This window comes from Paenibacillus sp. FSL H7-0940 (assembly GCF_037979415.1).
GTDB lineage: Bacteria > Bacillota > Bacilli > Paenibacillales > Paenibacillaceae > Paenibacillus > Paenibacillus amylolyticus.
Genome location: NZ_CP150280.1, coordinates 749,730 through 865,072, shown reverse-complemented (window position 1 = coordinate 865,072; position 115,343 = coordinate 749,730). Strand labels below are relative to the sequence as shown.

General features: G+C 46.1%; 105 protein-coding genes, 2 tRNA genes, 1 other RNA gene and 1 other annotated feature (1 of these 109 only partly in view). Of the genes, 11 read left to right on the top strand and 97 right to left on the bottom strand.

Annotated elements, in window-relative coordinates:
- A protein-coding gene (locus tag MHB71_RS03650) for a hypothetical protein (RefSeq protein WP_340028857.1) crosses the window boundary here: on the bottom strand, positions 1-37 show its 5' end (the start). 413 nt of this gene lie to the left of the window's left edge; only the first 37 of its 450 coding nucleotides appear in the window; the start codon lies at positions 35-37; its stop codon lies off the left edge, out of view.
- A gap of 207 nt (positions 38-244) precedes the next feature.
- Here MHB71_RS03650 and MHB71_RS03645 point away from each other — a divergent pair, with 207 nt between their 5' ends.
- Positions 245-469, top strand: a complete 225-nt coding sequence (locus MHB71_RS03645; protein ID WP_017687353.1) for a hypothetical protein — start codon at positions 245-247, stop codon at positions 467-469.
- A 194-nt stretch (positions 470-663) separates the two neighbouring features.
- Here the strand turns inward: MHB71_RS03645 and MHB71_RS03640 are convergent, their stop codons facing one another.
- Both MHB71_RS03640 and MHB71_RS03635 read right to left on the bottom strand, forming a co-directional pair.
- The gene (locus tag MHB71_RS03640; protein WP_253501889.1) at positions 664-1,146 is read right to left on the bottom strand and encodes a NucA/NucB deoxyribonuclease domain-containing protein; all 483 of its coding nucleotides are present in this window, start codon (positions 1,144-1,146) and stop codon (positions 664-666) included.
- Between the two features lie 110 nt (positions 1,147-1,256).
- Positions 1,257-2,405 (bottom strand): ATP-binding protein, encoded by a 1,149-nt coding sequence (locus tag MHB71_RS03635; protein WP_340028856.1) that lies wholly within the window; start codon positions 2,403-2,405, stop codon positions 1,257-1,259.
- 307 nt (positions 2,406-2,712) lie between these two features.
- Between MHB71_RS03635 and MHB71_RS03630 the strand changes: the two genes are divergently transcribed.
- Entirely contained in the window at positions 2,713-2,907 is a 195-nt protein-coding gene (locus MHB71_RS03630; protein ID WP_036614780.1) for a DUF6199 family natural product biosynthesis protein, read from the top strand.
- 140 nt (positions 2,908-3,047) lie between these two features.
- On the top strand, positions 3,048-4,271 hold the full coding sequence (locus tag MHB71_RS03625; RefSeq protein ID WP_340028855.1) for an MFS transporter: 1,224 nt from the start codon (positions 3,048-3,050) through the stop codon (positions 4,269-4,271).
- Between the two features lie 41 nt (positions 4,272-4,312).
- On the opposite strand, the gene MHB71_RS03620 is transcribed toward MHB71_RS03625, so the two are convergent.
- The 22 genes from MHB71_RS03620 to pyrR form a co-directional block, all read right to left on the bottom strand.
- Complete coding sequence (locus MHB71_RS03620; RefSeq protein WP_017687348.1) at positions 4,313-4,642, bottom strand: DUF1904 family protein; 330 nt, start codon at positions 4,640-4,642, stop codon at positions 4,313-4,315.
- Between the two features lie 160 nt (positions 4,643-4,802).
- Positions 4,803-4,916 carry a YjcZ family sporulation protein gene (locus MHB71_RS03615; RefSeq protein ID WP_082219140.1) on the bottom strand — a complete coding sequence of 38 codons (114 nt, stop codon included), beginning with the start codon at positions 4,914-4,916 and terminating at the stop codon, positions 4,803-4,805.
- Positions 4,917-5,032: 116 nt separating this feature from the next.
- The gene (locus tag MHB71_RS03610) at positions 5,033-5,707 is read right to left on the bottom strand and encodes a hypothetical protein (RefSeq protein ID WP_340028854.1); all 675 of its coding nucleotides are present in this window, start codon (positions 5,705-5,707) and stop codon (positions 5,033-5,035) included.
- Between the two features lie 176 nt (positions 5,708-5,883).
- Positions 5,884-6,054: a hypothetical protein gene (locus tag MHB71_RS03605; RefSeq protein WP_340028853.1), complete on the bottom strand. Its 171-nt coding sequence runs from the start codon at positions 6,052-6,054 to the stop codon at positions 5,884-5,886.
- Between the two features lie 41 nt (positions 6,055-6,095).
- A complete protein-coding gene (locus MHB71_RS03600; RefSeq protein ID WP_340028852.1) occupies positions 6,096-6,911 on the bottom strand; it encodes an alpha/beta hydrolase in 816 nt (271 codons plus the stop codon).
- A 183-nt stretch (positions 6,912-7,094) separates the two neighbouring features.
- Positions 7,095-8,645 carry a tetratricopeptide repeat protein gene (locus tag MHB71_RS03595; RefSeq protein ID WP_340028851.1) on the bottom strand — a complete coding sequence of 517 codons (1,551 nt, stop codon included), beginning with the start codon at positions 8,643-8,645 and terminating at the stop codon, positions 7,095-7,097.
- A 236-nt stretch (positions 8,646-8,881) separates the two neighbouring features.
- Positions 8,882-9,304, bottom strand: coding sequence for a hypothetical protein (locus MHB71_RS03590; protein ID WP_074095832.1), 423 nt, complete (start codon positions 9,302-9,304; stop codon positions 8,882-8,884).
- A gap of 188 nt (positions 9,305-9,492) precedes the next feature.
- A tRNA-Ile gene (locus MHB71_RS03585) sits at positions 9,493-9,566 on the bottom strand.
- A 56-nt stretch (positions 9,567-9,622) separates the two neighbouring features.
- Positions 9,623-9,696: transfer RNA gene (locus MHB71_RS03580), tRNA-Met, on the bottom strand.
- Positions 9,697-9,767: 71 nt separating this feature from the next.
- A complete protein-coding gene (locus MHB71_RS03575) occupies positions 9,768-9,959 on the bottom strand; it encodes a hypothetical protein (RefSeq protein WP_047843730.1) in 192 nt (63 codons plus the stop codon).
- A gap of 106 nt (positions 9,960-10,065) precedes the next feature.
- A complete protein-coding gene (locus tag MHB71_RS03570) occupies positions 10,066-11,517 on the bottom strand; it encodes an extracellular solute-binding protein (RefSeq protein WP_340028850.1) in 1,452 nt (483 codons plus the stop codon).
- 20 nt (positions 11,518-11,537) lie between these two features.
- Positions 11,538-12,401, bottom strand: coding sequence for an ABC transporter ATP-binding protein (locus MHB71_RS03565; RefSeq protein WP_145323112.1), 864 nt, complete (start codon positions 12,399-12,401; stop codon positions 11,538-11,540).
- A gap of 2 nt (positions 12,402-12,403) precedes the next feature.
- A complete protein-coding gene (locus MHB71_RS03560) occupies positions 12,404-15,322 on the bottom strand; it encodes an FtsX-like permease family protein (protein ID WP_076318875.1) in 2,919 nt (972 codons plus the stop codon).
- Positions 15,322-16,431, bottom strand: a complete 1,110-nt coding sequence (locus MHB71_RS03555) for an efflux RND transporter periplasmic adaptor subunit (RefSeq protein WP_047843733.1) — start codon at positions 16,429-16,431, stop codon at positions 15,322-15,324. The genes MHB71_RS03560 and MHB71_RS03555 overlap by 1 nt, the downstream gene beginning before the upstream one ends.
- Positions 16,394-17,341: an ABC transporter ATP-binding protein gene (locus MHB71_RS03550; protein ID WP_076250788.1), complete on the bottom strand. Its 948-nt coding sequence runs from the start codon at positions 17,339-17,341 to the stop codon at positions 16,394-16,396. The genes MHB71_RS03555 and MHB71_RS03550 overlap by 38 nt, the downstream gene beginning before the upstream one ends.
- A 272-nt stretch (positions 17,342-17,613) precedes the next feature.
- Positions 17,614-18,255 carry an orotate phosphoribosyltransferase gene (gene pyrE, locus MHB71_RS03545; RefSeq protein WP_036674850.1) on the bottom strand — a complete coding sequence of 214 codons (642 nt, stop codon included), beginning with the start codon at positions 18,253-18,255 and terminating at the stop codon, positions 17,614-17,616.
- Positions 18,252-18,992, bottom strand: coding sequence for an orotidine-5'-phosphate decarboxylase (pyrF, locus tag MHB71_RS03540; RefSeq protein ID WP_036614806.1), 741 nt, complete (start codon positions 18,990-18,992; stop codon positions 18,252-18,254). The genes pyrE and pyrF overlap by 4 nt, the downstream gene beginning before the upstream one ends.
- A 102-nt stretch (positions 18,993-19,094) precedes the next feature.
- Positions 19,095-22,313 carry a carbamoyl-phosphate synthase large subunit gene (carB, locus tag MHB71_RS03535; RefSeq protein WP_047843734.1) on the bottom strand — a complete coding sequence of 1,073 codons (3,219 nt, stop codon included), beginning with the start codon at positions 22,311-22,313 and terminating at the stop codon, positions 19,095-19,097.
- Between the two features lies 1 nt (position 22,314).
- On the bottom strand, positions 22,315-23,457 hold the full coding sequence (gene carA / locus MHB71_RS03530; protein WP_047843735.1) for a glutamine-hydrolyzing carbamoyl-phosphate synthase small subunit: 1,143 nt from the start codon (positions 23,455-23,457) through the stop codon (positions 22,315-22,317).
- A 445-nt stretch (positions 23,458-23,902) separates the two neighbouring features.
- Positions 23,903-25,207, bottom strand: a complete 1,305-nt coding sequence (locus MHB71_RS03525) for a dihydroorotase (RefSeq protein ID WP_076250783.1) — start codon at positions 25,205-25,207, stop codon at positions 23,903-23,905.
- A 126-nt stretch (positions 25,208-25,333) separates the two neighbouring features.
- Positions 25,334-26,248: an aspartate carbamoyltransferase catalytic subunit gene (locus MHB71_RS03520; protein WP_279303086.1), complete on the bottom strand. Its 915-nt coding sequence runs from the start codon at positions 26,246-26,248 to the stop codon at positions 25,334-25,336.
- Positions 26,245-26,808 carry a bifunctional pyr operon transcriptional regulator/uracil phosphoribosyltransferase PyrR gene (gene pyrR, locus MHB71_RS03515; RefSeq protein WP_017687330.1) on the bottom strand — a complete coding sequence of 188 codons (564 nt, stop codon included), beginning with the start codon at positions 26,806-26,808 and terminating at the stop codon, positions 26,245-26,247. The genes MHB71_RS03520 and pyrR overlap by 4 nt, the downstream gene beginning before the upstream one ends.
- Before the next feature lie 710 nt (positions 26,809-27,518).
- Between pyrR and MHB71_RS03510 the strand changes: the two genes are divergently transcribed.
- Entirely contained in the window at positions 27,519-30,194 is a 2,676-nt protein-coding gene (locus MHB71_RS03510) for a YhgE/Pip domain-containing protein (RefSeq protein ID WP_340028849.1), read from the top strand.
- 97 nt (positions 30,195-30,291) lie between these two features.
- On the opposite strand, the gene MHB71_RS03505 is transcribed toward MHB71_RS03510, so the two are convergent.
- From MHB71_RS03505 to lspA, 8 genes are all read right to left on the bottom strand, one after another.
- Complete coding sequence (locus MHB71_RS03505; protein WP_340028848.1) at positions 30,292-31,596, bottom strand: DUF6080 domain-containing protein; 1,305 nt, start codon at positions 31,594-31,596, stop codon at positions 30,292-30,294.
- Positions 31,597-31,627: 31 nt separating this feature from the next.
- Positions 31,628-31,948: an EamA family transporter gene (locus MHB71_RS03500; protein ID WP_235431595.1), complete on the bottom strand. Its 321-nt coding sequence runs from the start codon at positions 31,946-31,948 to the stop codon at positions 31,628-31,630.
- Positions 31,935-32,264, bottom strand: coding sequence for an EamA family transporter (locus tag MHB71_RS03495; protein ID WP_036614823.1), 330 nt, complete (start codon positions 32,262-32,264; stop codon positions 31,935-31,937). The genes MHB71_RS03500 and MHB71_RS03495 overlap by 14 nt, the downstream gene beginning before the upstream one ends.
- Positions 32,252-32,884 carry an HAD-IB family hydrolase gene (locus MHB71_RS03490; RefSeq protein ID WP_340028847.1) on the bottom strand — a complete coding sequence of 211 codons (633 nt, stop codon included), beginning with the start codon at positions 32,882-32,884 and terminating at the stop codon, positions 32,252-32,254. The genes MHB71_RS03495 and MHB71_RS03490 overlap by 13 nt, the downstream gene beginning before the upstream one ends.
- 18 nt (positions 32,885-32,902) lie before the next feature.
- Positions 32,903-33,793 (bottom strand): decaprenyl-phosphate phosphoribosyltransferase, encoded by an 891-nt coding sequence (locus MHB71_RS03485; RefSeq protein WP_253509231.1) that lies wholly within the window; start codon positions 33,791-33,793, stop codon positions 32,903-32,905.
- Between the two features lie 203 nt (positions 33,794-33,996).
- On the bottom strand, positions 33,997-35,250 hold the full coding sequence (locus MHB71_RS03480; RefSeq protein ID WP_340028846.1) for an LL-diaminopimelate aminotransferase: 1,254 nt from the start codon (positions 35,248-35,250) through the stop codon (positions 33,997-33,999).
- A 110-nt stretch (positions 35,251-35,360) separates the two neighbouring features.
- Positions 35,361-36,332 (bottom strand): RluA family pseudouridine synthase, encoded by a 972-nt coding sequence (locus tag MHB71_RS03475; protein ID WP_100527068.1) that lies wholly within the window; start codon positions 36,330-36,332, stop codon positions 35,361-35,363.
- On the bottom strand, positions 36,316-36,810 hold the full coding sequence (lspA, locus tag MHB71_RS03470) for a signal peptidase II (RefSeq protein WP_017687321.1): 495 nt from the start codon (positions 36,808-36,810) through the stop codon (positions 36,316-36,318). The genes MHB71_RS03475 and lspA overlap by 17 nt, the downstream gene beginning before the upstream one ends.
- A 221-nt stretch (positions 36,811-37,031) precedes the next feature.
- Between lspA and MHB71_RS03465 the strand changes: the two genes are divergently transcribed.
- A complete protein-coding gene (locus MHB71_RS03465) occupies positions 37,032-37,769 on the top strand; it encodes a TraR/DksA C4-type zinc finger protein (RefSeq protein ID WP_340028845.1) in 738 nt (245 codons plus the stop codon).
- A 41-nt stretch (positions 37,770-37,810) separates the two neighbouring features.
- Here MHB71_RS03465 and MHB71_RS03460 read toward each other — a convergent pair whose 3' ends face one another.
- The 37 genes from MHB71_RS03460 to MHB71_RS03280 form a co-directional block, all read right to left on the bottom strand.
- Positions 37,811-38,170, bottom strand: a complete 360-nt coding sequence (locus tag MHB71_RS03460) for a DUF5665 domain-containing protein (RefSeq protein WP_017687319.1) — start codon at positions 38,168-38,170, stop codon at positions 37,811-37,813.
- 165 nt (positions 38,171-38,335) lie between these two features.
- Positions 38,336-41,434: an isoleucine--tRNA ligase gene (gene ileS, locus MHB71_RS03455; protein ID WP_340028844.1), complete on the bottom strand. Its 3,099-nt coding sequence runs from the start codon at positions 41,432-41,434 to the stop codon at positions 38,336-38,338.
- A 338-nt stretch (positions 41,435-41,772) separates the two neighbouring features.
- Positions 41,773-42,065 (bottom strand) — a binding site (T-box leader).
- Between the two features lie 57 nt (positions 42,066-42,122).
- Positions 42,123-42,632, bottom strand: a complete 510-nt coding sequence (locus MHB71_RS03450; protein WP_017687316.1) for a DivIVA domain-containing protein — start codon at positions 42,630-42,632, stop codon at positions 42,123-42,125.
- Between the two features lie 240 nt (positions 42,633-42,872).
- A complete protein-coding gene (locus MHB71_RS03445) occupies positions 42,873-43,655 on the bottom strand; it encodes a YlmH/Sll1252 family protein (RefSeq protein WP_036614847.1) in 783 nt (260 codons plus the stop codon).
- A gap of 238 nt (positions 43,656-43,893) precedes the next feature.
- Entirely contained in the window at positions 43,894-44,163 is a 270-nt protein-coding gene (locus MHB71_RS03440; RefSeq protein WP_036674839.1) for a YggT family protein, read from the bottom strand.
- Between the two features lie 7 nt (positions 44,164-44,170).
- Positions 44,171-44,638 (bottom strand): cell division protein SepF, encoded by a 468-nt coding sequence (locus MHB71_RS03435; RefSeq protein ID WP_036614853.1) that lies wholly within the window; start codon positions 44,636-44,638, stop codon positions 44,171-44,173.
- A complete protein-coding gene (locus MHB71_RS03430) occupies positions 44,629-45,330 on the bottom strand; it encodes a YggS family pyridoxal phosphate-dependent enzyme (protein WP_340028843.1) in 702 nt (233 codons plus the stop codon). The genes MHB71_RS03435 and MHB71_RS03430 overlap by 10 nt, the downstream gene beginning before the upstream one ends.
- Positions 45,331-45,336: 6 nt before the next feature.
- Positions 45,337-46,236 carry a peptidoglycan editing factor PgeF gene (gene pgeF / locus MHB71_RS03425; protein WP_340028842.1) on the bottom strand — a complete coding sequence of 300 codons (900 nt, stop codon included), beginning with the start codon at positions 46,234-46,236 and terminating at the stop codon, positions 45,337-45,339.
- Between the two features lie 51 nt (positions 46,237-46,287).
- The gene (locus MHB71_RS03420) at positions 46,288-46,680 is read right to left on the bottom strand and encodes a YlmC/YmxH family sporulation protein (protein ID WP_017687310.1); all 393 of its coding nucleotides are present in this window, start codon (positions 46,678-46,680) and stop codon (positions 46,288-46,290) included.
- A 174-nt stretch (positions 46,681-46,854) separates the two neighbouring features.
- On the bottom strand, positions 46,855-47,637 hold the full coding sequence (sigG, locus tag MHB71_RS03415; RefSeq protein WP_017687309.1) for an RNA polymerase sporulation sigma factor SigG: 783 nt from the start codon (positions 47,635-47,637) through the stop codon (positions 46,855-46,857).
- 111 nt (positions 47,638-47,748) lie between these two features.
- Complete coding sequence (gene sigE / locus MHB71_RS03410) at positions 47,749-48,471, bottom strand: RNA polymerase sporulation sigma factor SigE (protein ID WP_017687308.1); 723 nt, start codon at positions 48,469-48,471, stop codon at positions 47,749-47,751.
- Positions 48,472-48,482: 11 nt separating this feature from the next.
- On the bottom strand, positions 48,483-49,463 hold the full coding sequence (gene spoIIGA / locus MHB71_RS03405; protein WP_076328086.1) for a sigma-E processing peptidase SpoIIGA: 981 nt from the start codon (positions 49,461-49,463) through the stop codon (positions 48,483-48,485).
- Between the two features lie 261 nt (positions 49,464-49,724).
- Positions 49,725-50,840: a cell division protein FtsZ gene (gene ftsZ / locus MHB71_RS03400; protein WP_017687306.1), complete on the bottom strand. Its 1,116-nt coding sequence runs from the start codon at positions 50,838-50,840 to the stop codon at positions 49,725-49,727.
- A 150-nt stretch (positions 50,841-50,990) separates the two neighbouring features.
- Entirely contained in the window at positions 50,991-52,274 is a 1,284-nt protein-coding gene (gene ftsA / locus MHB71_RS03395) for a cell division protein FtsA (RefSeq protein ID WP_036614863.1), read from the bottom strand.
- A 293-nt stretch (positions 52,275-52,567) separates the two neighbouring features.
- Positions 52,568-53,335, bottom strand: coding sequence for an FtsQ-type POTRA domain-containing protein (locus tag MHB71_RS03390; RefSeq protein WP_340028841.1), 768 nt, complete (start codon positions 53,333-53,335; stop codon positions 52,568-52,570).
- Between the two features lie 58 nt (positions 53,336-53,393).
- Positions 53,394-54,677 (bottom strand): UDP-N-acetylglucosamine 1-carboxyvinyltransferase, encoded by a 1,284-nt coding sequence (gene murA, locus MHB71_RS03385; RefSeq protein ID WP_100527062.1) that lies wholly within the window; start codon positions 54,675-54,677, stop codon positions 53,394-53,396.
- Between the two features lie 17 nt (positions 54,678-54,694).
- Complete coding sequence (murB, locus tag MHB71_RS03380; protein ID WP_340028840.1) at positions 54,695-55,600, bottom strand: UDP-N-acetylmuramate dehydrogenase; 906 nt, start codon at positions 55,598-55,600, stop codon at positions 54,695-54,697.
- Between the two features lie 149 nt (positions 55,601-55,749).
- A complete protein-coding gene (gene murG, locus MHB71_RS03375) occupies positions 55,750-56,859 on the bottom strand; it encodes an undecaprenyldiphospho-muramoylpentapeptide beta-N-acetylglucosaminyltransferase (RefSeq protein WP_340028839.1) in 1,110 nt (369 codons plus the stop codon).
- A gap of 7 nt (positions 56,860-56,866) precedes the next feature.
- Positions 56,867-57,964, bottom strand: a complete 1,098-nt coding sequence (spoVE, locus tag MHB71_RS03370; RefSeq protein WP_100527061.1) for a stage V sporulation protein E — start codon at positions 57,962-57,964, stop codon at positions 56,867-56,869.
- A gap of 48 nt (positions 57,965-58,012) precedes the next feature.
- Complete coding sequence (gene murD, locus MHB71_RS03365) at positions 58,013-59,434, bottom strand: UDP-N-acetylmuramoyl-L-alanine--D-glutamate ligase (protein WP_076250750.1); 1,422 nt, start codon at positions 59,432-59,434, stop codon at positions 58,013-58,015.
- A 3-nt stretch (positions 59,435-59,437) separates the two neighbouring features.
- Positions 59,438-60,406, bottom strand: coding sequence for a phospho-N-acetylmuramoyl-pentapeptide-transferase (mraY, locus tag MHB71_RS03360; RefSeq protein WP_047843751.1), 969 nt, complete (start codon positions 60,404-60,406; stop codon positions 59,438-59,440).
- 12 nt (positions 60,407-60,418) lie between these two features.
- Positions 60,419-61,831 (bottom strand): UDP-N-acetylmuramoyl-tripeptide--D-alanyl-D-alanine ligase, encoded by a 1,413-nt coding sequence (gene murF / locus MHB71_RS03355; RefSeq protein WP_340030124.1) that lies wholly within the window; start codon positions 61,829-61,831, stop codon positions 60,419-60,421.
- Positions 61,831-63,318, bottom strand: a complete 1,488-nt coding sequence (locus MHB71_RS03350; protein WP_340028838.1) for a UDP-N-acetylmuramoyl-L-alanyl-D-glutamate--2,6-diaminopimelate ligase — start codon at positions 63,316-63,318, stop codon at positions 61,831-61,833. Before MHB71_RS03350 ends, murF begins: the two co-directional genes overlap by 1 nt.
- A 140-nt stretch (positions 63,319-63,458) precedes the next feature.
- Positions 63,459-65,411 carry a stage V sporulation protein D gene (locus tag MHB71_RS03345; protein ID WP_036614879.1) on the bottom strand — a complete coding sequence of 651 codons (1,953 nt, stop codon included), beginning with the start codon at positions 65,409-65,411 and terminating at the stop codon, positions 63,459-63,461.
- A gap of 94 nt (positions 65,412-65,505) precedes the next feature.
- On the bottom strand, positions 65,506-67,839 hold the full coding sequence (locus MHB71_RS03340) for a penicillin-binding transpeptidase domain-containing protein (protein ID WP_340028837.1): 2,334 nt from the start codon (positions 67,837-67,839) through the stop codon (positions 65,506-65,508).
- A gap of 12 nt (positions 67,840-67,851) precedes the next feature.
- On the bottom strand, positions 67,852-68,280 hold the full coding sequence (locus tag MHB71_RS03335) for a hypothetical protein (RefSeq protein WP_036674831.1): 429 nt from the start codon (positions 68,278-68,280) through the stop codon (positions 67,852-67,854).
- A 27-nt stretch (positions 68,281-68,307) separates the two neighbouring features.
- Positions 68,308-69,258, bottom strand: coding sequence for a 16S rRNA (cytosine(1402)-N(4))-methyltransferase RsmH (gene rsmH / locus MHB71_RS03330; protein ID WP_036674830.1), 951 nt, complete (start codon positions 69,256-69,258; stop codon positions 68,308-68,310).
- 18 nt (positions 69,259-69,276) lie between these two features.
- On the bottom strand, positions 69,277-69,714 hold the full coding sequence (gene mraZ, locus MHB71_RS03325) for a division/cell wall cluster transcriptional repressor MraZ (RefSeq protein ID WP_017687291.1): 438 nt from the start codon (positions 69,712-69,714) through the stop codon (positions 69,277-69,279).
- A gap of 273 nt (positions 69,715-69,987) precedes the next feature.
- Positions 69,988-71,253, bottom strand: a complete 1,266-nt coding sequence (locus tag MHB71_RS03320; protein ID WP_036674829.1) for an adenosylhomocysteinase — start codon at positions 71,251-71,253, stop codon at positions 69,988-69,990.
- Positions 71,254-71,297: 44 nt separating this feature from the next.
- Positions 71,298-72,929, bottom strand: coding sequence for a bacillithiol biosynthesis cysteine-adding enzyme BshC (bshC, locus tag MHB71_RS03315; protein WP_340028836.1), 1,632 nt, complete (start codon positions 72,927-72,929; stop codon positions 71,298-71,300).
- 157 nt (positions 72,930-73,086) lie between these two features.
- A complete protein-coding gene (locus MHB71_RS03310) occupies positions 73,087-74,856 on the bottom strand; it encodes an ABC transporter ATP-binding protein (RefSeq protein ID WP_036614890.1) in 1,770 nt (589 codons plus the stop codon).
- Between the two features lie 17 nt (positions 74,857-74,873).
- Complete coding sequence (locus MHB71_RS03305) at positions 74,874-75,800, bottom strand: ABC transporter permease (RefSeq protein ID WP_017687287.1); 927 nt, start codon at positions 75,798-75,800, stop codon at positions 74,874-74,876.
- A 2-nt stretch (positions 75,801-75,802) separates the two neighbouring features.
- Positions 75,803-76,735 carry an ABC transporter permease gene (locus MHB71_RS03300; protein WP_036614893.1) on the bottom strand — a complete coding sequence of 311 codons (933 nt, stop codon included), beginning with the start codon at positions 76,733-76,735 and terminating at the stop codon, positions 75,803-75,805.
- Between the two features lie 189 nt (positions 76,736-76,924).
- Positions 76,925-78,622, bottom strand: a complete 1,698-nt coding sequence (locus MHB71_RS03295; protein ID WP_076328093.1) for a peptide ABC transporter substrate-binding protein — start codon at positions 78,620-78,622, stop codon at positions 76,925-76,927.
- A 153-nt stretch (positions 78,623-78,775) separates the two neighbouring features.
- Positions 78,776-79,150, bottom strand: a complete 375-nt coding sequence (locus MHB71_RS03290; protein ID WP_036674826.1) for a DUF3397 domain-containing protein — start codon at positions 79,148-79,150, stop codon at positions 78,776-78,778.
- Positions 79,150-80,109 carry a 2-dehydropantoate 2-reductase gene (locus tag MHB71_RS03285; protein ID WP_340028835.1) on the bottom strand — a complete coding sequence of 320 codons (960 nt, stop codon included), beginning with the start codon at positions 80,107-80,109 and terminating at the stop codon, positions 79,150-79,152. The genes MHB71_RS03290 and MHB71_RS03285 overlap by 1 nt, the downstream gene beginning before the upstream one ends.
- A gap of 150 nt (positions 80,110-80,259) precedes the next feature.
- A complete protein-coding gene (locus tag MHB71_RS03280; RefSeq protein WP_036674824.1) occupies positions 80,260-80,910 on the bottom strand; it encodes an RsfA family transcriptional regulator in 651 nt (216 codons plus the stop codon).
- A gap of 314 nt (positions 80,911-81,224) precedes the next feature.
- Between MHB71_RS03280 and MHB71_RS03275 the strand changes: the two genes are divergently transcribed.
- Positions 81,225-81,461 (top strand): DUF2626 domain-containing protein, encoded by a 237-nt coding sequence (locus MHB71_RS03275; protein WP_017687281.1) that lies wholly within the window; start codon positions 81,225-81,227, stop codon positions 81,459-81,461.
- Positions 81,462-81,645: 184 nt separating this feature from the next.
- Positions 81,646-82,725 (top strand): hypothetical protein, encoded by a 1,080-nt coding sequence (locus tag MHB71_RS03270; RefSeq protein WP_340017964.1) that lies wholly within the window; start codon positions 81,646-81,648, stop codon positions 82,723-82,725.
- A 98-nt stretch (positions 82,726-82,823) separates the two neighbouring features.
- On the opposite strand, the gene MHB71_RS03265 is transcribed toward MHB71_RS03270, so the two are convergent.
- Together MHB71_RS03265 and MHB71_RS03260 are read right to left on the bottom strand one after the other, a co-directional pair.
- Positions 82,824-84,095 carry an extracellular solute-binding protein gene (locus tag MHB71_RS03265; protein ID WP_340028834.1) on the bottom strand — a complete coding sequence of 424 codons (1,272 nt, stop codon included), beginning with the start codon at positions 84,093-84,095 and terminating at the stop codon, positions 82,824-82,826.
- Between the two features lie 221 nt (positions 84,096-84,316).
- Positions 84,317-85,651: a PhoH family protein gene (locus MHB71_RS03260; protein WP_024628438.1), complete on the bottom strand. Its 1,335-nt coding sequence runs from the start codon at positions 85,649-85,651 to the stop codon at positions 84,317-84,319.
- A gap of 152 nt (positions 85,652-85,803) precedes the next feature.
- Here MHB71_RS03260 and MHB71_RS03255 point away from each other — a divergent pair, with 152 nt between their 5' ends.
- Positions 85,804-86,499, top strand: a complete 696-nt coding sequence (locus MHB71_RS03255; RefSeq protein ID WP_076318867.1) for a YhcN/YlaJ family sporulation lipoprotein — start codon at positions 85,804-85,806, stop codon at positions 86,497-86,499.
- Positions 86,500-86,506: 7 nt separating this feature from the next.
- Here MHB71_RS03255 and MHB71_RS03250 read toward each other — a convergent pair whose 3' ends face one another.
- From MHB71_RS03250 to MHB71_RS03225, 6 genes are all read right to left on the bottom strand, one after another.
- Positions 86,507-86,959 carry a pyridoxamine 5'-phosphate oxidase family protein gene (locus MHB71_RS03250; RefSeq protein WP_340028833.1) on the bottom strand — a complete coding sequence of 151 codons (453 nt, stop codon included), beginning with the start codon at positions 86,957-86,959 and terminating at the stop codon, positions 86,507-86,509.
- Positions 86,960-87,057: 98 nt separating this feature from the next.
- Positions 87,058-88,119, bottom strand: coding sequence for an LCP family protein (locus MHB71_RS03245; protein WP_340028832.1), 1,062 nt, complete (start codon positions 88,117-88,119; stop codon positions 87,058-87,060).
- A 90-nt stretch (positions 88,120-88,209) separates the two neighbouring features.
- Positions 88,210-88,506: a YlaH-like family protein gene (locus MHB71_RS03240; RefSeq protein WP_036614990.1), complete on the bottom strand. Its 297-nt coding sequence runs from the start codon at positions 88,504-88,506 to the stop codon at positions 88,210-88,212.
- Between the two features lie 303 nt (positions 88,507-88,809).
- Positions 88,810-90,654 (bottom strand): translational GTPase TypA, encoded by a 1,845-nt coding sequence (gene typA / locus MHB71_RS03235; RefSeq protein WP_036674819.1) that lies wholly within the window; start codon positions 90,652-90,654, stop codon positions 88,810-88,812.
- A gap of 177 nt (positions 90,655-90,831) precedes the next feature.
- On the bottom strand, positions 90,832-91,326 hold the full coding sequence (locus MHB71_RS03230; protein ID WP_143781059.1) for a hypothetical protein: 495 nt from the start codon (positions 91,324-91,326) through the stop codon (positions 90,832-90,834).
- 297 nt (positions 91,327-91,623) lie between these two features.
- Complete coding sequence (locus MHB71_RS03225) at positions 91,624-92,283, bottom strand: TerC family protein (protein WP_047843767.1); 660 nt, start codon at positions 92,281-92,283, stop codon at positions 91,624-91,626.
- Between the two features lie 87 nt (positions 92,284-92,370).
- Here MHB71_RS03225 and MHB71_RS03220 point away from each other — a divergent pair, with 87 nt between their 5' ends.
- A complete protein-coding gene (locus tag MHB71_RS03220; RefSeq protein WP_036674816.1) occupies positions 92,371-93,081 on the top strand; it encodes a TerC family protein in 711 nt (236 codons plus the stop codon).
- A 122-nt stretch (positions 93,082-93,203) separates the two neighbouring features.
- On the opposite strand, the gene thiI is transcribed toward MHB71_RS03220, so the two are convergent.
- From thiI to MHB71_RS03190, 6 genes are all read right to left on the bottom strand, one after another.
- Positions 93,204-94,445, bottom strand: a complete 1,242-nt coding sequence (thiI, locus tag MHB71_RS03215; protein WP_340030122.1) for a tRNA uracil 4-sulfurtransferase ThiI — start codon at positions 94,443-94,445, stop codon at positions 93,204-93,206.
- A 5-nt stretch (positions 94,446-94,450) separates the two neighbouring features.
- On the bottom strand, positions 94,451-95,599 hold the full coding sequence (locus MHB71_RS03210; protein ID WP_340028831.1) for a cysteine desulfurase family protein: 1,149 nt from the start codon (positions 95,597-95,599) through the stop codon (positions 94,451-94,453).
- Between the two features lie 172 nt (positions 95,600-95,771).
- The gene (locus MHB71_RS03205) at positions 95,772-96,524 is read right to left on the bottom strand and encodes a lytic transglycosylase domain-containing protein (RefSeq protein WP_036674814.1); all 753 of its coding nucleotides are present in this window, start codon (positions 96,522-96,524) and stop codon (positions 95,772-95,774) included.
- Between the two features lie 190 nt (positions 96,525-96,714).
- Positions 96,715-97,056 carry a hypothetical protein gene (locus tag MHB71_RS03200; RefSeq protein WP_235193989.1) on the bottom strand — a complete coding sequence of 114 codons (342 nt, stop codon included), beginning with the start codon at positions 97,054-97,056 and terminating at the stop codon, positions 96,715-96,717.
- Positions 97,057-97,163: 107 nt separating this feature from the next.
- Positions 97,164-97,382, bottom strand: coding sequence for a DUF1540 domain-containing protein (locus tag MHB71_RS03195; protein WP_074095869.1), 219 nt, complete (start codon positions 97,380-97,382; stop codon positions 97,164-97,166).
- 166 nt (positions 97,383-97,548) lie between these two features.
- Positions 97,549-98,055, bottom strand: a complete 507-nt coding sequence (locus tag MHB71_RS03190; RefSeq protein ID WP_017687263.1) for a YpuI family protein — start codon at positions 98,053-98,055, stop codon at positions 97,549-97,551.
- 283 nt (positions 98,056-98,338) lie between these two features.
- Between MHB71_RS03190 and MHB71_RS03185 the strand changes: the two genes are divergently transcribed.
- Complete coding sequence (locus tag MHB71_RS03185) at positions 98,339-100,213, top strand: S8 family peptidase (RefSeq protein ID WP_340028830.1); 1,875 nt, start codon at positions 98,339-98,341, stop codon at positions 100,211-100,213.
- A 101-nt stretch (positions 100,214-100,314) separates the two neighbouring features.
- On the opposite strand, the gene MHB71_RS03180 is transcribed toward MHB71_RS03185, so the two are convergent.
- Complete coding sequence (locus MHB71_RS03180) at positions 100,315-100,572, bottom strand: hypothetical protein (RefSeq protein ID WP_036615016.1); 258 nt, start codon at positions 100,570-100,572, stop codon at positions 100,315-100,317.
- An 86-nt stretch (positions 100,573-100,658) separates the two neighbouring features.
- Complete coding sequence (locus MHB71_RS03175) at positions 100,659-102,179, bottom strand: PLP-dependent aminotransferase family protein (RefSeq protein ID WP_340028829.1); 1,521 nt, start codon at positions 102,177-102,179, stop codon at positions 100,659-100,661.
- 107 nt (positions 102,180-102,286) lie between these two features.
- Here MHB71_RS03175 and MHB71_RS03170 point away from each other — a divergent pair, with 107 nt between their 5' ends.
- Positions 102,287-103,516, top strand: a complete 1,230-nt coding sequence (locus tag MHB71_RS03170; protein ID WP_036615022.1) for a PLP-dependent aminotransferase family protein — start codon at positions 102,287-102,289, stop codon at positions 103,514-103,516.
- 246 nt (positions 103,517-103,762) lie between these two features.
- Here MHB71_RS03170 and rnpB read toward each other — a convergent pair.
- From rnpB to era, 11 genes are all read right to left on the bottom strand, one after another.
- An RNA gene (gene rnpB, locus MHB71_RS03165) (RNase P RNA component class A) lies at positions 103,763-104,172 on the bottom strand.
- A gap of 82 nt (positions 104,173-104,254) precedes the next feature.
- Entirely contained in the window at positions 104,255-105,370 is a 1,116-nt protein-coding gene (locus tag MHB71_RS03160) for a Nif3-like dinuclear metal center hexameric protein (protein ID WP_047843775.1), read from the bottom strand.
- Positions 105,346-106,104: a class I SAM-dependent methyltransferase gene (locus MHB71_RS03155; protein WP_036615026.1), complete on the bottom strand. Its 759-nt coding sequence runs from the start codon at positions 106,102-106,104 to the stop codon at positions 105,346-105,348. The genes MHB71_RS03160 and MHB71_RS03155 overlap by 25 nt, the downstream gene beginning before the upstream one ends.
- Positions 106,105-106,288: 184 nt before the next feature.
- Positions 106,289-107,428 carry an RNA polymerase sigma factor RpoD gene (gene rpoD / locus MHB71_RS03150; RefSeq protein ID WP_017687256.1) on the bottom strand — a complete coding sequence of 380 codons (1,140 nt, stop codon included), beginning with the start codon at positions 107,426-107,428 and terminating at the stop codon, positions 106,289-106,291.
- A 43-nt stretch (positions 107,429-107,471) separates the two neighbouring features.
- On the bottom strand, positions 107,472-109,292 hold the full coding sequence (gene dnaG / locus MHB71_RS03145; protein WP_091014001.1) for a DNA primase: 1,821 nt from the start codon (positions 109,290-109,292) through the stop codon (positions 107,472-107,474).
- A gap of 47 nt (positions 109,293-109,339) precedes the next feature.
- Positions 109,340-109,828 (bottom strand): YaiI/YqxD family protein, encoded by a 489-nt coding sequence (locus MHB71_RS03140; protein ID WP_047843776.1) that lies wholly within the window; start codon positions 109,826-109,828, stop codon positions 109,340-109,342.
- A gap of 208 nt (positions 109,829-110,036) precedes the next feature.
- Complete coding sequence (glyS, locus tag MHB71_RS03135) at positions 110,037-112,112, bottom strand: glycine--tRNA ligase subunit beta (RefSeq protein WP_091013999.1); 2,076 nt, start codon at positions 112,110-112,112, stop codon at positions 110,037-110,039.
- Positions 112,105-112,992: a glycine--tRNA ligase subunit alpha gene (glyQ, locus tag MHB71_RS03130; RefSeq protein WP_017687252.1), complete on the bottom strand. Its 888-nt coding sequence runs from the start codon at positions 112,990-112,992 to the stop codon at positions 112,105-112,107. Before glyQ ends, glyS begins: the two co-directional genes overlap by 8 nt.
- Positions 112,993-113,402: 410 nt before the next feature.
- Positions 113,403-114,155 carry a DNA repair protein RecO gene (gene recO / locus MHB71_RS03125; RefSeq protein ID WP_091013996.1) on the bottom strand — a complete coding sequence of 251 codons (753 nt, stop codon included), beginning with the start codon at positions 114,153-114,155 and terminating at the stop codon, positions 113,403-113,405.
- A 33-nt stretch (positions 114,156-114,188) separates the two neighbouring features.
- Positions 114,189-114,329 (bottom strand): YqzL family protein, encoded by a 141-nt coding sequence (locus MHB71_RS03120; protein ID WP_091013993.1) that lies wholly within the window; start codon positions 114,327-114,329, stop codon positions 114,189-114,191.
- A gap of 104 nt (positions 114,330-114,433) precedes the next feature.
- Positions 114,434-115,333 carry a GTPase Era gene (gene era / locus MHB71_RS03115; RefSeq protein ID WP_047843779.1) on the bottom strand — a complete coding sequence of 300 codons (900 nt, stop codon included), beginning with the start codon at positions 115,331-115,333 and terminating at the stop codon, positions 114,434-114,436.
- Positions 115,334-115,343 lie beyond the last annotated feature (10 nt).

Here is a 115,343-nt window from a genome sequence, read left to right as displayed (position 1 = left end):
TTTCGGTACGGGCCAGCCCAATAATCAATTGTGTCATTCCGTTCCCCTCCTTTTACCCTAATATAACCCCGTAATCCCCATTCAAAAACGGATCGTCCACAGCTAAGACAAATCACCTAGAAGAATGTTGATTTCTCTTCTGGAAATCTACACCTAGTTCTGATAGACTAGATAAAGAAGACAAATTAACCATTGAAAACATTGACATATGGATTTAACATCTCATAATCAGGAGCAATGACTTATGAAAAAAGAGGTAGAAATTGCCATCCGGCGCAAACAACAGATCATGGTTCGTAATACAAGCGGTCAGACGGTAACCGGTTTTCCCGAGCGTACCGCTGATACATCCATTCTCTCCTTACGTACGGTTCACGGAAGTCTGTGGATACCGTTTGATGAGGTTGAACATGTTACACGTCTGTTAAGCATCCGGTCCCATCATTTAAGCGGAATGCAACTCGTTTAGTCGGCTCTGTAATCCTAGAAACTCCAGTTCCCGTATAGATGCGTTAACTAGATCTATTTATGCCAGCACTTTATACCAAAAAACCAGACGCATGCACGTCTGGTTTTTCTCTTCTACTTTTCCTGCACCACGCTGCCACTGACCTCACAACAAAGGCCTTAAAATCCTTGTTTCTGCCCAACCATATCCTGTTGTTACTTCACTACAAACTTCACTCGTGTTCCATCCGGATATGTACTTAACTGATTCCCTACCCATGAACCTGCACCACGATTATCCTTAGGGGTAATGTACTGGATATCTGCACCTGTTCCTCCCTCAGCACACATCGCCATGGGCCACTCGTCACGATCCTTACCTTTTTTGACCGGAACACCCTTAAGTGATAAATCCCGATTGCCTTCGGCTCCATTACGATCAATGGTGCATACATCCGAATGCCCTGCCTTGATAGCAGCTTTAATATGTTTGGCTGTTTCGGGATAACGCTCTGAAGGGAACGTGATGGTATGGTCTACACTCTTATTAGTCCCACCGAATGGATTAGGTATCTCCTCAGGCCATTCTCCCCCAGCCCAGGCGTAGAGGGCTACCAGCAGCATCGCTACCAGCGTCAGAACCTGCTTTTTAAAGCCTTGCTTGCCTTTGCGTTTTCTTCTTGTGCGTCTCTTACTCATGCTGTGTCTCCCCCATTCAACACTTGCATTATAACAGAACGCCCGTTCGTAAAACAATCCAATAAAATAAAAAAAACAGCCGAGACCGCCCGGCTGTCCTGCTTGATTGATTATCCTACATTGGGAATGGCCTCGTGGCGCAGCAAGGGCAGTGTCACCTCAAACTGTGTACCTTTCCCCTCTGTACTTTCCACCGAAATCTGACCATTCATCAGTTCCAGCAGTTCTTTGCAGATGGTCAGACCAAGACCGCTTCCGCCAAATCGGCGCGCATGGGAGATGTCGGTCTGGGTAAATGCATCAAACAATTGTTCGATCTGATGCTGAGGAATGCCAATTCCCGTATCACGCACAGAGAATACCAATACAACGGTATCCATCAGTTGTTGACTAACATCCACCTGTAACTGCACTTCACCTTGTTCCGTGAACTTAATTGCATTACTCAGCAAATTATCCAGTACCTGCCGAAGTCTTAGCGGATCACCGATAAGCACATCAGGAACATTCAGATCAGCATGACAGAGCAAACGAATTTGTTTATTCCGTGCCGCAGGTTCATGTGTCTTCACAATCTGTTGGATCAGCTTCAACGGCTGAAATTCAATGTTTTCAACATCCATTTTGCCTCTGCCCAGTTTCGCCATATCCAGGCTGTTGTTAATGATGTTCAGCAGCGCCTCACCTGATTGACGTGCTAGCTCCAGATATTCTTTCTGCTCATCCGTAGTTTCACCCATACTGGCAAGTTCGATCATGCCCATAATGCCGTTAAGCGGGGTACGAAGCTCGTGATTCAGCTTGCCGATGAATTCCAATTGCCCTCTGCTGTTCATCTCAGCCATGGAAGTTGCAAACTTCAACTGCTGTTCAGCATACTTCCGTTCTGAAATATCGTATTGAATGCCTACAAAATATAAACACTCTCCGGATTCATTAAAGATCGGATCGATATTCAGTTCGTTCCAGAACTTCTGACCACTTTTTGTATAATTTAAAATATCAATCTTAATGGATTGTTGTTTCTTTATTGCATCACGAATCTGCATTACCGTTTCGGGGTCTGTATCCTGCCCTTGCAAAAATCGGCAATTGTGTCCGACAGACTCTTCATACGTGTATCCTGTCAGTTGGGTAAAGTGTTCGTTTACATACATGAGCGGAAGCTCAGGCAAAGTAGCATCGACCACTGTCACGGAGGATTTCACTTTCGAGATGATAAATTCCCATTGTAATGAGAGTTGATTATGTTGGCTCATGCCTTCCTCCTTCATCTCACACACATTAATGTTTATATATTCTGCAATCGTACATTATAAGGAGAGAAAACTAACCAGTCGGAATGTGTTGATATTAAATCAATATATTTTAATTGTAACACAGTTATTCAAGTCATGTGGTTCTTGGGTAATAGTTGATAACTAACATTACACAATAACCTAACTACTCATCAGGAGGAACATACATGAAATTTCTGTTAATTATCATCATTATCATTTTGATTGTAGTCTTTTTTACCAGACGCAAACGTTAAAATAAGATCCGTTATGTAAGTGAGAAAGGAAGATGGGTATGAGAACCCTCTTTTTTATATTCATGGTACTCTGTATCATCAATCTCTGTTTCCCAAAATTCGGCTGGTATCTGCGCTATGGCTGGATTTCCCGGGGCGAAGCCGAACCCAGCAGGCCTTATATGACTATGGTCAGAACAACCAGCCTGCTGATGTTGCTTATCGCCTTCACACTTGCTATGGCATGAACTATAGGCATTAGAAGATGACTGCCCTGTTGGGCAGTTTTTTTGTGATGAAATGACGGGAAAATGATAACTTTGTTTGTGGTGCAATGATGACAATGCCCGTAATATAGATATATCGTTTCGGAAAGGACATCATTGGCATGAACATCGCATTTTATCCGTACTGGGCCGCCAAAACGCTGCTCTCGCTTATTAATGTCATATATATCATGGTCATTACTACATTTATATACGGTCTCACTGGATCGGTACTCTCTGCTGCAATGTTTCCACTTATTCAGATCATTGCACGCATAATAGCCAGTCTCACTTTGCCATTACTTGTGAACCGTTTCCCATTCTCCAGACTATTGATCAGCATTTCCATAGCCAAAACATTAATCATGACCTGTATAGCCATTTCGTTGAATCACTTGATTTCACAACTGCCGCTTCTATTGCTCGGAGTGATTGTACTATCCTTCTTGGACGGATGGGAAACTCCGTTACTGAAGACTTTAACGCCACGATTGGTTCAAGGCGAAGACCTTATAAAAGCAAATAGCCTACTATCTTTCTCCAATCAGACTGTAACCATTGTCGGTTACGCCATGACGGGATTCGCCGTGATGAACTGGGGGGCGTCACAGACCTTCTGGGCAGCTACAAGCCTGTCCTGGGCCGTTCTGATCTTCATGATTGCCATGGGCTCGCTCACACGGAATGTAGAACAACCTCAGAAATCTGCTGTATCGCGGAATGTATTGAGGGAAGGTTGGAGTATACTTTGGAAGAATCCATCCTTACGGCTGATTACGCTTATGGACATTGCTCAGGCACTTGCGGGTTCCATCTGGATCGGAGCTGTTACGCTGGCCTTTGCAAAAGATGCTCTGGGACGAGGAGAAGGTTGGTGGGGACTCATGAACTCGAGTTACGCTGTTGGAACCATGCTTGGAGGTATTCTGGCTCTTGCACTAGCCAAACGTATTCAGAAGCATCTAATCGCTAGTATGACCATGGGTTCTCTTCTCTTCAGCCTTCTGACCGTCGTTTATGGTCTAAACAACCTGCCATGGCTCGCTCTGGTGTTATGCATACTCATGGGTCCAGTTAATCAGATTCGTGATGTGGCTCAGCAGACAGCGCTTCAGAACAGTGTACCTGTCGAATCCCTAACCAAGGTATACGCCACCCATGGCGTCCTGATATCCACGGTTATGAGTGTATCCATAGTTATCTTTGGTCTAGTCGCCGATCAACTGGGCGTTCGGTGGGTATACCTTATCGGTGGAGCCTTGTTTATTGTATCTGCGATATGCTCATTATCGTTGAGCAGAGTTCACAGAAACCATCCCATTGCTAAACATACGAAAAATATGTAAATCAAAAGAGACGAGCAACATTCTGCTCGTCTCTCACAATCTCAATCCAATCGATAATCTGTAAGCGGCCTGCCTTTTTTATAATACAAAGTAGGTGACAATATATTGAAGAAAATGTGCACATCCGGCATATATGCTTCTTCCAAAATAGCTTGCACCGACGATGCAATCCGATTATGAATCTCCTGGTCACGTTGAAACATCAGAATCTCTATAGAAGCCGGAGAAGGTGTTAGCGCTTGTACATCATGACGCTCTGCCTTCATTCTCTCCCTTGGAATATGAGTAATTAGGGCCATCTGCTCTGTAATTTGGGGTACAACTTCCTCTAGCTGAGGACCTGTGAATCCTTTAAAGCGAATAAACGGCATTGCTATCCCTTCAATCTCTGTTAATAGTCTCTTATGTGATTTTAAGCACATTGTTTTCAGTTGTCAAATGTCATGGATGGCATATGTTGCTTCTTATAAACAGGAAAAGCCCCGCTGAAGTCTCAGCGGAGCCCACTGTTTGCACGTTTCTATACGTGACTTACAGCCAGAAAGATTTTGTGATGATCACGAGCAGGATAAAAAGCACAAGAATTGCACTTGTAGAAGTCCATCCGCCACCAGCATTACAACAACCGTATCCAACTTGACTCATTTGATTGGCCTCCTTTGAATTTCAAGGTATGCCATAACATATGCGTATTCCGTGCAAGTGACCGGGCGAATCGGCAAGTTCAACAGCCCATTCATCCGGGATTCATACCCGTTGATTTAACCGGATGGGGCTATGGAAATTTTCAGTTGTTTTTCTTGTGACTCCTGAGGTAAAGGGTCTGTATTTCCTCTGTCCAGAAGGATTGTACGAGTACGTGTATCACTTCGGGATGCCAGAACAACCTCTCCATCAGGTGTTATGCAATACGCGATTGGAATGGATATCTCGCTATCACGGTACGAACCATCCGCATGGCTTGTCCCCATGACAATACATTGATGCTTCAAGGCGACCTGCCGAACCTCTTCGACCCACTCACTGTACTGCTCTTCACTGAACATGCCCACACCAATGGAATGCATCAAAATGTCCACATTTCCTATATTCTCGTTGCAAAATCCTTGCAGGACCAGCTCATCACACAACAATGTGCTTATTAACCAACCCTGTTCCTCAACCGTCTCAGCAGGTGTATATTTAGCTTTTTCCAATACAATCTCTCCAGCCTTACTGATGATAATCGATCGGTCCTTTGGACGTTCGTCCAACCTGCGATGACCTGATACAATCATGGTTCCATATTCAGCCGCCAGGCGGCAAGCGTCTTCGACATTCTGGTTCAGATAACCTTCAGGAAAGAGCAATATATCTGCATCCAAGTGTTGCTTGAGTTCGGCTTCAAGCTGCAGCAGGTGCTGTTCCAACCTCGGTTGTCCAATGATAATCTTCATCTGGTATCCCCCATTCATAAATAAAAGCCGGTTCATACCTGAATAAGGTACGAAACCGGCTTAAAGGTTGTACGGACAGAACAGAACTCCTGCTCACCGTACTTCGCTTCAAGAGTAATTGATTCTCATGTTATTGCTCGGTGAAACAATTACCTTTACAGTTGAATGATATGTAGTTAGGCATTTCTACGTTCAATACTATCATAGATGGCCTGCCCATCATAGCTTCGATCTGTAGCGATATCCTTAGCCAATAGTATCGAATCAGCAGTCGCTGCTGGATTCGCACCCAACGCTCCCAGCACCGCCACAAATGGATAAAACATTATGGTCAGAATCTTCTCCATAACATCAGCTCCTTTTTCGTTTAACATAATTTAATGTACCTTCAATCCTTAAGCAACGAAATAATCTCATCTACAACAAGTGCAGGATTTTCTAAATGTACGTAATGGCCAGAACCTTCGACGGTAATATGATTAGTTTTATCGGATAGAGTAGCCAGGTCTTCTTGCAATTCTGCCCACTTCACTTCCATCTCAGGACCCATTCCGTGTTCCGTCGCTGAAATCACCGTTAATGGAGTATGGCGCAATGCATCATTTTTACGTATTTTACCAACAAATGAAAAGCTTTTTGTCACTTCCGTATAGTCGCCCTCTGCTGAAAACTGCGACTTGTATAAATCTATAATCTCTGGTGGTAATGTTGCCAAAATTGCCTCTTCCTGATTTTCATGAGAAGAATCTATCAGAACTGCGCCAGCCACTTCAGAAGTATAGCGATCAGCAAATGCTCTGACATTCAAACCTCCAATACTATGTCCAACCAGTAAATATGGACCAGGTATATTAGCTTTTCTTAGCAATTTATGCAATTCTTTCACTTGTTGTTTCGTCGTTTTATCTTTATTTGTATCTCCGCTAAGCCCAAGTCCAGCACGATCATAAGATACTGTCAAAGTATGCTTGGCTATCTCAGATTGAACTTCCGACCAGATCGTTGAACTATCTCCATATCCACTAATAAAAACTACCGTGGGAAAAGAATGTTTTATTCCTTGTATTTCAGCATATAACGATACACCGTTACTAACTTCATACAAACCACTCGAACCGACTTGGCTTGGTTTTCCTTCTACTAATTCTGAAGGAATCAGAAACACGAGACAAAACGCCAAAATTAAAACTAATTTACTCTTCATTAAATATCCTCCTTAAAATATTGAAGTAGATTATATGAAAAGTATATCTATAATGGGTCATTATGTAAATTGAAGAATTATATTCTTTAATTTGTATCTGGGCTCATTTCAGTCCAATACGAAAAAACAGCACACCCCCGTTTTCATACGGAGCCGTACTGTTTGTTTTTTCCTATAAAAATATCACTCGAAACTCCTCAGTAAATCTTCTGCTTCTTCATGATCAGGTTCCAGAGCCAATACTTTATGCGTATATGACAGGGTTTCTTCTTCCAGTTCAAGTTCGTAACAGCACACAGCCAAATCGTATAAGACGGCTGGATTATGGTTACTCGGATCTGCAACCAATGATATCTCCAGAAACCGTTTTGCATCCTCATACATATACATCTCATATAACAGCTGCCCTGCCAGAAATGCGAGACCTCCTTGCTGCTCCATCACGTAGTAGGACGACCACATCGTATGAATACCAGACTGAATATCAAGCATTTCCTCATCACTTGCATCAGGAAGAAGACTAGAAATGTGAGTAGCACTGTGAATCAAGAACTCCGCATCATATCCACCCAGACGCCAAAACGGCAAAATATGCTTTAACTCCATACTCTCTATTCGAGAGTCTACCCATTGTTTCATGCTGAAAAAGTCATCCGGTCCAAAACGTTCAACAAATCGATGGTAAGCCAGACGTGTGTTCACATAACTAATGGGTTCTTCAACCATCAACATGCACCCAACATTCAGATCTTTATAATGATGTGTTGTGAATCGAGTATGAGCGCCCTGTTGTTCAAGAACATATTGAATCGCATGGTAGTTAGCCGTTAGGGAAAAACTCCCGTGCAGAACAAATTCAGGTGGCTCTGCGAACTTCCAGTTATCCAGGCGATGATCCCCTTTATCAGCGGTAATCAACACATAACCTGACTGTGACAGCTTGTTCAACCGTTCAAGACAGGACAACCCGATTGCAGGGAACAGAATGTGCGAATCCTCCAGTTCCTCTTTGTACAATGTGATAAGCTCCTGATACGGATAGTTATCCGCACTGTATTCCGGCGCTCGGCGATACTCATAACTCAGTGTCATGTTCTTCAGCATCTCTGCGGGCTCAAGATCAAGACGACGATCCGGAGACTGAACCAGCAGATCACACTCATAGATCTCGCCATCCCCAATGTAGATTAATTCCTGTGGAATACTGTCAAAAAAGTAATTAGCAATCAACAACAACGGTTGTTCCAGATCACCGGGCCGAATAACCGTGCATGAGACGACCAGATTCAATTCCGTATCCGCTACAGCGTCAAAACGTGCAAAATCCACTATACCTTGTTGAATAAAGGATTGCATGGATGGATGCTCCTGCCAACCCAGCACATTCTCCGCTACGAGATCCGTCATCACATATCTGAAAGGCGGTAACTGTATTCCAGCAAATTCTTTTAACTCAAGCAGTTTCAGGAGAATTTGGTGTGCCAAACGCCCTACACCCGCTCCAAGTTCAAGAATGGTTACGGTCTCGCTGATCTTTCCTTTGTTCGAAAGGTCCTGAAGAAAGCCAAAGATCATCTCTGCATACGCCGTGGCAATCATCGGATTACTGGTAATATATTGAGGGACTTGGTTCTCTGTCCAAGCTTGTAGTCCCTTCTGTTCATAATAAGCTCTCTGCCAATCCCATACCGGAGCTTCACTGTAACGAAAACGTTGACTTTCATTTGACGTCATTAAACGGAAACCTGCTTTCTATCACTAATTTCATACGTTTCTCAGATGTTCACGTATTATTTGATGTCCAATACCATTCAATCTCTGTAATGCATTATATCATAGAACCCTACCTACTCGATGAAGTTCAGTTTTCCCCTTCAACAGGAAAAAAACCTGCTTTTTAGGGCAGGTCCTTGAGGCCTTTCAATTAAGAAGACTATTGATCTAGTTTACTTAGGCAAGGACGCTCAACATTAGTCGGAATATACAGCTCCATCAAAGTTCTCAGGGCCTACACGGATCGTACCGAGCAAGTTGGAACTGATAAATGCAGTGTACGTCAATTGAGGTGTGATAGGCGGATTGAAATCATCCGCAGAGAACGTAATAATCTGAGGTGCAAGGACACTCAAGCTGAACGTAGACGTTGCGGAATAGATCACAGGGTCCGTAGACAAAGTCCCCCTAACAATTGTGATGGTTACACCAACGAGTGCCAAAGGAAGTTGCACAGACACCGTTCCTTTGAATTGTACCCGTGGGTTTGCCCCTGCTCCTGCTGTTTGCAGACCAATCTGGCCGAATAATTGTGGTGTATTAATAACCAGAATTGGTATTGCAATAGAGTTAGCCAAACTCGCATTCTGAGATGTTCTTGCATCAAGAAATTGACTCATGAAATCTACCTCCTATGGGTTGGGATAAGGTAGTATATGCGAGATTTGAGATATGGCATGGACATACATCGTGATTCGAAAAAAAGGGCATACTAGAAAGACACTATTAACAAGATACCTTTTCCTTTTACTCCAGAGCTTACATGCAGACAGAAAAAAACCCTTGCTAGGCAAGGGTTTTAAGAGTATGGGCCCTACAGGACTCGAACCTGTGACCAATCGGTTATGAGCCGACCGCTCTAACCAACTGAGCTAAGGGCCCTAGACATAATGTATAACGTGCAGATGATGGCTGTGAATCATCCAAGTGAAACTAAATTGCGGGGGCAGGATTTGAACCTGCGGCCTTCGGGTTATGAGCCCGACGAGCTACCGGGCTGCTCCACCCCGCGTCAGTAAGAAATATTAAAACAGCGACTTAATTAATATACACCATTCTATCCCAACAAGTCAAGGGGTAATGTCAGGGAATAAAACGTACACCATAACGTCCTTTACGTGATCGATAAACTTCCACTTCTGCTGGTTCATTATGACCGTAAATCCATCCATCCTGCTCCATACGTTTGGCCAGACATCCTGCCTGAAATTTGGTTGCATACAACTTGCTGAAATATACCCAGTGCATACCGCTCGTCCTTTCCGGAGTCGTCATTTATTCCTGCTTTTTGTAGAATACCCCATTTTCATAAAAATAGCCGCCAAAGATTAAAATCTTCAGCGGCTATCCTTAACTTATGATGTGACTACTTCATCAAATCTCATTGAAACGTAGCTTTAGGATCCTTTTTCAATTTCTCCAGCATCTCGTTTCCTTTAGCTGCCCACTCACCAAGTGCTTCTTTTGGTGTCTTTTTGTTCTCTAGTACTTGGTTGAAATATTCCATACCTTTTTCATTGACTTGCCATAAGCCTGGGGATTTTTGATACATTTTATCCAGATTGGTATTGGTTGGCGGAATCGGCTTCAGCGAATAGAATGCTTGAATGTTGTAATCCAGGCCATCTTTTGGCTTGATGAAGCTCTTCCGTGATACCATCTCATAGCTGCTACGTGCTTTGATCTTAGCCCAGTCCTCACTGTTCATGTACTTGATCAGTTCCCACGCATCATCCGGGTTCTGAGCCGCACTATTAATCGCCATGAGGTTGCTCAAGTAGATGCTGCCTCCAATTTCAGGAGCTTCCGGGTGAACTGGAGGTGTTACCACATCCCAATCCACTTTCGTAAAGTCTTTCATTTTATCCGCATTTTTATTGGCATCAATTAATTGATTAATATAGCTGTAATCACCAATAGCCATGGCTGCCTTGCCGCTCAGGAACAGGTCACCCTGTACTGGATCATAACGTCCACTCGGATTCTGATCCTGCGGTTCGTCGCCTTTAGGGATAACTTTGTCAATGGCAAGTTTGCTGATGGTGCTCCACACTTTCTCCCATTGAGGAGAATCTACTGTCATCTTCTCTGCTTTGTCATCAAACGTCTTCAGTTGCAACGAGCTGTAGTACTGCTGCATGGAGTAGTAAGGCGAACCACCCTGATATGTCGTGAAGGTGAAACCAAATACGTGATCTTTACCTTCACCTTTTGTAAGTCGGGTACCCAAATTGAAGATATCGTCCCAAGTCATATTGTCCGTTGGTGGTTCCACGCCTGCTTTTTCAAACATACCCTTGTTATAGAACAAAGCGGAGGAGGAAAACGTTGGTGTCAATGCATAGATGCTCTGGTCCCCAAGGTCCTTAATTCCCTCCAGCACACTAGGCACAATATCACTGGTATCAAACTTGTCTTCCTGCATCAATGGGTCCAGCTGTTTGACCAGATTCTCCTGAATTAATGATTTGACTGTAGAGGTATCCGCCACGATGACGTCAACCGGATTATCCCCAGTCATAATCTTCTTCAGACTTTCCATCGTATCCGGAGCTTCCTGCTGTTCTTCTGTGTTACCGTACCCATACATGCTGCTCTGATCAACGGCAGCCACAATCTCGATCGTTACATTGGGATGTGTCAGTTCAAAAGCATCGGTAAATTGCTGACGGAAGTAACTGTCATCCTGTCCGCCCCACATCGTAGCCACACGCAATACGCGCTGCTCCGTATCCTTGGCCTCACTTGCCGTACAACCAGCAATCAGCGGCATTGCCAGCGTTGCTGTAGCCATGACGGCTAAAACACGTTTTCCCCACATACTGTTCTTCATATCCCAGTTCCCCCTCTTAATTATCTTGGCGGTGTAATAACAATGCGTTCACCGTCAAATTCCAATGTAGCCCGGTTATCAATGGATAAGGCCTCCAGATACTCTTTAGGCACCTGAAGTCGCCCTGCACGGTCAATAATGACAAATGCTTCGTGAATGTCCGGCATACCCGCCTCGGACAAGCTGTGTTCATCATCCAGATTCGGGTTGCGCTTCACAAACTCGGTACTGGTCAAGCCGTCCCGGATCGCTACGATCCGGTCTACCTTGCCAGCAAGCGTCAAGTCATGGGTAACGATGACAATCGTAACGCCGAGTTCCTTGTTCATTCTTCGGAAAATGCCCATGATTGTATCACATGTCTCGGAATCGACCGAACCGGTAGGTTCATCTGCAAGCAGAATTTTGGGACGATTGGATAATGAGATCGCAATCGCTACCCGTTGCTGCTCTCCTCCTGACAATTGATGCAATTTGTTATGCATCCGATCCTTGAGACCAACCCATTCGAGCAACTGTTTCGCGTAAGCACGATCACGCTTGCCTCCCAGAATCATGGGAGTCTCCACATTTTCCAGTGCAGTGAGATAAGGCAGCAAGTTACGACCGTTATTTTGCCAGATAAAACCTACCGTATGACGTTTGTATTCGACCAATTGGGCATCTGTCATCTTCAGCAGATCCCAGTCTCCCACAACAGCCGTACCAGCCGTAGGACGATCAAGCCCGCCCAGAATATTCAGCAGTGTGGATTTACCGCTACCGCTGTTACCGATGATCGCCATCATTTCACCTTGATTGACAGTCAGGTTGAGGCCCTGAAGGGCAACGACTTCCACATCGCTGGATTTAAAAATTTTGACAAGTCCTTCGCATTGGATCACGTTTACCTCTCCTCTCCCATTTTGACTGCCTGGTGAACCCGCAATCTGCGAATCTGCCAGAGCAACATCGTTGCACCAATGACTAGCATCACCACGGTGACCCCATACAGTTGCAACATATCCTGCTGTTCAAACACAATCCGGAACGGAGGTACCTGAGCAGATACATTATCCGTCGTTTGCAGAAATGGCAGGAATAAACGACTGGATACCTGACCAATCCCAATACCTAGCAGGATCGATAGCCCCGCTGTGAACACCTGTTCCAGCAGCAGCATGCCGCTCAGTTGTGCCCGGGATAAGCCCATGGCCCGCAATACACCAAACTGCACAACACGTCCGGACAGGTTGAAGAACCAGTACAGCACGTATCCGATCAACGAGATAATAACCGATACCAGGAACCCCAGGCTTAGAATCCCGAATACGCCACCTCGTGACGGATGTTTAGCCTGAGATACCAATTCGGTGCGTACGTCACGCACAGAAGATAACTCAATGCCTTCTGCTGCGAGTTTCTCCATTAGTGGAGCCACTTTGGCATCCGGTTCCATTTTCAGCCACACCTCATAAGGAATCAAAGGTACCTGATCATAGATATAATCCAGATTCGCCACGAAAAATGGCATCTGATCCGGATACTGGGCTGGCCAGTAAGGTATGATCCCAAACACGACGAATTCAATCGCCTGTCCCTGTACACCCATGGAGACGAGATCTCCAGTTTTGAGTTTGAACTTGTCAGCAAATTTGGAAGAGATCAATACAGCCCCTTCATATTTACCAAGCAAGTCAAGGTACTTGTAGGGATGTGCCGGGAACAGATCATTGCGGAACCATGCCACTTGAGCAAAGTCTACATTATCAATTCCAACCAGCATCCCCTGTCCGCCCGATTTACCAGAGACGATAATATTACCTTTAGTCTGCAGTACTCTTGCTGCATGTTCAACCCCGTCTAATCTGCGGAACACTTCGAATGGAGGTTCGGAGTAGATGACTTTGGATGGCTGCGAAGAACCACCACCACCTGGAGCACCTCCACCGCCATTGCCTCCGCCGGAACCACCACCAGCAGAACCTCCTCCTCCATTGCCACCACCTTGTTGACCTCCACCAGTACCGCCATTCTGTCCGGAACCACCGGGTTTAACCTCAGGTGTTCCTTCCCACACAGTCTGCATAATCACATCAGAACCATAACGGTACAAGGTACGCTCAGTGGAATTCAGATCAATCGTCCGAGCCGCAGCCGAGTTGTACACCCCAAGTCCCAGTGTCAGTACAAGGAGGATCATCAGCGGATAATAGGAAGAAGATGATCGCGATAGCTGCGTTAATGTCAGATACAACGGGACCGGGAGAAACTTGCGACCGATCAGCTGAATGAGCTTTAAAATCCACGGGAACAAGCGCAGGAAGAAAAGTCCAAGCGCAAAGATCGCGAGTGCGGGTACAAAGAACAGAAACGGCTGTACCTGCAACTGATCGGTTGTCATTCCGGTCTGGAAGGTCAACATCTGACGTTCATAGAACAGGTAGTATCCATATCCAGCCAGACCCAGCAACACAACGTCCAGGAACCAGCGCTGCCATACTGGAGCACGGTCTGTTCGTGCTTGCCGCCGTTTGGCAGATACAATGGTTGCCCGTGCATAAGTTATCGCAGGGATAAGTGATGCGATGATCGCTACAAGGACCGCTGCTACTCCCAGGAGAATAGCTTCTTTTGATACACCGATCGGAATAGACTTCCGATCTACGAACGAGAGAAAGCCACTTGCTGAACCAATACTCTTGGCCATAAACCAACCAAGCAACGGCCCAATAACCAGCGCAATAGCGCCCAGGAATATACCTTCAAGCAAGTAGAGAGAGAAGATCTGCCGAGCTGAAGCTCCACGACTGCGCAATACCGCAATATCACTCTCTTGCTTCTGTAATGACTGTCTGGCGTTCATCGCAATAAAATAAAAGACCATCGCAATCATCGGTGCTGCTAAGGTAAACAACATCGTCTGCAGTTGCAGACTCTGACTGCGGAACTGCTTGAGCAGATCACCAAAGGTGATGTCCACTTTTGTATCTTTCAGCCGCTGGTACAGATCGATATCCAGCCTTTCCAGCATGGAAGTCAGACCTGATAACTGGCTGGTTTGAATTTCTTTCAGATCAAAGGCATAATACCAACGTGAATTTTGAAGTGGAATCCCTTTTTCCTTCAGTAAAACATCATTAAAAACCGATTCATCCACATATAGTCCATTCATCATGCCGTCAAATCCTTGTACCCAGTAAGGGCTGTTTGGATCATCTGCCTTGAAGGACCCCGTAATCTTTACACGTAACGTGATATCAAGACCGCTATACACCGGATATTCCAGAATATCGCCGATATGCAGGTCGTTACGGTACATACCCTCTTCCAACATGACTGCCTCGATCGTGTCATCTTTGACCTGGTTTCCAGGTTTCACCCCGGCAGAGTAATTCACCTGTGCATCCAGCCCACTCATCGTACCCAGACTCATACTGCGCGCCCTGCTGGCATCCACTTTGGTTGGATCTTCCGGGCTCACCTCTGTGCTGCGAATGGATCTGGAATTCACATACGTATGAAAAGGAAACCCAATATCGCGAGGGACATCCTCACGAATATAACGATCTACTTCGTCCAGACCCCGAGTGTCTGTCTTCACGCCACCAGGTGCCTGATAACTCATAAGCAACGAACCGGCTGGCAACCCTTCACTGTTATCCTGCAGCGTTTGCGCGACGACCCGTTTCAACGCACCATCGGCATACATTGGAATACTGACGGTGAACGCTACCGCCACAATCAATCCGATCAGTGTGCTGAAGGTCATCCAGCGCGTGTTCCACATTTTGCGGAACAGCAGCCGAAGCAATGGCAGCCCCATTAGCGTCCCACTACTTTCTGACCTACGGTCAGACCTTTCAGAATCTCGACATCTGTCGATGTCTGCTGTCCAACTTCAACGTCCACTTCACGCTTGCTGCCATCGCTCTCCACCACTTGTACATACGTTCTTGAACCGATGGATCGTAAAGCGGATACAGGAATCACAATCGCGTTCTCGGTACGCTGCGTTACAATCGAGACCGATAGTGGTGTGCCACGTTCCACGCCTTTTGGCATTTTCGCAAGTGTAACGATAACATACTTATCCAGCGTTTCCTTGGTTGGAGGCGTACCGCCTTCACCCGTCCCTTCGCCACTGCCGCTTCCCGATGCTTCCGCGATAGGCATAACTTTAATTTTGCCAGCGACTTTACCAGCTCCATTAATATCTACTTCCGCCTTCATACCAGCGGAGAACTTCTCCAGATCTTCCTTGGCAAAGGTAGCTGCTACAACCAGATTGGATGTATCCGCAATCGTAGCAATCGGATCATACGCTTTCACGGCTGCACCCTTCTCTACCTGCACAGCAATAACGGTACCGCCAAACGGAGCTGTCAACGTGGCTTTGCCCAGTTGTTCCTCCAGATCAGCGAGTTCCTGGCGTAGTTCTTCAAACGCAATCGTTGATTCTTCGAACTCTACCGGGTCCATCTCATCCTTCTTGCGGAGTGTTTCCTTCATTTGAACTTCTGATTTGCGAATAGCCAGTTTCTTGCCACGGATCTCCTTCTCTACACTCTCCACATCAAGGACAGCAAGAAGTTGACCCTTTTTCACTTTATCCCCTGGTTTAACATTTAACTCTTTGATATGCATGCCATCAAGCGTGAAGTACACTTTCTCTTCCCGCTGACTCATCATCTTGCCACTACCACTTACTTTTTTCTCCAACGTTTCCGTCCGGACTTCATATTCCGGTTTCTTGGAGATCGTTGGTGGTGTGATAGGCGGAAGCACTTCTTCCTCTGTTTCTGACGGCAGCAATGAGCAGCCGGACATCGTTGCAACCATTATCGCACCGAGTACAATAATCGCTGCGCGTTTCCCCCTCTTCGGAGCGGCCCCTTTACTTGATAAATCTGCCGTCCGCCATTTCATAAACATGGTCCGCAACCTCCAAAATTGTAGGATCGTGTGTAGTCATACATATTGTTACTTGTTCTACTTCAATAATATTGCGGAATACGGCCATGACCTGAGCGCCCATCTTGGAATCCAGTTCCGCTGTAGGCTCATCCGCAAGCAACAATCTGGGTCTATGGGCAATCGCCTTGGCTATAGCCACCCGCTGTTGCTCTCCCCCAGACATCTCGAAAGGTCGATGCTTCACCCGTTTGGATAATCCAACCAGATCCAGACAGTGACCAACCCTGTCCTTCCACTCCGCTCGCGGAACGTCCGCCATGCGCAGCGACAGTTCTACATTTTCCCAAGCAGATAATAAGGGCATAAGGGCATACGCCTGGAAAATAAAACCGATCTCTTTGCGCCGCAAAGCGGTCCGCCGCCGGTCTCCCCAATCCTGAAGAGGCTGACCAGAGAACAGAATGTCTCCACTTGAAGGCTGATCCAGTCCACCGAGCATATTCAGTAGTGTTGTTTTGCCTGAGCCCGATCGCCCCTTCAGCATGACCAGTTGTTGCGGATTCACTTCCATATCAATGCCTTTGAGCACATGGATAATGCGACTGCCTGTCTGGAAACTGCGATGCACGTTACGCACCTCCAGTACAGGTCCATCATATGGAGGCAGCATATCCTTCTTTGGTTTGATCTTCTTCTGGGGTTCATCAACGGTAGTGACAGCAGCTGCAGCCACTTCATCTGAAGCGATTTCACTTTCAGGTAACGGAGGTTTACTCGTCGGGTAATCGTGTTCGTTGTTGTATGTATTTTCCCCCGACTCCGTCGATGCCTCCAATGGTGTTTCCCCCTGTTGATGTTCATCGCCTGACTGGCTCTTGGCAGGTCTTTTTCTGAGAAATAAATTCTTCATGCCAGCAATCACGCTCATCCTTTCTTGAAATCCCGTTCATTTCTTCAAAAAACCTAAAATTAGAAATCTGTTCCATCCTACACTGAATTATAAACGACCGATCACAACTAAAAGTTACAAGCTTTTTACAACGGTAGAGAGAAAAAGTTAATATTTTGATGAACAAACAAAAAAAGCACCCCAAAGTGCGGGATGCCTCTTGCATATTCGATGGTTTTGCCGCTATGACGGCAATCATTACAATTTTGATACCGTTCATTCCTGAACATTTTTTCGAGGTATCAATGATATTATTTACCAAATGAAGAAGGATCTTCACGCCAGGATTTAAGCAACTCAAAGTCACTCTCCTGAATCGTTCCCTGAGCCAAAGCCACATCCATCAGCGCCGTGTAATTGGACAACGTCTGAAGTGGAATTCCAGCATCTTCAAATGCTTTAACACCTTTATCCAGCTGGTAGCTGAAAATGGCAAGCACGGCGAGAGGTGTTGCACCTGCAACGCGTACAGCTTCTGCTGCTTTGATCGAACTTCCACCTGTAGAGATCAGATCTTCGATGACAACCACTTTCTGTCCTTCGGTAATCAGACCTTCGATCAGGTTCTCCTTGCCGTGTCCTTTCGCTTTATCGCGAATGTAAGCCATCGGCAGATTCAGCTTCTGAGCCACCCAGGCAGCATGCGGAATACCTGCGGTTGCTGTACCTGCGATGACTTCTGCATCCGGATACTGGTTCCGAATGATTGTTGCAAATGCTTCAGCGATATCGTTGCGAATCTCCGGATAGGACATCGTTAAGCGGTTATCACAGTATATTGGTGATTTGATGCCGGATGTCCATGTAAATGGCTGCTGCGGACGTAACGCCACGGCTTTAATTTTCAAAAGTTGGGAAGCAATATGATTCGGAATCTCATTCAGTTCGATCATGCGTTCAACATCTCCTTCAAAATGGTTTCTACCGCTTCTCGCGGATTGGGAGCGCCTGTAATGGGTCTGCCTACAACAATGTAATGACTGCCTCTGGCGATGGCTTCACCTGGGGTCAAGACGCGTGTCTGATCTCCCAGACCACTACCCGCTGGACGAATTCCTGGAGTAACGGTGTGAAAAGCACTGCCACACGCTGCCCGAATTGCGGGCACTTCCAGTGGAGAAGCAACAACCCCATCCAGTCCGGCCTCTTGGGCTAGTCCTGCATAACGGACCACCGCAGCTTCCACACTTCCCGGGATGCCAATCTCGTTATTCATCGTTTCCAGACTTGTACTGGTGAGTTGGGTGACTGCAATGATCTCGGGCTTGCTAAGGGAAGGATCGGCAGCGATTGCTGCCTCAGCACCTTCACGTGCAGCACGCATCATAAGGGCTCCACCCGCTGCATGTACATTGAACATGTCTACGCCAAGACGTGTGATACTCTCAGCTCCGCCACGAACGGTGTTGGGAATGTCATGCATTTTCACATCCAGAAAAACGGAGTAACCTTTGGATTTCAGCTCCCGAATAAAGTCAGGTCCCGCTGCGTAGAACAGCTGCATACCCACCTTGAGATAACAGGGAATGCCCTCAAGAGCTTGTACCAATTCTTGAGCTTCTTCCGCTCCAGGATAATCCAGTGCCACCATCAGACGGCCAGCCATTTCATTGAAACTCGCTTGATTCATCACCAGCGCTCCCTCCACTTGCTCATTTTTTCCGTTTTTACCCGATATAAAGGACATCCCGCCAGCCCGCAGGCTGACTGATGTCCTTCATCAGAGAGTTATTTATTTTACAAAGACAGGCATTGCTTCCGAAGAGAAGTTGATCGTTTGCAGCATGATCAACAGCGCACGAATCGTATCCAGTGAAGTCATACATACAATGCCGTTTTCTACCGCTTCACGACGGATACGGAATCCATCACGCTGCGGTGTTTTGCCTTTGGTGAGTGTGTTGAAGACAAAGTTTGCTTCGCCGCTACGGATCATATCCAGAATGTTCGGCGAACCTTCACTTAATTTGTTCACAGTCGTTACCGGAATGTTCGCTGCTTCAAGCGCAGCTGCTGTTCCGCCGGTAGCCATGATCTTGTAACCCAGTCTGTAGAAACCTTCGAGCAAAGGAACCGCTTCGTCTTTGTCTTTGTCTGCTACAGTTACTACGATCGCTCCGGTTGCCGGAATTTTCATTCCTGCGCCAATGAGACCTTTGAACAACGCTTTAGCGTAATTCGGGTCACGACCCATAACCTCACCTGTAGACTTCATCTCAGGTCCGAGGGTTGGCTCTACACGACGCAGCTTCGCGAAGGAGAAGACCGGAACTTTAACAGATACATGATCCGATTCAGGCCACAGCCCGTCAACATAACCAAGATCTTTTAGTTTCACACCCAGAATGGCTTGTGTTGCCAAGTTCGCCATCGGAATGTTGGTTACTTTACTCAGGAATGGTACGGTACGGGATGAACGTGGGTTCACCTCGATAATGTACACTTGGCCATCATGGATAACAAACTGGATGTTGACCAAACCTACCGTTTTCAGTTCTTTCGCAATTTTGATTGTAATCTCTACAATTTTCTCTTTCAAATCCTGGGACAGATGTTGAGGAGGATATACCGCGATGGAGTCACCAGAGTGAACCCCTGCACGCTCGATATGTTCCATGATTCCCGGAATCAATACCGTTTCACCATCACAGATGGCGTCAACCTCAACTTCTTTACCCATCATGTAACGGTCAATCAGGACCGGATGCTCCGGATTGATTTTAACCGCCTGTTCCATGTATGTCAGCAATTCAGCATCGGAGTATACAATCTCCATCGCACGACCGCCGAGTACATAGGAAGGACGAACCAGTACCGGGTAGCCCAGACTTTGAGCTGTTTCTACCGCATCATCAACGGAAATGACTGTTTTACCTTTTGGCTGTGCAATCTCCAGACGGGAGAGCAGACGTTCGAACTTCTTACGGTCCTCCGCCTCATCGATGCTTTCCAGATCGGTTCCGAGAATCGTTACACCTGCATTACGCAATGGTGCTGCCAGGTTGATGGCTGTTTGACCACCAAACTGTACGATAACTCCTACTGGCTTCTCCTGTTCGATCACGTTCATGACATCTTCGAAGAAGAGCGGTTCAAAGTACAGGCGATCCGATGTATTAAAGTCCGTAGACACCGTCTCCGGGTTATTGTTGATAATGACTGCTTCATAGCCTGCTTTTTGCAATGCCCATACTGCGTGTACAGTTGAGTAGTCGAACTCGATCCCTTGACCGATCCGGATTGGTCCTGAACCCAGCACCACAACTTTTTTCTTGTCTGAAGGGATAACTTCATTTTCTGTCTCGTAAGTTGAGTAGTAATATGGCGTTGTGGCTTCGAACTCAGCTGCACATGTATCTACCATTTTGTACACTGGGCGCAGGTTCTCTGCTTCCCGACGAGTTCTAACTTCCGCTTCAGTTGTTAATGTGCCTCCTGGTTGACCTTGCGCACGCAGTTCAGCAATGGCACGGTCTGTAAATCCAAGGCGTTTCGCTTGATACAGAATGTCGGAAGACAATTCGGATTCTTCACGAATGCGATCTTCGAATGCGATCAGACCTTCGATTTTGTCCAGGAACCACCAGTCAATCTTGGTCAGATCCTGTAGCTGTTGCAACGTATAACCTCTGCGGAATGCTTCGGCAATCAGGAAGATACGCTCATCATCTGCTTTGATCAGACGCTCGTTCAGGGTAGCTTCGTCCAGCGTTTCAGCATCCTTCAGGTAGAGGCGATGTACGCCAATTTCCAGGGAACGAACTGCTTTGTGAATCGACTCTTCGAATGTCCGGCCAATAGCCATTACTTCGCCTGTTGCTTTCATCTGAGTTCCCAGTTTACGGTTCGCCGAGATGAACTTGTCGAACGGCCAGCGTGGGATTTTGCTCACGATGTAATCCAGTGTAGGCTCAAAGCAAGCATACGTTTGGCCTGTTACCGGGTTCACGATTTCATCCAACGTGTAACCCATCGCAATTTTGGCAGCCATTTTTGCAATCGGATAACCCGTTGCTTTGGAAGCCAGAGCTGATGAACGGCTTACCCGTGGATTTACTTCGATAACATAGTATTGGAAGCTGTGTGGGTCCAGTGCAAACTGTACGTTACATCCACCCTCGATGTTCAGGGCACGGATGATTTTCAGGGAAGCTGAACGCAGCATTTGATATTCACGGTCCGACAGAGTTTGGCTTGGTGCTACAACGATACTGTCGCCTGTGTGAACACCTACCGGGTCAAAGTTTTCCATGTTGCAGACAACGATACAGTTATCGTTTTTGTCCCGCATCACTTCATACTCGACTTCTTTCATACCTGCAATGCTCTTCTCGACCAGACATTGCCCAATCGGGCTGTAACGAATTCCCGCTGCCACCGTCTCGCGCAGCTCTTCTTCGTTCGCACAGATTCCGCCGCCTGTTCCGCCCAGTGTATAGGCTGGACGCACGATGATTGGATAACCAATCTCATTCGCAAATTCAAGTGACTCTTCAAGTGTCGTTACGATGACACTCTCTGGTACAGGTTGTTCCAATTCACGCATCAGGTCACGGAACAGATCACGATCTTCCGCTTTCTCGATGGATGTCAGCTGTGTTCCGAGCAATTTCACATTTTCACGTTCCAGCACGCCAGCACGAGCCAGCTCTACAGCCATGTTCAGACCTGTTTGACCACCCAGTGTTGGCAACAATCCATCTGGACGCTCTTGACGAATGATTTGGGTCACAAAATCCAGTGTGATAGGCTCGATGTATACTTTGTCAGCCATGTTTGTATCCGTCATAATGGTCGCCGGATTGCTGTTGATAAGTACAACTTCCACGCCTTCTTCTTTCAGAGCCTGGCAAGCTTGTGTACCGGCATAGTCGAACTCGGCCGCTTGACCGATGACGATTGGACCGGAACCAATCACCAGGATTTTTTTGAGATCTTTGTTAATCGGCATGTTATTGTGCTCCTTTCACTGCGGCTGCCAATACGGCTTGACGCGGCTTTTGCGGGTTAGTGATCTTGTGCTCGCGAATCATCTCGATGAAGCGGTCGAACAGATAGCTGTTGTCGTAAGGACCCGGGGCTGCTTCAGGGTGATATTGAACCGAGAATGCCGGGAATGATTTATGTTTCAGACCTTCAATGGTCTTATCGTTATTGTTGATATGTGTAACTTCCAGATCTGTACTCTTCACAGACTCTTCGTTTACGGTAAATCCATGGTTCTGGGATGTGATGAAACAACGTCCGCTCTCCAGTTCTTTCACCGGGTGGTTTCCTCCGCGATGTCCAAACTTAAGTTTTTCGGTGTCTGCTCCTGCCGCAAGTGCGAACAACTGGTGACCCAGGCAGATGCCGAAGATCGGGTATTCGCCAAGCAGTTCACTGATCATGTTAACTGCGTGAGGTACGTCTTTCGGGTCCCCAGGGCCGTTGGACAGTTGAATTCCGTCCGGGTTCAGGCGACGAATCTCGTCTGCTGTTACATCGTGTGGAACAACAACAACGTCACAGTTACGTTTGCTGAGTTCGCGCAAGATTCCTGTTTTAGCACCATAATCCACGAGCACAATACGCTCAGCCGTTCCCGGGCTGTTGTAGACATGCTCTGTAGAAGTCATTGGCACTTGGTTACGCAGCTCGGCAATGGTAGTATCTCCCATCATCTCCAGCAGTTCTTCCACAGGCTTCGATCCTGTTGTGAGAATTCCCTTCATTGTGCCGTGGTGACGAATCCGGCGAGTCAACATGCGTGTATCAATTTCGCTGATTCCTACGATGCCGTATTCTTTGAGCAGATTGTCTACGCTGTATTCCGCACGCCAGTTACTCGGCGTTGGCTCATGACGACGCACAACAAAACCGTGTACGTATGGACGAATCGACTCAAAGTCATCACGCGTAATGCCGTAGTTTCCGATCAGCGGATACGTCATGGTCACGATTTGACCGCAATAGGAAGGATCCGAAAGCACCTCTTGATAGCCTGTAATTCCCGTATTAAAAACGACCTCACCTGTAGTTTCACCTTCAGCACCAAATGCTTTCCCGGTGAACAGCGTGCCGTCTTCCAACAATAATCTTGCCTGTGCCTGCATCCCATTTCACTCCTCTGTGTTTATCAACGTTGAATGCATTGGGGTTGAACATTCTGGAAACTTCGTGCGGCTCCGCTGACAGAAAACCCTTTGATCGCTGTTATCCCCGGATTACTTTTTATCATTTTTCAAATGATGTAATCCGGTGATAAAGGCGAACGCTTTGCTTCTTCGGGTCTTTTCTGTCCGCTCCGCAGTTACGTTGGTGTCCAAGTTCAAAATCATGACATTCAACTTTGCTTTGTTTCGTATGTTAGACTCTCGGCATGATTTGCCTCGAGTTAGTTGAAAAGATGTTACTTTTGTACAAATTGTAGATTAAGTTTTAGAGTTAGAGCTAGATTTAAAAAGATTTGTTGTTTTAAAAAAGTTAAGAGTTACTGTTGCGGATTTAAAGAGTTAAAGATATAGCGTTACTAATTTATCAATTTACTAAATTACCGTTTTACTGTTGTACCGTGTTATTCCACACGCTTTTGCCATCCACCCATGTTTGTGTGGCCCAGCCTTTCAGCTTCCAGCCTGTGAATGGTGTGTTTCTTCCTTTGGTTGCAAACGTTGCAGGATCAACTGCTTTTTCCTCGTTCAGGTCAATCATCGTGATATCGGCTGGTGCTCCCTCTTCCAGTTTGCCTGTATCCAGTCGGAATACACGTGCCGGATCAGCTGTCATGCGTTTCACCAGGAATTCCAAGCTCCACAGTCCTGTTTCCACAAACTTGGTGTACAGCAGCGGGAAGGCTGTTTCGAATCCTACGATTCCGAAAGGTGCCAGCTCCATGCCTTTGGCTTTCTCTTCTTCACTGTGTGGCGCGTGATCAGTTACGATCATGTCCAGCGTGCCGTCCAGCAAACCTTCGATACACGCCTGCACATCGCGTGGTGAGCGCAGCGGTGGGTTCATTTTCCAGTTGGCGTCCATGCCCGGGATATCTTCATCCGACAACACCAGATGGTGTGGACATACCTCAGCAGTTACTTTAATGCCGATGGACTTCGCTAGACGAATCAAGCGAACCGATTGCTCTGTACTTACGTGACAGACATGGTAGTGAACTCCTGTTGCTTCTGCGAGCAAGATATCACGGCCAACGTGGATGGCTTCGGATTCATTCGGAATCCCTTTGATGCCGTGACGTTTTGAAAACTCACCTTCTGTCACATATCCACCAACAACCAGTGAGTCATCTTCACAGTGTGCGATCACGGGCATATCCATGCTTGCCGCGAGGCTCATGGCATCTTTCATCATTTGAGCGTTTTGTACGCCTACACCGTCATCTGTGAATCCAATAGCGCCTGCTTCTTTTAATGCGGCAAAATCGGTAAGTTCACGACCCAGTTCATTTTTTGTAATGGCTGCATAAGGCAACACTTTAACCAGATCAGCTTCTTTGGCTTTATCCAATACCAGTTTCACAACTTCCGCTGTATCTGTAACTGGTCTCGTGTTCGGCATGCAAGCGATTGTTGTAAAACCACCTTGTGCTGCTGAACGGGCACCTGTCTCGATCGTCTCTTTGTGTTCGAATCCAGGTTCACGCAGATGCACGTGCATATCGATCAATCCCGGAATGACCAGTTTGCCTGATGCGTCTGTCACACTTTGCGCTGACTTTTCGGCATCCAGTACGGCTTGGTCTTCCAGACCAGCGATCTTTTTAATTTTACCTTCATCTATAATGATGGTTTTCCGTTCAAGTTCCCCTTGTTGGTTCAAGACGTTTGCGTTTTTTATAATCTGTAGCATAATTGCCCTCCGCTTCGGTTCTGTCCGGCTTACCAGGCAAGCCGGTTGATTTTCTTTATCGTGTACTCTCTTATTGCTCTATAAGAACTACCGTACCGTCAGCCTATGACCTACAGCCAGACCCTGTTACAGTTTCATCGCACGTTCCATAACCGCCATGCGGATTGGAACGCCGTTTGCCATCTGCGGGAAGATCCGCGATGCTTCACTTTCCACAACCGCGTCATCTACCTCGACGTTGCGATTCACTGGAGCAGGGTGCATGATAATGGTGCTTGGTTTTAGGCGTGATGCCCGTTCTTCCGTCAATCCGTAGTGTTCGCGATAATCCTCAGCTGAAGTAATTAAGCCATGTTGATGACGTTCCAGTTGAACACGAAGCATCATGACTACATCTGCATCCAGCGCTTCTTCAAGACCGACATAAGGAGCATGCTCTGCGAGTTCCGGTGCCTGCATCGTTTGCGGTGCACAGAAGCGTACATCTGCACCAAACTTTTGCAGTGCCCACAGGTTGGAACGAGCTACACGGCTATGCAGGATGTCACCAATGATGGAAACACGCAAGCCTTTCAGTTCGCCAAACGCTTTCCTCATCGTGTAGAGATCCAGCAACGCCTGTGTGGGATGCTCATTGTTGCCGTCTCCGGCGTTCACGAGTGGTACATTCACTTTCTGAGCCAGTTGTTGCAGAACCCCTGCCGGTTTCAACCGGATCACGCCTGCATCAATGCCCATCGACTCAAGTGTTCGTACCGTATCGTAGATGGACTCTCCTTTTTCCACACTGGATGCGGCTGCCGTAAAGTTCAGCACTTGTGCGCCCAGACGTTTCTCTGCCATTTCGAAGGAGAAGCGGGTACGTGTGCTGTTCTCGAAGAACATGTTCGCAACGAAGCGTGATTCCAGTACAGGAACCAGTTTCTCTTTCTGCGCTTCCCAGTGAGCCGCTCGGTTAAGAATGGACTCGATTTCTCCTCGACTAAGTTCCTTCAGTCCAAGCAAGCTTCGGTCTCTCAATGCTGTCTGTGTAATCATTATGCTTGCTCCCCCCGGTTCTGAGTGATCTTGACTTCGTCCTGTCCGTCCGTTTCCATGAGTGCAACTTCAATCTCCTCTGATTTGGAAGTCGGCACATTCTTGCCGATAAAATCAGGTCGAATCGGAAGTTCCCGGTGTCCGCGGTCTGCGAGTACAGCCAGCTGAATGTTCTGCGGTCTTCCACAGTCCATCAGGGCATCCATCGCTGCGCGAATCGTCCGTCCGGTATAGAGCACATCATCGAACAAAATCACTTTTTTGTTATGGATCGAAAGTGATTCAGGTGTCATAATCAACATTTCCTTGCGATTCGCTTTATTTTCGTCCAAGCGGTCATCGCGGTAAGGAGTCACATCCAGTTCTCCCCAGGGGACTTTGGCGCCTTCGATTTCTTCAATCTTGGCGGCAATCCGTTCTGCCAGGTAAACCCCGCGTGTACGGATACCAACCAACACACAATCGTCGATTCCTTTGTTTTTCTCCAATATCTCATGGGCAATCCGTGTTAATGCGCGGCGGATCGCCGTCTCATCCATAATGACATGTGTCTCTGTGCTCATGCGTTCAGCCTCCTCAGGATTTCCCTTCAGCATCATGGCCCCGTGACGAGGAGAAAAAAAAAGACTCCTTGCCGTGTTTATTGGCAAGGAGTCTCCGAACTTCAGACCGCTCTGAAGAAAGTTTACTCTCGGGGATGCATCGCTTCATTTGCCGCAGCAAAAAAACGATGTATCGTTCACGTTACCTTGCCAGTCTCACGGGACTGATTTAAAGGTGCTATTCATGTCGTTCATATTGCAGAACCTCACAGGGTTCTGTAATCAATATGTCCGTTTGTCTTCATGAATTATGACAGAAAGACAACCCCCTGTCAACACCTCACCATCGCAGGTGAAAACCCTCTGCTACGTTCTTCTTAGAATCAGCAGTTAGGCTGAAAAACATCCATGCACAATACATCTCATTGGTTATTCATAATTATACAGCATTTCTGCATATTTATCCATAGGCAAATGAGAAATTTGATATAACCAAAATAAACCTCTGACAATACTCAAGTAGAGACAAAACACTTCTTTTTAGAACAAACGGTGAGTTTCATTTTACGCAATATATGAAGGCTCTGAATTAGTACCAAGTGAAATGGGTACAGTTTATAAACATGAACCCATTATTAGATACTGCAATAATGCCGATATACATAAGATTCACAAATTTACGATATAGAAATAAGTTACGCCCTACATTTATGTACATTTAGGAGGAAGTCATGCGTCACATTTGGCACGTTTACAAAACAGACTGGTTACATATTCTGAAGGTTCCCACAGGTATATTTCTAATTGCGGCTATTATTCTACTGCCCGGGGTGTATGACTGGGTCAACGTGAAGTCCGTCTGGGACCCATACAGTAATACCCAGGGGATCAAAATTGCGGTGACAACTGAGGACAAGGGTGCGACTGTTGAAGGAACCCATGTTAATATCGGAGACGAACTGGTATCCAGCCTTAAACACAACGAAAAGCTGGGCTGGACTTTTGTGGACCAGGCTGAGGCTAATCGGGGTGTGCAAACTGGAGAGTATTATGCAAGCCTGCTCATTCCGGGGGACTTTTCATCCAAAATTACAGGCATCGTTGATGGGAAGCTGGAGCGACCGGAAGTAATCTATACCGTCAATGAGAAGGTGAATGCCATTGCTCCTAAAATCACAGGCTCTGGTGTATCTGCCATAACAACACAAATCAATGAAAATTTCACTGAAGCCGTCAGTGAGGCCGTTCTGACCAAGCTGAATGAAGCCGGGGTTGAGATTAATTCCCAGCTTCCAACATTACGCAAAATGGAGAATGGCATTTTTACGCTGGAGAAAAATCTTCCGGCTATTCAAGCCGCAGGTCAAAAGGTTCTGGAAGTAGAAAAAGCCATGCCCGAGATTGTAAAAGATGCTCAAAAGATCGTTGAAATCGAGAAAAAACTGCCTGAAATCAATGAAGCAGCACAGTATGTGCTCAAGGTGCAGGAGTATTGGCCACAAATTAATGATGCGGCTTCCGAAGTGCTGGCTATTCAAGGGCGGATACCGGATATACAAAAAGCGGTAGAACGCATTCGAGAAGTGGATGAAAACTTTGGCCAGGTATCAGATGTCATCCAAACGGCGCTGGATAAAACCAACAAAGCTCTGTCTATCGTAACGGCCGCAGAGCAAGATTTGGACAAAGTATCACAAATAGCTGGCAACGGGATTGAGCTTGCAGAGGGATTAAATCAGTTCGTGGATTCCAGTGAAGAAGCGTTTCAGACAATTGGCCCGACGATCCGCCAAAATCTGCTGTTGGTGCAGCAGATTACTAACGCTGCTGGAGACGTATTTGCACAATTGCAAAATTCGGATCTTAATAACCTTCCTACAGTAGAAGATCTCGACCGGATTGCTTCACGTTTAGGGGTTGCGGTAAAATTCGTGGACAGTATGGCAGAACTACTGGGCAACATCAATAACTTGCTTCCAAACCAACCACTTGCCGATAAAATCACACAACTGAACTCCATTTCAGATAAACTTCAGTTGCAGATCCGCTTGGCTGGCATCATCAGTGATGCCATGCGTCGTAATACAACTCCACCAACAGACGTAATCGCTCAGTTAAATACTCTCTCGAAGGACATCAGCAGCGGGATTGGCAATATCTTAAACACCTATGAAAGTGAAATATCGCCTGCACTTGCAGCTGGTGCCGATAAGCTCAGGTCTACCCTCTCCACCTCAGTAGAAACTCTGCAAGGAGCAAAAGATCGTATTCCGGATATTGCGGACATTCTTGCATCAGCCAAAGAAGGAATTACGTTTGGGCAGGCCGAGTTGACAAAAATCCAGAGCGAACTGCCTCAAATACAATCTAAGATCCATGAGATATCAGAGACACTCGCGAACAAAAGTGAAGGTTTTATCCAAGCTTTAAACACAGTGTCTTCATTAATTCGAAACGATCTGCCCAAGCTGGGAAACAAACTGAACGAAGCAGCTGATTTTGTTCGTAATGATCTGCCTAATGCCGAGAAACAGATAGGCAAGGCATCCGATTTTGTCCAGAACCAACTTCCCGAGGTCGAAAAAGGAGTACATCGTGTTGCCACGCTGGTACGTGATGATCTGCCAGCATTGGAAAGTGCCATCAGTAAGGCTGCCGACAAACTTCGGGAAGTCGAAGGTAATAACCAGTTTGCCGAGCTCGCCAAACTTTTGCGTGGCGATATCGAAGAAGAAAGTGCTTTCCTTTCGAGTCCCGTGCAAATCAAAGAACAACAGCTTTACCCAATTCCGAATTATGGATCGGCCATGTCACCATTTTATGGTGTGCTGTCCTTGTGGGTTGGCTCAACACTGCTGATTTCTCTGCTTCGTGCCGAAGCTGAGAATCCAGGGGGCAAGTTCCGGGGATATGAATTGTATCTTGGACGTCTCGCTACTTTTCTGACCATTGGGTTACTTCAGGCGATATGTGTCAGCCTGGGAGATATTTTAATCCTGGGTACCTATGTCGCAGATAAACTGTGGTTTGTCCTGTTTGCCATGCTGGTGAGTGCCGTATTTGTCACTATAACGTACACGCTGCTGTCCGTATTTGGAAATATCGGAAAAGGGATCGCCATTATCTTCATGGTGTTCCAGTTCTCCAGCTCCGGCGGTACGTTCCCAATCAGCATGACATCACCCTTTTTCCAAGCATTGAATCCGTTCATGCCCTTCACGTATGCGATCAGTCTGCTGCGTGAGTCGGTCGGCGGCATATTGTGGTCTACTGCCATCAAGGATATTCTGTGGTTGTGTATGTTCATCGCGCTGAGTCTCATTGTTGCTCTCGCTTTGAAACGTCCACTCAGCAGTCTCACCAAACGTTCAGCCGAGAATGCCAAAAAGACCAAAATTATTGCTTAACTCATTTGCTCAACACTAAATAAGATAAGGCCATTGGACTTTCCATCCAATGGCCTTTTCTCGTTTCATTATATGAATCGATACATTTACTATTTGATTAATTCACTGAGCGTTCCTGTTCCAACTGATCATAGGATTGTTTAATTGTTGTTAATGTTTCTACATGGCGATAGATGTTGTTACTTGCCGTAACGATAACACATAACATGATCAAGCCTATAACCACTTTTTTCCCCAATCCCGGACGAAGGCTGATGACGAAACCTCCACCCAACAGGAAGAACGCAAACAGATAATGTCCCGCATACAGGTACATATCGTATTGAAACACAGCTAGACCAAAGCCCACGACTACATGAAGCAAAAAGGCAAACAAAATATATGGCACAAGGGTCCACACTTCTCGTTCACGAATGCCTTTAATGAAGCCCATGAATGCCAGTAGTAAAATAAAGATACCTGTCATCTGCACATGGATTGGATTGGAACGGGATAGATCCGTAACAAAGGCCGCCATGCCCGGGTCCAGTAAATGCATTTTCGGTGTCAGCATCGGATTAATAGTTAACATGTTCAATGCTTTCCAGTGAACAGCGAACTGGAATGGCGTTGCATAGCTGGTTCCACCATTTTGAATGCCCAACAGCCAGTTACTAACCCAGCTGCGACCTCCAAAGGCAACGTACTGGACGCCAGTTAATACGACGATGATCAGAACCGCTAATGCCATGATACCGATGTATTTTTTCAAATTCGCCTTATTGCGCCATGCATGCATATTGAAGAATGTGGCAGCAGCAAATGGTACGATATTGGTCGAGGTTAGTCCAAAGTTAATCGATGTAAGCAATGCATTGGGTACATAACGTACGTCCTGACGCTCACGAGTATACTGCATGTAAACCACCGACAACAGAATAACAAACTGTACATAAGGATACGAATCCGGGATCAATGCAGTAAACATTAAGTAGGAACTGAAACCAAACAATAAGGCAAACAGTAGCGGTACGATGGTCGGTTTATCTTCTTTTTGACTCAGGAACAGATACGCCAGCACCACCGAACCCGCATTCACCAGCGATTGCAGGATTAGAAAGAACCAGTTGCCTCCCAGCAGTTTCGCTACAGCCGCAAGGGTGACAGCGAGAAAGGAAATCAGCGGATGGATCACTGAAGAACTGTTGTCCCCATAATACATTGAAGGATCAAAGTTGAATAAATTGATTGGAAACAGCGTTGTATTAAATGGGGTATACGCCCCAAGCACCTCTGCATTATTTTCAATGTACAGAACATACGAGCCGTTCATTAAACCATAGAACAGAGCAAATCCCGCAAACAGGTAAAAAGCTGTCCAGTTGGCTCTGCGATTATAAAATAAGTAATCTAAAAAGTTCATGCTTTCATTTCACATCCTGATTAATTAAGTTCTAAAATACCAATAAACATAGGCCACCCATAATACATGCCACGCCTATCCAGCGTAAAGGGCCCACGGTCTCTTTAAATATCAGCCGAGCTATGATAAGAGTCCACACATATGTTAATGCGTTTGCAGGCAACACTACGGTTAATGGAAGAAACTTCAGCAATACAATATTCAGCAACGCGCCCGTTCCGTAGAATCCAAGTCCCATGAGTACATGCAGACGATTGCGACTGGAAGCATAAGCTTTCAGTCCGGCCCCACCCAGTGCACCACACAACGTCATGACAATTAATACGGCAACCATCCAGCTATCGATCAACACTGGTTAGTGTCACCCCGATTCCAAGCAACACAACTGCTGCCAGCTTCTGCATCGTAATTTCTTCCCCAAGCAAAAAATACCCATAAATTAAGGCAAATACATAGCTGGCACACATCAGAGGATAAGCAACTGAGAGTTTTTCCAGAGCAAAAGCTTTAATCATCAAAATCGCTCCAAGTCCATAACACAGAAAACCTACACCCAGGTAAATCCACTCGGTTAGTCCCCATTTCCAGAACAATTGACCCGTTGCTGTCAGAAAAGCGGAAACGAGCATTAACCATTTACCAGTATGACGCGATTTTATTTCCCCCACGTTAATGCCTCCATGTCCGGAACACGCTTGTTAATAAAGTATCGTTGACTCACAAGTTGCATGACGGGAAGGTCGGATAAGGAGTCAGAGTAGGAACATGACTGGTCATAATCAATGACCATATTCTTTTCACTCAGATAAGCCTGAATTCGGCGTACCTTCTCTTCCCCTTTGCAATTGCTGCCATCAACTCTGCATGTGTAACCATTCTCATGACGGACAAGTTCAGTTCCAATTACATGATCCACCCAGGGAAAATTATTAAAGTATTTCATATAGGCATGCGGAGATGCAGTTACCAGCAAGACATGATACCCTGCTTCTTTGCGATGTTGCATCTCTACACTGGCCTCGGCAAAAATGGACGTACGCAAGCGAGTATCAAAGAAATATTCGAGATCTTTTTCAGACATACGCTCAATTTCTTGAAAGTAGGATCGTTTGACTTGTTCAACCGTCATGAAGCCTGCCTTGAATAACACGGTATGTAATGCAATGACAGGTAATCTCCATACCTGCCACGGGTAACGGCGAACACCGTAATGCACAAATTGAAACATGGAATCACTGCGTATGATCGTTTTATCAATATCAAAAATTGCGACTTTCGTGCTTTTCACCCTGATCCCCCTCAGCCTTTATTCAAAGATTGCAAAGATTGTAACAACACTTATCACATACAACATAACCGTAATTAATATAGGCTTGTCCTCAAACAGCACACGATCGGGCGAACCTCCCTGGTTCTTCATGTGGATCAGATACAGGTAACGGAACATGCCGTAAATGACCAATGGAATCGTCCACATGAGATGAATGGTTCGATCTGAAGTGAATGTGAACAGGGAATAACTGATAATCGTAGCTGTCGTCACAATTGTATTGAATTGATCCAGTAATGTAATGGAGTAGTTATCCAAAACCTTACGATGTGATCCCGTATTTCCCTCAAGCAACGTGAGTTCATTTCTGCGTTTTCCAATGGCCAAAAACAACGACAACAGCATGGTACAGATCAAAAACCACGGCGTGAATGGCACATGGATCAGCACACCACCTGCAATGGCACGAAGTACAAAGCCGGCTGCAATGGTCATCATATCCAGGATAACGAGATGTTTCAGCACAAATGAATACGATACATTCAACAGGAAATAGACGATACATAACACCCCGAATAGAGGGTTCATCATGAAGGCCGTTCCTACGGAAAGGATTAATAGAATAATGCCAAACAACAAAGCATGACTCGGATTCACCTGCCCAGAAGCCATAGGACGATACCTTTTCACCGGATGCTGTCGATCCCTGTCCCGGTCTACAAAGTCATTTAAAATATACACACAGCCTGCAACAAGGCTAAATAGAATAAAACCAAGCAACGTCGCAAGAATGGTTTCAGTCCGAATCTCCTCAAAAGAAAATAGTAACGCAGCAAATAACAGCAGATTTTTAGTCCACTGTTTGGGTCTTAACAATCTGATTAATCCTGACACTGTACTGCCTGTTCCTGTAGCCGGTGAGGACACCGTACTTGTTCGTGATGATAACAATTGTAATAACTCCCTTCAACAACAACTTCTGTATATAAGAAATAACGTAAAGATCTAATCATATGTTGCTTGTATAATTTTGTAAAGGGAGTAAATGAAAAAATTCTAATATGGGCATAAAAAAAGAGACCGTTTCCGGTCTCTTCGTTAGTACATGATTTAACTATTGGGTGATGCGATTAAAATTCAAATTGTACGTCGCTCAGACGACGTTTGATCTCAGCAATAACACGTTTCTCTTCCTCTTCACCCTTCGCTTCAAAGGTTACGGAGAAACGAACAAAGTTACCGGCATCATCCCAAGGTACGGATGAGATCAGTTTCTCACGGATCAGGAATTGGGAGAAATCTTCGCCGGATTCAAAGCGACGTCCGCCAACCACACCTTTTGGTGCTTCTACATACAGGAAGAATGAACCTTTAGGTTTTTCAGCCTGGAAGCCCAGTTCGTTCAGTACGGCAACGAGCATGTCGTGACGACGGGAATATTTCTCTGCAATTTTTTCCGTGATCTCAGGGTGATTCAATCCATAAGCAGCAGCCTTTTGAATCGCGATAAACTGACCGGAGTCATTGTTGTCCTTCACGTCACTGAATGCTTTGACTACAAGCGGGTTACCCGCTACGAATCCGATTCTCCAACCCGTCATGTTGTAGGACTTGGATAGAGAGTGCAGCTCTACGCCAACATCCTTCGCACCAGGTACCGACAAGAAGCTGAACGGTTTTTTGCCATCATACGTCAATGCTGCATATGGAGCATCATGTACAACCACAACATTGTATTTCTTAGCCCATTCCACAACTTCAGTGAAGAACTCCACCGTCGCGCTTGCGCCTGTTGGGTTGTTCGGATAGTTCAGGTAGAGCAACTTCGCACGTTTTGCGATGTCTTCCGGGATAGCCGTCAGATCAGGCAAGAAGTTGTTCTCTTTCGTCAATTGGATGTTGAACACTTCTCCACCCAGATACTTCGTATGTGTACCCATAACCGGGTAACCTGGAACGGTCATGATTGTCACATCACCCGGATTGATGAAGCATGAAGGCATCATAGCCAAAGCCGGTTTGGAACCAATGGAGTGTACGATCTCAGTATCTGCATCGATACCTTCTACGTTGAATACGTTTTTCAGGTAAGAAGCAGCAGCAGCCTTGAATTCAGGAATACCATTATCGGCATAACCACGGTTCTCAGGTCTGGAAGCTTCTTCTGCAAGTGCAGCTACAATGCCTGCATCCGCCATTTCGTCCGGTTCACCTACACCAAGGTCGATCAGTTCCACATCGGGAAAATCTTTTTTGGCCGAAGCTTTGGCACGTTTGATTTTCTCGAATTTATAAATGTTCGTGTCTTTACCATAGTTGGAGCCACCGATACGGTCGGCAAAATTAGTCTGAATGTAAGTTTCTTGATATTTATCGATACTCATAACGTTGTTCATCTCCTCATTTGACGCAAATTTCTACACTTTAATATGAAGCATTTGCGTGATCAAAGCCATGGACAAAGTATCCGAACATTTGTACTTTCTTGGAACTGTTAACGACTGCGCAGCGAGGCAAGCACGTCTTCCATATCTTGCGGAATCGGAGCTGAAAATTCAAGGTATTCTCCCGTTGTTGGATGCACAAATCCAAGAATAGCCGCATGAAGAGCCTGTCCTTGCATTTTGATGCCTTTATTCCGTCCATAAGTTGGATCTCCTACAAGCGGGTGACCGATAAATTTCATGTGAACCCGAATCTGGTGAGTACGTCCTGTCTCCAGTTTCAATTCCAGCAAGGTGTAATCATTAATTCGCTCTGTAACGGTAAAATGAGTAACGGCATGTTTACTGTTACGTTCTGTGACCGTATACATTTTGCGGTCATTGGTATCTCGTCCAATTGGTGCATCAATGGTCCCTTGATCATGATTAAGATGACCATGAACAAGCGCAATATACCGTCTATTCACCGTATGTTCCTTCAACTGAGCAGCCAGTGATGCATGAGCACGATCGTTCTTGGCAGCCATGATCAGGCCGGATGTATCCTTATCGATACGGTGCACAATACCCGGGCGCAACTCTCCATTAATACCCGAGAGGTCTTTGCAGTGATGCATAAGTGCATTAACGAGGGTACCCGACGTATGTCCTGGTGCCGGATGCACCACAAGACCACGCTGTTTGTTAATCACGATCAGGTCGCTGTCTTCATATACCACTTCCAGCGGAATATCTTCGGCAACGATCTCAACGGCAGCCGGTTCAGGAATCTGTAGTTCAATCAGATCACCTTCGGATAACTTGGCATTGGCTTTGACAACAGCACCATTTACAGTAACCATCCCGTCTCCGATCCACAATTGAACTTGGGAGCGAGATACGTTATCCACGGCTTCCGTAATATATTTGTCAATTCGTTCTTTTTTATGTTCAGCGGCAACGGTCCATTCCATACGTTCATTGCCATTCATTAGTTCTTCGTCGTTAATCTGTTCCTTATTCGGATTACTCATGATGTTCATTCCCTTCAATCTTCGCGGCTGCTTTTTCGCGCCGTCCTTCAAGCAATGTCTCCACTATGATCAACCCTACACCGATGCAGATTGCCGAATCGGCGATGTTAAAAATGGGAAACGTATAACTTCCAAAATTAAGTTGTACAAAATCTACAACTTCTCCGGTCAATGCCCGGTCAAGGAAGTTGCCAATTGCTCCACCAAGCACCAAACTAAGCGCCACAGGCAGCAATTTGTGCGGGGTATCTTTTACCTTTTGCAAATACCAAATCAAGGCAACGACCACAATCAACGTAACCACAATAAAGAACCAACGCTGGTCTTGCAGAATGCCAAATGCTGCTCCTGAGTTACGATGTGATGTGATGACAAAGAAATTGCCGATGACCGGAATTTCTTCTCTGAGTTCCATCCGGGTTGCAATCAGATACTTGGTTCCCTGATCCAATAAAAATACGATAAAAGCAAGGATATAATACACCACGTTTGTTTGTCACTCCGTTCTTGTCTTTTCCAAACGATACCAGGCTTACGCCAGACTTGTTTATTGTAGCACAGCTGTTTGGAAATCGTCCACGACGCGCTACATCGCAATGCTTATGGCAAAAACGATAACATTTCCCTTCTGTAATCTTGCCCTCAATGGCACATCCTACAATAGAGTCAAAATCCGGATTCCAGCATGAAAGCAGAAAGGGGAAAATCATGTCACATTTTACTAACGAACAACTGCAATTTTTACGTTCCCAACTGATGTCCGATAAACGCGATATTGAACATAGACTGTCGGAAACCGAGCATTATGGCCTTGGAGACTCCCTTAAACTACAGACAGGTGAATTATCACCAATTGATAACCATCCTGGCGACATAGCTACGGAGGTGTATGAACGCGAGAAAGATATTTCCCTGCTGGAACATGATGAATTCCAATTGGAACGAATCGATTCTGCACTGCACTCCATCGAAGAAGGACATTACGGTACATGTGCGGTCTGCCAGCAACCCATCCCTTATGAACGCATGGAAGCTGTTCCCTACACCAAATACTGCAAAAAACATCAACCGGAAACCGTTGTCTCTGAGAACCGTCCTGTAGAGGAAGAATTCCTCGCCCCGGCATTTGGTCGAACCAGTCTGGACGAGCGTGATGATCAAAATGGCTTCGATGGTGAAGACACTTGGCAGATTGTTGAAAGCTGGGGCACATCGAACTCACCAGCCATGGCTGAAGGACGCGATATCGACAGCTATGATGTTATGGCGATTGAAGCCACCGATGAAGTGGAAGGCTGCGTTGAAGCGTACGAAAGCTTTGTTGCCACGGACATCTATGGTCATGACGTCTCCATCGTGCGCAATCGGCAATATCGCCAGTACCTGGAGAACCGTGAGGGCGAGGGTCTGTTAGAACCGGATATGGAGACGGATGACATTTACTAAAAGCACTTTGATATCCTTCACCTTTAATCACTGCTCATCGCTTAGTATGTGTTCATATCAAGCTGGCGCTGGACAATGCGTACAATATCAGCGATGTAATCTCCAACAATGGGAAGATTGAGCGCCCCAAGTAGCTGCAAAACGTAAATAATTGTTGCTGCGAAAAAGGTAAACCCAATCGCAATCCCCACACCTCGTGCGGCTCCAGACAACAGGTTCAATCCGATCAATTTCCATGGTCTGTTCAGCAATTCTGTGTATTGCGCTATTCGTGAACGTTCCAGTTCATTCGCCAGACGGTTCGTCAGGGTATGTAACTCTTCAATTTTGTCATGGGAATTGAGATTATCTGATGTTGATTGTTGTGAAGTGGATGCGGTTTGCTTGTCATGTTCGCTCATGTTTTGGTCAGTTCCTTTGATCAATATAGATTGACTGCACTATAGAATCATTGCCTTATTGCCTAAAAAACAAACGAGCCCAGATACAGGGAATATGTCCCTGCCTCTGCGGCTCGTTTATTTATATCCTATATTCTGTCCTTGTTGAATATTACATAATCCAAATTATGCTTCGATGTATATACCGATCGATTTGCCTCCGGCTTCAACACGTTCCATGGCCTCATTCGAGCCAAATGTAACTTCGGTTACGAGAACATTTTCACGCAACACATCATCAAACGCCTGAATAGCTTCCTGAAGGGATGCATCCACATCCAGTGTCAAACGTACTCTTTTCTCAATTGGGAGGTCCAGTCGTTTCCGGGTATCCTGCACAGCACGAACCACTTCACGAACCCAGCCTTCCTGTTCCAATGCTGGCGTGATTTCGGTATTGAGCGCAACCGTCAGACCGTAACCTGATGCTGAAGCAAAGCCTGATTTGGCCTGTTTATCAACCAATAATTCTTCGCTCGTCACTTGCAGCTCTTCACCTTCCGGTGAAACGATGTTCAGTACACCTTCCGAAACCACTTTACGCGTCTCATCGGCTGACATTCCTTTGAAGAAGTTCTGCAGGAACCCTACGTTTTTACCGTATTTTTTACCTGCGACCTTCAGGTTCAGCTTCAATGTAAAGTCAACGAATTCCGCATCATTATGCTCCGTACGGATTCCTTTTACATTGATCTCTTCTTTGATGATCTCTTCGTAACTTGCCAGGTCAAACCCTTTATCCAAAGAAACGATTAATTCGGACAGTGGCTGACGTGTCTTGATGCCTGTTTCGTTACGAACGTTACGGGCAAGTTCAACCACGCGGCGAGCCGTCTCCATATCCTGTTCCAGTCCTGCATCAATCAGCGCTTCATTAGCTACTGGATAGTCTTCCATGTGCACACTCTCACCTGTTGCAAGGTTCAGATAGATATCTTCTGCAAGCATCGGTGTAAACGGAGCAACCAGTTTCGCAGTAGTCACCAACACCTCAGTCAATGTACGGTAAGCATCCAATTTATCCTCTGTCAGGCCACTTCCCCAGAAACGGTCACGGGAACGACGGATATACCAGTTACTCAACTCATCAACAAATGCTTCAATCGCTTTGGAAGAGTTCAGATAATCGTTAACCAGCAACGCTTTTTCTACAACCAGGATCAGGCTGTTCAGTCTCGACAGAATCCAGCGATCCAGCTTGTGTGCGGACAGTTGGAACGGGTGCTCCTGTGGATCAAATCCATCAATGGTAGCATAAAGCGTCAGAAATGCATGGGTGTTAACCAGCGTATCCACCATTTTGGATTTGGCTTCCCCTACGATACCTTTGGAGAAACGTTTGCTGTTCCACGGTGCACTGTCAGACAACAAAGCCCAGCGGAATGCATCTGTACCGTATTCTTCAATTACTTCCCAAGGATCGATAACGTTACCTTTGGATTTGGACATCTTCTGTCCGTTCTCGTCAAGAACGTGTCCTGTAGCCATAACCGCTTTGTAAGGCGCTTTGCCTGTCAAAAGGGTGGAAACCGCCAGCAAGCTGTAGAACCAGCCACGTGTCTGGTCAATCCCTTCACAGATCATATCCGCAGGGTACTGCTGTTCGAATACTTCTTTATTTTCAAATGGATAGTGCTGCTGGGCAAACGGCATGGAGCCGCTGTCGAACCAGACATCGATCACTTCCGGTGTACGTTTCATCTCATATTTGCCACAAGAGCTCATGACTTTAACGTCATCCACATATGGTTTATGCAATTCAAGATTCTCTGGCACATCACCTACCGCACGAGCACGCAATTCTGCAATGCTGTGTGGTGCAAATTGTTCGCCAGTCTCCTCACACACCCAGATGTTCAGCGGAGTTCCCCAATAACGATCACGGCTGATATTCCAATCCACCAGATCCTCAAGGAATTTCCCGAAGCGACCTTCACGAACGTGACCGGGGTACCAATCCACTTCACTGTTGTTGGCAATCAATTGGTCCTTGATGGCTGTTGTTTGGATAAACCAACTGTCCATTGCATAGTACAGAAGCGGTGTATCACAACGCCAGCAGAACGGATAGCTGTGCTCATATTTTTCTTTGCTGAACAAACGTCCATGCTCAGACAGATATCTTACGATATCAATATCACAATCCTTCACGAAACGTCCGGCAAAGTCAGTAACCTCAGCGACAAATTTACCTTCCAAGTCCACCATGTTCACAAAGCTGATCCCATTCTCACGGCATACACGGTAGTCATCTTCACCATGGGCAGGAGCCATGTGTACGATACCCGTACCACTTGCATCCGTTACAAAGCTTGCACCCAGAATGATGTTGGCTTTCTCAGCCTGTACGTAGTTGAACGGAGGATCATACGTTTTGCCAACGAGGTCGGCACCTTTCAGTGCACCGATGATCTCATACTCACCCTTGGTATCTTTCATCACTTTTTCAACCAGGTTGGTTGCCATGATGTACACTTCATCACCTTGACGAACACGGGAGTAGTCCATATCCGGATTCACGGCAAGTGCAACGTGCGAAGGCAATGTCCAAGGTGTTGTCGTCCAAGCCAGTACAAATTCTCCGCTGTCATTCAGTTTGAATTTCGCTGTAGCACTCAGATCTTTAACGTCTTTGTACCCTTGTGCAACTTCATGGGAGCTCAGTGTTGTCTGGCAAGATGGGCAATACGGGCTCACACGATGACCACGATACAACAGGCCTTTTTCGTGGATCGTCGCCAGGATGTTCCATACACTCTCGATGTAGTTGTTATCAAGGGTGATATACGGGTTATTCATATCCGTCCAATATCCGATGCCTTCTGTCAAATCACGCCATTGTTGCTCGTACTCGAATACGCTCGCTTTACATTCGTTAATGAATTTCTCCACGCCATAATCTTCGATTTCCCACTTGTGGGAGATACCAAGCTTTTTCTGTACACCCAGTTCTACAGGCAGACCATGTGTATCCCAACCCGCTTTACGAACGACACGGTAACCTTTCATCGTGTTATACCGTCCAACAAAATCCTTGATTACCCGTCCCAGTACGTGACCGATATGCGGTTTTCCGTTCGCTGTAGGCGGCCCTTCATAAAATACGAAGTTTGGTTTTCCCTCCCGGTTTTCGATGGATCTTTTGAATGTATTCTCCGTTTTCCATTTATCTAACACGCGTAATTCTCTGGCACGTGCCTTCTCTTTGACGTCAACTCGTTGCATGATGATTATCTTCCCTTTCTTTGGTTGGATTGTGGACCGTCCACAAAAGCGTTTCAATCCCCCTAAATCCCCCTTGCCAAGGGGGACCCCATAGGCGCTCCGCCCTCTGGACACCCGGGATGGGTTGTCGTTGGGGGATCGGTGGCGCTTATGGGCGAAGGTTAATGTGCGTGATGGCGGCCATTTTGCGGCTGTTCCCTGCGTGAACGCCGCATGGCCTTACCGCGAGGCGGGTGTTGCCGGGTGCTTCGCTCCCCCGGCAGGTGGCTCTCTCCTTGAGGTCCTTTCGGGCCTCATGGACGTTCGCCTTTTTTGGACACAAAAAAGCCCCGTCCCTGGAAAGGGACGAGGCTATACTCGCGTTACCACCCTAATTCTGTTCATCACAAACCACATCCAGGCAAGCCTGGGTATGCTCTGTCATCAACAGCGCTTATGCCCCGCTATACTACCGCAGGGTGCCGTTATAACGTACGGCTTACGGTTCGGCTTACACTCGGCAATCAAGATCACCGCTTCAGCGTCACTTCTCCGGGGAGATATTCGGCTATAACTCATCCATTGGTTTGCACCAACCACCAACTCTCTGAGGGATGAGATCATAACGTACTGAACCCGTCATGGAATCACTATTCATTATGAATATAGTTATAGCCTCTTTGCAGACAAAAGTCAACCAGGCGACAGACTAATAAATTTCTTTCATCTCCCGCTCACGGTCACGCACTTCCTGCTCCCGGCTCTCCAGCACTTCCCAACCATCCTGAGTCAACAGTTCAAGCTGCGCTTCAACAAGCGTGCGGAAACGGGCACGGTAAATCGAGGCCTGCTTTTTCAGTTCTTCCACTTCCAAAGCAATTTTGCGAGATTTGCCCAACGATTCGTTCACGATCCGGTCTGCATTTTTCTCTGCTTCCTTCACGATCAACTGCGCTTCTTTCTTCGCATTACCCTTCACATCATCAGCAGCTTCCTGCGCAATGATGATCGTTTTGCTAAGCGTCTCTTCAATTGTAGAAAAATGATCCAGTTTCTCCTGAACGGACAGCAACTGATTGCTCAGCTCTTTGTTCTCGCGAATGACGCCTTCGTAATCTTTGATGACTTGATCCAGGAATTCATTGACTTCATCCTCGTCATACCCGCGCAAACGTCGGGAAAATTCCTTGTTGTGTATGTCCAGCGGCGTTAATGGCATGCTGTCCACCTCCTGTTAAAGTTCCTTCCCGTCCAGAGAAGGTTTGCAGCATATGGGTACCACCCAAGGGGCCGTATCGTTGATGCCTAACCTTGGCAACGTATACGGAATGCAGGATCAGAATTGCATCCTCCAACGTTCATGTAAAGCTTTGACTTAATGTTTATCGGATACACCGCGTATTTTCTACACCTTTATGATAAACATTTCGACAAGAAAGCGGATTTTCCTGCAACAGACTCAGGCAAATTTGCCGATTTTCACTCGGCAACGCCCTTTTTTGGTCATCCCATCCTGTTCCATAACCTTGAAGCGGCCAAATCCCTGAATGGATACGACATCACCCGCTTTTAGCGACTTGGAGGGATCTTCCTCAACTTTCCAGTTCACACGGCAGCGACCAGCTTTGATCGGAGCCAGCACTTTACTGCGACTAAGCCGATACACATCTGCGCAGATTCCATCCAAACGAAGCGAAGCGACCGTAATGTCCATCGTCTCCAGTTTACTCTCTGACCATCGCATCTGATCCAAAGGAAGTAACTCTGTGAACACATGTAACCGATGCACCTGATTCAGTTGAAGCGATAAAAAAGCGCCGGTTTCCGCCGCCACCACTGTATGGCAACCGTCCTCCAGCACTTGGATATCCCCGATCTTTCCACGTTTCATCCCAAGCCCGAGCAGGGAACCCATATAGTCCCCATGCTCCAGCTCCGAGATTTTCTGATCATCAGACGTAATACTGAGCACCTGCATACCCATATCCTCATCATCCAGATACATATAATCAGGTGCAACCAGCGCACGCTTGCGTTCAGCAGCCTCGTAACCACCATCCAGACGAATCTGAACGTCGTTACGGCGATTGGCAAGAGTCTGTAAGATAAAAACCTGTCTTGGATCAAGAAAGTCAGTTAGCTTCATGTCATGATACTTGCCTGCCTGCTCAACCCAATCCGAAGCTTTATCTACAAAATCTCGCTCATCATGGCTAAAATGTTCGTAAATTTCACCGCTCATCTATGTCACCCTACCCTAATAGTCCGTGTTCAAAAAGACCGGTTTTCAGTACCGAGAAGATGGGATAAAGCTAGAAATGGAGTAGCGGAGCGTAGAAAAAACTACGTGAGCAACTACAATGTTTCCGAAGGAAACATACTTCGTAAGCCTCCCGCTTATTTCGGCTGAATTCCATATTCGATGCTGACGATGCCACTAGGCATCCTTCGTAATCAAAAGCGGACTTTTTGAACAACCTCTAATATGCAAAATACCGAAGTATGGAGATCAGCCCATTAAGCGCAAGTTGCAGAACGATCAGCGCCACAATCGGGGAAATATCCAGCACACCGAACAAAGGCGGTATAAATCGGCGAAACGGTCTTAGATATGGTTCCACTAATTTGCCCAGCCATTCACCGATGAAGCTTTCCCGCGCATTGGGAAGCCAAGACATCAATATGTAGACAATGACCATGTAAAAGTAAATCTGGTATAACGTGTACAACACGCTTTCAATCTGATACAAAAGTGGCTCACCTCATTCTGTTATAATCTTGCTCGCTGTCAGCCAGTATTTCCGTAATTGATCCCTGAATTTCAACCGTATCTGGCGTACAGAGAAAAATGTTTCCGCCGATTTTGGAAATACCGCCACCCAATGCATATACCGTGCCACTCAAAAAATCAATAACGCGCAGCGCTTGGTCCTGGCGAATTCGTTGCAGATTCACCACAACGGTACGATGCGAACGCAGATGGTCGGCAATTTCCTGAGCCTCGTCATAAGAACGCGGTTCATACAGGACAACTTTAACATTTTTCTGGGAATGAATGCTCACCACATTATTCCCCCTTTGGTTTCTACGTTTATCGAGACTGGAGGTTTCAGCTTCCTGATGTTCAGCCTCATTTTCCTCCTGCGCAGCCATTCGTTCACGTTCCACAATCTCTTCCTCTTCCTGAAGTCCGAGGAAATTCATAAATTTATTCATTACGCCCATCGTGAACCCTCCTCTTTTCCTACGAGAATCGATCCTAGCCGTACCCAGGTTGCACCTTCTTCAATGGCCACTTCAAAATCATTGGACATCCCCATCGACAGCTCAGTCAATGGCTCTGCTGTAAGGGCTTGTCCATTCAATTGATCTCTCAGCTCACGCAATCCACGAAATACGGGACGCGTCAGCTCCGGATCTTCCTCATGAGGTGCCATAGTCATTAGGCCAACGACCTTGAGATTGTTGAACGAACGAATATCACGCAAAAAAGAACTTGCCTGTTCAGGCTGTAATCCATACTTGCTCTCTTCACCCGAAATATTCACCTGCAAAAACGTTTCCACTTGGATGCCAAGTGAAGCTGCTTTTTTATCCAACTCCTTCGCCAATGACAAACGATCCAGTGAATGTATGTAACGAAACTTGCCAATCACGTCTTTCACCTTGTTTGTCTGCAAATGACCGATAAAGTGCCAGGTACCCTGCTGACCAAAAGCTTCCCATTTGGCCTGTGCATCCTGCCACCGGTTTTCTCCAATATGCTCAAGACCATAATCCAGCACCGATCCCGTTGTTTCAAGTGAGACATATTTCGTGACCGCAATCACATTCACATCATCACGATGACGGTTACTGCGCCGACATGCATCCTCGATCTTCTGATTTACCTGTTGTATACGCTCCTCCAATGACACAGAGGGTCACCTCTCTTCCAGCCCAATCCAACTCGCCATCCGCCCTGTAACACCATTTTCCTTCCGATAGGAGAAAAATAGTTCGGGATGACAACTTGTACACCATGTTGTACATTCGATATGATCCGGCATTATTCCTGCTTTCATCATAATGTGTCGATTACATTCTTTCAAGTTTAACATCGTTTTACCGTTATTCACGGCTCGATATGCTTGTTTAGAAGCAGAATCCTCGTATTTATCATTAACCGGGGAATCATCAAACCAAACCCGTACATGCTGCATGACCGCCTCATCCACTTCATAACAGCAATCCCCAATCGACGGACCGATTGCAGCTCGAATGTCCTGCCTACGGCTGCCATACTCCCGTTCCATCGTCTCCACCATGGATACAGCGATACCCGCGACTGTACCTTTCCAGCCGGCATGAGCAAGACCTACCGCCTGTTGCACAGGGTCATAGAAATAAAGCGGAACACAGTCTGCGTAGAAAGAAGTCAACAGCACACCAGGCGCATTCGTGACCAAGCCATCCGTATCCTGCAACGCAGATTGACGATCAAGTAGTCCTCTGCTCCGATCTTCAGCGGTAATTACAGCCACATGTTTGCCATGCACCTGCTCTCCACAGGTCCATGCTTCTGTTGCAAAGCCAAGCTTCTCGGTTACAAGCCTGCGGTTGTTAAGTACAACTTCAGGGTCATCCCCCACATGATAAGCACAATTGAGCGTAGCATACGGAACTTTTCCAACTCCACCATGCCTCGTCGTAAACCCGACTGACAACTGTTCAAATTGCTGTGTCCAGGGCTCAACATATAATAATAACGGATCAGGACCGAAATATGAATTTGGTTTTTTGGTCCGTTCAAGTAATTCTTTATCCAATACAAAGGGTTCCATTATCTCACCTCACCACTTCCAGTGTACCAAATGAGCCACATTCTGTCTCATTTATATCGTTCGACGCTGATTACGTTCCGACCGTTCAATGCGTTCCACTCGCTCTGTGCGGTTATGCTGCTGTTCATCATACAGGCGCGCTTCGCGATCACGCTCGTCATACGTATTTTCCTTCACCTCATCCATCTTCACCAGTATCACATCTGAACCAATCTTCACAATGTTTCTCCAGGGAATCACCAGATCCGTTCCCCCGCCAAAAAGACCCATAAAACGGCTGTACCCTGGCACAACAATCGCTTCAATTCGTCCCTGCTTCAGATCCAACTCCAAATCACTGATCTGACCGAGGCGTTTACCATCCGTAATGTTAATGACATCCTTTGTCTGAAAGTCCGAGATTTTCATGCCTCGTGCCGCTACTTCGCTCGTATTTACTTTCATTCATTCCCGCCCCCTGTTATTCCTCTTCTGCCCGTTCTTCACGCTTCTATACAATATATGTTTCAGGGGCGAAAAATGTCCTGTTTTTCATCGAATGTGGAAACGGTCCAAAACAAAAAGACGACCAACGGTATACACTGCCCCGATTGATCGTCCTTCTGCCTTTGCATCGTGTTATGACTTTACATGTTTTTGCATCTGCTGTATCGCTGATTTCTCCAGACGTGATACCTGAGCCTGGGAAATGCCAATTTCATCAGCCACTTCCATCTGGGTTTTCCCTTCGAAAAACCGCATCGACAGAATCATTTTTTCCCGCTGACCAAGACGATGCATCGCTTCACGAAGTGCAATTTCCTCGATCCATGACACATCCTTGTTTCTGTCATCGCTGATCTGATCCATAACATAGATCGGATCTCCACCATCATGATAAATCGGTTCGAAGAGCGAGACCGGGTCCTGAATGGCGTCCAATGCAAAAACAACATCTTCCTTCGGCACATTCAGTACTTCCGCAATTTCAAATATCGTCGGTTCCCGGGAATTTTTATTCGTCAGGCTGTCACGGACCTGAAGTGCTTTGTAAGCAATGTCCCTCAAGGAGCGAGATACCCGAATTGGGTTATTATCACGCAGGTATCGACGGATTTCACCGATAATCATCGGCACCGCGTAGGTTGAAAATTTGACATTCTGGGATAAATCAAAATTATCAATGGCTTTCATCAGGCCGATGCAACCAACCTGGAACAGATCATCGACAAACTCCCCCCGATTGTTAAAACGCTGAATGACACTGAGTACCAGACGCAGGTTGCCATTCACTAATTTCTCTCTTGCTGAGCGATCATGGTGTTGCTGAAGGGAATGAAACAATTCCCTCATTTCAGTGTTGGTGAGGACAGGCAATTTTGCGGTGTCCACGCCACAAATCTCGACTTTGTTTCGGGTCATCGTGATTTACCTCCCAAGGAGAAACATTAATGTACATTATCTCCGGGGCAGGCTTTTTTATTCGTACTTGGAACCCTTGCCAGTAATACCCATTCTGACCAAAGATGTATTTCAGACCATTTTATTGAACTCCTTGCGGAGTCTTTTAATGATTCTTTTTTCGAGTCGAGAGATGTAGGATTGGGAGATTCCGAGAAGATCGGCTACATCTTTTTGTGTCTTTTCTTCCCCATCCGTCAGGCCAAAACGAAGCTCCATAATCATTCGCTCGCGCTCCGTTAATTTTTCCAGTGCCTTGTGCAAAAGTTTCCGGTCTACCTGCTCTTCAATATTCCGATAGATTGTATCGTTTTCTGTACCCAATACATCGGATAATAATAGTTCATTTCCATCCCAATCAATGTTGAGCGGTTCATCAAAAGAAACTTCAGTTCGGATCTTACTATTACGTCTCAGGTACATCAAAATTTCATTTTCGATACAACGTGATGCATAGGTTGCCAGTTTGATTTTCTTTTCCGGGTCAAATGTATTAACTGCCTTGATCAATCCGATGGCTCCAATGGAGACCAAATCCTCAATATTGATTCCTGTGTTTTCAAATTTTCGTGCAATGTACACCACCAGACGCAGGTTGCGCTCAATAAGCATCGCGCGAATGGCCGAGTCTCCCGAGGATAATTTTTGCAGCAAAAATTCTTCCTCTTCCCTTGTCAAAGGCGGCGGAAGTGCCTCACTTCCCCCAATATAATAGATCTCTTCACTTTTGAGCCCCAACAAAAATAACAGACGGTAATATTGCAGCTGCGCCACCAGTTTCCATTTCACAAGCATGTACGTTCCTCCTATACCACATTCAGCGGCTTTTCTGTTGCTCCCGCAGAGAGAGCCGTAGACTGCGCAGAAGCAGCGTCTTGCACAAGTTCAGGATGAATCACGGCCTGGTATTTCCCATCCGACGACAAAACACCTCCATCCAGCCCAATAAGTACCCTTGTCGTCTCATAACATGTTTCCTCCATCGTCACCTTCACCCGGTCCGGCTTCATTGCCAGCATAAACGCAGTCCCTTTGTTAATGCCCCGATAAGGCACCAGCCGCAGTCGATCCTGCCACTGAAAACTTTCCTGATCAAGCTCCAGAATAAGGTTGTCCGGCGCCTCGTCCTTGAGTCTACCCTTCCATGAAGCGGGTAACATGTCTTGCCATAACGAAACCTCCATCACCATGACCGGCATGCGCGATAAGGGATCTGTAAGTTGATTGCCCGTATCCAGAAGGCCTGTACAAGAAATGACTACCTCATCGATGCAGACCTCAACTTTACCCAAATAGGTCGTCATGCGATCCGTTTTCCGTTTGGAACTCTGCACAGCTTTGAATAAAAACAGGACAGCAAAAAATACGAAAAACGTGAACCAGAAAGCAATTTTCAGATCAAATGACATACCGCCAGAAGCCGTGAACCAAATGCCGTTAAACAACTCACCGGAGCTCTGAAGCATGTAATGCACACCCAGAATACCTCCGGCAGCGACAAAATTAATCACATAGAAGGTACCGAGCGTCCTCGCAAAAGCCTGCAGACCTTTAAAACCAAAAGCAATCGTAAGCATGACCAGCGAGAACCCGAACTTGATCAAAAAGGTGAACATAAAATCAAACTCCGGTACAAACATCATGACCACGTATAATGCACCCACAATGGCTGACAGCAACCATCGCCACCAAACCAGCTTTGTCTTGCGCATCCAGGCGGTCATTCCGATGAGTGCACCGTCAATACACAGGTTTGTCAAAAAAATTAGATCCACATAAACAACCAAAGTCTTCACCTGCCTGCGCGCAACATATCGAAATACCGGTACCCGATATCCTGATATTCATGAGCATATTCACAAGTATACGGAGCCCCCTGTTCAAAGTCTGTCTAATCATGGGGGTGTGGTTCCAACTTTTTTTGTCGGAATTGCTCAGGCCCTTTGTTCAGAATTTGTTCATTGCTGTATGCTATGATATCTAAATAAACAGAAAAAACCCGGTCGCTCCATAAGGAGTACCGGGTTTCCAATAAATTGATTTGCGTATTAATCGTTGTTATTATTGCGTGAACGATTGCGTAAAAATGTCGGAATGTCCAGCTGATCATTGCTCGGCTGATTTCCGAAAGGACGCAGGTTCGGCGAACGTGTATCCGTCGTCTCCGCTGTTGCTGGAGCTGGCTTACGTCCTGGTGGTGGTGGAGCAGGTTTATCTTCAAAACCGGTTGCAATAACCGTAACCTTAATCTCCTCTTTCAGGTCTTCGTCAATGATGGCACCAAAGATCATGTTTACTTCCGGGTCGGAAGCAGAAGTTACGATCTCTGCCGCTTCGTTCACTTCATACAGGGACAGATTAACGCCACCCGTAATGTTCATGATTACGCCGCGAGCACCTTCAATAGAAGTTTCAAGCAAAGGACTCATAATGGCTTTCCGTGCTGCTTCTGCGGCACGATTCTCACCAGTTGATTCACCAATTCCCATAAGGGCTGAACCACGTTCGTGCATAATCGTTTTGACGTCAGCAAAGTCAAGGTTGATCAGACCCGGTACAGCGATCAAATCAGAGATACCTTGTACTGCTTGACGAAGTACGTTATCCGCTTGACGGAATGCTTCAAGCATAGGAGTCTTTTTGTCCACGATTTCGAGCAAACGATCATTAGGAATCACGATCAGTGTGTCGACTTTTTCCTTGAGAGCTTCAATACCTTGCTCTGCATGGCTGGAACGCTTGCGTCCTTCAAAAGTAAATGGACGAGTTACGACACCAACGGTAAGTGCACCACACTCTTTAGCGATTTCGGCAATAACCGGAGCCGCACCTGTACCTGTACCACCGCCCATACCGGCTGTAACAAATACCATGTCTGCACCTTTCAACGTGTTCATGATCAGATCGCGGGACTCTTCCGCTGCTTTTTTACCTACATCCGGGTTGGCGCCAGCACCAAGACCACGAGTCAATTTATCACCGATTTGCAATTTATGCTCGGATTTCGCCAGGTGTAACGCCTGAGCATCCGTATTTACCGTAATAAATTCAACACCTTGTACACCATTTTCAATCATACGGTTGACTGCATTGCTTCCGCCGCCGCCTACACCGATGACTTTAATTTGAGCCAAGCTCTCCATCTCGAAATCAAATTCCAACATATTATTCCATCTCCCCCTCAATGTGCATGGATGGCCCGTCCAATTTTTGATTTGAACCGAATCAATTTCATATATCGACGAACGAAAGCGTTTATTTTAGTACCGGCGCATTCAGACGGCTTCAAGAATGTATGAAATGGATCCAACCTGTTATATAAATTCGCTGAACATATTCTTCAGCCGCTCGAACAGACCGGGTTTTTGCTCCGATTCCTGTGCCGTATTTGGCTTCGGACGGTTGGTCGGTTTCTTGTTGTTATTATTGTTGTTGTTATTTCCACCGCCGTTATTGATCGAGGGACGAATGCGCAAACTGCGAATTACACTGTGCAATATGCCGACTCCGCTTGTAAACCCGGGGTCACGCACACCAATATAATCCGGAACTGCAACTCGTACCGAAGCAGCAAGCTCATGCTGAGCGACCTGCAGAACCCCCGGCATAGAGACCGTACCTCCCGTTAGTATATAACCTCCAGGAAGCTCGTTGTAACCAAGACGCTTCACTTCTTGGGATATCATCTGGAATATTTCTTGAACCCTAGGTTCAATAATTGCTGCCAGATCCTCCTGTGAAAACTCCTTGTCTACATTACTGCCAATTCGGGTGACTTTGAACATCACATCCGCAGCAGCATCATCCAACCAGGCGCAGCCATATTTCAGTTTCACCTTCTCCGCCTGATCCGTTAACGTGCGTAAGCCATAGGCGATATCATTTGTTACGAATTCCCCACCTATAGGCAACGTTGATGTTGCAACAAGACTGTCTTCTTCAAAAATGGCGATGGTTGTTGCACCTGCTCCAATATCAACAAGCACTGAACCCATCGTTTTTTCATCTTTGGACAAAGCCAGTTGACCCGCTCCAAGCGACATGAGAACCAGATCGCTTACTTTCAGACCCGCTTTTTCCACGCAGCGCAAAAGATTATGTATCGCGGTTTTTGCACCCGTAATGATCGTTGCTTCAACTTCCAGACGAACACCAATCATACCACGGGGGTCCTGTATGCCCTCCAAGCCATCTACAACATATTGCTTGGCGACAACATCAATAATTTCCCGTTCCGGCGGAACTGCAATGACTTCGGCTGCTTTCAACACCCGTTCCATGTCTTCTTCTCCGATTTCACGATCCTCGTTAGACACAGCCACGACGCCGTGACTGCTCATCAGTCCGATATGATTTCCCGAGATTCCAACATACACTTCGGATATTTGAATACCTACCATACGTTCTGCATGATCCACTGCGTTGCGAATCGACTGCACCGTCTGATCGATATCTACGATTACACCTTTGCGAATTCCCTCCGAGTCGGCAGATCCAACTCCTATAATATTAAAGGTTCCATTATTCATTTCCCCAATAATAGCGCGAATTTTGGATGTACCGATGTCCAAACTAACAATGATGTCATTGTTGCTCAAGTCTGTGGCACCTCCTGACTCCAATAGTAAATTACGTTCGAATTTAAACACTCTTAAAACATATTCAACACACTTCAGGCTTTCCCTCTTTTTTCTACAATGTTTTTGGGTGTCAAAATCTGGTTGCCAGACATAAAACATTGAAGAAAAAAGAAGGAGGCAACTCATGTGCCATAAGTTCAAGTGTATCATTTTTTCTTCATCTCAGAAAGAACAAGTTTCATTGCTCTGACGGGGTCAAACCCCGACCTGCCTAGGCTTTCATATTCAGTCCAGCCTCATGATGGCAAAGATCAGGGGCTTGCTCCTGGTTCAGCATCATCTTCCAAGTCATCCGGGATGAAAGGGACATAGGTATCTGCCTCAAGCATGGTGATTTTCCCAGGCCGTTCGGTCTCAATCACCTGATTCAGATACTCCACTTTATCCGATAAAAGAGAGACGGTTGTAATCACTTCAAACTGCGATTTGGTATACATCCGAATCTGATCCGGAAATGAAGGCGTTGGATTCGGAATAATTTCCGAAATATCCGTCGTCAATTCATTCGGAATTTTAGCCAGTGTCTGGCTCAGCTTGGCTTTAAGTGGATCATCAGCCTTCCATTGGGTCAATATGGGCTTCTCCACAGCAACACCAATTGTTGCCGGAACTGTCAAGCTTGTCCCACTGGCTAATATCGCTTTTAGCGTACCGTCAGAACCAAGCTCATAAGCAACCGTGGCATATTCCTGAACCTTGATATGGATAATCCCCGGAAACTTTTTGTCCACGGTAACGGTGGAAATCGCCTTGATGGTCTTGAGACGCTCAATAACCTCGGCAGTACTTGTCCCAAAAAATTGTTCGCCTTCTTTCAGTCCGCTTTTCTCCAGCAGTTCTGAAGTTGCTGTATATACATTACCCGTAATTTCAATTGCCGAAATCCGACTCATGGAAGAACGAAAGAATAATACAGCCAGCAATACAATAAATAATAATAAGAGAATAATTACAATTTTGCGGCTTGTGTTTCCTTTTGGCCGATTCTTCTTCAGAACCGGAATTTGACTTTTAGGCATAAGTAGCGCTCCACAAAGCCTCAGGTCCCCTCCCTTCAAGAAGGGGACGCCAAGGACGTTAATTGGCAAAATCCAACTGTTTCGAAACGGGCGACTGTCGCTCAACCGATGCTCCAAGACTTTGGAATAACTTCTCGATCTGATCGTAGCCCCGGTCAATATGATGCACTTGCTCCACAACCGTTTTGCCTTGAGCAGCCAGACCAGCAATGACCAGAGCTGCACCTGCACGAAGATCGGTTGCTTCTACTGTAGCCCCGTACAGACGGGGAACACCACGGATAAATGCTGCGTTTAGATCGACTGAAATATCAGCCCCCATCACATTCAGTTCATCCACATGTTTGAACCGGCCCTCGAATACCGTTTCCTTCATCACACTGAATCCGTCTGCCAGACTGAGCAGCACCATGATTTGCGATTGCAAATCTGTCGGAAACGAAGGATACGGAGAAGTCACAATACGGTCTACTGATTTGGGACGGCTCATACAGCTCACCGTCATTATATCATTGCAGACTGTGATTTGAACACCAGTGCGCTTCAATACATGTATAAGTGAAGTAAGATGAGCAGGATTGCAGTGTGTAAGCGTAACATTGCCTCGTGTTGCTGCTGCTGCAATCATTACGGTTCCGGCAACGATTCGATCCGGTATAATCTCATAGGAACAAGGTTTCAGTCTCTCAACGCCATTGATCGTGATTGTATCCGTTCCTGCACCAATAATGCTTGCACCCATAGCATTCAAAAAGTGTTGCAGGTCCTGGATTTCAGGTTCTCTTGCGGCGTTGCAGATGGTTGTCGTCCCTTTAGCCATAACGGCTGCCATCATGATATTCTCCGTCGCTCCCACACTCGGGAAATCCAAATGAATATCTGTACCCACCAGATTGTGCCCATGACAGATAATCTGTTGGTCCTGCTCTTCAATCAAAGCTCCGAGCGCTTCCAGGCCCCGGAGGTGAAGATCAATTTTGCGTTCTCCAATGGCACAGCCTCCTGGCTGATACACTGACACTTGCCCAAACTTAGCCAGCAATGGTCCCATCAAAAAAATGGAAGAGCGCATCTGCTTCATTAGATCTTCTGGCACATCATATGACCGGATAGACGAGGTATTAATCGTCACTGTTCCCTGTTCATGCCGACACGTGCATCCAAGCCGTTCCAGGATATACAGCATCACTTCAATGTCCAGCAAGTGTGGAACGTTATGCAGTGTAACTTCTCCATCTGCCAACAAACTTGCGGCCATAATCGGTAAAGCGGCATTTTTTGCTCCATGGATGCGTATGGATCCTGAGAGGGGTTTCCCGCCTTCAATCACCAATTTGTCCAATGTATCACCTCCGGGGTTTACCGCTCACCCACTACGAAGACTTCCGGTACCAGGTTAATACCGTTTTGAGATGATATAGTGCTCTGTATCTGCTGCATTAGGGTGATAACGTCCTCTGCTGTTGCTTGGCCTGTATTAACAATGAAATTGGCATGCATGGTGGATACCTGTGCGCCTCCCTGGGTCATTCCTTTCAGCCCTGCTGCTTCAATCAGGCGGGCCGCATGATCACCCGGTGGATTTCGGAATACACTACCTGCACATGCCATCTGCAGTGGCTGTGTGCGGCGCCGGCGATCTTTGTAAGCCGCCATCGTTTCCGAAATGACGTTGCGCTCTACATGCTGGAGTTCGAATGCAGCTTCCAGCACGATGCCTCTCCGGTCATGCAGAACAGAGTGGCGGTAGGCAAAATCCATGTCCTCCTTGCTGTAACGTACCAATTCCCCTGTCTCCAGTACAATCTCAGCGAATTTGAATATCCGTGACACATCCGATCCATGTGCGCCTGCATTCATGTATACGGCTCCACCGACAGTGCCGGGGATACCGCTGCCGAATTCCAGACCGGTCCATTCCTTTTTGGCAGCAACCACACTGAGTTTAACAAAAGAATGCGCCGCTCCGGCGGTTACACCGCCTTCGTGAAATTCGGCATAATCAAAGCCCTCGCCTGGTTTCACCACAACACCACGTATTCCTTTGTCTGACACCAGCATGTTTGAGCCCCGTCCAAGTTGCATCCACGGAATCTGAAATGTGTGAAGCAATTGAACGAGATTCATCATCTGCTCTTTATTCTCCGGAATGACCAGTGCATCCGCAGGACCGCCGATCTTCCATGTGGTGTATTTGGCTAGCGATTCGTTTTCAAGAACTCTGCCAACATTATTCTGGGATAGTAACGATATCCACTGATGCATGTTTGCTTCCTCCTTTGCTTCAAAACCGATGAGCACGGTATGTTCTGTTGTTACAGACCGTGTTCTGGCGCCATGGAACGATGGTCACGATTTATACGGTATCTTATGTCAGCCCCGTCTTGTGTGTGACAATCGCCCACAATCACACTTTATCGGCGTGCAGCAAGACGCTGAATTTCATGAACAAGCACTTCAGCTGCATCGGGTTTCCCCAGTTTCCGGGAGGCTTCAGCCATTCGTTTGCGTCCCGATTCATCATTCATAATCTTGGCGATGGCTTCATACAGGACTTTGCCTGTAAGATCCTTCTCCAGCATCGTGAGTGATGCGCCTCCACCTTCAAGCGTGCGTGCATTGGCTTCCTGATGATTATTAGTCACGTTAGGTGACGGAATCAGGATCGAAGGAATACCCAGTGACGTAATCTCCGCAAGGAATGATGCACCTGCGCGGTTTACAATCAAGGATGTGCAGGCAAGCACCTCAGGCATATTATGCACGTAAGGCAGGACATGCAGGTGGTTTGGCATCGTACCCAATGAGCTGCGAATGGCTTCACGCGTTTCATCAAAATAGGTATCCCCTGTCACGTAAACTACATGTACATCGTCCAGTTGTTCCAGCATTGGAGCCATGTCCACCATGGCCAGATTGATTGCTTTTGCCCCGCGACTGCCACCAACCACAAGAACAACACGGCTGTTCATCGGTACACCTAACGTTGCAAAACCACGATCACGGCTAGCCTGGGCTACCGTAGTCGCTCGCGGATTACCGGTGTAAATCACCTTTTTTGCGCCGGAAAACGATTTTTCAGAACCTTCAAAGCTAACGGCAACCGTGTCCACATAACGCATCAAAAATTTGTTCGTCAGACCAGGGATGGCGTTCTGTTCATGAATTATACTCGGAATTCCCAGTTTTGTTGCTGCATATACCACAGGTCCACACACATATCCACCTGTACCAATCACAACATCCGGTTTGAATTCCTTCAGCATTTTTTTGGACTTGCGTACACCTTGAATGAAACGCATGACCGTTTTTAGGTTATCGATGGACAATTTCCGCCGAAAGCCCGTAATATCAATGGATTTAAAAGGAATATTTTCTTGGGGAACCAGTTTACTTTCCAGACCTCTGGTTCCTCCGATGTATAGAAATGTCGAGTCCGGATTCTCCGCCTCGCATTGTCTTGCTATGGCAACGGCCGGATAGATATGTCCACCCGTACCGCCACCGCTTAGAACGACTCGCATCGCATAGTCACCTCGCATAACGGGATAAATTCACTAAAATACCCAGTGCTGTGAGCATGAGGGTCAATGATGATCCGCCGTAACTGATCAGAGGCAATGTAATGCCCGTAACAGGCATCATGCCAATGACAACACCAATGTTAATAATGACCTGTACGGCGACCATACCTACGATACCAACACCAAGCAGACTGCCGAAGGCATCCGGAACGGTCATGGCTACACGCATCCCTCTCCACACCAGCACCAAAAACAACAATAATACAATCATTCCACCTATAAAGCCGAGTTCTTCGGCCAAAATACTAAAAATAAAGTCCGTTTGCGGTTCAGGTACATAACTGTACTTCTGCCGGCTCATACCCAGTCCCAATCCCGCCAGTCCTCCAGGACCAATCGCGTATAAGGATTGAATGATCTGATATCCGGCACCCAGCGGATCGGACCACGGGTCCAAAAACGCTGTGATACGCTGCAGCCGATAGGGTGCTGCTGCAATCAAAGCTGCAAACCCTGCTACGCCGCCAAGAGCAAGCAAGCTCAGATGTTTCATTCGCGCTCCGGCTGTGAAAATAATAAGCATCGATGCACCCATCATCACGGTGCCAGTCCCCAAATCAGGTTGCAGCATAATAATCCCAAAAGCCAAACCAATCAATCCCAGCGGTGGCAGAAGCCCCGTTGTGAAGGTTTTGATTTTGCCCGGTTCCTTGCTCAGCCAGTGAGCGAGAAACAGAATCATGCCCAACTTCATGAATTCTGAGGGCTGAATACCGAACGAACCAATGCCCAGCCAACTTCGTGCACCACCGCGAACTACACCAATTCCAGGAATGAGCACCCCAATGAGCATAATAAAACAGGCAATCAATATAGGCTTGGCATATTTCCTCCACACCCGGTAGTCTACATTAGCAGTTACGAACATGGCCACAAGCCCAAGCACCGCAAACAGGGCCTGTCTTTTTACAAAATAAAATGAATCGCCATAGTCATGAAAGGCAAGCACCGAGCCCGCACTATATACCATAATAATGCCGATGGCAAGCAATGCCAAAATACAAATCAGCAACCAAATATCTGGTGCCGGTCGCGTCTGTTTCATCAGGAGGCCACCCCTTGCATGGAAGTAGGGGCTTTTCCACCCCCCTACTTACAAGTTATGCGCCGCCTCTTTAAAAATGCGTCCCCGCTCTTCATAGGAAGCAAACATGTCCCAACTTGCACATGCCGGGGATAACAAAACGACATCACCGGCACTGGCAAGCTTCGATGCTTCCTGCACAGCAACGGTTAACGTCCGGGCAGCGTCCTCCTCATTATCGACGACCTTAATTTGCTTTAATCCGGCAAGTTCCGCGACCTTGGCAATTTTTGTCCGTGTTTCTCCAATTGCAACGACAGCTTTTACCCGTTCCTGGAACAAGGGTAACAACTCCATCATGTCTGACCCGCGATCCAACCCTCCAGCAATTAATACAACCGGTTCCTTGAACGAATTCAGAGCCATAACCGTAGCTTTCGAATTGGTCGCTTTGGAGTTGTTGTAGTATGCAGAGCCGTTATGCTCCAGGACATATTCAAGTCGGTGTTCAACTCCCTTGAAGTCTGCAAGCGGAGCAGCCAGCACCGCAGGATCAGCTCCTGCCGCTACGGCGATAGCCACAGCAGCCAGTGCATTTTCCACATTAAATCGCCCAGGAAGGCCAATGTCCTCAACGTCGATAATGATGTGGTGATCTCCGTTTTCATCCGCGTAGATTACCTGACGCTTCACATCATCCGCTTCTCCATCCACATAAGGAGGATCTGCATACACACCTGTATCCAATTTCTCTGTCACGGAGAAGGGGATCAATCTGCCTTTGATGTAAGGAACCAGACCACGACATACCGCATCATCCCAATTCAGGATGGCTACGTCGTCAGGCTGCTGATTGGCGAATAGTTTGGCTTTGGAAGCCACATAATCATCCATGTTCCCGTGATAATCCAGATGTGTCTCAGCAACGTTAAGTAAGCTGGCAATCCGGGGACGGAAATCAACCGTTCCTTTGAGCTGGAAACTACTAAGCTCAACAACCATCCAGTTATCTGGAGAAGCTTGCTCTGCCGCTTCACAGAGAGGTGTTCCGATATTACCGGCAACGATCGGCTTGAGGCCAGCATGCTCCAACATTTTACCCACCCAAGTGGTGGTTGTTGTTTTGCCGTTGGATCCCGTAATCCCGATCATGGGTGCAGCACATAGATGATAAGCAACCTCTACTTCGGTCACCACTTCAATGCCCAATGCCAAAGCTTGCTGCACAGGAGCTGCATGGTATGGGATACCGGGGTTTTTGACAACCAGCTTCACACCACTGTGAATCAGATCATCCGGATGCCCTCCGCATACAACAGAAATTCCCAAAGCCTCCAATTCGGAAGCTTCGGGACATTGATCTCTCTCTTTTTTATCATTTACTGTAACCTTCGCTCCGGCGCGATCCAGCACCTTGGCGACCTGTACGCCGCTTTTGGCCAATCCGAGCACGACTACTTGTTGTCCGCGATATGATTCAGGATGGTTCATGATCTACAACCCCTTGTTGAGATAAAGTCCAAGAGCGGCCAAAATTGCGCCTACCGCCCAAAAGGTAATAACAACCCGCCATTCTGACCAACCACTTAATTCAAAGTGATGGTGAATGGGGCTCATTTTGAATACACGCTTGCCACGAGTCTTGAATGATACCACTTGAATAATTACAGACAGGATCTCGATAACAAAAATACCGCCAATGATGACAAATAGAAGCTCTGTCTTGGTTACAATCGCTACCGCACCAATCGCACCGCCAATCCCCAGAGAACCGGTGTCTCCCATAAACACTTTGGCCGGATGTGCGTTATATACCAGAAAACCGAGTACGGCCCCGATCATCGCTGCTGCACACACTGCTGCCGGCATCGACGTGGCTTGCATCGCCACAATGGCAAACGCGCCAAAGGCAATCGCACTTACCCCTGACAGCAAACCATCCAAACCGTCGGTGAAGTTAACCGCATTGGTAATGGCAAGCATCATGAATACAACAAACGGATAATAGAACCATCCAGTCCAGTCAAACGAGAATGACGTACCCGGAATAGAGATGGCTGTGCTGTGTCCATTCTGGATCAGCAAGAAACACATCACTGCACTGAAGAACAATTGGCCCAGCATTTTTTGTCTGGCCGTCAGTCCCAGCGAACGTTTGAACACAATTTTGATGTAATCATCCAGGAAGCCAATCAGCCCGAATCCCAGCGTAGCCACAAGCAAGACATAAAAGTCTGTATTCTTGACTGCCGAAAATTTCAAAAAGGCCAATGTGAACGCAACTAAAATGACGACTCCACCCATTGTAGGTGTTCCGCTTTTTTTCAAATGGCTCTGAGGCCCATCTTCCCTAACTTGCTGTCCGAATTTCATTCGACGTAACAGCGGAATCAGGAGCGGTGCGGCAATCACCGCCAGAATAAATGAAACGCCGATTGTTAACAGTAATACCTGAAAATCCATGGGTTCACCCCTCTAGTCTACTCGATTCTGTAATGGTGCTATTTGTAGTGCTTCGACCACGTCCTCCAGCTTCATGCCTCTTGAAGCTTTGAACAAGACAACGTCTCTGGGATGTAGTTTATCCAGTAGATAACGGGTCATTTCTTCTTTATCTATAAAAGCATGCACAGCCTCTGTAGGCATATGCTTGCTTGCTCCTTCAGCAATCTTGGCTGATAGCGGACCAAATACCAGCACCATGTCCATTTTGGCCGATGTGATATACTCTCCGATTCCGTAATGCAGATCCTGCTCTTGGGGACCGAGTTCAAGCATATCACCAAGCACAGCCACTTTCATGCGGTATCCTTTCAGACCTTCTAGTACATCGATTGCGGCCTTCATGGAGGTTGGACTTGCATTGTATGCATCATTCAGCAGGGTTAGACCACTAACGCCTTGAGTAACCTCAATACGCATGCCTGTCAGTTTCAAACGAGACAATCCCGCGGCAATCTGCTCCGTCGTCACTTTGAAATGACGGGCTACTGCCAAAGCAGCCAGACAGTTAACGACATTATGCGTTCCTAGCAGAGGTAGCGTAAATGCATGTTCTCCAGACTGTTTGGTGGTGAAAACTACCCCGTTCTGCGCATTCATAAGTCCGGTAGGATAGTCATCATTATCGGTTTGCAAACCAAATGTAAACCGCTGCAATCCATCGGGTTGTTTCGTTGCGGGCTCTTCAAGGACTTGTGCAATTAAAGGCTCGTCTCCGTTGTAGATCAGTAACCCGCCAGGCTTCAATCCCGCTACAATCTCGGCTTTGGCTCTGGCAATCTCCAGTCTGGACCCCAGCTGAAGCAGATGTGATTCACCAATATTGGTAATGACCGCTACATCAGGCTGCGCAATAACGGACAAATCGTTAATTTCCCCGCGACCACTCATACCCATCTCCAAAATGATAATCTCGGTATCCGGGTCCATGCTTAGTACAGTCAGCGGTAAACCAATGTGATTATTGAAGTTGCCTTGCGTCTTATGCACTTTGAACGTCGTTGAGAGAATCGCATCAACGATGTCCTTTGTTGTTGTCTTGCCGTTGCTGCCTGTAATGCCAACTACAGCCGCTTTATTCTCCGTTAGATAAGCAGATGCGAGTGCTTGCAGCGCGACAAGTGTGTCGTCAACAACAATGACAGCTCCTTGTGGCGGAATACCATGATCCTTTTGCCAGATCGCGCCTGAAGCCCCCTTCTCTAGACAGGCTTGCACAAATTCGTGTCCGTCAAACCTTTCACCCACTAGCGGGATAAATAAACTGCCTTCCAGAGGTTTACGCGAATCGGTAAACACTCCTTCGACCATTACATTGCCATGAGCAGCAACGTCACTTAATGTTCCTCCACACATCTCGGCCAATTGTGCCACTGTTCTTTTTATCAATTGGATTTGCCCCTTATCGCTTCTTTGGCTATGATTCGGTCATCAAAATCGGTTTTGGTTGTGCCGATAATCTGATAGGTCTCGTGACCCTTGCCCGCAATCAATACTACATCGGCTGGGCTTGCCATTTCAATAGCTTCATGAATCGCCTGGCGTCGATCCACAATCATCGTATAACGTTCAGCAGGAACGGATTCTTCAATCAGGCCCTGTTCAATGTCTTTGAGAATCAGATCCGGATCTTCTGTCCGAGGATTATCGGAAGTAACCAGTACAAAATCACTATAATTCGCAGCAATTTTCCCCATGAGAGGGCGTTTTGTACGGTCCCTGTCACCACCACAGCCAAACACGCAGATTACACGCCCTTCGGCAAATTCTTTCACCGTACGCAACACATTCTCCAGTCCATCCGGTGTATGGGCATAATCGACAATAACAGCAAATGGCTGTCCTTCGTCCACTCCTTCAACACGTCCATCCACGCCCGGAACCGTCTCCAGACTGCGCTTGATCTCTTCCAGCGGAATTCCTTCCACCAGCGCTGCAGAGATTGCTGCCATTGCATTGTATACATTGAATTTGCCTACCATGCGCAAGCGAATATCTGTGCTGCCTGCAAATGTATCCACGTGGAAAGAAGTTCCCTGAGACGTGATTGAGATTTGGGATGCGCGTACATCCGCCTTTTCACCCATGCCATATGTAATCACTTCAGCCGCAGTCACAGAGATGAAATATTCCGCTGCCGGGTCATCTGCATTGATAACAGCGAATTTACGCTGTGAGATATCTTCCGTATAACCGTTACCCAGACGTGCAAAGAATAATCCTTTAGCCCCTCGATATTCCTCCATGGAATGGTGGTAGTCCAAATGATCTTGCGTCAGGTTAGTGAATACCGCAGTACGAAAATTTGTTCCCTTTACTCGCCCTTGTTCCAATGCGTGAGAAGAAACTTCCATAACACAGCAGTCCGTACCCTTCTGAACCATATCATGCAGACTACGCTGCAGATCAAGCGCCTCTGGTGTCGTTCCTGACATCGGGTAAGTGCGACCGTCATACCGCATTTGAATAGTACCGATCAATCCCGTCTTGCGTCCGTAATCACTCATGATTTTTTCAATCAAATAGGTGGTCGTTGTTTTTCCGTTCGTTCCCGTTACACCAATCATATTCATTTTCTGGCTTGGCGAGTCAAAAAAGAAATCTGCCAGAACAGCCATCGCAAATCGGCTGTCCTTCACCAGCAATTGTGGTACAGGCAGATCCAGCTGCCGTTCAACCACCAATGCAACTGCACCGGCATTTACAGCTTTTTCTGCATAATCATGACCATCTACTGTATGTCCCGGAAGACAGATAAACAGATCACCCGGTTTTACCTGCCGGGAATCTGTCTGAAGGTTTTGGCATTCTGTATTTGATTCGCCCACGAGGCGGGCGGTGGTCAGCATCGATGCAAATTGTTTTAAAAGCACATGAATAACCTCACTTTTCCAATTATACTTCTGTTTTAACATATGTCTGTATTTATTAATATCGTCAATACAACCCAATAATGAAACGCACTTGGATGAATTTTGTTGCGCTAGAAGCCTCAAACTACCCCTAAGCCCAGTTATTCATCCTTTGTGTGATCATGTGCATCGTTCAGTACATTCCCCATATAAATGCGGATGGTTGATCCCTGATCTACCCTCGCCCCAGGTTTGGGTGCCTGATTAATCACGTATTTACCACTGCCAGACTTCGCCAGCATAAAATTCATGTTCAGGTCTTCGTACAGATCTTCAACAGTAGCTCCTGTCAGGTCTGGGACTGTCACGATTTTGGTTTCACCATACTTGTATTCTTTGGCGACCTGATCCTTCCGAACAGGTACATTCATATAGTGCAAAGCATCTTCAAGGATGTTCTGTACAATCGGGGCGGCAACCACACCTCCGAACTGAATTCCTTTGGGATTATCAACTGCGGTATAGACCACAATCTGTGGATCATCTGCCGGTGCAAATCCGATAAAGGATACGATATGCTCAGTCGAGGAATAACGTCCGTTGATAACCTTCTGGGCTGTACCTGTTTTGCCACCGACCCGGTATCCATCAATGAATGCCGGACGCCCGGTACCTTTTGCGACAACACTCTCGAGTGCTTCACGTACTTGTTTGGATGTATTCTCCGAGATCACCTGACGAACCAGTTCCGGCTTGGCCTCTTCCATGACTTCTCCCGTTACCGGATGGACCCACGCTTTCGTAACATATGGCTTGTAAAGTTTACCCCCATTGATGGCCGCTGACACAGCTGCTACTTGCTGAATAGGCGTAACCGATACACCTTGACCAAAAGCAGTTGTTGCAAGTTCGACAGGTCCTACTCTCGACAGTTTGAATAGAATTCCACTGGCTTCTCCACTGAGGTCAATTCCCGTTTTGGTACCGAAGCCAAAGTCTTTAATATAGGAGAAGAGCGATTCTTTGCCCAGCCTCTGCCCCAAAGCCACAAATCCCGGGTTGCATGAGTTCTCCACCACTTGCAAAAAGGTCTGACTTCCGTGGCCGCCCTTTTTCCAGCAACGCAGACGAGCTCCACCCACCTCAACATATCCGGGATCAAAAAATTGATCCTGTTGCAGATTGACCTTTTTCTCTTCAAGCGCTGCTGCCAAGGTAATAATCTTGAACGTAGAACCCGGTTCGTACGTCATCCAGATCGGTAAATTGCGATTGTATATCTCCGCGGGATATTGCTGATAATCGGCAGGTTCGTATCCCGGTCTGCTGGACATCCCCAAAATTTCACCCGTTTTCGGATTCATCGCTATGGCCAATGCTGAGTTCGCCTGGAACTTCACCATGGCCTGATCCAGTTCTCTCTCCATGATGGACTGAATGGATTTATCAATGGTCAGCTTGAGGTTAAGGCCGTCCTTCGGTTCCACATACTTCTCGGATGAGCCCGGCATTAGCCTTCCGGCCGCATCGGACAAGTAGGACACACTGCCATTCAAACCATTCAGCTTATCATCATATTTCTTCTCGACACCCGTTAAGCCCTGATTATCAATGCCCGTAAAACCAAGAATATGGGCAGCCAAATCATCATAAGGATAAAAACGTTTATTGTCTTCAGCAACAACGATACCCGGAAGCTTCAAATCACGGATGCGCTGAGCTTTCTCCATCGTAATTTTGCGGCCGCCGGGTTGTAGTCGTACAATGAGTTCTCGTTTCTTGATGGTTGCGAGCACTTTTTCTTCCGTCATCCCAAGCAATGGGGCCAGCGCTTTAGCCGTCGTTTCAGCTTCTTTAACCTGAGCCGGAATGGCCATAATGGTTGGTGTTGTCACATTATAGGCCAGAGAGGTTCCATTTCGATCCAGGATCTCCCCTCGCTTGGCTGAGTAAGGAATATTACGCCGCCAGGATTCTTCTGCTTTTGCTGACAATTCAGGGCCTTCCCCGAGCTGTACATAAGCAAGCCTGATCATCAGGGCCGAAAATAACAAAACTAAAATCATTAAACTCCATAGCAACCTGCGTCGCAGATTTACGCTTGATCCCTTCACGAAAAGATCCCCCCACTCGTCCCAAAATCATGACATTCGTTCCATTCATGAATATTCAGGACAACCGGGGGTTAGAACAAGCTGTCAGAGCTCCCTAAGGAAGTGTAGCTCCGTTTGTTGCTGGATCGTCAGAGGATTCGGATTCATTGGTAGGAGCCTTGTTGTTATCTGTTTCGTCTGTTTCGTCGGTTTTAGCTTCTCCGCCCGAAGCCTCTTGTTCCTTCACTTCAGCTTCTGATGACGGATCAGAAGAGATTGGAGCTTCATCGGCTATACCTGTCACTGCAGCTTTGGCAGTTTGCAAGTTCAGCTGTACAGTTCTCTGTTCACCTGCAACCTGCTCGGTTTGCTTCACGACATAACCCTCGCCCTTGACCGTAACCCCCACTTTCATGAGAGAAAGTACTTCAAGGGCATCCCGGAGAGATTCACCTGTTAGATCGGGAATCTTCATCTTGCTGCTTTCTTCCGTTAGCAGATAGATTCGTTGGCCTGGATTCATAGAGGCGCCAGCAACCGGATACTGCCGAATTACATTATCACCTTGACCAAGAGTCACATAAGCAATACCTGCGCTTAGAAGCTGGCTTCTGGCCTGTTTGGCTGTCTTGCCACTCAAGTCAGGCGCCTTGGCTTGCACGACAGAGACTTCTTTTGACTTTTTGTCAGGAGTTTTGGCTGTATCTTTGGGTATTCCCATGTATTGAAGAGTCTGGCTGACAATCTTTTTGAACACCGGCGCAGCTGCGGTTCCTCCCCCAATGTTGGTTCCATCCGGTTGGTCAATGACAACAAGTATAGCAATCTTCGGATTATTCACGGGCGCGAATCCAATAAACGATACAACGTCTTTTGACTTGCTGTATGCTCCGTTAACAACCTTTCTTGCTGTACCTGTCTTACCAGCTACACGGTAACCTTCAATATAGGCGTTACGACCGGTACCAATCGTCTGATCTGCAACCACTTGTTCCAGATAACCGCTCACCAGTTTGGAAGATTCCTTGGAAATCACCTGACGGACAACTTTAGGTTTGATGACTTCCGTTGTTCCATCATTCGGGTTCTTGATCTCCTTCACCAGATGTGGCTCCAACAATTTGCCGCCGTTGGCAATCGCAGAGATGGCTGCGACCTGTTGAATTGGTGTTACCTGTACAAGACCATGCCCATAGGCTGCCGTAGCAATCTCGGATTTGTAAACCAGTGGCTTGATCGGGGACGCTGCCTCATTTGGCAGATCAATACCCGTCTTTTTGCCGAAACCGAATTCGTCTATGTAATGACGCAGACGTTCACCGCCAAGCATGTTGTAACCCAAGTTAACAAAAGCAATGTTACTTGACCGTTTGACACCTTCGAGATACGAGATCCAACCATAGGAATGACCATTATCACTAATCGGGAAACCACCGATATACATGCGTTTGGATTCAAAACTTGCATTGGGATCGAAGAGTTTTTCTTCAACAGCCCCTGCTAGAGTAACTATTTTGAATGTACTACCTGGCTCATAGATGGATTGGGTAGCATGGTTGATAAAATTCTTTTGATCAGGTGTACTCCCATACGTATTCGGGTTAAAGGTTGGCCAGTTCGCCATCCCTAGAATCTCCATCGTGTTTGGGTCCGCAGCAATGACCGTCATGCTAAGTGGATTATACTTGGCAACGGCTTCTTTCATTGCATCCTCAATGTAGAACTGGATCGTATCATCGATGGTCAGCGTAAGGTTCTTACCGTTCTGAGGTGGCAAATAGTTATCCTGTGAATCCGGAAGTTTAATGCCTTTGGCATCCTTCTGATAATTCAGATATCCATCTGTGCCTGTCAGCGCTTCATCATATGAGACTTCAAGTCCATTGACAGCTTTCCCATCACGGCTCATATACCCCAAGAGGTGAGAAGCAAGTGTTTCTTCAGGGTAAAAACGCTTCGACTCCTGTGCCATCACAATTGCATTACGCGCCTTATATTCATCTTGCAGTTCTTCACGCAATTCGTTGACTTGTGCCGCAAGTTCAGGACTTATTTTATAACCTTCACTGCGTACTTCACGTTGCTGATAGAAAATTCCATCTTTATTTTTGGCTGTTACCAGAGCACGCATCTCACTCTCATTTTTCCCTAGAAGGGTAGAGAGTTTCTCCGTGACGACATCCTGTATGCCGAGTTCATCGATCAAGAGGGGATTGACCGAAACCGTGTATGCAGGGGCATCGGTAGCCAAAATATTACCGTTTCTATCCGTAATTGTTCCACGTGCAGCCTTAATCGTCTGTTCCCGCTCTACCAAACCGGCTGCCCGTTCCTGCCATACACCGCCATTCACAACCTGAATGAAAAAGATTCGGGTTACGAGTACAAGAAAAAAGAGGGTAATACATCCCCCTATAAGCAACGTGCGCATCTTTATTCTTTTTATCATCGGAACACCTCTTTACTTACTGCTTGCTGTATTCGAGGACGACTCAGTGCCAGTTGATTTCGTACTTGTTGAGCGAGGTACATAAATGACATCCTTACCAGAAGCTTCAACGTAACCAAGTTGTTTTGCATTTTCGATGACCTGGTTGTTCAATGTTTCTTTTTCCACCTGCAGGTCTGCAATCGTCTTTTCATACCCCTTAATATCCGAAATAGTGGACTGCGCCTGCTTGTTCAGATCATAGATATGAGCATAACGAGACATCAAGGCTCCTCCAACAAGGATAACTGCAACCAGGGTAATCAGATACAAAATCTTCTCGCGTGCCGGAAGACCCGTACGACGGGTCACCACTTTGGTGGTTTCTTTGTATCGTTGCTGGGTCACACGTTCCTGGGACGCTTTTTCTTTTACAGCGAGATTACCACGTGTATATGCCATACTCCGATTCTCTCCTCCACTCTTGATCTACAATTTCTCGGCTACGCGCAGCTTGGCTGAACGAGCACGTGAATTTTCGGTCAATTCCGTTTCCGTTGGAATCAACGGTTTTCTGTTAACTAAACGCAGGGTCCCCTTGCCGCCGCATACACACAAAGGAAAATCGGGTGGACATGTACATTTTTCCAGATAACTGCTGAAAATCTGTTTACATATCCGATCCTCAAGGGAGTGGAAGGTAATAACAGATACACGTCCTCCTGGTGCCAGACAACGAACAGCCTGATGTAAGCCTTCTTCAAACGCACCCAACTCATCGTTGACGGCAATGCGTAATGCCTGGAAGCTGCGTTTGGCAGGATGTCCACCTGTACGGCGAGCTGCCGCCGGGATGCCTTCCTTGATCAGTTCCACGAGTTCACCTGTCGTCTCAATGGTAGATTGCGCTCGTTTTCCCACGATAACACGGGCAATTCTTCTCGAAAACTTCTCTTCACCATAGCGATACAAAATTCGAGCAATCTCTTCTTCTGGCCACTCATTCACAATCTCTTTGGCCGTCAGCATTGCATCCTGGTCCATTCGCATATCGAGCGGAGCATCGTGATTGTAGCTGAATCCACGTTCTCCTTCATCAAATTGCGGGGATGACACACCCAAGTCGTACAAAATACCGTCGACCTGTGGTACACCATCCTTCATTGGTACATCCAGATCCTTGAGTACCTGTTCCAGATCCCGAAAATTGGTTTTCACCAATGTTACACGTTCTCCATAAGCTGCGAGCTTCTCGCGAGCATTATCCAAAGCCCAATCATCCTGATCAAGTGCGATCAGACGTCCCCCTGGACCGAGCTTGGAAGCAATCACGGAGCTATGTCCGCCACCGCCTAAAGTGCAGTCCACGTATATACCGTCCTGCTTGATGTTTAATCCCTCTGTTGCCTCTTCTTTGAGTACGGTTATGTGGTGAAACAACCTGCACCCCTCCTGACTTTATAAATCAAAATTAAAATCGACCAGCTTTTCGGCAATGTCGTTGAATGCTTCTTCGGATTGATTGAAATAACTCTCCCATATGCCTTTGCTCCAAATCTCCACCCGGTTCGACACGCCAAGAACAACACAATCCTTGTCCAGCTTGGCATACTCTCTTAAATTGCCCGGCAGATTTACCCTGCCCTGTTTGTCCAGTTCACATTCGGTTGCACCCGAGAAAAAAAACCGGGTAAACGCACGTGCATCAGATTTCATCAATGGCAGTGCTTTGAGCTTCTGTTCCATGACCCCCCACTCCTCCATGGGGTACACGAAAAGACACTGGTCCAAACCCCGTGTGACAACGAAAGACGGTCCCAGAGATTCGCGGAATTTAGCCGGAATGATAACCCGACCCTTATCATCAATGCTATGTTGGAACTCCCCCATAAACATTGGCCCACTCACTCCTCACCCGTTTCTCCCACTTTGCCCCACTTTCCACCACCTAAGCATAATAGATTCGCACAAAAAAATCAAAACCCTTCTTGCATGACTTGATTTTTTAATTTTTCAGCATAAAAAAACGTCCTTGATCCTGTAACTCAGGATCAAGGACGCTTCCCTTAAACGGGCAATCGTATGTCTACCCGCACATGAGCCATATCATCAATAAACCATTCTATACCTATTGAATCATTTCATCAGCTTGTAATTATTGGATAGTGCTTAAAATTTCCAGCTATCCAGATATTTCTCTTGCTCAGCTGACAAGGAGTCGATGCCAATATTCAGGCTTTCAAGTTTATAGCTGGCAACCTGCTGGTCAATATCATAAGGTACATTAACAACGTTTTTACCCAAGTTTTCATAATTCTCACTTACATAACGCAGACCAAGCGCCTGCAGAGCAAACGTTGTATCCATGATTTCGGCAGGGTGACCATCTGCTGCACCCAGGTTCACAAGACGACCTTCAGCAAGAAGGTACATTTTACGACCATCTTTGAAACGATATTCCTCAATGTTGCGACGAACTGTGCGAATCGATTCGGAACGTTTAGCCAGTTCAGGTTTATTCACTTCAACATCAAAGTGACCCGCATTACTCAGGATCGCTCCATCCTTCATCACATCGTAATGCTCCCCTGTGATAACATCCTTATTGCCTGTAACTGCAATAAAGAAATCGCCCAATTTGGCGGCTTCCACCATCGTCATGACCCGGAACCCGTCCATGTGTGCTTCTACCGCTTTGATTGGATCGATCTCGGTTACGATCACATTTGCACCAAGACCTTTGGCGCGCATCGCTACACCTTTACCACACCAGCCATAACCTGCTACCACTACGTTTTTACCAGCGATAACCAAGTTAGTTGTACGAATAATCCCGTCGAATGCAGATTGTCCAGTACCGTAGCGATTGTCAAACAGATACTTGCAGTATGCGTCATTAACCGCAACCATCGGAAACTTCAATTGGCCTTCTTTCGCCAATGCTTTCAAACGGATAATACCCGTTGTCGTTTCTTCTGCTCCTCCGCGAATGGTTGTTGCGAGGTCAGGGCGCTCGGATGCAATAATGGTTGCAAAGTCTCCACCATCATCAATAATGAGATCAGGCTTCACCTCAAGCGCACGCAGTTGCAGTGATTTGAATTCCGCAGGCTCCGGATTGTACTTCGCATACACCGTAACCCCGTCTTCCACCAGTGCTGCGCAAACATCATCTTGTGTAGACAATGGATTGCTATGCGTAATTGTTACTTCTGCACCACCAGCTTGGATCACTTTTGCCAAGTAAGCTGTTTTCGCTTCCAGATGAAGACAAATGGCAACCTTCAAACCTTTGAAGGGCAGATCCTGTTCGAACTGGCGACGAATGCGGTTCAGTACCGGCATATGCGCTTCTACCCAATCAATTTTCAGGTGACCCTCTGAAGCGAGTCCCATATCTTTAACAATACTGTTTTGCAATGCAGGTGTAGTCATTTCACGTCCTCCTCGTTTATGTGTTTCTTCTATTATAAAGGGCTCTACAGTGCAATAACCTTGTGCTCTCCACGGAATTCGCTTGAGGCCTTAATCAGTTCATCGATCCACTCGGTGCCATAACGATTCAGGTAAAAGAGTGCATTATGTACTCGTTCCTGTGGTTTGCCCGTTGGGAATAAGGAGTTCTGAATGCCGTTCCAGTGCCTTAGACTCACATTGTGTTTATCTTCGATAGCTTTGTGAGTCTGTTGTTTCAGATACTGCATTTGCTCGTTGATTTTACTCAAATTGGTGTCGCCAATTCGTTCCAGCCCCGGATGAATCTCCGCGATCTCATCTAGCAACGGTCCATACAGATCAAGAAACGCTTCCTGAACCTTGTCAAACTGTTCATCTACCTGGAACGTCTCCTGCTGTGCGAGCCATTGCTCCTTCTTTTCTTCCATATGATATTGAACATCCTGAAAAGAAAGTCCATATTGTTTCATATGTTTGTGATGAATATCTTCCATAATGGTGAAAGACAACCGCGGCAACAAAATGGGCATTTGCAGGCCGAACTGACGGAATGCTTCCCGAGTCAAACCCCAATATGCAATTTCACCTTGCCCCAAAATAACAGCGGCTACAGGCAACACGGAATCTTGCATTAATGGTCGTGTCAATACGTTGTTACTGAAGCGCTCCGGATGTTCTCCCAGTTCCTGAAGCAAACGTTCCTCTGAGAAAGAAACCAAACCTTTGCGATCACTATATAAACCGTCCTTCAACAACAAGAGCAGACGCGTACCTTCATGAATGTAGAACAGATTAGCTCCATCCTCCGCCACTTCGGCAGGCATAGCATAACCAGCTTGTTGTACCAGCGAAGCACCTTGAGTGTATGCGCTGCGCAGCACTTCATTTTTTCGTATCAACCGCTCAAACACGGGCTGTTCCAACCTGCGTAAATCTGGATCCGATGCATCCATTAGAACAAGTCCACTGCTGGCAAACAAAGCAGATATCATGCGGGCAAATGCATCACTCAGATTTGAACTGGATTGATGGATTTCTGTGATGCATTTCATCAGTCCTGGTTTATGTATCGTATCAGGTAAAAGATGTTCCACCTGTTCGAGTACATTCATCCACTGCTGCGTATCCACATGAACATTACTCACAGAATCCCTTCCTGCGAATCGTCCTTGTAACTTAACCTTGTTCATGTCTCCCTGACGATCAGGTAGATATGTGTGGTTAACCTCATCCCAGTCATGGTCTTCACCGGCAATCCAAAATACTGGGACTACCGGGCGTTGAAGTCTTTCTTCCGCTTCACGCGCAGCTGCCACTACGCTGGCGGCTTTGTATATGACGAACAGTGGTCCGGTGAGCAGACCGCTCTGCTGTCCTCCTGTAACCACTAGTGCATCTTGTTCTGCAAGACGTGTGATGGACGCATGAACCTCTCCATGGTCGTTCACCCGCTTATTATATATACGTAAATACTCTGCCAGATCACGACGATCAATACGTGTGTTTTCCGATTGGTCCAGCCACTCGGCACGCGCCTGAAGTCCTGATTCCCAGCGAATGTCATACTCGTAAAGGCCACGCGCAGCATCTCTTGAACAGATATAATCTTCTGCAAGTCTTGATCCGCTGCGGAGTGCCTCGGTAATACCGTTCATGAGGTCTGCCTCCTATTCTGCTTCAAAGAGCCTTTCTTGATTGTACCGAATTCAGGGCCGCTTCGTCAAAAGAAAGTAATTAAAATACGAAAAAAACCGCCGAACGAGTCGGCGGCATTTAATACATCAATAATAGCATATCGCTTTAATATTCCTATTATACGTAAGGTTCTGCAACCCAGTGACCTTTGGAAACCTCAATCAATTGAGAATTTTCCAAGTTGTACGGATCATTTGCAGGACCGCCAGATCCGTTCTGAATCGGGCTCATATGCTCTTCTGGCAGCAAGATGCGACGTTTGTTCGCTTCCACTTCCGGATCAGGTACAGGGATCGCGGAAAGCAATGTTTTGGTGTAAGGGTGGACAGGGTTCGCATATAGTTCTTCACTTTCTGCGAGCTCAACCACTTTACCCATGTACATTACAGCTACACGGTCACTGATATGTTTAACCATTGACAAGTCATGCGCAATAAACAGGTATGTCAAGCCGAGACGTTGCTGAAGTTCTTCAAGCAATTTAACGACCTGCGCCTGAATGGATACATCCAGTGCAGACAATGGCTCATCACAGATGATGAATTTAGGGTCTACAGCAAGCGCACGCGCAATCCCGATCCGTTGTCTTTGACCACCGGAGAATTCATGTGGATAACGAAGTGCATGACTTGGATTCAAACCTACCAGATCAAGCAGTTCCTCCACTCGTCTCTTGCGCTCTTTAGAGCTGGAAGCCAGACCATGAATATCGAGTGACTCCCCGATAATATCCATAACATTGAAACGCGGGTTAAGAGATGCATATGGATCTTGGAAGATCATCTGCATATCTTTACGCATTTCTTTCATTTTGCGCGGGGACAACTTGTAGATATCCGTTCCGTTGAAGTTAACATTTCCGCCAGTTGGCTCATAAAGACGCAGAATGGTACGACCTGTTGTGGATTTACCACAGCCAGACTCGCCTACAACGCCAAGTGTTTCACCTTCAAAGATATCAAAGCTTACGTCATTGACCGCTTTGAGAATGTTACCTTTACCCAAATTAAAGTACTGTTTCAAGTTTTTCACTTGTACCAGAGGCTTATTGCTGCCTTTGATAATACCAGCCGGAGCTGGTTTTTCCTTTTTGGGCTCGTCCAGACGTGGCAAGGCATTCAGCAATTTAATGGTGTATGGATGTTGAGGGTTACTAAAGATTTCTGCAGTTGTTCCTGTTTCAACAACTTCGCCTTCCTTCATAACAACAACACGGTCACACATACCCGCTACGACACCAAGGTCATGCGTAATCAGCATGATCGATGTTCCCAGCTTTTGCTGCATGTCTTTCATGACATCCAGAATTTGAGCCTGAATTGTAACGTCAAGTGCAGTTGTCGGCTCATCCGCAATCAGAAGGGATGGACGACATGCAAGCGCGATCGCAATCATGGCACGCTGACGCATACCACCAGAGAATTGGTGAGGATAATGATTCATGCGAATAGCCGCATTTTTAATACCTACAAGTTCCAGCATCTCCAAAGCCGCTTTATTCGCCGCTTGTTTGGACATGTTTTGATGCTTGCGCAATACTTCAGTAATTTGTTTACCAATTTTAATGGTAGGATTCAATGAAGTCATTGGATCTTGGAAGATCATACCGATATCTTTACCACGAATCGCTTCCATTTGTTTGTCTGTCTTATTCAGCAGGTCTTGCCCGTGAAAAGTAATTTCTCCGCTTTTGACCTTCGAAGGCGGGGAGGGAATCAATTTCATGATGGTTTGGGCGGTAACACTCTTACCACTACCCGATTCACCTACGATCCCCAGCGTCTCTCCTTTGCCAAGTTCAAAACTCACATGTTTAACGGCATCAAATTCACCAGAACGTGTTGAGAACGACACACTCAGGTCTTTGACAGTTAAAATCGGCTCCATAATCCCACCTCCTGTTTCTATTTACGTAATTTCGGATCGAGTGCGTCACGCAGACCGTCTCCGAGCAAGTTAAATGCAAGCATTGTAAGAACCATCAGACCTGCTGGGAACCACATCCGCCACGGGAATAGCGTCCAGCCTGTAAGTGCATCATTGATCATAGAACCAAGTGAAGATCTTGGTGCTGATACACCCAATCCAAGGAAGCTCAGGAACGCTTCAGCAAAGATTGCATTTGGAATGGACAACGTCAATGTTACAAGAATCGGTCCTATTGCATTGGGCAACAAATGACGGAACAATTGACGCCCTGTGCTTGCTCCCATGGACCTTGCAGCAAGAATAAAGTCTCTGTTTTTGAGTTGCATAATTTCACCACGCACAATCCATGACATGCTGATCCAGCCTGTGATGGTGAGGGCAATGATAATCGTTGTCAGACTTGGTTCCAGTACAACCAGCAACAAAATTACAACAAGCATGTACGGCAAGGAGTAGAGGATTTCGGAAAACTTGTTCATAATTCCATCTACACGTCCACCATAGAAACCCATGATCGCTCCATAAATAACCCCGATAACAAGGTCAATCAAGGCTGCGGCCAAACCTACAGTAAGGGATACACGTGCTCCTACCCAAGTTCTTACCCACACGTCGCGACCAAGCTCGTCCGTACCGAACCAGTGCTCCGCACTCGGTGCTGCATTGGCATTCAACAAATCATTGGAATAATAATTATAACTTGTAAACAAAGAAGTTGGACCAATCAAAGAGAAAATCACGACAAGAACCAACACGCTCAGACTGATCATTGCAGCCTTATTGGTTGCAAGTCTGTACATGGCATCTTTAAAAAGGGATACACTTTCTTGCGGTTTAACCGCTGCCTGACTAGTCAGGTTCGTGTTCGCCGTTTCATTCTTTTTATTATTCGTGCCAGACAACGTTATGCCCCCTTCCGGCTTTCCAGCTTAATTCTAGGATCAATCAGCACGTAAGCGATATCCGTAAAGAAACGAGCCAACATCAGGAGGATACCATAGAAAATCGTAATCCCCATGATCATAGTGTAATCACGGTTTGTGATACTCTCTACGAATACTTTACCAATTCCCCCGATGTTAAAGATCTGTTCAATTACAACGGAACCTGTGATGATATTCGCTGTCATTGGACCAACATAAGTTACTACTGGTAGAATACCGTTTCTTACAACGTGTTTAAACATGATTGCAGGCCATTTCAAACCTTTGGCTTTAGCTGTTTTGATATAATCTGCATGTAAAACTTCAAGCATGCTCGAACGCGTCAAACGAGCGATAAAAGCAATCGGAGATGCAGATAGCGCTGCAACCGGAAGAACATAATCCAATGGACCATCAAAGCCCATAACGTTAAACCAGCCTAATTTAGTAGCAAAGAGATACTGCAATAGTGACGCAAGCAAGAAGCTCGGAACAGCTATCCCTATGACAGCCAGGATCATCGTGATATCATCAATGAGTTTACGATGGTAAACTGCAGCAATAAGGCCCAGCAGAACACCCACGATAATGGAGATAACAATTGCAAACACTCCAAGCTTCAGCGAAGCGGTGAATGTTTCGCCGATCATTCCGGCTACATCTCGATTGAGATATTTCATTGAGACTCCGAAATCTCCCTTAATGATTCCACCCATATACTTCAGGTATTGTTCATACATCGGTTTGTCCAATCCATACTTCTGTTCCAGCAAGACCCGAATTTCAGGCGATACTTTTTTCTCAGATGTAAAAGGGTCACCCGGAATAGCCTTCATCAGGAAGAAGGTTGCAGATGCGAGTATGAAAAGCGATAGCAGCATAAATAATAGTTTTTTCAACACATACTTAACCAACCCTTGCACACCTCCACAAACAATATTTTGTATACAAATCGATTGTAGAATTAGACAGAAATAAAGTCCAATCCATTTATCGGAAATTTCAAGAATTATAAGGAAAATCGGTGCACATACAAAAAATCGGGATATATATGGAATTCCACATATATATCCCGAAGTATTCATATTAGACTTCAGAACAACTTATTTCTCTTCCAGATATGCACGAGTGTAGTCAATAGCTCCACTGAAATCAAGTTGTACACCTTTCAGGTAAGGCTTAGTCAAAGATACGTTAGTGTAATAATAGATTGGCATAACGCCCATTTCATCTTGAATCAGGATTTTCTCAGCGTCAGCAAATGCAGCCATACGTGCAGCTGGATCAGCAGATTTTACAGTTTCTTTAACATCTTTGTCATACTGTTCGTTGCTGAATTTGGAATCATTGTTTGTGTTTCCAGTAGTCCACATTTCCAAGAAGTTGTATGGATCGTTGTAGTCAGCAGACCAACCTGCACGAGCTACTTGGAAGTTTTGGTTTTGACGGTTCTCAAGGAATACGCCCCACTCTTGGTTTTCTGTTTTCACATCAACACCAAGATTTTGTTTCCACATGTCAGCAACCGCCAAAGCGATTTTCGCGTGACCATCACTAGTGTTGTAGATCAACGTAACAGCTGGCAATGTTGTGTAACCTTCTTCTTTCATACCTTCAGCAAGCAATGCTTTAGCTTCTTCAACATTTTCTGTGAAGTAATCGTCTTTGTGCTCATCACGGAATTCGCCGTTTTCACCACGGATACCTGGAGGTACAAAGCCGAATGCTGGAATTTGTCCACCTTGTGTAACTTTGTCAACAATCAGCTGACGCTGAATTGCCATTGCAAATGCTTTACGGATTTTAACGTTGTTAAATGGTGCTTCGTTTACGTTGAACTGATAGTAGTACGTACTTGCAATACCAGTAGCTTTGAACTCGTCCGGCAATTCCGCTTTTACAGAAGGAATTTGGTCGGATGGAATTTCACCGTTAGGTGCACCAGTGTAGTCCAATTGTCCTGATTTGTAAGCTTGCAGTTCGGAAGCACTGCTGTTTGTCAGAGACATATCGATTTGAGCCAATTTAATATCGGCAGCTGCATGGTAACCATCGTTTTTCTTCACAACAATTTTTTGACCTTTAGAGTATTGATCCATTACAAATGGTCCGTTAACGATCATGTTTTTGTAGTCTGTGAAGAATTTGTCATTGGTGTCAGCAGATGCATGTACTGGGTAGTACGTGTAGAATGCTGTCAGACCCAAGAAGTAAGGTGTTGGGTTTTCCAACGTTACTTCCAATGTGTGCTCATCAGTAGCTTTAACGCCTACTTGTGAGAAATCTGTGACTTTAGTACCTTTGTATGTTTCATCTTTGCTGAGGTTGTAACCTTCAGCACCTTTAATGTAGTACAATTGGTATGCATATGGAGAAGCTGTTTCCGGTTTCAAAGCACGTTCCCAAGAACGAACAAAGTCTTCGGCAGTGATTGCATCACCGTTGCTCCATTTAGCTTCCGGGTTCAGGTTGAAAACATATTTCAAACCATCTTCGGAAATTTTCCAGTCTTTAGCTACGCCTGCTTGTTCTTTACCATCAGCATCAATGCGTACAAGACCTTCGTACAAGAATTTCAGAACTGTGTTGGTTTGGCTGTCTTTTGCTTGAGCCGGGTCCAACGTAGGAGGTTCAGCTGACAGGTTGATTTTCAGAATTTGATCTTTAGCAAGACCATTTCCTTCGTTTGCAGAACCAGTATCGGTGTTACCTGTGCCTTCGTTTTTCGATCCGCACGCTGCAAGTACGGTACCGAACGCCAAAATCAGCGTCAAAAGGACTAATAGACTTTTCCTTTTCATCTAACACGTTCCCCCTAAATTGATATGGTTTATATGTTTATAGATTATACAACCACCGGTCAAAAAAATCTACATTACTTTTTCAGAAAGTAATGTTTTTTTCAGTTTTCGACAAAATCGACACATTTTTTGCCTCTTTTGCGTTATGTAACCTTACATCAGTTGCATGAAGTATCTAAATAATCCAAATAAAGTAAACAAAACATACCCGAAACTCATGATAACGAAAGACATGCGCCATACGGCCCGGAACATTCTACCCCTATCGACCTTCCCTTTTAGTCGATTTTGCGCACCCCCGATGAATCCAAGTGCTACTAGTATGAGTATTAATGTCAGATAAAAACCAAAATTCGAATCAAATGTTAAGTTGAATAACGCTGAAACTGAAAATACAAGAAAAAAAGTGGTTACATCCATTGCCATTCGCAATGCTTTACGTTTGTCTTTTTTCCATACGTACATGCCCCAATAGACAAGAAAGAACGGAAAAAAGGGCAATATGCTCAACACAATAAAAAGTCCCATTAATTCACTCCTTCCGGTTGCATTCCTTCAATCAGATGAAGCAGTATTTCATGTGTAGGTGCAAAAAGGTCCAACTTCTGTGCCATCTTTACAATATGACCGTTAATTGACCTCACTTCTGTACCACGTCCAGCGAGAACATCTGCAAGCATGGAGGAAGTATTCGTGGCAGTAGAACGACAAACCGATATCAGTTGATCCCACATATCCTGATCCAAACATATTCCACTTGCAGAGTAGATTAACAATACTTCATCATATAACTGGCGCATTAGCCTCTTTCGTTCTTCCTTGACGATCAATTCTCCATTAGGGATTCGCCATAGTGCCGTGAGCGGGTTAATGACTGAATTAATCAATAGTTTCCTGTATATCAGCTTATCGATTTCATTCGACACTGTACAGTCAAATCCTGCCTGCTGCAACGATCCCGACAGAGTAAATGTTCTCTGCTCCTCTATAGAGGTAGAAGCTCCTATATGTATGTTGTACCTCCCCAGCCTAGTTTCACCTGTACCTGCACGAGTCACCTGACTTTGTGTTCGCTTCGCACCTTCTGTTGTAACCGCACTACACAGAAGCGACTTTGGCAAAGCTGCTTGAAGTTTTGTAAGATGGCCCATCCCATTCTGAAAACAAGCGACATTCAGCACATGATCTTGTAATGGACTAATCTCATGAATGAAATCATCAATGCTTGTCTGCTTAACCATGAGCAATAACCATTCTCCTGGTTTTTTCTTCCATGTGTCAGTCAGCTTACTTATTGGTTTCGCCTGTAATTGATCCGGTAGAATATGTATTTCCTCGTCTTGTTCCACAATGATTACTCCATTATGGCTGAGGAGGTCTGCCTGAGCTGCTGTTCTCGTCCAAAATCTGACCTTGTTACCTGACGCCAGCAGTTTCCCGCCATACAAAAGACCAAGTGCTCCCGCTCCTACGATGTCAATGATCATATGATGCACTCCTCTCCACTTCAGTAGTTTCTCTTCTATTATCTATAATAGAACAAAAACACCAAACTAAAAACCCGTCATACCTGCCGTTGTGTAACGGAGGTGTGGCGGGTTCATACCTGACTTTCACAAATCAAACGTCTGAATTTGTTATTCAATTCGTTCCAGATTCCCGTTGGCATCCATCTTGAAACGTGTCTTAAGTTCCTCTTCTTCTTCGGACAAAAATGCGAGTCTGCGAGCCCGATCCATAATCTGAATCAAAGCTTTGTAGTCGTCATTCACCACACGGTAATCCGTCTGTACTTCATTCACTTCCTTGGAGAGACGGTCATTCTCAAGACGTAGTTCAAGCAATTCATCTTCTTTCTCCCGAAGCTCCTTCTCCAGCATCTTGAGTTGACGACTACTCTCCTGCACCGTTCCCTTCCATTGTCGCAGGAAGCGGATTACTGCATCCATCGATAATGAATCGTCTGAGATCCCATCTGATTTGTACAGATGTTCTTCAGTGTCCAGTGTAGACAGTGCTGCAACCTGCGGTCCGAGCATAGCTGGTTGCTTTCTGAGATAACTTCGTTTTTGTCGTTGTGCCTTGGCGTTACTGATGGCAGAATCATACTTTTTACGTACACAACTGTTCCAGCGAAAACCGCATGCGGCAGATGTTCTGCCTATTTTTTCGCCCACCTCTTCAAAAGCGGCCAATTGTGTACTGCCTTCCCGAATATGACGCAAAGTAACCTCAGCCAATATCAAATCGTCCTCTGTACTCCAAGCATCCTGTCTCACTGCAGTCATGCTATAATACCCTCCTAACAACATCCTAAAATAACCGTCCGCATTACCGGAAGCCCGGTATGTGAATTAGGTATAAAAGCTGCTTCATTCATTCTTATGCCTCTCATAGAGTTCATAGAATTGATTTCATACTAAAATGTATTTCCACATTCAGGCTTGCTCATACGTGACATACGTAAAACATATCCCTCTATACTTACTTTGAGCAAAAAAAGAATTCGCTTTCATATCCAAATTTGTTTACACGTTTTTCCTTTCCCGGTATAATGTTGTGTAGACAATCTATGAACGTACTTAGGAGAGGAGGATTTACCGTGGCACGCATGTTTCGGGTACTCGGGTTCTTCACGCTTGCAATTGGCCTGATGGCTTTTGCGGGAGATCTGGTCGAAATGGCTTTGCTTTTTTTCCTGCAGACTGCGTTTTTTGTCATTTTGGGATACTTGAAATTTACCGAGCGAACGTACATATTGCTCTTCTGGGGTTATATGATCGTAACATTCACGGGGTTCAGCTACTGGACCGTATTCGAAATGGGTTTGCCGCTCTAATCCACCTGCAGCATCAAAGTGATCCGATATCTGTCGGGTTGCTTTTTTGTTGTGTTCAGATTAAATGAATGTTCATGGTGTTATGTAACCACTAAGGATATTTCACGTATTTGTTTCATATATTGTCTGGAAGACAACAAGCCTGTACGTTTGTCATTTAAGAAGTGGAAAGGAGAATGGATCGGTGAAACGTCAACACGGCATTTCCGCCTTTATATTATGCATCATTTTATTCCTCCAGCTACCTTTAGCCTATACCTATGGAGAGTCTTCACCTGAGGATACACGTGAGATATTACAAAAAAGTCTATCCATCGTTGAAATCGATCATGAAATCGAACGCATCACCGAAAGGCAGAAGCAGCTGGGTCAACAACACGAGACATTATCCGTCCAGCTGCAGGAACAGGAAGAGCAGATACATATTCAGCAAGATCGGGCCGGAGCTGTAGTGAGGTCCTACTACACAGGAGAACGCGACAGCCTCCTCATGACGGTCCTGGGAGCCAGATCATTCAAAGACCTGTTTGTACTGTATGATTATTACCAGATTATTATCGGACGGGATCAGGCTGTGCTGGACAAGTATCAGGACCGTTATCACAATCTGCAACAGACTTCCACTCAGATTCGTCAGACTACAACAGAATTAACCGAAATGAAGACTAATCTTCAAAACCAGCGGGAACGTGTAGTCGCCTTGCAAAAAGAAGTGGATGCCCAAATAGCCACCAGCGGAGATGCGGCAGCGATTCAGAAACTGATGGATGAATTAACCCTTTATTGGGAGAACATCGGCATCTATGAGGTGAAACGATATTTCAAAGCATTGGCATCTGCCATGCAGAACCTGCCCGATTTTATCCAAAAACAAAACGGAGGTATATCCACGACTGGAGCAACCTATACGATTCGAATTGGGCAGGATGAGCTTAATGCATTTCTTCGTTCCCAAAATTCAATCTTTGAAGACTTTGCCTTTCAGTTTAATCAGGATAAGATTATAGCTTCCGGTCAGCGGGATCAGTTGCAATTAAGCATAGAAGGACATTATACGGTAGAAAATGAACCCCAAAACTCCATTCGTTTTCATGTGGACAAACTTGTATTCAACCAGCTTGAATTACCAAACACCACTCGCCGAATGCTGGAAAAAGAATTTGACCTTGGGTTCTATCCACAGAAAATCCTGTCGTTTGTCAAAGCAACCGATGTTTCAACAAGTGAAGGCATACTGGAAGTAAAACTAGCTATATCATTTTAAAGAAGTTGTTCAAAAGTCCGCTTTTGACTACGAAGGATGCCTTGTGGCATCATCAGCATCGAAGATGAAATTCAGACTTTTTGAACACGAACTTAAAGTTAATTCGTCGTTCTAATACTGTCTACGTATTGATTCGCTGTAATTTCTCCCTTTAAGAATTGTTGTACTTTTTTATGAAAACGAGTTATTAGAGCATGACTTTCAGTCGTTGCAGCGGGGACATCTTGGGTGGTTGAGAACCAGGATTGTCCCTTTGTCATGTCATAACGTCCAACGAGTTTCTCAGACTCCAAATCCAGCTCCTGTTGCTTTGCGGGCAACCGGTTAACCTGTTGGTACCATTTCAGCTGTGTCGTAGCGGACGTCATTCCTTCAATCCATCTACTGGCCTCCTCAGCCTCAACCGAACCCGCAGTAATAACAAGGCTTCTGGAGTTTACGGTTTCCAAGGTTTCGAAAGAAATCCGCTCCAAAGAATCTTTATCAACTTTACTCGCTTGATCCGCACTTAATAATTGAGATAACAATGATACAACCATCGGTGTGCCGTTCTGGTCAGCAGTTGGAGAGAACTCCGAATTGGTAGACTCAAGCCTAATAAGGGGCTGAATCTGATTCATCAACTGAATCCCCTGCTGAAGATCCCCCGTTTGCGAATCTAATTGTGTTCGTTGAACTTGATCTGGTGCCATCCTCGGTCCCAAATGATTCAGCCACGCATTTGTCCCGTACATATCATTGATGTTCATTGTAATCAAACGGATGCCTTCCGCAACGGCTTGTTGAGTAAGTTTGACCCACTGATCTTTATTGCGAGGTAATGACTCCAGACCAGCTCTCTTCAGAAATGAAGTTTGGGCAGCCAGAATGTACGGATCAAAATCAAAAGGCATTCCCCACTGATAACCATTCCACTCTGTCATTCCCCGTAACCCAACTACCGTATCTCCTAGCGACTTCGATAATGTGGTTCCGTTTAACGGATACAGGTACCCTTTTTGGGCATAGTATTGCACTTCCTCACTATCAAGCAGAACAACATCACCGTTCTCTCCTAGTGAAAATTCAAGATCCAAAACATGCTTATATGTATCCGGCTTCTCATTCCGAAGATTAATCTCTACCAGCTGGGAAGCAGCAACTTCTTTGGCTATTTTTTGAAAGGCTTGGAACTCTTCATCCGACATGGCCACTACAATCTCCAGCGGAGCTTGAGCATCTTCATTACGGGACGAAGACCCAGGAAAAGCATCCTTCTCCTGATCGCGTTCCTGATTGAGCTGCGAACCTCTAAAGTCAAAACTCGGTGACAAGATCGTTAACGAAAGCAGCAATACCGCGAATAAAACAACCTGATGTCTACGCTTCATTAACTTCCCTCCCTGTTCACCTAGTTTTTTCCTGCAGCAATTATTGTAACAAATAAGTAGTACTCTTGTCCTACCCTGCCGAAAAACACTTTTTCGGATTTTTGCATAATACGAGCATATCGAGTTCTGTGTAATAACGCTTACTTATTTTTTCAGCAAAAAGCCGGCTCCAGGAGCCGGCTTCAATAACAACATTTTCCGGGAAATAAATCCCCTAAATTTTACAATAAATCAGCTGCAAGCTGTGCCAGCTTGGACCGTTCTCCTTTTTCGAGCATGATGTGTCCGCTGATTCCCTCTTGTTTGAACCGTTCCACGATATACGTCAGACCATTACTGGCAGAATCAAGATACGGATGGTCTATCTGTTCGGGGTCTCCCATCAAAATAATCTTACTGCCTTCACCGACCCTTGATACAATGGTCTTCACTTCGTGGCGCGACAGGTTCTGGGCTTCATCAATAATGATAAACTGTCCAGGTATCGATCTTCCACGAATATACGTTAAGGCCTCCACCTGAATACTGCCAAGTCCCATTAGGATTTTATCGATATCTCCAGCTTTTTTGGTATCAAACAAAAACTCCAGATTATCATATATCGGCTGCATCCATGGACGAAGTTTTTCTTCCTTCTCACCAGGCAAATAACCGATATCTTTCCCCATTGGAACGACAGGGCGAGCGATCAACAGTTTTTTGTACTTATGATCATCCTCTACCTTAAGCAGACCTGCTGCAAGTGCCAGCAAGGTTTTCCCTGTTCCGGCTTTACCGGTGATGGTAACAAGCGGGATGTCATCATTCAAAAGCAATTCCAGTGCCATGCGTTGTTGTGCGTTACGTGCGCTAATGCCCCAGACATTGTCATTACTGAGGAAAAGCGGCTCCAGCTTTGTTCCCTCTGTGTTCACTTTAAGCAAAGCCGATTTATTGGTTCCCATCTCATCCTTGAGAATGACAAATTCATTCGGATACAACGAATAAGACAACTGCAACGGTTTGATTGGTAAAAAACGATATGTGTAAAACTCATCAATCACTGACGGATGAACTTTTAGGGCCGTATAACCTGGATATAACTCACTGAGTCCTGCCGTCCGATCTGATAAGTAATCCTGTGTGAACAGACCAAGTACATCCGCTTTGATACGCACAAGTACATCTTTACTGACAAGCACGACCTGACGTTCGACTACTTCCTTTTCATTCTCCTCAATCTGATAATTCAGTGCGACAGCCAAAATGCGATTATCGTTGGACACTTCACCAAACATTTCCTGAACTTTCACGAAACTCCGATGATTCAGTTCTACTTTCAGGTTACCTCCATTAGCCAAAGGTACCCCACTGTGCAAGTGACCCAGCTCTCGTAATCCATCTAACAGTCTGGATACATTACGGGCATTACGCCCAATTTCATCGGCATTTCTTTTTTTGGAGTCGATCTCCTCCAGTACAACCGCGGGAATGATTACCTCATGTTCCTCAAAGGCAAATATGGCATTGGGGTCATGCAGAAGCACGTTGGTATCCAATACAAAAATCTTTTTCATTCAATCCCCTCCAAAGCGGCGTCGTTAAAGGCATGAATAGTGTGATCTTTCAGCAGCGGCATGGACAATCATGATCCCATACATAAATGTATTCGACTAGGGCAAAATAATTGTCAACCATTCTGAAAAACTCCAAGAAAGGATGAACATTTATGAAAATATGGGTTTGCACGCTGCTTCTGATCTTTATACTTACAGGTTGCAACAGTTCCACACGCAGCGCTTCGCCGAATCAAGGTACACATGCGAAAGGTTACGGAGGAAATGTAACAACTCAGCAAGATCAAGGGAAAGGATCTCACATGCTCAATGCACAGGAAGATCGGATGAATCCTTCACGTTTGGACCGTCTCAATGAGAATACAGGTGAAGTCCATGATACCAACATTGCAGATGATGCACAGAGTGGCCGGATGCCCAATGAAAAACGAATCAATCACCTTAAAGCCCTTGCCAAGCAAGTAGAAGGTGTTGAAGATGCGAACTGCGTCATACTCGGTAATACAGCCGTAGTTGGCATCGATGTTGATGGTGAACTGGAACGTGCTCGGGTGGGTACCATTAAGTACGCTGTTGCCGAAGCACTTCGCAAAGACCCCGAAGGTATAGATTCCATCGTTACTGCTGATGCAGATGTCACTGAACGAATTAAAGAGATTGGTGAACATATTCGTCAAGGGCACCCAATCTCCGGTTTTGCTTCAGAACTCGCTGACATGGTGGGACGAATTATCCCTCAACTCCCAAAAGACGTCAAAGTCCGTCAAAATCCGGATGAACACATGAATCAAAAACAACAAATGCAGCAGCTGCATTCATCGGACAAAAGACAACAAAAAGCCCAGTGATCTCTCACTAGGCTTTTTTCATGGCAGCAAAAACCTGCTCATCTAATTTCTCAGCAGCACGCTGATCATATATTTTGACATATTGAGGCACAGAGGACAATTGAGCGCCGTAAAACAGAGCATTCCTCACCGCTTCAATTGTAATGTCGAAACAGCACATATTAAATGGAACGTCCAGCAGCGGATCTTGTCGTACTGCAGCACGTCCGTTCACTGCGTACACCGTCTCTTCTCCAAAGACAGTTACCGTAATGAGCGGATTAGTAATCATGTTATTTACTAAACGTGAACGATGATCAATTGCTAAACGAAAAGTAGAAGCATTCTCCGCATAAATCCAGGAGATGGCTGTTGAAGTCGGACCTCCGGATTCTACATCCACAGTGCTCAGAAGCACAAAGGTCTCATTCTTGAATTGCTGTAAAAGAGATTCAGTTAATTGTGTGACGGCTTCGGACATTCAACCAGCCCCCTAACCTTCTTTATGCAATTCTTGTACTTGGTTTATGTTATTATAGCATACCGATTAACGTGCTTCCAATCCCAAAAGAATGAAGGTTATTCGCCTAAAGGTGAAGCTGTTACTTTACCTGAAAGTGTATCTTTTAAAGCCTGCTTGGCATTGGCGAGTTCCGTCTCATTAATATACACATATGGACTTCTCCACTCTCCAGTAACCGGAGTATAATGCACATCCGAAGTGGAAATGTTCCAATACGTCGAGATAAAGTTTTTCATTTGTTCCGATTCCACATCTGTCGTCATATTCTTGTCAACTGCACCAATCACTTTGCTGATCTTTGTAATGCCCCCAAGAGATTTCATCTGATCCAGCATGGAGTTCAGCACTTGGTTTTGACGTTTGTTACGATCAAAGTCATTGGATTCATCAGTCTTTGGATTACAATTGGATTTGCGGTAACGAACAAAATCTAGTGCTGCTTTACCATCGAGATGTTGTGCGCCTGCGACCAGATTGATATCTGTACCATCGGCTGTATCTCTATAACACATATTTTTATCCACAGTCACATCCACGCCACCTACGGCATTGACAGCATCACGGAATGCCTGGAAATTCAGGACGGTTGTATAATTAATATCTACATCCAAATACTTGCCCATCATTTCTTTCATCTGATCCTCTGCATTTTTGCCAGTGGTTTTTTCCTGTGCTTTGAATCTTGGATAATAGGAATTCAGTTTGTTGGATTTGTACCCATCCAATTGAATACGCGTGTCTCGAGGCAAAGATACAATGGTTGCCGTCTTGGTCTCCGGATTCAACGAAGCCACCATAACAACATCCGAAAGATATGTGCCAGTTTCAGGACGGTTATCTGTGCCTAATAACAGCATCGTGATCGGTTTGGTTGTGGCTGACATCCCGGGAGGTACCGGTTTATCGATGCCTGTATCCACGACTTGATTGTATACCCAGTACGCATATCCACCGCCTACCACAATGGCAATAACCAATAGACTTAAAAGGATTCTGCCAAAAGCATTCATTCTCTTTTTCTTCTTAGGCTGCTTGCCCTTGCCATTCTTCGATCCAGAAGCACCGGATTGCGTTGGTGCCTGTCTCCGTGGAGGCAGTCCGTTCGAATTTGAGTTCATATCTTCAACACCTTTATCACATCTGTTTTTGTCTAAATAAAAGACAACCGCTTTCCCTAAGGAAAACGGATGGTCTGTACAAGACAGGATTTATGAGTTTCGAGCGGCAGCTTCCGCTTTTTTCTTTTGACGACCTTCAATAAAATAACGCACTCTCACTAATAACATCAAACCAACCGCCACCAGCAAACATTGAATGATGGGAAGCTTGTCGATTTGAAAAATAAGAAGCATGAATGTGCCCATCGCCATCAAAATATAGAGAACGATTTCCTTACCAAGTGGCAATTTCTGACGTACCCGAAACACCTTGTTATATACGTAAGTAATCAATACAAAGATGACGATGTAGGCTACGATCGGGTGTGATGCGAACCATGCTTGCATGCACAGCCAGCTCCTTTCGTGTTCATGCTAGGATAAGTTAACTGGTTGATGGAACAACACCAACAACATTAATTACAAAGCTCTGCAATATGACCGTTTCGGATTCGGATCGTTCTTTTGGTCGCTGTTATCCCCAGATTTTTTTGATCCATTTTTCAATGGTTAAATCCGGGGATAAAGGCGAACGCTTCGCTCCTACAGAATCGATTCCGTATCCTCCACTACTTTAGTGGGTTGTAATCAACGCCGATGGTGCATATGTGTTCCATCAAATGCTAACTTATATAGTTTATTTTGTTGTTATTAGGCTTTAGAAGCCATTTTGCGTTGTTTTTCTGCACGCTCACGCTCGGATTTGTTCAGGATCTTTTTACGAAGACGAATAGATTTTGGTGTAATCTCACAATATTCATCTTCATTCAGATATTCAAGCGCCTGTTCCAATGAGAAGATAATCGGAGTTTTAATTTTAACCGTATCATCTTTACCGGAAGAACGAACGTTAGTCAGTTGTTTTTCTTTGCAGATGTTAACAACGATATCATTGTCACGTGTATGTTCACCAACAATCATACCTTCGTAGATTTCAGTACCCGGCTCCAAGAAGAGCGTACCGCGATCTTCAACGCCCATCATGCCATAGAACGTAGATGTACCCGTTTCAGTTGAGATCAACACGCCTTGGTGACGTCCACCCACTTGACCGGATACTACTGGAGCGTAGCTGTCAAATGCATGGTTCATTACACCGTAACCACGAGTCAATGTCAGGAAGTTTGTGCTGTATCCGATCAAACCACGTGCTGGAATCAGGAACTCCAGACGAACTTGACCACTACCTGTGTTAACCATGTTAACCATCTCTGCTTTACGTGCGCCCAGGCTCTCCATTACGGAACCCATGCTCTCTTCAGGGATATCAATCAACAAGCGCTCAACAGGTTCCATTTTCTTACCGTCAACTTCTCTTACGATAACTTCTGGTTTGGATACTTGAAGCTCATATCCTTCACGACGCATATTTTCAATCAAGATACCCAAGTGAAGCTCACCACGTCCGGAAACGATAAATGCATCTGGGCTATCCGTTTCGTCAACACGAAGGGAAACGTCTGTTTCCAACTCTTTGAACAAACGCTCACGAAGTTTACGGGAAGTTACCCATTTACCTTCACGACCTGCGAATGGACTGTTGTTCACGAGGAACGTCATTTGCAGTGTTGGCTCATCAATTTTCAGAACTGGCAGAGCTTCCGGGTTGTTAGGGTCGGCAATGGTTTCACCAATGTTGATGTCCTTGATCCCTGCAATGGCAACGATGTCACCTGCTCCTGCTTCTTCCGTCTCAATACGTTTGAGACCTTGGAAACCAAACAGTTTCTCGATACGTGCAGTTTTGCTCTTACCATCACGCATAATAACCGTTACCGATTGTCCTTGACGGATCACACCGCGGTTAACACGACCAATGGCAATACGGCCAAGGTATTCATTGTAGTCCATCAAAGTAACGAGGAATTGAAGTGGTTCTTCAACATTTTCGGTAGGGTGTGGGATATGACTAACGATGGTATTGTAGATCGCCATCATGTTGTCATCTTGTTTGGCAGGATCATTATCCATGCTGGATGTTCCGTTCAATGCGGAAGCATATACAACAGGGAATTCGAGTTGTTGATCGTTGGCACCCAGTTCAATGAACAGGTCCAATACTTCATCAATAACCTCAGTCGGACGAGCCGCTGGACGGTCAATTTTGTTTACAACAACGATTGGTGTCAGGTTATGCTCAAGTGCTTTACGAAGTACAAACTTCGTTTGTGGCATACAGCCTTCATAAGCATCAACAACGAGCAATACACCGTCAACCATTTTCATGATACGTTCAACTTCACCACCGAAGTCGGCGTGTCCTGGTGTATCCACAATATTAATCAAGTAATCTTTATAAGTTATAGCCGTGTTTTTGGCCAAAATCGTAATACCGCGTTCACGCTCCAAATCGTTGGAGTCCATTACGCGCTCCTGTACCGTTTCGTGATCTCGGTAAGTACCGGATTGCTGGAGCAACTTGTCAACGAGTGTTGTTTTTCCGTGGTCGACGTGGGCAATAATCGCAATATTGCGAATGTGTTCTCTTGAATGCATGTTTTGTATCCATATCCTTTCCAATTTCAAATCATATCTACTTAAACTTCCCGCAATTTCGCAGGTTACTCACAAAATAAGCGTCGGTGATATCCCGACGCATGTCTATATCCCTTATATTATAGTTTATTATAGGTAAAAATCAAGATATTTCGCACAAAAAGACCACTGGGAATGTTACCAGCCTCTCCCTTGACGCCCTCGTCCAAGTAATAACCAGACTCCACCCAAGATCAAAAGGACAGCAAGTACATAGATTATTCCCGTTTGCAGCAAGGTAAATCCGAATAATATGATCGACACCGCACCAAGGATCAAAGCTGCAGGTAACACATATTCCGGTCTTCGTCGTTCAGCCATTCCATATTCGAGTAACCCTATGGCGATCCCAAGCAAGAATGCTGGCCACAGCCTGCTCATAAGTCCAGCGCCCCATGTATTCGTTATACTGAATAAAACACCATACACCGTTAGTATGCCGGCAGGAACGAGTGACCACGATGGTGAAATACGCGCATAATATAACGCATGAAGGGCGATGCCTGGCAGCAGGATCAGCAAAGGCCAGAAATTACGACCAATAAATCCAAACACGCCAAACTTGCCAAGCAGAATAATAATTCCCGCAGCTACAATAAATAGTCCAATCGCTTTTTCATTTCTCATCCTCATCTAAAATCACCTCTTATACTATGGCTATGTACTTTATTTCTTCATAAACGATACGCATTCCATGCTGACTGTTGATAATCAAACCTGTAATCATGCTTCTAGTGTATCCGATGTTTCGGCAAAAAACTATACTTGATGTCGCACTTTGCGTGCGCCCTTTACCTGTATTACCCTAAAATGTGCAACTTATGACCAGCCCAATGATTGTTGTATTGACAAGCGTATTATCTCACCACAAAACCGCCTAAACCGGACGGTTCAGACGGTCATATGTTCAAGCTTTTATCCAAAATTAAACTATGCGTTCTTCCGCACAAATTTATGTGCGCCTCCAATCGCAACCACAAGACAAGCCATGGCTACGGGTAGCAGCGTATGCACCTCTGAAGCCATACCTCCCAGCCATTCTCCTAACTTGGGGTCTTTCATCACCATCTCACCTGCTGTGAAGGCCAGGATGCCTGATCCGACGAATACAAGAATCGGAAATCGCTTCAACAAACCAACAATTAACCCGCTCCCCCATACAACGATGGGGATACTGATTGCAATACCAATGACGATCAGAGCCAAATCTCCATCTGCCAAAGCCGCTATGGCCAAAACATTATCCAAGCTCATTACAAAATCGGCAATCAGAATGGTTTGAATGGCTTTCCAGGTCGTAGAAGCTTCTCGAATATGTACTTCATCCTCATTTTGAAGCAGCAGCTTTACTGCAATCCAGAGTAGCAACAGCCCACCTGCCGCTTGGATAAAGGGAATCCCCAGCAATAATACCGCTACAAAGGTTAACACACAACGCAGCAGTACCGCGCCAAAAGCTCCCCACCATACCGCTTTTTTGCGTTGTATTGGTGGCAGATCCTTGCTGGCAAGCGCAATAACAACCGCATTATCTCCACTTAATACCAGATTGATCATTAAAATTTCAGTTAACAGCCATAGTGTATCCATGTCCTCATCCCCCCACATTAACTTGTATGTCGGAGTTGTCCATGCTATTCTTAATGATTGAACCGTATATAAGGAGTGACATATATCATGGAGCTATTTAGTCCCACATTCTGGCTGGCTTTGCTGAACGTTGTCTTTATTGATCTAATTCTGGCTGGGGATAATGCCATCGTCATTGGTCTCGCAGCTCGAAACTTGCACCCTTCCGTGCAGAAAAAGGCGATTCTATATGGAACTGGCGGCGCACTTTTGATTCGAATTTTAGCAACAGTTGTTGTTTTATGGTTGCTTAAAGTTCCGTGGCTCTTGCTTGTGGGAGGCATACTTCTGATCTGGATTGCCTATAAATTATTGGCGGATCAGGGAGATGAACACAATAATGTCCAGGCGGGAACTTCCTTGTGGACCGCTATTCGTACCATCGTGATTGCGGATGCAGCCATGGGATTAGATAACGTGATTGCAGTTGCTGGAGCAGCGCAGCAGCATCTCGTGCTTGTCATCCTTGGACTCCTGATTAGTGTACCTATTATCGTCTGGGGCAGTACCCTGTTTATCAAGCTAATTAATCACTTTCCTTGGATTATCTATGTCGGAGCCATTGTTCTCGGGTATACGGCTTCCAATATGATCACTGAGGAACAGCGACTCTTGCCTTACTTTACGGAACATCCGGCATTGCGCATTCTCTTTATCGTTGTGGTTATTGCAGGTGTAGTCTTTGCAGGTTATCGCAAACGCTCCAGCAGTTCCAGCCACAAGGGATCTGGTGGGGAACAGCAACGCTCCTATTCGTAGGCTAATTTAAACTAACAATTTCATCTGAATACAGCAAAGGACTGAACGATATTTCATCGGACAGTCCTTTTTTGCAGTTAACATAGCCCTTGTTATGTCAGCCATGCTAATTTTTATTGAGTTTAGAACCAATCATCCTTCATGCCATTGTCGCCTGTCGGATTCGTTACCACAGAAGTTTCACCGGCATGCAGGGTGATCGTTTCAGTTTGTTCCACCGCCTGATCCACCCATTCTGACAGATGGCTCATTGTTGATTCTATTTTATCCACAATTCGAAGATTTGGATTGGTTGAAGGTGACTTTGGCACAAAGAGAGTACAGCAATCCTCATATGGCAAAATAGAAATGTCATACGTTCCGATCTGTTTGGACAGAGTAATGATCTCCTGTTTATCCATCATAACCAGTGGTCGCAAAAGTGGCAGATCCGTCGCACGACCAATGACATTCATACTCGGAAGAGTCTGACTCGCTACTTGGCCCAGGCTATCCCCGGTGATCAGTGCGAGTGCCCGCTCACGCTCGGCAAGTTTGGATGCAATTCGCAGCATTGAACGTCGCATCAGCGTAATAATCAGATTATCCTGACCCAGCTGGGTAAATGCCGTTTGGATCTCCGTAAATGGAACCAGATGCAGCTTGATTGTTCCCGCATGATCAGCAAGGGCACGTGCCAAATCAATGACTTTCTCTTTGGCGCGCTCGCTTGTAAACGGGTAACTGTAAAAATGCACACATTCCACTTCCAGTCCACGGCGCATGGAAGACCAGGCTGCCACCGGGCTGTCTATTCCACCTGATAGCAGTACCATCGCTTTGCCATTCGTCCCCAGTGGAAAGCCGCCTACTGCCGGAATGGTTTCGTTGAAAATATAGGTACCCTGATCCCGAATTTCCACTCGCAGTTCAATATCAGGTTGACGAACATCAACACTTAATTGCTGAAACTTCCTAAGGATCGGGGAACCGACCAGATGGTTCATTTCATGGGAAGAGTTCGGGAACTCCTTCCAAACCCGCCTTACATTTACCTTAAATGTGGTGCCTTCTTTGAATTCGTCTTCCCTTTCGTTCATAAACGCAACTGCTGTTTTCACAATCTCATCAAGCTCGGATGGAGTAACTTTAACCGGACTAATCGACATCACACCAAATACCCGCTTCAGCACCTTAATCAGTTCAGTATGTGATTCACCGCCAAGATCCACATAGACACGGCCATATTCTTTGCGAAGGCTCGCTCCTGGATAAGGTTTAAGCAAAGCTTTCACCTGTGTAATGATCGTTTTCTCAAATCGGGCACGATTTTTCCCTTTTAACATAAACTCTCCGAAACGGAGAAGCAGCATATCATATTTCATTTCCATTACATCCGCCTTTCGAGGGGCCGCAACTGCGCCACCATCTGATGTAAAGCCTGTTCAAGCAAGGCTACATCTTCTTCTGTATGTTCATCTCCAAGACTAATACGCAATCCGCCACCAGCACAAGTTGCATCTCTGCCCATCGCAAGTAGAGCCCGACTCGGTTCAGCCGAACGCGAAGAGCAGGCAGATTGGGTCGATATGGTTACGCCAAGTTGCTCCAAGGTGTGCAGCGCCACTTCTGCCTTCATCCCCGGATAGGAGAAGTGCACAATATGAGGTGCACCCTCTGGGCGACTGTTCAATTCAAATTCGGGAATAACACGTATCGTTTCCATCAATCGATCACGGAGCACCGTTGTACGCCGGGCAAAATCAACCTGATCTTCTGCTGCCATTCGCATGGCCTTTGCCATGCCTACCAGTAAGGCCACGTTTTCTGTGCCTGCTCTTAGGCCTTGCTCCTGTGATCCTCCTGACAATAGTGGCGTAAGCTCCACTCCACTTCGCACATACAGGAGACCTGCTCCCTTCGGTCCACGTATCTTGTGAGCAGACAGACTGTATAGATCTGCACCCCAAACGGCAGGTGTCGCCTTCATTTTTCCAAAGCCTTGAACACCATCCACATGGAAAAGCACCCGTGGTGCTTTCTTTTTGAGTTGTTTGCCAATCTCTGCAATCGGATGGATGGCTCCTGTTTCATTGTTTACATGCATCAGACTTACAAGCACCGTGTCGGGCCTGATCGCGTCTACAACCTGCTGAGCGTTGACCACTCCATCGGAATTCACGGGAACTAATGTCACTTCCCATCCCCACTGCTGCAATTGCATAACACTTTCGTACACCGAGGCATGCTCGGTAGCCGTAGTGATGATGTGTCTGCCTCGTGACTGATAACGTAATGCCGCACCTTTTATCGCAAGATTATTACTCTCTGTCGCACCGGAAGTAAATACAATCTCTTCTGGCTTAACGCCGATTGCCGCAGCACATCCAGATCGAGCACGACGCAGCAACTGATCGGCACGCTCTCCATACCCATGGATGGAGGACGGATTACCGAATTGTGTCTCCATAATTTCGGCCATCGTACGAATCACATCAGGATGGGGAGGTGTGGTTGCAGCATAATCAAAATATTTCAAATGAGGTTAGACCTCCCTTATCTCTTCGTTCTTGAACCTACAGTGAGCATTGTAACACGATACCCATACAACACAAAAAGACCAACCGGGAACAGGCGTTTCAAGCGCTTCTGCTCCCACATTTGATCTCATCCTGCCTACCATGTGTTTTCACAAATGTCTATCTGTGAGTTTAGATCACATATTTCGACTGTGCCTTCTCCACCTTGGATATATAATTCTGTGTTTCTGAAGGCAAACGGTTAAGTACACTCATCAGTTCGCTATCACTCGACACGCCCAGACGTGAAACACGACCTGGTCCTGCATTATATGCAGCAAGTGCCATCTTCACTTCTCCACCGAAACGCTGGAGCTGAAGGGAAAGATACTTCGTACCCGCATCAATGTTTTGGGCAGGATCAAATGAATTACTCACACCCAGCCCTGCAGCCGTGCCATCCATTAATTGCATGAGCCCTTTGGCACCGGCAGAGGACACCACATTTGGGTTAAAATTGGACTCTGTGTCAATGACGGCCTTGATCAATGATTCAGGAACACCGTATTTGGCACTTGCCTCGGCAATCAAAGATTCATAATCCGTAGGTACAGATGCACCTGAATCCACGATTCCTGTATTGGATGAAGATAATAAAGACTCAACGATGTTATTGGAGACAGAGGACGATCCTGCCGTATTTATATCTGGATTGTACGTGCTTCCGAGTTGCAGCCACAACAGACCATCACTGGATCTTTTGGAGACCGTAGCGGTAGAATCTGTATTGCTCGTCGAATTGGCACCCGTACCTAACAGCCCGTCCATCACATTGGCGAAATCCACTGTTGAACCAGCATCCGATTGTGATCCACTGGTTTGGTTATTCACATTGGACAATTGCAGTTCCAACAACTGCCGCGATCCGCTTGGATCAATCTGCATGAGTTATACCCACTCCCGTATAATTAAGCGTATTATGACCTTATTCTACATCGTTTTACAGCAAGGTTCCATTGTTTTCAAAAAAATATATGAATCTCTCCACATAACCTGCGCATATACGAAAAAAACCTTCTGTAATTCACCGTATTTGGGTGAGAACAGAAGGCTTTTAAATGAATCATTTTACACGTTAGCGAGCGAATGGAATCATGAAAAAATAACTCAGCGTAGCTACAACACCCAGTCCAATGGACCAGGCTCCCGCTGTCTTACGACCATTCACATATGCATAGTAACCCAGTACGGCTGCGGCCGGTCCAAGTACGATTGACCACATAAACAAAGACGCGATCCCGAAGGCAAGTCCCATGTAACCCGCAACCTTGCCTGTTGATTCCATGACCCGGTCTGCCTCATGCTTCTCAGGTACAGGCTCTGCCCGTTCGGTACCTCCAGTTCTTACGACAGTCGGAGGAGCGACCTCTGCCCCGTATTCTTCCCGATGTGCTTTTCTGGGATAATCGACGCGCATACGCTGTTTTTCACCGTCAACATTGATTTTAGGGCGATCCTGCAAATTAAACTTATTATCGTCATTTTTCATTGGGAAGCACCTCCGTTATGAATAGGGATGACTGCTCACTTGGGTTTGAACGTGTGACAGCATGTTGCAGAGGATGTGCGTGCATGATCATGGTGATCGGAGTCAAATGTCTCACCGGCAAATTCCTCATGCAGACGACGGGTGGCATGTTGGTCGATGTCAATCATGATGGCATCAGCGTGGCAGAAGTTGTTCTCTCCCCAAAAGTTGCAGTTGGAGACGCTGCATTTGACAATTGGTTTGTCTTGGCTCATTTTTTATCACCTCGACTACTATTGTCTCCCCGCCACAAACCTGATATTCCCCGTCAAAATGCCAGATGATGACATGATCACACCTCGTCTGATTCTCACTAATAACACAAAAAAAACCGCCACAAGGGCGGTTTCGTCCAATTTCATATTCAAGTTTAAACGTTAATTAGGCGTGATTCCGTTGATTTTGCATACGGCGCTGAGTCAGGTAATCACTTTCATAATATGCCAGATCATCGCGCAATTCTTCGTACGTTTTGGAAACCTCAAGAATGACATCCCGTACTGCACGGATCGGCTTGTCACGGAAACGAATGGCATCTTGTCCTGTGTAAGCGTATCTTCCGTCTTCGGAATAACATTCATTTTTGGGATAGAAAAAGCTGTTTACGCATTGGTGATACGTATTATAAAGAGCCTTTTCGGCAAAATCGACATCAAAGTTGGCACGACGCAGCACAACGCCAAGTTTTTCGTAAGAAACTTCAGAAAAAACGAGCAAATGACGGAGATCTGAAAGAAATCCTTTGTAGAAGGCTGTTGATTCTTCCGTCTGATTCTGATCCAGTTCAGGCAAAGCATTCTCATTCAAAAAATTTTCAATCCGATCGATAGCCGGTTTTAACTTTTCCCTAGTTGACTCACATGTTTTCTGTACATTGGCTGCTGACATAAAGGTAGCTCCCCCTTAAATAAGTCCTTACATATAGGTCGGCCAACGGTGGTTTTCCCCTGACCTTTGAATTCTCAGCTATAATCCTACCATAAAAAGATGACGAGCGGTATCCCTTAATCATGCTTTCCGCTTCTGCCGTTAAACATGCCTATTATACGCAGTTAGACTCGAACCCGCCTGCATAAAAATATCCGCTTTTTCTAACGATAGATATAACCAGTGACAACGACGAAGCACTGTTAATGATTGTTCAAAATGAACGAAGGAGGTTCCATCCACCATGTCCAGACCGAAATGGATTAACTGGGCCCTTGCAGCTGGTGCAGGAGCACTCGCTCTGACGCTCCTGCTTCCAACATCCAATCGTCCCGAACCTAAGCCAAGTGCCCTGTCTGACTCTGCTCATGAGGAGCACACGAGTAAGCATCGTCTGAAAGTGCAGGATGTCAAAGCAACCGATCTTCTGACCCGTATGGATGCCAAGCAACATCTCAGTATCATGCTGGAGAAAACCGCCACAATGAATGCTGCTCAGGTTAGCCGATATGTGAATGATCTCCAAAGTTCACATGAACATATCAGATCCATTCATCTGATGAATACCAATGGCTCTTTTAACAAGCCCTTTGATCACGCCTCCACACAAGGAAGCAAGTTGGAACAACAGAAGCTTCAACATTCGCTCAACCTTGCCAAAAAAGCAGTAAACAAACGTCAAAGTTTTGAATCCTCTTCTTTTCCTTTGGGAAAAGAAAAATACTTTGTTATGGGGCAACCCTCCAAAGATGGCAAAAGAGCTGTAATTGCCTTGTTCAGTCAGAACGTATTAAATGCTGTTGAACAACATCAGCGCAAAAATCTGCGCATGATCCCTTATCCGCGTGAGGGTAAATTCAAAATTGAGTCTGTTCACCCGGATACGCTTAACGAAATCACAGTAAAAACTGGACATGATAATGCAAATGCCAGTCATTTTTATGAAAATGAAATCGTCATCCGTTTTCGCCAAGATCCCGGTGAACGGGATATGCGTATCATTAAATCCGATCTGAGAGCGCAATCTGCGCGCAAGCTGGGATACACGTATGTTTTTCGGTCAGAACACATGAGTTACAAACAATTGCATAGTTATTTCGAAAGCAAATGGAATCCACTCTATATGGAGCCCCACTATATGTATTTAACCAATGATACTGTAACTGAACAAACAGATGTAACGATACCCAATGACATTTTGTTCTCCGATTATCAGTGGAACCTGCCTGCGATTGAGACAAACAGAGGTTGGAATATTACCAAGGGAAACAAAGATGTCATCGTAGCAGTAGTTGATACGGGGGTTGATATGAATCACCCTGACCTGAAGGGCAAGCTCCTTGAGGGTTATAATGTGGTCGAGCCGGGAAGCCAACCGATGGATGATGTGGGACATGGAACACACGTCGCAGGCATTATCGGCGCTATTGTCAACAATAATGAAGGCGTGGCAGGCATGAGCTGGTATAACAAGGTACTACCGGTTAAAGTACTCGACAACTCAGGTTCTGGTACCACGTATGCCGTTGCCGAAGGCATCATCTGGGCAGCCGATCATGGAGCCAAGGTTATCAACATGAGTCTCGGCAATTATGCTGATGCGCAATTTCTTCATGATGCCATTAAATACGCTTTTGACCGGGATATCGTCCTGATTGCAGCCACGGGGAATGATAATACCGAGCGTCCAGGATACCCTGCTGCTTATCCGGAAGTATTTGCCGTATCTGCTACGGACCCGGATATGAGCAAAGCTTCCTATTCCAACTACGGGGACTATGTTGATGTGATGGCTCCGGGGTCCAGTATCGCCAGTACCTATCCAAACAATCAGTATGCAGCCTTGTCTGGAACGTCCATGGCTAGCCCTCATGTAGCCGCACTTGCAGGTTTGATTCGTTCGTTGAACCCGGACTTGACCAACACGGAGGTGATGGATTTGATGCGCCAAAGTGTTATTGACCTCGGTGATCCGGGTCACGATAAGTATTTCGGCTATGGACAAATCGATGTCTATAAGGCACTGCAAGCCGCATCAGGCAACAGCGCTCCTTTGCAGTTCTGGCCGCATCATGTCAGACAACAAATGGATAATACGATGAAAAAGTATACGCAGTAAGCGTAATGAGGATAATCTGTAAAAAATACAAAAGCAGCTGCGCCCCGGGGCGTACGCTGCTCTTTTGGTTTATATCCAATTCCCCGGGGCACCCGCTGCGATTAGCGTTTGCGAGAAGTTGTGCGGGCTTTGCTTGATTTTTTCACGGATTTTTTCTTCGGATTATGGCTGGATACATAGCAAGGGTCTTCTTCTTTAACAACAACAGGATACATGTGGTGATGAATCGGAACACAGTGATGTTTTTTGATCACTTCAATCGGGTGGATTACAGGCACGATTTGTGGGATGTAATAATCCTCAACAACCTGGATCGGGTCACAGACAATCGGGCAAAGCGGTGGACAGTAATGGTTCATTTCAAAACCAACTCCCTTTCTGGTGATACTATAACCTATTGCAACAGATCGAAAGTGGATTGGATGTATGTCCATAGTCCGAAAAATTATATGAGCGGTAGCCTGTCCGCCACTGTCCCACCCTGCCCAGGTGTTACTCTGTCAATGACTTGGCACAGTACACGAAGTCCTTCACACAAAAGCTCAACGTTTGTTACCGTGAAGCAGATACGCAGACTTGGTGTATCCATCTCCCCTACATAACAGGCGGAACCGGGGAGGAAAGAGACCCCTGCAGCAAGTGACTGATGATGCAACTCACGCATATCCAAGTTACTCGGAAGTTGGAGCCACAGATTGAGTCCTCCCTCTGGCAAGTGCCATTGCATGCCCATAGTAGCATGCTCTTCCAGCACTTCAGATGCTGCGCACAAGCGAGAATACAATTCATCCCTCAATCGGGATACATAGGCACCGTACTGATTCTGAATGAAAGATTGCAGTGCCTTTTGTGTAAGCAGCGGACTCCCCAGATCCGCCGTAGATTTCGCGGCCACAAGCCGGGTCAATACACTTCCGTCTGCGATGGCGCAGGCTATACGGCAACCGGGAGACAACACCTTGCTGAAGCTTTTAATATATACGACATGACCTGTCCCATCCATCGATTTAATGGAAGCCGGGGGAGGGTCCCGAAAATAAAGATCTGCAAACGGATCATCCTCCAGAATGAGGCAGTGGTAGCTTTGCGCGAGATTAAGAAGTTGTGCTCGTCTTCTTGCACTCATCGTGATACCTGTTGGATTGTGATAGGTCGGGATCGTATAGATCAGCTTGGGCGGATAGGTATCACATAATCGGGTCAACAGATCAATACGCATGCCTTCGTCATCCATTGGGACCGTAATGATCTTCGCGCCTCTACTCGTAAATACATCAATGGCTCCGGTATAGCTTGGTGCCTCCATGTATACAACATCCCCAGGTCCGACAAAAGTTCGTGCCACAAGATCGATCCCCTGCTGAGCACCACTTGTAATTAACATGCGTTCAGGTGCAGCCTGTAGTCCACGCTCGGCAAAGTGTTCGGCCAAGATCTGTCTAAGCTCCCGATCCCCCTGAAAAGATCCGTAAGCTGCCATACGCTCTGTATGATCAGAGGAGAGTCGGTAGGCGCTGTCGATAATCTCTCGTGTAGGCAACAGTTCAGGCTGAATCGCTGACATATGAAGTTCATACCGCACTTGAGGTGATGTATCAAAATGTCTCCAGAGCTGCGCTCGCGGTAAATAATCCACCAGTGCCATCTGCCAATTCCATGACGTACCGGATTCACTGTTGGCATTGTTTCGCTGCGTTCGGTCCACATCCTCCAACTGATCCACGTTCAATGTACCTCTCACATAACAACCTTTCCCCTGGGAGCAGGTGATCAATTGAATCGCTTCGAGTTCAGCATACGCTTTGGATACAGTGACCAGGCTGACACCCAAATCCGCGGTCATTTTACGAACAGAAGGAAGTCGGGTTCCAGGTTCAATGAGTCCTGATCTGATGCGATCGGCAATCGTTAGCGCAATCTGCACGTATAATTTGGTACTGCTTCCCCGCTTTAATTCAATATGCATGTGTGCTCCCCCAACTGTTATGATCTTCATTTTACTGTTATAGTGTAGTCCGTCTATTATAGTTTATAATATCAGTATAACAGTGAATAACAGGAGATGAGAATAACATGAGTATCCCTTGGTCCAAAATGGCACAAAACACCCCGTCCTCTGTCGTTCGCGACATGCTCCAGGCCGCTCAGGCACCTGGAATGATCTCACTAGCCGGTGGATTACCGGCCCAGACTTCTTTCCCGCTGGAAGCCATCCGCGTTGCATATGAAAAAGTATTTATGAGCGGAGCAGCCGCTCTTCAATATGCGGAGACTGAGGGTTATCGTCCTCTTCGCGCCAAAATCGCCGAACGTCTTGAATCCAAGGGCATTCCCGCTTCACCCGATCACATGCTTCTCACTACGGGTTCACAGCAATCCATTGACTTGGTTTGCCGCATCCTTCTCGATCCGGGTGACCGCGTATTGGTTGAATCACCAACCTACCTCGCTGCTCTGCAAGTCATTCATTCCTATCAGGCTGAATCTCACGGCGTAGCCTGTGATGATCACGGCATGTTGCCTGAATCTCTGGAGGAACAGCTCCAGTTGCATCGTCCAAAACTTGTCTATATTAATCCCACGTTCTCCAATCCTACGGGAAAAGTATGGTCGCGAGAAAGAAGACAGCAGGCTGTGGATCTGTGCCGCAAGTATGGTGTACTCATTCTGGAAGATGATCCCTATGGTGAAATTCGGTTTAATCCGGAGCAATTGGATGTCCCTGCTCTCGCAGAACTGGATGCAGTATCCTATGACGGCCCTTCCAACGTTATCTACACCAGTACATTCTCCAAAACGGTAGCACCTGGACTTCGTACGGGCTGGATACTGGCTGCTCCCGATATTGTCAAAATGGCAGCACGAGCCAAACAAGGTGCTGACTTGCACTCCAGCAGCATTGACCAAAGAGCGCTTCATGCACTGCTTGAATCTTTCGATCTGGATGCGCATATCCGCCATATTTCAGAGGATTACGAACAACGCATGAAAACATTGACTACTCTTATGGCAGCCAAAGCTTGGGAAGGCATCTCGTGGAATTCACCTCAAGGTGGCATGTTCTTGTGGCTGCAACTGCCTGAAGGCATGCTTGCAAGCAATCTGTTCACTTATGGTATCCAGGAGAAAGTGTGCATTGTCCCTGGTGATTCCTTCTATGCAGGCACACCAGAGTTAAACCGCATGCGGATCAACTTTACTCATACGGACCCTGAGCTCCTTCCGGAAGCCGTGGAAAGAATGGATCGCGCCATCCAACGTTGGCATGCTTCCTTAACATCGGACAGTGTTGTTACACTGTAATGAACTGTCATAAACGTTTGACTATTCCATTAGCGTATGAAGATTAATAACTTGATATGAGAAACAAAAAAAAGGCGGCAGGCCCGAGAATCTCGGAACTGCCGCCTTTTTTTTATAGAACCTGTTATCAACAGGAGTTAAGTTTTTTTAGATGTTCATGGGTCCTTCTGATCAGTCAGGCCATCGGATAATTCATACGAGTTGTCCTCGACTGATAGGTGGACTACATTGTGTTGTTGTTGCAGTTAGGAAAGCTTACCGTAAGCCGGGTTCTGTGCTCTTCGTGGTTCATACGGGAACTACCCTCCCACCAGAAGCGACAATCATCTATCTAGGCCATACATTGCTGCACAGCTCAAGCGACCAACCTAGACACACCTCGGGCTAAGGTTGCCTCCTCCGAAGAGGCGGCTGTGTCCCATTAGGTCTTGCTCCAGATGGGGTTTACCAGGAACGAAGTCACCAGCGTTCCTCGGGGTCTCTTACACCTCGGTTCCATCCTTGCCTGTGCCGGAAAATCCGGCCATCGGCGGTCCATTTCTGTGGCACTATCCTTCAACTCGCGCTGACTGGACGTTATCCAGCATCCTGCCCTGTGGAGCCCGGACTTTCCTCTCGTGGCAACAAAGGCCACCAGCGATTGTCTGTCAAGCTTTCCGAACAACATTACATAGTATACAGGCATTTAGGTTCCCAGACAAGCTTAATATTACTGGGAACCACACAGCAACGGTCTTTTTAGATAAATTGGAATACCTCCGTATTTACCTGTGAAGCTGTAACTTGCGTATCATATCGTTTTTCTTCCAAACGGGAACGAAGCCAATCCGCTGTTTTTGGTTTCATAATCTTCTCGGAATTATGTCCCGGGTCGATGATACACATACCTGCCATTAACGCATCATGAGCCGTGTGATAATCAATATCTCCGGTCACAATAACATCCGCACCTTTGAAGCGGGCAGTCAGCGCGTAACGGCTGCCAGAGCCGCCAAGAACCGCTGCTTTTTTGATCTGCTTGTTCAGATCTCCTACTACCCGCACATGAGGCACATTGAATTGGGTCTTCACGACCTCCACTAGCTCACCTAATGTCTTAGGATCCCTAAGGGGTCCCAAGCGTCCCAGACCGAGCGTACGGCCCTTTAAATCCATTGCATAGAGGTCATAGGCCACTTCCTCATACGGATGAGCCTTAAGCATCGCCTGAACGACCTTACTTCTCAGACTTTGGGGTACGATGGTCTCAATACGCATTTCTTCCACACGTTCCATCTGCCCTTGGGTACCGATAAACGGTTGAGTCCCTTCACCAGGTACAAATGTTCCTGTACCTTCCGTGTTAAAGCTGCACTTGTTGTATTGACCGATACTCCCCGCTCCGGCTTCCAGAATGGCCTGAAGAACCTGTTCATGATGGGTACGAGGCACAAAGACAGCCAGCTTGTACAGATGATCTGTGTGTACATCTTCCAGCGATTCTTTACTCTCGATGCCAAGTGCCTCGGCCATCCAGTCATTCATCCCACCCTCGGCCACATCCAGGTTTGTATGACTGATATAGACAGCAATATCATGCTTAATCAGCTTTTCATACAATTTACCCATAGGTGTATCTGTACTCAGTGACTTAACCGGACGGAAAATGATGGCGTGATGAGCGATAATCAGGTTGGCTCCAATGCGAATCGCTTCGTCCACCACTTCATCCGTCACATCCAAAGCTACTAACACGTGACGGATTTCTTTTTGCAAACTGCCGAGCTGGAGACCAATGCGGTCATCCGGTACAGCCAGATGTTTGGGAGCGAGTTGCTCCATCAGTTGAATTACAGTTTGACCTTTGGCAAACATGCCAAAACCTCCTTCAAGTTTGCGATAAGACGCTCTACCTCAGCCGCCTTGTCCCGGGAAGAATCCTGATCGGATTTGGAGATGGAGTTAACAACCCCTTGCAGTTTGACGATCTCACTTTCCCATTTGGCAAAAAATACATCCGTTGGTCGATCAACCAAATAAGGCCCCATCCGTAGCAGCAAATCTTCCGTCAATTCTGCCCCGCCTTGAAGCGGACGTGCACGATACACCTCTACATTGGCAATCGGGCTTACAGATTGTGGCATCGCCGTTATAATCTCATAAATCTTTCCATCTTCTTCGAGCAACTGTTCTGCTACAACCACCCAGTGATGCTCCAGTAACCAGCGTCTGAGGATATCCTCACCCACATTTGGTTGCAAAATAAGTAACTGGACTCCTTCCAGTTTGGATAAACCTCTGTCCAAAATAGAAGCAATCAAGGCACCGCCCATACCTGCAATGGTGATGACATCCACTTCACCCGCAGAGATCACATCAAGACCGTCTCCACGACGCACCGTGATTTTTTCTTTCAGGCCAGCATCACTGACTTGTTTGCATGCAGCATCATAAGGGCCAGGATTGACTTCCCCGGCTACTGCACTTGCAGCTTTCCCACTGCGGATTGCGGCTACTGGCAGCAACGCGTGGTCTGAACCGATATCAGCCATGCGGCTGCCATCGGGAATTTGATCATGTATTCGCTGTAATCGATTCGAAAGTTTCATGAAGCACCTACACCATTCATTTAATTTATTGATTTGCATTGAACAAGGAAAAGCGATAAAATAAAATCCAATAAAACATTTCAAGGATGAATTTCCAAAACCAAGAAATCAAGACGTTTAAATTAAAAATAAAGGAGACCCCGCCGCCGCTAAAGCGTCTTGCGGAAAGTCTCCCATAGTTCGATTATTCGAGGAAATCCTTGAGTCGTTTACTACGACTCGGGTGACGCAACTTACGAAGAGCCTTGGCTTCGATCTGACGAATACGCTCACGCGTAACACCAAATACCTTGCCGACTTCCTCCAGCGTTCTCGTCCGTCCATCGTCCAGACCAAAACGTAGACGAAGCACGTTCTCTTCACGTTCAGTCAATGTATCCAACACATCTTCGAGCTGTTCTTTCAGCAACTCATACGCAGCAGCATCCGCCGGAGCAAGTGCTTCCTGATCCTCAATGAAGTCACCCAGATGGGAATCATCTTCCTCACCAATTGGTGTTTCCAGAGAAACCGGTTCCTGTGCAATCTTCGTAATTTCACGAACTTTCTCTACACTCAGATCCATCTCAGCAGCGATTTCTTCTGGTGTCGGTTCACGACCAAGTTCCTGCAACAGCTGACGGGATACCCGGATCAGCTTATTAATCGTCTCCACCATATGCACAGGGATACGAATTGTGCGCGCCTGGTCAGCAATAGCACGAGTGATCGCTTGGCGAATCCACCATGTTGCATACGTACTGAACTTGTATCCTTTTTTGTGGTCGAATTTCTCAACCGCTTTAATCAGACCCATATTACCTTCCTGAATCAAATCAAGGAACAACATTCCACGTCCAACGTAACGCTTGGCGATACTGACAACGAGCCGTAAGTTAGCTTCAGCCAGACGACGCTTGGCTTCTTCATCCCCGTTCTCAATCCGTTTAGCCAGTTGTACTTCATCATCTGCCGACAACAGTGGCACACGACCAATTTCCTTGAGGTACATACGGACAGGGTCATTGATTTTGATACCTGGCGGCAAGCTCAGATCATCATCAAAGTGGAATTCGTCCTCTCCCTCTCTGGTGTTGTTCTCGGAATCTTCACTAGGACGAAGTGTAACCTCTTCATTGTTTTCATTCACTACATCAATGCCCAGATCGCTCAGTTGCTCATAGAACTCATCCATTTGCTCTGCATCCTGCTCAAAAGGAGAGAGTTTCTCTATAATTTCCTTGTAATTCAGCGAAGCTCTTTTCTTACCTGATTCAATCAATTGATCTTTAACCTGATCCAGTGTCAATTCTGTTTCTAGTTCAGTATGCTGATCATTCGCCATAATTCGACTCCCTCCTCCCTAGAAACATCTAATCATCAGACGTTCACTGTCTCTCTAGGGCAATCATTTCAATTGCAATCTGTGCCGCGCGTACAGAATCACCTGCCCGCTCTGCAGCAATCATTTCTTCTTTTTTCAAATCGTACTCTTTCTTACGCGGATGCTTCAGCACTTCTCTGATGCAATCATCGAGCATTTGAATACTCCATTCACCTGGACCATCCATCATCGAGATCGAACTGACCGTTTTTTCCAGGCGATCGTCATGCAGTGAAGACATAAAACGGCTTGTATCCGACGGTTTGCCTTGCGCATAGTAGGCATATAGATAAGCAGCAATAGCTGCATGATCATCCAAGTTAAAAGCTTCACCAAGATGCTCATTCACGTACTGGGCAGCCTCATCATCCTGCAACATCCAGGCGATCAGTTTGCGTTCAGCTGCATGGTAAGCCGGCAACAGATTGGGTGTAGGCACCTGCCTATTTTGTTGCCTACCATTATTCCACCTTTTCGGGTTATTATCCCCATACTGGAGGTTATTTTTCATCGCCTCCCGTTCTTCATTACACTCCTGCTTCAATGTTTCGAAGGATACGTCCACTTCTGCAGCCAGTTCACGAAGATACACTTCCCTTTCTGTTGGAGAAGGTAAGGGTGCAATCAACTTTACTGCTTCTTTCGAATAGGCGATTTGTCCGCCACCCTCTAGCAGTATATGGTTTTTTTTTAAGTTTATAAGTTTAAATTTTGTAGTTGTCACGGCACCATCCACAATCTGGTTTCGGAACCGTTCACCACCATGCTTCCGGATAAAATCATCCGGGTCAAGTCCCTCGGGAATGAGAGCCACTTTGACCTGCAATCCAGCTTCCTCAAGAATAGGGAAGTTTTTGAGTGCAGCAGCCTGTCCTGCTCTGTCGCCGTCATAACATATGATGACTTCGTCGCACATCCCTTTGAGCATCAGTGCCTGATTCTCGGTTAGCGCAGTACCCATTGCCGCTACACCATTCTGGATGTCCTGATCCCATGCGGAGATGACATCTCCATATCCCTCGAACAAAATGGCTTGTCTTTGTTTGCGAATTGCATTTTTGGCATGATGCAGATTATAGAGAACACGGCTTTTGTTAAATAACCGGGTTTCCGGTGAATTTAGATACTTCGGTTGCCCATCTCCCAATATGCGTCCTGCAAATGCAATCGGCTTACCGCTCCTGCCATTAATCGGGAACATAATCCGGTCTCGGAATCGATCCACATATCCCTGACCTTCATTTCGCGGTGACAGAAGTCCACCCTTTTCCATCTCTTCGAGTGGATAGTTACGTTTCTCAAGAAATTGTACCAGTGTGTCCCAACGATTTGGTGCAAAACCAATCTGGAACTGGTCGATCAACTTATCGCCAAAACCTCTTGAGCGTAAATACTCCATGGCTGACTTGCCGTGCTCTGTATTTTTCAACAAAAAATGATACAGCTTCGCGGTAAGCTCATAAGCCTCCAACAGACGTTCCGTCTCCGGATTCACATGAGCAGATTCACGCCCTTGCCAGTCCCCCATAGAGATGTGACTTTCTTCCGCCATCGTTTTGACAGCCTCGGGAAAGGATAACCCTTCGATTTCCATCCTGAATTTGATGGCATTTCCACCCGTGCCGCAACCGTAGCAGTAGAAAATTTGTTTCTCAGGTGTAACGGTGAACGAAGGCGTCTTCTCGGAATGAAAAGGACAGAGGCCTTTCATATACTTCCCCTGTTTGGTCAGATGCACAAATCGGCTCACCGTATCGACAATATCATTCTGCTGTAACACCGATTCAATAATACTTTCGGGTATACCGCCTTGTCCGGTACTCATCTCTGGCCACCTTCATCTCTTCAACACGTAAATATAATTCGATAAACTTACACATTCTCCTGCAAATCTTTTAAAAGTTTTGTCAGTTTATGTTGAAACATTTCTCGATCCTGCTCTGTGAAAGGCTTTGGGCCTTTCCCGTAATGACCTCTTTTTCGTGCTTTGGCCGCAGTATGACGAGAATCCAACATGAAATCAATGTCACGATCGTTGAACTCACGACCACGAAAGGACAAAACATAACAACGTTTGCCAAGCGCAAGTGCCGCAAGTCCATAGTCCTGAGTGATAACCACATCATATGGCTTAATATGATTAGCAATATACAGGTCTGCGCTCTGATCACTGCGATCCACTTGCACGGTTCGTACCCCTTCTCCTCCTTGAAGCAAATGATCAAATGAAGAGACTAACAATACGGGGATGTTGAAAAGGCGAGCGGTTTGCGCAATCTCGGTTTTGACCGGGCAAGCATCACCATCCACAACAATGTGGCGTATATTTAACTCACTCAAACCCAGACCACCCGGTTTCATAAAATAGCTGCATATTGTTATATACGACCCCGGCCAGGCAAAATCCTTCTGCCGGAACGAGGGAAATCAAAGGCTAAAATACGGAGCGGTTGTCAAAAATACATTTCACAACCCGTTCCGTATATTTATACCCTCATATATCCTTCTTTAATACTGAATTTTAGCTTTGCGCCAAGTCTGTGGAAAAGGACTCATGAAATATGTCCAATTACCAAACCAACTTGGAAAAATCAGCAAATCCTTTCAAGTCACGATCAATAGCCGCGAGCAAGGCAAGTCGATTCGCTCGAACGGCTTCATCTTCAGCCATAACCATGACCGAATCGAAGAATGAGGTAATACCATCCTTCCAGGCAGATGCAATAGCCAGTGCTTCAGCAGCATGATGCTGAGTCAACGCCTGACGATATTCTGCATTCGTTTTGCTCCATGCCTCATGTAGCTGACGTTCTCCATCTTCTGTGAACAGTTCTGGATGTACGGAAGCATTGGATGCTTTGGCAGCCAGATTACCCACACGGTTGAACGATTCAACCGTTGTTTTGAATGCGTCTCCTGTCAGAACAGCCGCCATCAACGCTTCACCTTTTGGAACCACGGCGCTGATATCATCGAATCCGGAAGAAATTACGGCATCCACTACGTCGTAGCGAACGGTTTCGGACAACAATTTTTTCACACGAAGACCAAAGAAGTCTTGCAGATCTTTACGAACCTCTTCATCTGCACGTTTCAACAAGTTCATCTGGGCATGTACTTGAAGTGCTACTCCGAACACGTCTGACAATGTCAGCGGAAGCTTGTGATCCAGCAAAATCTGTACAATACCTGCAGCCTGACGGCGCAGCGCGTACGGATCCTGAGAACCCGTTGGAATAATGTTGATGGAGAAACAACCCACGATTGTATCCATTTTGTCCGCTGCACTCACAATGGCACCAACAAGAGAAGCAGGGGATTGATCTCCAGCGAAACGTGGCTGATAGTGTTCGAATACCGCTTTGGCCACTTCTTCTTTTTCGCCGGCTTTACGAGCGTAATCCTCACCCATCACACCTTGCAGTTCAGGGAATTCTCCCACCATCAGTGTCACCAGATCGAATTTGCAGATATCTGCTGAGCGGCTAACGGATTCGGCAACATCACCGGATACTTGCAGTTTGGCAGCAAGACCATCGGCAATCTTGCGAATACGACGCACTTTATCTCCAACCGTTCCCAATTCTTCCTGGAAGACGATACTTTCTAGCTTCGACAATGCATCCTTAATCTGTAACTTCTGATCTTCCTCATAGAAGAACTTGGCATCAGACAGACGTGCACGCAGAACTTTTTCATTCCCTCTGGCAATAACGTCCAGTGAATCACTTCCACCGTTACGTACCGTCACGAAGAATGGCAACAATTGTCCTTCACTGTCCAGTACAGGGAAATAACGCTGATGCTCACGCATGGAAGTAATCAATACTTCTTGTGGAATATTCAAGAATGAGGAGTCAAATGTCCCGAACAATACGGTAGGTGTTTCCACCAGGAACAGAACTTCCTCCAGCAAGTCTTCCTTAATCGCAATATCCCATTTTTTCTCAGCAGCCAGTGCCTGAATCTGGGATACAATCATCTGTTCACGTTCCTGGATATCAGCAATGACATGTTCGGAACGCAACACTTCCACGTATGAAGACGGAGTGGAGATCACAGCCTCCTTACCGAGGAAACGATGTCCACGAGTTACATTACCCGACTTAACACCTGTCACTTCCAGATCGATAACCTCACTGCCGAGCATAGCCACAATCCAGCGGATTGGACGTACAAATTTGAAATCATAGGAAGCCCAACGCATGAATTTCGGGAACGTCATGGCATGTAATACAGAAAGTAATCCTTCGCCAACTACAGAAGCCGTCTCCACACCTTTGCTGCTCTTCGTTGCATAGATATATTCAACACCGTTCAGTTCCTTGAACGTGAACTGGTCGGGTTCAACACCTTGACTGCGGGCGAATCCGAGTGCAGCCTTGCTCCAATTGCCACTGTCATCCAGGGCGATTTTGCGTGAAGGACCTTTCACTTCTTCCTCGATATCTTCCTGCTTTTCAGCCACATTGTGAATCAAAACAGCCAGACGGCGCGGTGTAGCATATGCATTCACTTCACCATAAGCAATGCGGGATGCGTCAAGCCATTTCACGACACGTTCTTGCAGCTGTGCGATTGCTGCGCGCATAAAGCGTGCAGGTACTTCTTCCAGCCCGATTTCAAACAACAGATCCTTAGACATGCTCGGCTCCCCCTTTCTTGATCAGCGGGAAGCCTAGCTTCTCACGCTCTTCCATATATGTTGCAGCGACTTGGCGAGCCAGATTACGAACACGTGTGATGTAACCCGTACGTTCCGTTACACTGATGGCTCCACGTGCATCCAACAGGTTGAACGTGTGGGAACATTTCAGCACATAGTCATATGCCGGGAATACCAGATGCTGCGCCATGGCCTTGTTTGCTTCTTCTTCATGCATGTTGAAGAGTGTAAACAGCATTTTGACATCAGATACTTCAAACGTATATTTAGAGTGTTCGAATTCTGGCTGACGGAATACATCACCATAAGTGATACCTTCCACCCATTCCAGATCAAACACATTCTCTTTATCCTGAATGTAAGAAGCCAAACGCTCCATACCGTACGTAATTTCAACAGCTACCGGATTTGTCTCGATACCACCAACCTGTTGGAAATAGGTAAATTGCGTAATTTCCATGCCGTCCAACCAGACTTCCCAACCAAGACCTGCACAACCAAGGGAAGGATTCTCCCAGTTATCTTCAACAAACCGAATATCATGTTTGAGCGGGTCAATGCCCAGACGCTTTAGACTTTCCAGGTAAATTTCCTGAATATTGTCCGGAGAAGGCTTGATGATTACCTGGAACTGATGATGCTGGTAGAGCCGGTTAGGGTTCTCACCATAACGTCCGTCCGAAGGACGACGGGAAGGCTCCACATAGGCCACTTTCCAAGGTTCGGGTCCAAGCGAGCGTAAAAAGGTCATCGGGTTCATCGTACCTGCCCCTTTTTCCGTATCGTATGGCTGGACAATAATACAGTTATGCTCGGCCCAGAATTGTTGCAGCGTTAGAATCATCTGCTGAAAATTCATAATCATGCTCCTTTTCAATGGTTTGTTAGCAAGCTTAGGACGGTGAAGACAACAATAAATAGCCCCCGTCCTACGCCTGTTGTACAGACGTAGGGACGAGAGCTATTCCCGCGGTTCCACCCTACTTGGCTTAGATCAAACAGGATGATCCTGTTCGTTCCAGCCCACTTTTCCGTGTCCATTCATGCTCCCGAGTGCCGTTTCAAAGACCGATTCAGCCAGGCTCCCACCATCCCCGGCTCGCTCATTCATGATTACCAAGTGTTAAACAAAGACTTGTCTCCATAAATGCAATAAATCCAGTCTTTTACTTTCTCGTTCAATGCATGTCTCATAAAGAGAAATTATATTTCATAATATATAAAATCTAGTATGAAGTCAAGATATAGTTTCACTTCCACCAAAACGCCTCAAATCCCGTACTTCTCCATCTGATCGAGGAAAGAACGGGATTTAAGATTCAGACCAAGCTGATGATCCATAAAGGCACGCATCAACTTTTTGATCTCATCACGGGTAGACTCACTCACTGATATATTCCCCAAGCGCTGCAGATCCAACTGCGCGAACAAACGCATCAACTTCAGAGCCCTTGGACTTACTGAAATCGCTGGAGGATCGAAATGTTTGCATGCTCGACACAAGACGCCACCAAGTCTGGGACTTATGAACAACTGCTCATCTGGTCGCTCCTGGTTGCAGGAGATGCACTCATCGAACTGTGGACCATATCCGGATGCCTGTAATATTTTCATTTCGTACAGACTTGTAATAACAACCGGGTCTTTCTCTTCCTTCAACGCCTGCAAACACGCCTTTAACTGTTTGAACCAAAATGTACCTGTCTCTTCATCCTGAAGCACCCGATCCAATAGTTCACACGCATAAGAAGCATATGAGGCCTTGACCAGATCTTCACGCAACTCATGATAAGATTCAACAATTTCTCCAGCGTTCAGTGTGCCTAGACCTGTATTGCGAAAATATACATATTGACCATACGTAAACGGCTGCACCAGTGCAGCATGTCGGCTCTTGGGCTTTTTGGCACCGCGGACGAGTACCCCTACTTTCCCGCCGCTTTCGGTGCAAAGCGTAATGATTTTGTTCCCTTCGCCGTAGTCCATGCTGCGGATGACAATCCCTTCCACCCTGTATAGCATGCCTCGTCACCTAACCATTCCCGAATCAGCCAGTTATCCTTCGGCTTCTTCATCTTCAATCACTTCCCTTGCATGATCCGACTCCTGTCCTAACGAGTTACACGCCTCGGTATATAACAAATAGGACTCTACATCCCCCGTCATCGCAAAAACCTTCCACGAAAAATCTCGCATCGGAATTTCATCCTCTCTTCGGAAATGACGTCTGCATCTACCAAATAGGATGGAGTCTTGCAAGGTAAACTATGTGTTGCAATTACTGGATACAATTCCGACGATCAGTCGCGGCCAAAGCCAAGGTCACGCAGAACTCTATCCTGATTTCTCCAGTCTTTTTTCACTTTAACCCACAGGTCCATGAAAATTTTGGAGCCGAGCAAGTTCTGAATATCGTGTCGAGCTCGTTTACCTACTTCTTTCAGAAGGGCACCCTGCTTCCCGATAATGATCCCTTTTTGGGAATCCCGTTCTACAAAAATGACAGCTGAGATATAAACGACACCGTTATCTTGCACTTTCATATCTTCGATCGTTACAGCAATAGAGTGAGGCACTTCTTCACGAGTCATTTGCAGAATTTTCTCACGAATCAACTCGGCACATACAAACTGCTCCGGATGGTCAGTAACCTGGTCATCAGGGTAGTACTGTGGACCTTCTGGCAAATACTTGCCGAGCTGTTCCAGCAACGTGCTGACATTGCTGCCAAGCATGGCAGAGACAGGAACGATTTCAGCGAAATCGTGAAGCTTGCGATACGTCTCAATGAGTGGCAGCAGTGCTTCCGGCTCAATTTTGTCAATTTTATTCATGACAAGAATGACAGGTGTACGGATATTTTTCAATTGTTCCGCAATGTAACGGTCACCGCCACCCAAACCCTCCGAAGCGTCAATCAGGAACAGTGCTGCTTCTACTTCTCCGAGCGTATTCAAAGCAGTCTGGTTCATATAATCGCCAAGTTTGGATTGACGTTTGTGAATACCGGGTGTATCCAGGAAAACGATTTGCTGATGTTCGGATGTATACACACCATGAATTTTATTACGTGTGGTTTGTGGCTTGTCCGACATAATCGCAATTTTCTGTCCGATCACCTGGTTCATCAATGTGGATTTACCTACGTTTGGACGTCCAATAATGGCTACAAAACCGGATTTAAATGCTTGTTTTTTCATATGTTCCTCC

Excerpts from the sequence above, each read along its gene's own strand:
- MHB71_RS03285 (WP_340028835.1), bottom strand. The coding sequence starts at position 80,109 with ATGATCATTGACATCGTAGGAGCGGGAGCACTTGGTCTTTTGTATGGC.
- MHB71_RS03460 (WP_017687319.1), bottom strand. The coding sequence starts at position 38,170 with ATGAGCGAACATGACAAGCAAACCGCATCCACTTCACAACAATCAACA.
- MHB71_RS03445 (WP_036614847.1), bottom strand. The coding sequence starts at position 43,655 with ATGAGCGGTGAAATTTACGAACATTTTAGCCATGATGAGCGAGATTTT.
- MHB71_RS03340 (WP_340028837.1), bottom strand. The coding sequence starts at position 67,839 with ATGATAAAAAGAATAAAGATGCGCACGTTGCTTATAGGGGGATGTATT.
- pgeF (WP_340028842.1), bottom strand. The coding sequence starts at position 46,236 with ATGGAACCCTTTGTATTGGATAAAGAATTACTTGAACGGACCAAAAAA.
- MHB71_RS03465 (WP_340028845.1), top strand. The coding sequence starts at position 37,032 with ATGTCACATTTTACTAACGAACAACTGCAATTTTTACGTTCCCAACTG.
- mraY (WP_047843751.1), bottom strand. The coding sequence starts at position 60,406 with ATGGATTTTCAGGTATTACTGTTAACAATCGGCGTTTCATTTATTCTG.
- MHB71_RS03550 (WP_076250788.1), bottom strand. The coding sequence starts at position 17,341 with ATGAGCGTGATTGCTGGCATGAAGAATTTATTTCTCAGAAAAAGACCT.
- MHB71_RS03450 (WP_017687316.1), bottom strand. The coding sequence starts at position 42,632 with ATGCCATTAACGCCGCTGGACATACACAACAAGGAATTTTCCCGACGT.
- MHB71_RS03645 (WP_017687353.1), top strand. The coding sequence starts at position 245 with ATGAAAAAAGAGGTAGAAATTGCCATCCGGCGCAAACAACAGATCATG.
- thiI (WP_340030122.1), bottom strand. The coding sequence starts at position 94,445 with ATGAAATATGATATGCTGCTTCTCCGTTTCGGAGAGTTTATGTTAAAA.
- MHB71_RS03560 (WP_076318875.1), bottom strand. The coding sequence starts at position 15,322 with ATGGGGCTGCCATTGCTTCGGCTGCTGTTCCGCAAAATGTGGAACACG.
- MHB71_RS03290 (WP_036674826.1), bottom strand. The coding sequence starts at position 79,150 with ATGGGACTTTTTATTGTGTTGAGCATATTGCCCTTTTTTCCGTTCTTT.
- spoVE (WP_100527061.1), bottom strand. The coding sequence starts at position 57,964 with ATGAAACAGACGCGACCGGCACCAGATATTTGGTTGCTGATTTGTATT.
- MHB71_RS03185 (WP_340028830.1), top strand. The coding sequence starts at position 98,339 with ATGTCCAGACCGAAATGGATTAACTGGGCCCTTGCAGCTGGTGCAGGA.
- MHB71_RS03625 (WP_340028855.1), top strand. The coding sequence starts at position 3,048 with ATGAACATCGCATTTTATCCGTACTGGGCCGCCAAAACGCTGCTCTCG.
- era (WP_047843779.1), bottom strand. The coding sequence starts at position 115,333 with ATGAAAAAACAAGCATTTAAATCCGGTTTTGTAGCCATTATTGGACGT.
- murG (WP_340028839.1), bottom strand. The coding sequence starts at position 56,859 with ATGCGAGTCGTTCTAAGCGGTGGCGGTACGGGTGGACATATCTATCCG.
- MHB71_RS03525 (WP_076250783.1), bottom strand. The coding sequence starts at position 25,207 with ATGCTACAGATTATAAAAAACGCAAACGTCTTGAACCAACAAGGGGAA.
- MHB71_RS03155 (WP_036615026.1), bottom strand. The coding sequence starts at position 106,104 with ATGAAACTTTCGAATCGATTACAGCGAATACATGATCAAATTCCCGAT.
- mraZ (WP_017687291.1), bottom strand. The coding sequence starts at position 69,714 with ATGTTTATGGGGGAGTTCCAACATAGCATTGATGATAAGGGTCGGGTT.
- MHB71_RS03225 (WP_047843767.1), bottom strand. The coding sequence starts at position 92,283 with ATGGATACACTATGGCTGTTAACTGAAATTTTAATGATCAATCTGGTA.
- glyS (WP_091013999.1), bottom strand. The coding sequence starts at position 112,112 with ATGTCTAAGGATCTGTTGTTTGAAATCGGGCTGGAAGAAGTACCTGCA.
- rpoD (WP_017687256.1), bottom strand. The coding sequence starts at position 107,428 with ATGGCGAATGATCAGCATACTGAACTAGAAACAGAATTGACACTGGAT.
- MHB71_RS03200 (WP_235193989.1), bottom strand. The coding sequence starts at position 97,056 with ATGCGCGTCGATTATCCCAGAAAAGCACATCGGGAAGAATACGGGGCA.
- MHB71_RS03280 (WP_036674824.1), bottom strand. The coding sequence starts at position 80,910 with ATGACTGCAGTGAGACAGGATGCTTGGAGTACAGAGGACGATTTGATA.
- MHB71_RS03205 (WP_036674814.1), bottom strand. The coding sequence starts at position 96,524 with ATGCAGATTGATCCAAGCGGATCGCGGCAGTTGTTGGAACTGCAATTG.
- MHB71_RS03600 (WP_340028852.1), bottom strand. The coding sequence starts at position 6,911 with ATGAAGAGTAAATTAGTTTTAATTTTGGCGTTTTGTCTCGTGTTTCTG.
- ftsZ (WP_017687306.1), bottom strand. The coding sequence starts at position 50,840 with ATGTTGGAATTTGATTTCGAGATGGAGAGCTTGGCTCAAATTAAAGTC.
- MHB71_RS03140 (WP_047843776.1), bottom strand. The coding sequence starts at position 109,828 with ATGAAACCGGGTGGTCTGGGTTTGAGTGAGTTAAATATACGCCACATT.
- MHB71_RS03620 (WP_017687348.1), bottom strand. The coding sequence starts at position 4,642 with ATGCCGTTTATTCGCTTTAAAGGATTCACAGGTCCTCAGCTAGAGGAA.
- MHB71_RS03510 (WP_340028849.1), top strand. The coding sequence starts at position 27,519 with ATGCGTCACATTTGGCACGTTTACAAAACAGACTGGTTACATATTCTG.
- recO (WP_091013996.1), bottom strand. The coding sequence starts at position 114,155 with ATGCTATACAGGGTGGAAGGGATTGTCATCCGCAGCATGGACTACGGC.
- typA (WP_036674819.1), bottom strand. The coding sequence starts at position 90,654 with ATGCATTCAAGAGAACACATTCGCAATATTGCGATTATTGCCCACGTC.
- MHB71_RS03570 (WP_340028850.1), bottom strand. The coding sequence starts at position 11,517 with ATGAAGAACAGTATGTGGGGAAAACGTGTTTTAGCCGTCATGGCTACA.
- MHB71_RS03555 (WP_047843733.1), bottom strand. The coding sequence starts at position 16,431 with ATGTTTATGAAATGGCGGACGGCAGATTTATCAAGTAAAGGGGCCGCT.
- glyQ (WP_017687252.1), bottom strand. The coding sequence starts at position 112,992 with ATGAATTTTCAGCAGATGATTCTAACGCTGCAACAATTCTGGGCCGAG.
- ileS (WP_340028844.1), bottom strand. The coding sequence starts at position 41,434 with ATGCAACGAGTTGACGTCAAAGAGAAGGCACGTGCCAGAGAATTACGC.
- MHB71_RS03240 (WP_036614990.1), bottom strand. The coding sequence starts at position 88,506 with ATGCAAGCATGGTTCGCATCACACCCGATCGTAGCCTACATCGTCATC.
- MHB71_RS03120 (WP_091013993.1), bottom strand. The coding sequence starts at position 114,329 with ATGCGAGATTTTTCGTGGAAGGTTTTTGCGATGACGGGGGATGTAGAG.
- MHB71_RS03295 (WP_076328093.1), bottom strand. The coding sequence starts at position 78,622 with ATGAAAAGGAAAAGTCTATTAGTCCTTTTGACGCTGATTTTGGCGTTC.
- MHB71_RS03630 (WP_036614780.1), top strand. The coding sequence starts at position 2,713 with ATGGGTATGAGAACCCTCTTTTTTATATTCATGGTACTCTGTATCATC.
- MHB71_RS03595 (WP_340028851.1), bottom strand. The coding sequence starts at position 8,645 with ATGACGTCAAATGAAAGTCAACGTTTTCGTTACAGTGAAGCTCCGGTA.
- MHB71_RS03265 (WP_340028834.1), bottom strand. The coding sequence starts at position 84,095 with ATGAAGCGTAGACATCAGGTTGTTTTATTCGCGGTATTGCTGCTTTCG.
- dnaG (WP_091014001.1), bottom strand. The coding sequence starts at position 109,292 with ATGAGTACCGGACAAGGCGGTATACCCGAAAGTATTATTGAATCGGTG.
- MHB71_RS03590 (WP_074095832.1), bottom strand. The coding sequence starts at position 9,304 with ATGAGTCAATTTCTTGATGCAAGAACATCTCAGAATGCGAGTTTGGCT.
- MHB71_RS03170 (WP_036615022.1), top strand. The coding sequence starts at position 102,287 with ATGAGTATCCCTTGGTCCAAAATGGCACAAAACACCCCGTCCTCTGTC.
- MHB71_RS03230 (WP_143781059.1), bottom strand. The coding sequence starts at position 91,326 with ATGAGGATGAGAAATGAAAAAGCGATTGGACTATTTATTGTAGCTGCG.
- MHB71_RS03605 (WP_340028853.1), bottom strand. The coding sequence starts at position 6,054 with ATGGAGAAGATTCTGACCATAATGTTTTATCCATTTGTGGCGGTGCTG.
- MHB71_RS03640 (WP_253501889.1), bottom strand. The coding sequence starts at position 1,146 with ATGAGTAAGAGACGCACAAGAAGAAAACGCAAAGGCAAGCAAGGCTTT.
- MHB71_RS03420 (WP_017687310.1), bottom strand. The coding sequence starts at position 46,680 with ATGAAAGTAAATACGAGCGAAGTAGCGGCACGAGGCATGAAAATCTCG.
- MHB71_RS03320 (WP_036674829.1), bottom strand. The coding sequence starts at position 71,253 with ATGACTACACCTGCATTGCAAAACAGTATTGTTAAAGATATGGGACTC.
- carB (WP_047843734.1), bottom strand. The coding sequence starts at position 22,313 with ATGCCGATTAACAAAGATCTCAAAAAAATCCTGGTGATTGGTTCCGGT.
- MHB71_RS03180 (WP_036615016.1), bottom strand. The coding sequence starts at position 100,572 with ATGAACCATTACTGTCCACCGCTTTGCCCGATTGTCTGTGACCCGATC.
- murB (WP_340028840.1), bottom strand. The coding sequence starts at position 55,600 with ATGCATCAGTGGATATCGTTACTATCCCAGAATAATGTTGGCAGAGTT.
- pyrE (WP_036674850.1), bottom strand. The coding sequence starts at position 18,255 with ATGATCGAACTGAATGAGATTCCGAATCATATTGCTTCCCAACTTTTG.
- MHB71_RS03335 (WP_036674831.1), bottom strand. The coding sequence starts at position 68,280 with ATGGCATATACACGTGGTAATCTCGCTGTAAAAGAAAAAGCGTCCCAG.
- MHB71_RS03635 (WP_340028856.1), bottom strand. The coding sequence starts at position 2,405 with ATGAGCCAACATAATCAACTCTCATTACAATGGGAATTTATCATCTCG.
- MHB71_RS03310 (WP_036614890.1), bottom strand. The coding sequence starts at position 74,856 with ATGGAGCCGATTTTAACTGTCAAAGACCTGAGTGTGTCGTTCTCAACA.
- MHB71_RS03190 (WP_017687263.1), bottom strand. The coding sequence starts at position 98,055 with ATGTCAGCAGCCAATGTACAGAAAACATGTGAGTCAACTAGGGAAAAG.
- MHB71_RS03435 (WP_036614853.1), bottom strand. The coding sequence starts at position 44,638 with ATGGGCGTAATGAATAAATTTATGAATTTCCTCGGACTTCAGGAAGAG.
- MHB71_RS03390 (WP_340028841.1), bottom strand. The coding sequence starts at position 53,335 with ATGCCTAAAAGTCAAATTCCGGTTCTGAAGAAGAATCGGCCAAAAGGA.
- MHB71_RS03195 (WP_074095869.1), bottom strand. The coding sequence starts at position 97,382 with ATGAGCCAAGACAAACCAATTGTCAAATGCAGCGTCTCCAACTGCAAC.
- sigG (WP_017687309.1), bottom strand. The coding sequence starts at position 47,637 with ATGACCCGAAACAAAGTCGAGATTTGTGGCGTGGACACCGCAAAATTG.
- MHB71_RS03260 (WP_024628438.1), bottom strand. The coding sequence starts at position 85,651 with ATGAAAAAGATTTTTGTATTGGATACCAACGTGCTTCTGCATGACCCC.
- MHB71_RS03160 (WP_047843775.1), bottom strand. The coding sequence starts at position 105,370 with ATGTTTGCCAAAGGTCAAACTGTAATTCAACTGATGGAGCAACTCGCT.
- carA (WP_047843735.1), bottom strand. The coding sequence starts at position 23,457 with ATGCAGGCACAGGCAAGATTATTGTTGGAAGACGGCACGCTGTTCACC.
- murD (WP_076250750.1), bottom strand. The coding sequence starts at position 59,434 with ATGAACCATCCTGAATCATATCGCGGACAACAAGTAGTCGTGCTCGGA.
- MHB71_RS03245 (WP_340028832.1), bottom strand. The coding sequence starts at position 88,119 with ATGAACTCAAATTCGAACGGACTGCCTCCACGGAGACAGGCACCAACG.
- MHB71_RS03505 (WP_340028848.1), bottom strand. The coding sequence starts at position 31,596 with ATGAACTTTTTAGATTACTTATTTTATAATCGCAGAGCCAACTGGACA.
- pyrF (WP_036614806.1), bottom strand. The coding sequence starts at position 18,992 with ATGAATCAAGCGAGTTTCAATGAAATGGCTGGCCGTCTGATGGTGGCA.
- bshC (WP_340028836.1), bottom strand. The coding sequence starts at position 72,929 with ATGAACGGTATTACCGAGGCACTCCGCAGCGGATCAAGACTTGCAGAA.
- sigE (WP_017687308.1), bottom strand. The coding sequence starts at position 48,471 with ATGCTTGTGAAATGGAAACTGGTGGCGCAGCTGCAATATTACCGTCTG.
- MHB71_RS03475 (WP_100527068.1), bottom strand. The coding sequence starts at position 36,332 with ATGAACATCATGAGTAATCCGAATAAGGAACAGATTAACGACGAAGAA.
- MHB71_RS03480 (WP_340028846.1), bottom strand. The coding sequence starts at position 35,250 with ATGAGTATCGATAAATATCAAGAAACTTACATTCAGACTAATTTTGCC.
- MHB71_RS03220 (WP_036674816.1), top strand. The coding sequence starts at position 92,371 with ATGGAGCTATTTAGTCCCACATTCTGGCTGGCTTTGCTGAACGTTGTC.
- MHB71_RS03250 (WP_340028833.1), bottom strand. The coding sequence starts at position 86,959 with ATGTCCGAAGCCGTCACACAATTAACTGAATCTCTTTTACAGCAATTC.
- MHB71_RS03610 (WP_340028854.1), bottom strand. The coding sequence starts at position 5,707 with ATGAAGATTATCATTGGACAACCGAGGTTGGAACAGCACCTGCTGCAG.
- MHB71_RS03175 (WP_340028829.1), bottom strand. The coding sequence starts at position 102,179 with ATGCATATTGAATTAAAGCGGGGAAGCAGTACCAAATTATACGTGCAG.
- MHB71_RS03255 (WP_076318867.1), top strand. The coding sequence starts at position 85,804 with ATGAAAATATGGGTTTGCACGCTGCTTCTGATCTTTATACTTACAGGT.
- pyrR (WP_017687330.1), bottom strand. The coding sequence starts at position 26,808 with ATGAGCACAGAGACACATGTCATTATGGATGAGACGGCGATCCGCCGC.
- MHB71_RS03575 (WP_047843730.1), bottom strand. The coding sequence starts at position 9,959 with ATGACGACTCCGGAAAGGACGAGCGGTATGCACTGGGTATATTTCAGC.
- MHB71_RS03615 (WP_082219140.1), bottom strand. The coding sequence starts at position 4,916 with ATGAGTCAAGTTGGATACGGTTGTTGTAATGCTGGTGGCGGATGGACT.